This window comes from Methylobacterium sp. WSM2598 (genome assembly GCF_000379105.1).
In the GTDB taxonomy this organism is placed as follows: Bacteria; Pseudomonadota; Alphaproteobacteria; order Rhizobiales; family Beijerinckiaceae; genus Methylobacterium.
The window spans coordinates 2636732-2752074 of record NZ_KB900609.1 but is presented as its reverse complement, the minus strand read 5'-3'; the positions used below and the strand labels follow the sequence as shown (position 1 = coordinate 2752074).

The following is a 115343-nucleotide window of genomic DNA, read 5'->3' as shown; positions in this document are numbered from 1 at the left end:
ATCAACGCCGCGGCCGGGCGGACCCGCATCGCGCTGCTGCGGGCCGCGGAGGCCGCGGTGATCGCGGGCGTGCGCTTCGTGGGCGCGACCCTGTGGAGCGACTGGGCGCTGGCCGGGCGCTGGCTCGCCCCCGACGCGCCGGGCCGGCCCGCCGACCCGGCCGCCTACGCGGCGGCGCGCATGACCGACCCGCTCACCGGCTCGCGCGAGTTCCGGGCGATTCGGCTCGCGGACGGGGCGGCCTGGACGCCCGCCGCGGCGATGGAGGCCCACGCGCGGGACCGCGCCCTGCTGGCGGCCGCCCTCGCGCGGCCGCATGCGGGGCCGACCGTCGCGGTCACCCATCACCCGCCGATCGCCGAGGCCGCCGACCGCTACCGCGACGCGCCGGGCGTGCCCTGGTGGGTGCCGGCCTTCTACGCCACGACGGTGCTGGCCGACCTCGCGCCCGCCCATCGCCCGGCGCTCTGGGTCTCCGGCCATTTCCATGCCGGCCACGACCTCGCCCTCTACGGCACGCGCTGCGTGGCCAATCCGGTCGAGGGCGGGACCTTCGATCCCCGCACGGTCGTCGCCGTGTGAGCGGGGGCCGCCGCCCCGGCCGGGTCAGGCGGGGAGCGGCTGCCCGGCCCGTCCGACGCTGGTGTAGGAAAAGCCGTGCTTGCGCGCGTCCTCCGGCCGGTAGACGTTGCGCAGGTCCACCAGCACCGGCACCGCCATCACCCCGCGCAGCCGCGCGAGGTCGAGCGCCCGGAACGCGTCCCACTCGGTCACCAGCACCAGCGCGTCCGCGCCGTCGGCGCAGCCGTAGGGGTCGCTCGCGTAATCCACGTCCGTGAGAAGCGGGCGCGCCTGCTCCATCCCCTCCGGGTCGTAGGCCCGCACCCGCGCCCCGGCATCCTGCAGCCCCGCGATGATCGAGAGCGAGGGCGCGTCGCGCATGTCGTCGGTGTTGGGCTTGAAGGTCAGACCCAGCACCGCGATCGTCCTGCCCCGCACCGAGCCCCCGCAGGCCGCCACCACCTTGCGCGCCATCGCGCGCTTGCGCTGGTCGTTGACCGCCACCACGGTCTCGACGAGGCGCACCGGGCTGCCCGCATCCTGCGCCGTCTTGACCAGCGCCAGCGTATCCTTGGGGAAGCACGAGCCGCCGTAGCCCGGGCCGGCATGCAGGAACTTCGCGCCGATGCGGTTGTCGAGCCCGATTCCGCGCGCCACCTGCTGCACGTCGGCCCCGACCCTCTCGCACAGGTCCGCCATCTCGTTGATGAAGGTGATCTTGGTGGCCAGGAAGGCGTTGGCCGCGTACTTGGTGAGCTCGGCGGTGCGCCGGGAGGTGACCAGGATGGGGGCCTGGTTGAGGTAGAGCGGGCGGTAGAGCTCGCTGATCACCTCGGCCGCGCGGGGCTCCTCGGCCCCGATGACGATGCGGTCGGGCCGCTTGAAATCCGCGATGGCGGCGCCCTCGCGCAGGAATTCCGGGTTGGAGACCACGGCGAAATCGGCCTCGGGCCGGGTCTCGCGGATGATGCGCTCGACCTCGTCGCCGGTGCCGACCGGGACGGTCGATTTCGTCACCACGACCGCGTAGCCGTCGAGGGCTCGGGCGATGTCGCGGGCCGCCTGATGCACGTAGGTGAGGTCGGCGAAGCCGTCGCCGCGGCGCGAGGGGGTGCCGACGGCGATGAAGACGGCGTCGGCGCCCGCGACGCCCTGGGCGAGGTCGGTGGTGAAGGAGAGGCGGCCCTGGCGGACGTTCTCGGCCACCAGGGCGTCGAGGCCGGGCTCGAAGATCGGGATGCGGCCGGCGTTGAGTGCGGCGATCTTGTCGGGATCCTTGTCGACGCAGACGACCGCGTGGCCGAAATCGGCGAAACAGGCCCCCGAGACCAGCCCGACATAGCCGGACCCAACCATCGCGACCCGCATGGCCCCATTCCTTTGGTAGGCGTTGCAGACGCCGGATAGCAGCCCTCCCGGGTCCGACTCAAGGCTGGCGGCCCGGCGGCCGCCGCGCGGGGCGGGGCGATCATCGGGGCCCGGCGAATTGGCGCGCCGGATCAACTCGGCTAAGGAGACGGCCGCGCTCCTCGCTGACCGGCCCCCTGCACCGAAGTCAGCCCGTCGCGCGACGCAAGGAAATCGTCCGACGCAATGCAGCAACGACCGAATGGGACGCCCCGGCGCACCCCTCGCATCCGGGTCCTTCAGGATCCGGTCACACGGCGTGCCGGCCTCGCAACTTGTCGATCCCGGAGCGACGCGGCGGGCCGGCCGGGCGACGCCGCTCGAGCGATGCTCCTGCCGGCGCGCGCCCTCCCGGCCGCCTGACGGCTGCCATCGCGGGACCCGGTTCGATCCGGGCGAGCCCCGCCAGCCCCGTCGCGATTCCCTCCCGAGGCCAGACATGACGACGAACGACACCGCTCCCCCTCAGCGCAAGCGCGTCGCCGGCTGGGTCACCACCGTCTACGCGCGCGGCAGGACGCCGAAATCGGCCGTCAGGTCGAACATCGACGTCGTCGAGGGCCGGCGCATCGCGGGCTGGGCCTATGACAGCTCGCGCGCCCACGCCGCCCTGACCGTCGAGGCGACCTCCTCCGCGGGCCAGCGGGCGCGCGCCACCGCCGACATCTTCCGGCAGGATCTGCGGGAGGCCGGCATCGGCAACGGTGCCCATTGCTTCGAGATCGACCTCAGCGGGTGGACGCAGGAGGCGGGCGAGGTGACCGTCCGGGTGGTGGAGACGCAGGACGTCCTCGGCGTCTTCCCCTTCGACACGGGCCCGCTTCCCGCCTCGCCCGCCCGGCGGGAGGAGTCCGCGCCGGCGTCCCGCTGGCGGTGGAACATCGACCGGGTCGATTCGCGGTCGGTCCTGGGCTGGATCCAGGACACGCGCAGCCCTTCCGGCGCCGTCCTGCTGCAGGCCCTCGGGGAGACCGGCAGGTCGGTCCTGATCACGGCCGACCTTTACCGCGCCGACCTGGAGGAGGCCGGGATCGGCGACGGCCGCCACGGTTTCGAGGTCAACCTCGCCGAGGTCGGCGCGCGGAACGCCGTCACCCTCCTCATCGCCGAGACGGGCGAGCCCCTCACCCCCGCGCCGATTCCGACGAGCGCCGTCGCGGTCGTCAAGAGCGGCGGGATCTCGGACCAGATGAAGGTGCAGCTGCGGATGGCGCTCGTCGAGATCGCCGCGCTCGCGCGAGACCACGGCATCGAGACCGCGGCGTCCCGCGACTGAGCCCCCGCCGCCCTCCGACGACCGATCAACCCGCAGGCACCCGATGAGCAGCTCCCCCATCCTCCAGGTCGCCAATCCGGAGCGCGACCCGGAAGGTCTCATCACGAAGTACGTTCAGTTCGAGAGCTTCCGCCTCGTGCGGGACCACCACCTCGACGACATGACCGGCTCGCTGCAGGATCGGCTCAAGGTCCTGATGTGGTACCTGACGGACTACCAGGCGCACCGCAAGGCGCAGGGCACGCGCTTCGAGATGCCGCTGTCGCGCGCGCAGGTGGCGTTCCTGAACCGGCCGATGCCGCTCGCCGGCCTGTCGCCGGCCGTGACCGTCGCCCTCTACAATTCCGTCGTGCGGGAACTGCCGAGCCACCTCAACCTGGCCGATGTGCGCGTGCTGCGCGAAGCCGTCTACTGGTGGTGCTTCGAGCGGACGATCGACGCCAAGCTGCATCGCGCGCTCGTGACGCGGGAGCAGATCGCGGTCCTGCAGGCGCCGTCGAGCGCGCCGTACGCCGACTTCCCCTTCAACATCTTCATGGAGATCCAGTTCGAGCGCGACCGGGCCAAGCTCGACCTGACCAGGGACAAGGCCTCGGACCGCGCCGCCTATCTCTGCTACCTGATCCTGTCGAGCTACACGCGGCCCTACCTCAGGAGCTTCCTGCCGGGCAGTCAGGTCCGGCAGCTGCTGCGGGCGAGGGCGGAGGCCGCCTCGCTCTTCGACGAGATCATCGCGGCCGTCGCCCTGCCGCCGGGCGCGCCGCCCTCCCGCGTGGCGGCCCTGCGCGGGCAGGCGGAGGCCCTCGCGGCCAAGCTGGCGAGGCAGGGGGCCGGCGAGAGCACGGCCGAGGTTCGGGATTACGGCGAGTTCCTGCTGCCGAAGCGGGATTTCCCGCGCTCCCACCCCGAACCCGGCGTCGCCCTGATCGGTCCGCTCCTCCAGACGTCGGGCCTCGGCCAGGCGACGCGCATCTCCTACGAGATCCTGACGGCCGCCGAGCGCGTGCGTCCCACCGCGCTGCCCTTCGGCCTCGACAACCCGGCGCCCATCGGCTTCGCCACCGAGCTGAACTTCGAGACCTTCACCGCTCCGCGCGAGATCAACCTCATCCACCTCAACGCCGAATCGATTCCCCTGGTCTACGCGTTCGAGCAGCGCGAGATCGTGGCCAACAGTTACAATATCGGATATTTCTTCTGGGAGCTGAATCAGATCCCGAAGTGCCATAATCTGGCGCTCGATCTGCTCGATGAGATCTGGGTCTCTTCGGAGTACAACCGCGAGATCTACGCCCGGTTCACCGACAAGCCGGTGGTGAACGTGGGCATGGCGGTCGAGCCGCTGCCCGAGGTGGAGGCGATGGACCTCGGCAGCCTCGGGCTGGAGCGCGACGCGACAATCTTCCTCACCACCTTCGACTCCTTCTCCTTCATCGAGCGCAAGAACCCGCTGGCCGCCGTCGAGGCGTTCCGGCAGGCCTTTCCGCTCGGCACCGAGGCGGTCGCCCTCGTCATCAAGACCCAGAACAGGACCCGGGTCGGCGATCCGCACCAAGTGGCGATCTGGAGGAAGATCGACGACGCCTGCAGGGCGGACCCGCGGATCCTGATCGTCGACGAGACGCTCAAGTACAGGGACCTCCTCGCCCTCAAGAAGGCCTGCGACTGCTACGTCTCGCTGCATCGGTCCGAGGGCTGGGGCTTCGGCATGATCGAGGCCATGCAGCTCGAGCGGCCGGTGATCGCGACGGCCTATGGCGGCAACATGGATTTCTGCAGCGAGGAGAGCGCCTACCTGATCGGGTACGACCTCGTCGGGGTGCAGAGGGACGAGTACATCTTCGTCGAGCGCGGCAGCGTCTGGGCCGATGCCGACCTCCGGCAGGCCGCCGCCGCCATGCGCCACGTCGCGACCGACCGGGCCGCGGCGCGCGCCAAGGGCGTGAGCGCGGCCCGTCTCGTCAAGGCGCGTTTCAGCATCCCGGCGATCGCGAAGCGCTACGGCGCGCGGCTGGAGGAGATCCGCGCCGCGCCCGCGCGCCGCCTGGCCGCCTCGTGACGGGCCGCAGCGGGCGGGTCGCGCATTGGTCCCGACCGGGGCAAGGGGCCTCTGACGCAGAGGCCGGCGCTCTTGCGGGGCCGGTACGAGGACGAGATGACGGCCGCGGCAAGCCCGCAGACGAGCTTAGCCATTGCACTTGACTTCATCGGGAGCCCTCCATACCGAGGGCCCGAATAGCGGCAAGGGGAACTGAGATGACACGCAGACGTGCCTTGATCACCGGAATTACCGGCCAGGATGGGGCCTACCTGGCGCAGCTTCTGCTTGAAAAAGACTACGAAGTCTACGGTATTGTCCGTCGGTCGAGCCATGCTGGTGTTTATGATCACAGGCTGAAGTGGCTCGGCGTTGCCAAGGACGTTCACCTCATCGACGGCAATCTGATCGATCTGTCGAGCCTGCTGCGCATCGTCCAGCAGGTCCGGCCCGATGAGGTTTACAACCTCGCCGCACAGTCGTTCGTCACCTCGTCCTGGCAGCAGCCGATCCTCACCGGGCAGGTGACCGGCCTCGGGGCGACCAACCTGCTCGAAGCGGTCCGCATCATGGCCCCGCAGGCGCGCTACTACCAGGCCTCCTCGTCGGAGATGTTCGGCCTGATCCAGGAGCAGGTGCAGAGCGAGCAGACCCCCTTCTACCCGCGCTCCCCGTACGGCGTCGCCAAGCTCTACGCGCACTGGATGACGATCAACTACCGGGAGAGTTTCGGCCTGCACGCCTCGAACGGCATCCTGTTCAACCACGAATCCCCGCTGCGCGGGGTCGAGTTCGTGACCCGCAAGGTCACGGACGGCGTCGCGCGCATCAAGCTCGGCCTCGAGACGGAACTGCGGCTCGGCAACATCGACGCGAAGCGGGACTGGGGCCACGCCAAGGACTACGTCCGGGCGATGTGGCTCATGCTGCAGCAGGACGCGCCGGACGACTACGTGGTGGCGACCGGGCGCACCACCACCGTGCGCGACATGTGCCGGATCGCCTTCGACCACGTGGGCCTGACCATGGACGACCACCTCCGGATCGACGAGAAGCTGTTCCGCCCGGCCGAGGTCGACGTGCTCCTCGGCAACCCTGCCAAGGCCGAGCGCATTCTGGGCTGGAAGCCGGAGATCTCGCTCGAGGAGATGATCACCGAGATGGTCGACGCGGACCTCGCCCGCCTGCGCGCCTCCGTCTGAGCCGCCCTGCCGAGGCTCTGGCGTGAAGCGCATCCTGATCACCGGCGCGACGGGTTTCGTCGGCCGCCACGCGGCCGCCGCCTTCCTCGACCGGTTCGGCGCCGGCGCGGAGATCGTCGGTCTCGGCCGCGAGGCCAGGCCGGCGGCGCTTTCCGCCGGGATCGGCTACGTCGCGGCCGACCTGTCGGACGGTCGCCGCACGGCGGAGTGCCTGCGCGAGGTCGCGCCGACGGACATCCTCCACCTCGCCGCCCTCTCCTCCGTCTCGGACGCCGCCGCGCGGCCGGTCCGGGCCTGGAGCGAGAACGTCGGCACGGTGCTGAGCCTCGCATCGGCGCTGGTCGACCACCTGCCCGGGACGAACCTGTTCTTCGTGAGTTCCGGGGAGGTGTACGGTCGGGCCTTCCTGTCGGGACAGCCCGTCGGCGAGGCGGTCCGGCCGGAGCCGGCGAGCACCTACGCCAAGACGAAGCTCGTCGGCGAGCAGATCCTGACGGACGTGCTGGGCCGGGCGGGGTCGCGCCTGGTGATCCTGAGGCCGCTCAACCACATCGGCCCGGGCCAGAGCGAGCGGTTCGTGGTCGCCTCGTTCGCCGCGCAGATCGCCCGCATCGAGGCGCAGCTGGTTCCGCCCGTGCTGGAGGTCGGGGACCTCTCGGCCCGTCGCGACTTCCTGGACGTCCGCGACGTCGTCGAGGCCTATGCGGGTCTGGTCGCGGCCGCCGACACGCTCGACCGATGCAGCATCTTCAACATCGCCTCCGGCCAGGCGCGGTCGATCGGCAGCCTGCTGGAGACGCTGGCATCCCTCTCGCGCAGGCCCTTCGAGGTGCGGGTGGCGCAGGAGCGGCTGCGCCCCTCCGAGATCCCGACCGCCTGCGGGGACGCCTCGGCGCTGGCCGCCCGCACCGGCTGGGCCCCGAAGCGCTCCCTCACCGAGACGCTCGCCTCCGTTCTCGACCACGCGCGGGCGGAGGTCCGCCACGGCTGAGCATCGCGGGCCGACGGGGCGGCGCCGCGGGGGAGGAGTGGATCCGGCGGGACGGATCGCCGGAGACGATGGAGCGGGAGCGGCGCCCGAACCGCCCTCGCGGGAGAGTCCCTGGATCGGACCAGGCCTCTGATTTGCAAGCGCTTTCCGGCGAACCGAAATCCGCTTCGCCGGAATGAACCCTTCAATTACCTTACGACGAACGGGAGCCTCCCGGGGAATCGGCTCACCGGCAGGGCCCTCGGGCCCGCCCTTGAACGGCAGGATGAGAGTGATGACGTTTCCGAAGCCGCATGCATCGCTGGCCCCGAACAGCTTCGCGTTCGAGTCGCTTCCGCTCGTGGCCCCAACCGGCTTTCGCGAGTACGACGCGCGGTGGCTCTTTCCCAAGGACCTCAACCTCATGGGGGTGCAGGCGCTGGGGCTGGGCCTCGGGACGCTCATCCACGAGATGGGCGTGCGGCCCGACATCGTCACCGGCCACGATTTCCGCGCCTACTCGGCCTCGATCAAGCTCGCCCTCATCGCCGGCATGATGGCGGGGGGCTTGCGCGTGAAGGATATCGGGCTCGCCCTCTCGCCCATGGCCTATTTCGGGCAGTTCGCCCTCGATTGCCCCTGCGTGGCCATGGTCACGGCCTCCCACAACGACAATGGCTGGACCGGCGTGAAGATGGGCGCCGAGCGGCCCATGACCTTCGGCCCCGCCGAGATGGGCCGCCTGAAGGAGATCGTGCTGGCGGGCGCCTTCAAGTACCGCGACGGCGGCGCCTACGCCTTCGTGCCGGACTTCGCCGCCCGCTACCAGGCCGACCTGCTCTCGCGGACCAAGACGATCGGCCGCAAGCTCAAGGTCGTGGCCGCCTGCGGCAACGGCACGGCGGGCGCCTTCGCGCCGGCGGTGCTGGAGGCGCTCGGCTGCGAGGTCGTGCCCCTCGACACCGAGGCCGACGCGACCTTCCCGCGCTACAACCCCAACCCCGAGGACATGGCGATGCTGCACGCGATCGCCGACACGGTGCGCGAGACCGGCGCCGATGTGGGGCTGGGCTTCGACGGCGACGGCGACCGCTGCGGGGTGGTCGACAACGAGGGCCACGAGATCTTCGCCGACAAGGTCGGCGTGCTGCTCGCCCGCGACCTCTCGCAACTGCACCCGGGCGCGACCTTCGTCGTGGACGTCAAGTCGACGGGCCTGTTCGCCTCGGATCCGGAGCTGCGGGCGCGCGACGTCAAGGCGGATTACTGGAAGACCGGCCATTCCTACATCAAGCGGCGGGTGAACGAGCTGGGCGCGCTGGCCGGGTTCGAGAAGTCGGGACACTTCTTCTTCAACGCGCCGATCGGCCGCGGCTACGACGACGGGCTGATGACGGCGATCACGGTCATCGAGATGCTGGACCGCAATCCGGGCCGCAGCCTCGCCGACCTGTACCGGGCGCTGCCGAAGACCTGGGGCTCGCCGACGATGTCGCCGCACTGCGCCGACGAGGTGAAGTACGGGGTGGTCGAGAAGGTGACGGCCCGGGTGCGGGCCATGATGGAGCGCGGCGAGCCGATCGGGGGCGCGCGCATCACCGACCTCGTGACCGTGAACGGCGTGCGCGTGGTGACGGAGGACGGCACCTGGGGCCTGGTGCGGGCCTCGTCGAACAAGCCGGAACTCGTCGTCGTGGTGGAGAGCCCCGTCTCGGAGGCGCGCCTGCGCGCGATGTTCGAGGGCGTCGACGGGGTGCTGCGCGAGAATCCGGAGGTCGGCGCCTACAATCAGACCATCTGACGCCGCGTCCGGGCCCGCGCCGGCGGCGGTCTCGCGCGCCGGCGCGGGCCCGCATGCGGGCCGGCAGGTTCCTCGGCGCGCGCTTCCGACCTATGAAGGCCGCAAGCCCGCGAGACATCGACCCGTCGGCGCCCACCGCGCCGCGGGCCCTTCCCTTGATCGATACGGAGACGGTGACGCCATGACCACCCTCATCCATCCGGTGATCCTCTGCGGTGGATCGGGCACACGGCTGTGGCCCGCCTCCCGCGAGAGCCATCCCAAGCAGTTCATCCCCCTGGCCGAGGCCGAGCGCTCGTCCTTCCAGGCCACCGCCCTGCGCGTCGCCGACGGCGCGGTCTTCGCGCGGCCGACGGTCATCACCGCGCAGGACGCGCGCTTCATCGTCGGCGAGCAACTCGCCGCCGTCGGCCTCTCGGCCGAGATCCTGCTCGAGCCGCAGCGCCGGGATTCGGCCGCCGCCGTGGCGGTGGCGGCGCTCAGCGCCGCGCAGAGCGAGCCCGAGGCGCTGGTGCTGATCCTCGCGGCCGACCACGTGATCGGCGACACCCCGGCCTTCGTCGCCGCCGCCAAGGCCGCCGCCGTGGCGGCGCGGGCGGGCTACATCATGACCCTCGGCATCACGCCGACCGCGCCCGCCACCGCCTACGGCTACGTCCAGCCCGGCGAGAGGCTGCCCGGCGAGGCCGGGGCGCAGGGGGCCTGCCACGTGGCCCGCTTCCTGGAGAAGCCCGACGCGTCCCGGGCCGCCGGCCTGATCGCCGAGGGAGCCCTCTGGAACAGCGGCTACTTCCTGTTCCGGGCCGACGTGATGATCGAGGAGCTGCGCGCCCACGCCCCGGCCGTCCTGGAGGCCGCCGAGCAGGCCCTGGAGAAGGCCCGCCGCGACCTCGACTTCATCCGCCTCGACCCGGAGGCCTTCGGGCAGGCGCCGCAGATCTCGATCGACTACGCGGTGATGGAGCACACGGCCCGCTCGGGCGTGCTGCCGGTGCGCTTCCCCTGGTCGGACATCGGCACCTGGGGCGCCCTCTGGGACGTGTCGGAGCGGGACGCCTCCGGCAACGCCCTGCGCGGCCGCGTGGCGGTGCGCGACACCCGCAACAGCCTCGTGCACAGCCCCGAGGAGATCCTGACCACGGTGGTGGGCCTCGACGACGTCGTGGTGGTAGCGACCCCGGACGCGGTGCTGGTGACCTCCCGCGAGGCCGGCGCCGGGGTCAAGGCCCTGGTGGAGGATCTGCGGGCCAAGGGCGCGCCCGAGGCCGACGCGCATCGCCTGATGTACCGGCCCTGGGGCTCCTACCAGCGCATCGACATCGGCGACCGCTTCCAGGTGAAGCGGATCACCGTGAAGCCGGGCGGGCGCCTGTCGCTGCAGAAGCACTACCACAGGGCCGAGCACTGGATCGTGGTGCACGGCACCGCCGAGGTGACCGTGGACGACGCCGTGACCCTCGTCCACGAGAACGAGGCCATCTACCTGCCGATCGGCTGCGTCCATCGCCTCGTCAATCCGGGCAAGATCCCGCTCGAACTGATCGAGGTGCAGGTCGGCAGCTACACGGGCGAGGACGACATCATCCGCATCGAGGATGTCTACGGCCGCCAGAGCTGAGCGGCACGCGCGAAACCGGTCACCGGCCGGGCCGCGGACCGGATCACGCGCCCGCGCGGCGCGTGAGCGAGGCCCCCAGCCGCCATCCCGAAGGGATCTGGCGGATGGGGGATGAGAGGCCGAGCGGATCCGCCCACCATGCCGGTCCGCTCGGCACGAGACGTTGCGCGGCGTCGCGCGGCGGAGGGACAGCGCCGCCTGCCTGACCATCACCGGGACGGTGCTGATCCTCCGGCAGGGCGAGACGCTGGCCAGGATCGAGATCGCGCCGCCGCGCTGATCGGGCCCGCCCCCGCCCGGCTCCGCGCGGGTCCGACCTCGCCGCGGGCCCGCCGGGTCGCGGTGTCGCGCGGGCCTGCCTTGGTCCGCGCGTCGCTCTCCACGGGCTCGCCGGGTGCCGGACGCCCGGCCCGCGTCGTACGGCGTCCGACGGATTGCGTCGCAATATGCGGATGCCGGCGTCGCTCACGCGCCGCGCGGGCCTGTCATCCGCTGTCCGGGCGATCACGTGCGGACAGCGGATGACAGGCGCCCACATGGCCGGACGGGATCGACGCCTCGACCGGCGGCGCGGAGCGCCTGGCTGCGGATCGGGGGGATGCGGCGCGGAGAAAAGGATGGCTCCCCGAGCAGGACTCGAACCTGCGACAAGGCGATTAACAGTCGCCTGCTCTACCAGCTGAGCTATCGGGGATCACGCCGGGGCGCCTCTGTAGGCGAAACACGCGGCCCCGTCAAATCGATCCCGCGGTCGGAGCGCCCCATCCGCCCCGCCCCCCGGCCGCCGGGATGCCCCTGTACTCCTCCCACCCGGTCACCAATAACGGGTCGCGTCCGCCCGTCTTTGCCCCGCGCGGGGCCGGCGATTGACACGGAAACCTGTCCGAAGCCGCCAGCGATTTGGAACAGCCGTATCGCTCTGCTGCGCTCCGATGTGAATATGCGAGAATTCCTGTTGACGTTCCGCGACAAACACTACACTGCTGTGTCGGGCGCAAGCACAGGAACAGATTCATGAGCGAGACCGGGGCAGCAGCCATCGACCTCAGCGGCCTGACGAGCGATATCGTGTCGGCCTACGTGTCGAGGAACAGCGTTCCGAGCGCGGAGCTGCCGGCGCTGATCCGCAGCATCTACGACGCCCTCGTCAGTACGGGGAAGGCGCCGGCACCGAGCACCCAGGAGAGCGCGAAAGCGACGCCCGCGCAGATTCGCAAATCGATCAGCTGCGATCATCTCGTGAGCTTCGTCGACGGCAAACCTTACAAGTCCCTGAAGCGGCACCTGACGAAGCACGGGCTCACGCCGGAGGAGTACCGGGTCAAGTACGGTCTGCCGCGCGACTACCCCATGGTCGCCGAGAGCTACGCCAAGCAGCGCTCGGAACTCGCCCGCACCCTGGGCCTCGGCCAGATCCGGCGCGACCGCGCGGCCCGGGCGAAGGCCGAGGCGCCCGCGCCGGACCCGGTCGAGGCGCCGCAGGACGTCGCGCCCGCGAACCCGGATTCCGCCGCGGAGGCTTCGGGGAAGAAGCCCCGGCGCGCCCGCGCCGCCAAGGCGGCGGCCGAGTAGCACCCGGCGCGCGGCGGGTGCGCCGCGCCGCCGTCTCGGGCGCGTCCGAGACGGCGGGCCCGGGAGGCGGGACTGCACGCGGACCCCCCCGCGGCCCTGTATCCCCGCAGGCTCGACTGATCATCGGCCGCGCCGACCTTGATCTCTCCTCGGCAGGACTGGACCGGCCGCCCGCTTCCACCTTGACGGCCGCTGCGGCTTTGGCCGACAACGTGGTCGCCGCGATGCGGGGTGGCGGCGTCCGAGGGGGGCGATGCGCGCCGCGATCCTTCCGATCCTCGTCCTCTGGACGCATGGCGCCGCCGCGACCGAACCGCTGCCCGCGGTCGAGTCGCGCACGGATTACTCGGAATTCCGCATCGCCCTGGCGCTGCAGGGCTGGAAGCCCGACCGGCAGGCCAAGGCGCGCGAGAAATGCGTGAGCGGCCGGACCCGGATCTGCGAGACCTACGCCGAGACGATCAGCTGCCAGCGCACCACGCCCTCGCGCTGCCTCTTCCTCTGGAACAAGAACCAGACCCAGATCGAGATCGAGACCGTCGGCAGCAAGCCGCAGGTGATCAAGGTCGAGCAGATGCGCTGCCGCGCCGGCTGCCTGCCCGAGGAACCGTCCTGGCCCACGACCGACCGCTGAGGCGGGCCCGGCGAGGGCCGGGGGACCCATGGGGGACCCATGGGGGGCCGGATGGCCGGGCCGACGCCGGGGCGCCGGCCCGGAGCGGCTCAGCCCTGCGGGCCGCCCATCATCGCCTGCATCTGGGTGAGCTGCGCGATGTGCAGGCGGATCAGCGGCAGGGCGCCGCGGGCGATGCGGCGCAGGGCCGGATCCTCGCCGGCCTCGGCGTAGGAGCCGTGGATCGCGAAGGCCTCGCGGTGGCCCTGGAGGGAGGCGCCGACGAAGGCCGCGTCGTATTGCGGCCCGCCCTGCATGCCGGCGAGCTGCGCCTGGATGGCGGCCTTCTGGGCGTCGCTGGTCATCGGGGCGCCGGCCGCCCCGCCCGCGCCCGGCGCCCCGAGGACGCCCGCGGCCACGCCGGCCGCGGCCCCCGTCGCCGCGCCCGCCACCGCGAGCGGGGCCGCCACGAGGCCGCCGACGAGGCCGCCCGGCCCGGGCGGCGGACCGCCGGCCGCGACGGCGGCCCCGGCGCCACCCGTGTAGGCGTCGATCCGGTTGGCGAGGTTCACCTGCTCGACCACCTCGGCCCGGGCGAATTTCCTGACCCGCGGGTTGCCGGTCTTGGCGAAGGCGTCGCGGGCGGTGCTCTCCAGGAACAGGCCGCCCTTCGTCGCCATGGCCAGGTAGGCCCCCGTGGGGACGGCGCCCCCCGGGAGGGGCTGGGCGAGGGCGGTGCGGGTGACGGCGAGGGCGGCGGTCGCCGACAGCAGGCTGACCAGGACGTCGCGGCGGTGCATGGAACCTCCGGGATGGGGCGACGCTTCCGTGCTCCCAGCCGGTTGTCCGGGGCCGAGCGTTCGCCGACATAATCTTGCCGGGGTCGCGCCTGTTCCTCACATCGCGACGGCGATCCGGGCCGGGTGCCCGGATCTTGCATCGCGGTCGACCGGGCCGGAGGGGCCGGCTCGGCCCCGTGGCGGACCGGGAGCGGGCGCGCAGCAGAGCGGGAGACATGCGGCGATGAGGGATCGGACGTCGCCTTTCGCCCCGGTGGAGGAGCAGGTCCAGCGCGTGCTGGCGGCCTCCGTGGCGCTCGCCCAGCACTCGGTGCTGCTCGGCGTCGCGCTCCAGGCGGCGTGGCTCGACGCCTGGATGCGGGCCGTCCTGGAGGCGCAGGACGCCTGCCGCACCTGGCGGACGCAGCAGGAGCGGCGCACCCGCCTGGTGCGCCGCGGCGTCCCGGATCAGCTGGCCCGGCAGGGCCTGCGGCTGGTTCCGGGCGCGGGCCGGTGACGCGTCCCGCCGTTCCGCCGCCCGGCACCATGCGCCGAAGCGGTCGCGGGCTCGCCGGCAGGTAGGATGCGGGCGCAAGAGCCCGTGCGGGCAAGAGCCCGTGCGAGATTGCGGCCCGCCGCTCCGCACAGGTCCGGAACCGCGCGCGGCCGCCCGCTGTTGATCGCTGTTGACGGGAGCGAAAGGGCCTCGCCCTCCGGCGCGCCGCGTGCGACAGCGCACAGCGGCCGGCGCGTCCGGCGGTGTACCGAAATTCGAACGGACACGCTTGGCCCGCGGCAACCCTTCGGACCCTCGCGACTTATCTATGGCAGGAGCGCGGTGCGGCGGCGAAGCTGCCCGCCGCGCCGACACCCTCTCAGGAACAGGATGCCTCCCATGCGCGCGCTCCTCGGCGCCCGGCTGACCCTGCTCGCCGCCCTGATCGCCGGTGCGTGTCTCGGCGCCGGTCCGGGACTCGCGGCCCCCGCCGTCGACAAGGCGCCGAAGGCCCAGGGCCGCAGCGCGGCGGTGCGCGACGTGACCGTCACCGCGACCGCTCCCGAGGAGGGCGCGGACGACGCCACCTGCACGACCTCGCGCAAGCGCCTGTTCGTCGAGGGCGAGGGCTGGATCGTCCGCCGGGTCACGACCTGCCGCTGAGGGTCAGAGCAGGCCGAGATCGGCCGGCGCGACCCCCGCGAAGACCCGGCGCAGGGCGGCCTGGTCGAGCCCGTAGAGGCGGGCGAGCAGGCCCGCCAGCAGCGCCCGGTAATCGGTGAGCACCGGGTAGTCCCGGTTCTGGAACAGGTGCGCCTCGTCGGCCGGCACCTGCGGGCCGGCGATCCGCCCGCCCCGCACGGCGCCGCCCAGGACCCAGTAGACGCTGCCGTGGCCGTGATCGGTGCCGCGGTTGCCGTTCTCCCGGAAGGTGCGGCCGAATTCCGACAGCACCACGACCACCGTGCCGGCCCAGCCCGGGCCGATCTCCTGGGCGAAGCCCGCCAGCCCGCGCCCGAGCTCGCCGAGCCGGTCGGCGAGGTAGCCGCTCGCCCCACCCTGGTTCACGTGCGTGTCCCAGCCGCCGACATCGACGAAGCCGAGGGTGAACTGGTCGCGCATCAGCCGGCCGATGCGCCGCGCCGCCCGTTCGAAGCCCTTGGGCGAGACGGCGCCCCGGTCCGCCTGCATGGCGTGCTCCGAGACCGTCTGGTAGACGGCGTCGCGCACGCGGAAACCCTCCTCGACGGCGCCGGCGAGCGGGCTCTCCCGGTACATCGACGCGATCAGCCGCGCTTGGCGCTCGTCGATGCCGGGCTTGCCGACCTGGTGGATGGCGACGTTGGGCACCGGCTCGCCGCCCCGGAAGATCAGCGGCACCTGCTCCGCGAAGGCGACCGGCCGCGCCCGCGTCAGCTCGGCGGCGAGCCGGGCCATGAAGCCCGAAGTGTAGTCCCGCGCCGCCCCGGCCGCTTGGCCCATCTCGATCGTGTCCTGGGTCTCGAAATGGCTGCGCGTGACGTCGTCCGTGCCCGCGAAGGGCACGAAGGCGGCCTGCCCCCTGGCGAAGAGCGGCAGGATCGTGTCGCGCAGGGCCGGGTGCAGGCTCCACTCCGCGTCCAGGGGGAGCGCGGCGGCGGGATCCGCGGCGGAGGGCCGGGCGAGGGCGAGCGTCGGCCGGGCCCGGTAGTAGAAGTCGCTGCCGGTCGGGATCACCACGCCGGCGGCGTCGTAGGCCCCGCGCAGGAAGACGACGAGCAGGCGCGCATCGGCCCTCGGCGCCGCCCAGACCCGGCCGGCGACGGTCGCGGTTCCGAGGGCCAGGGCGGCGCGCAGGAGGTCGCGGCGGTGCATGGGCGGCTCCCGGCTCAGCGCATGAATTCGGGGGAGGACAGGAACAGGGTGTTCCACTCCTGGGGCGAGACGGCCCGGGCCAGCGCCGCGCGGGTCGGCTCGCCGAGCATCCCGGCGAGCGTCGAGAAGTAGAGGGCGTTCTGGACGAGGGGGAAGGCCGGCTCCTCGGTCGCGTCCGGGCCGGGCGGCCGGAACAGCCCGGCCGGGCCGGAGCCGATCTGGCGCGCGACCTCGAAGCGGGCGACGAGCTGGCCCGGCCCGTTCCAGGCCGCGGCCGCCAGCGGGTAGCCGTCCGGCGTCGAGCGGTTGAACAGGCCCTCGCCGAGGCGGGTGAGCCAGCCCTGGACGGGGCCGGTATTGAGGATCACCCGGGTGTCGTAGGCGAGGCGCAGGGCCGAGAGCACGTAGCGCATCGGGTCCTTGAAGGGCGCGGCCGCGCGGGTGAGGTCGGGCGACTCGGCCAGGGCCGCGACCGTCGCGGCGATGTCGCCCCGCGTCCGGACGAACACGGCGGCGAGGCGCTCCACCAGGGCGTCGGGCGGCTCCGCCCCGGTCAGGGCGGCGGCGAGCATCCGCGAGACGTGGCGGGCCGTCGCCGGCTGAGCCGCCAGGAGGTCGAGGGCCTCCTCCACCTCGGCGAAGCCGCGGCCCCGGATGGTGTGGCCGAGCAGGACCTTGTCGCCGTAATCGTGCCGCGCCGGGTTGAAGATGAACACTCCGTCCCGGATCAGGTCGGCGCGGCGCTCGGGCGGCAGCTTCGGGTCCTCGGGGCGCGCGTCGAGGCCGATTCCGGTGAGGATGCGGGCGAGGGCCTCCACGTCCGCCTGCGTGTAGCCGGAGCCGACGCCCATCGTGTGGAGTTCCATCAGCTCGCGCGCGTAGTTCTCGTTGAGGCGGCCGGCGGCGTTCTCGGCATTGTCGAGGTAGCGCAGCATGGCCGGGTGGCGCAGCGTCACCCCGAGGAGGTCGCGGAAGCGGCCGAGGGCGTGGGGGCGGATCGCGGCGTCGACGTAGTCGCCCACCATGGCGCGCAGGTTCGCCTTGCCCTGGTGGACGTTGAAGCGGTTGAACCAGATCCAGGTCAGCCGCTCGCGCAGCTGGTCCGGGCTGGAGAGGGCGCGCAGCAGCGTCGCCGCGACGGCGTCGCGCAGGGCCGCGTTCAGCGCCTCCTGGTAGGCCTGCAGCGCCGCCTTGCGGGCCTCTGGGTCCGGCAGGGCGCCCGCCGCCCTCTGCTGCGCGTCGAGGGCGACGATCCGCTCGCGCAGCGGCTGCCGCGGGGTGAGGGCCTCGACCTGCGCCTGGGCGGCCGGCGGCAGCCGGGGCTCCGCCCGAGGGTGCAGCTGCGCGGCGAGCCAGCGGGCCCGGCCGAGGGCGCGCAGCTCCGCGAAGCCGGACGGGGTCACGCCCCAGGTGAGCGCGTTGAGGAAGGCCGCGTCCTCGTCCGGGGAGGCGGCGCGCGCGGGCGCCGCCCCGGCGAGGAGGAGGAGAGCGACGCAGAGGCCCGCCGCGACCCGGTTCCGCTGCCCCGCCCGCACCATGGCCATCCTCCGCGCGGCCGGCCGCCCGGGGGCGGCCCGAGATCCTGACCCTGAGGCAAAGAACGGTCACATTGCGGCATCCGGCGGCCGCGATCCTCACGATCCCGTGTGCGCGGGGACGGCCCCGCGCCGGACGCGGCGGCGTTCCGTCGGCCGACGGGGCGGAGGAACCGGGCCTCCCCCCGATCCCCGGCCGCCGCGGCGCAGGGCAACGACGAGAGCCCCGCCCCCTCGGGGGGCGGGGCTCTCCGCGCCGGGGCGCGTCAGGCCAGGATGTCGCGGTCCTTGGTCTCGGGCACGAACAGGAGGCCGATGACGAAGGTCATCATGGCGATCACGATCGGGTACCAGAGGCCGTAATAGATGTCGCCGGTCTGGGCCACCATGGCGAAGGCGGTGGCGGGCAGGAGGCCGCCGAACCAGCCGTTGCCGATGTGGTAGGGCAGGGACATCGAGGTGTAGCGGATCCGGGTCGGGAACAGCTCGACCAGGGCGGCGGCGATCGGGCCGTAGACCATCGTCACGTAGAGGACGAGGACGGTCAGCACCGCCACCACGGTCAGCTTCTGGCCCGAGAAGATGTCGACCGGGTGCTGGGCCCTCACGATCTCGGGGTTGTTGGCGCCCGGATAGCCCGCCTCCGCGAGGGCGGCCGGCACTGCCTTGGCGAAGGCCGGGTCGCTCACCGCGAAGGACTTGCCGGCCACGGTCACGCTGGTGGGCGTGCCCGCCGGCACCGCCTCGGTCCGGTAGTTCACCGCGTTGCGGGCGAGCAGCGCCTTGGCGACGTCGCATTCCTTGGTGAACTTGGCCGTGCCGACCGGGTTGAACTGGAACGAGCACTCGTCCGGGTTCGTCCTGACCACGACCTCGACGCTGGATTGCGCCGCGTAGAGCTTCGGGTTGGCGTTGGCGGTCAGCACCTTGAAGAGCGGGAAGTAGGTCATCGCCGCGATCAGGCAGCCGCCCAGGATGATCGGCTTGCGGCCGACCCGGTCGGACAGCGCGCCGAAGAACAGGAAGCCGCCGGTGCCCAGGACCAGCGACCAGGCGATCAGCACGTTCGCCGTGTACTGGTCGACCTTGAGGATGCTCTGGAGGAAGAAGAGGGCGTAGAACTGGCCGGTGTACCAGACTACGGCCTGGCCGGCGGTGAGGCCGAGCAGGGCGAGGAGCGCCCACTTGGCGTTGCGCCACTGGCCGAACGCCTCCGAGAGCGGGGCCTTCGAGTGGGTGCCCTCCTCCTTCATCTTCTTGAAGGCGGGGCTCTCCTGCATCTGCAGGCGGATCCAGACCGAGATGGCGAGCAGCACCACCGAGACCAGGAAGGGAATGCGCCAGCCCCAGACCTGGAAGGCGGTGAGCGTCGTCGTGGTGCCGTCCGGGTTCTGCGTCACGGTCGGCGGGTAGGCCGCGTTCACGTAGCCCTGGGTCGACAGGATGATGATCAGCGAGAGCAGCAGCCCGAGCGTCGCCGTCGTCTGGATGAAGGAGGTGTAGAAGCCGCGCCGGTTGCGGGGCGCGTGCTCGGCCACGTAGACGGCCGCGCCCCCGTACTCGCCGCCGAGCGCCAGGCCCTGCAGCATGCGCAGGGCGAGCAGCGTCACCGGGGCGAGCCAGCCGATGCCGTAGGCGGCGAGCGCGCCGTAGGAGGGCAGGAGGCCGACGCAGAAGGTCGACAGGCCCATGATCAGGATGGTGATGAGGAAGGTGTGCTTGCGCCCGACCATGTCGCCGAGCCGCCCGAACACCAGGGCGCCGAAAGGCCGCACCAGGAAGCCCGCCGCGAAGGCGAGCAGCGCGAAGATGTTGCGCGTCGCCTCCGGGTAGGCGGAGAAGAACTGCGCGCCGATCACCGCGGCGAGCGAGCCGTAGAGATAGAAATCGTACCACTCGAAGACGGTGCCGAGGGACGAAGCCAGGATGACCCGCTTCTCCTCCCGGCTCATCGGACGGGCGGCATCGACCGCCTGACCGACCGCGGTTGCTGTTGCCATGGGGGCGTTCCTCTGTCGTGCGAGCCGCCTGTCCGCCGGGGCGCCTGCGCGTCCCGCCGGGCGGCTCTGTCGCCGCGCGATCTCGATCCGAGCGGGCGCGGTCGGGGCCGGTGCGCTCCGGCCTCCGCTGCGCGTCCCGTCACGGCCGCAGCCTTAGGGTTAGCCCGGCCGGGGACCGAACCCAATGCTCCGTTCGTCGTCAGACTTTCGGATCATCCGGCGGCTCGCGGGGCGAACCGGGCGGCTCGCGGGGCGAACCGGGCGGCTCGCGGGGCGAACCGGGCGGCTCGCGGGGCGAACCCGGCAGTGCCGGGGATCCGCCGCGGTCCGAGCGCCGGAGGGAGAGACGATCCTCCGCCCGGCAAGCATTCCGGCAATCCGGCGCCCGGCTCTCTGCTCCGCGCGACTTTCCGATCGTGGCGGACCGCCGGCCCACTCCTCCGCGCCGAGCTTCCGGCCCCGATTCTCAGCTCGCCGGAATCCCGTATCACAGGTTGTATTTTGTGACTTTGAGCTGAATTTTGCGCCTCGATCAGTTCCAATGTCCAGGCTATTCGCACGTTATTTGTGACGCGATCGGTCAACATTCGATCGCAGATCGTTTCACTCCGTTTCTGAATTTTATGTCTCGGCAACATTTCCGGCCAGGATTTATGCCCGCTTTTCACAGGCCGTTAACCATTCGAATTGGTGCGTTCCGATTAAACGCCCGTTAACTTTCCTCCGTCGGCGGATGCGGGGGCGGTCCTGCCGACGAGGACAGCACGACGCGGGATTTGATCGCATGAGCCGCACATCCTCCTCAGCCTGGCGGGATACAACCCGGACGACGCGGAAGACGTCGCGGGCTCCGGCCGCGTCGATCGCCGCGGTGGCGCCGGGACGGGCCGCCCCGTCGGGCTCCGCCTCCCACCGGCTGCCGGTCCGATCGCGGGAACGGCACGACGCCGACGTCGCGCGCGACGTGAGGCGCGCCCTCGACCAAGTCCACGCCATCGCGCTGGCGGACGGCTACGATCCCTTCATCGCCGAGCTCATCGACTTCCTCGGCGTGATGCGGGATTCCTTCCGCGACGGGACGTGGCGGGAGGCGGTCGTGCCGGCGGCGCGCGGCCACGGGGTGGCGGCCCTCGTGCACGAGGACCCGTTCACCCGTCACTCCTTCGCCCGGCCGCGGGGCTATCCGGGCGATGCGGGGCTGCTCGACTTCGTCTACCGGCATCCGGCCGCGCGCGCCGCGGAGGAGGCCGCCACGGCGGGCGGGCGGGCCGTGATGGCCCACACGGTCAACGTCACGGCCTGCGAGGCGGTGCGCCAGCGCCGGGAGATCCTGGCGGGGCGGATCGACGAGGCCGCCCGCCGCCGCCCGGGGGCGGAGGTGCTGGCCATCGCCTGCGGCCACCTGCGGGAGGCGGAGAGCAGCCTCGCCCTGCGGGAGGGGCGCATCGGCCGCCTCGTCGCCACCGACCAGGATCCGGTCAGCCTGGGGACCGTCGCGGGTTACCGGGAGACCGTCTCGGCGGCGATCGAGACCCGCCCGCTCAGCGTGCGCCAGGTCCTGGCCGCCCGGCACGATCTCGGCCTCTTCGACCTCGTCTACGCGGCGGGCCTCTACGATTACCTGGAGGAGCGGCTCGCGGCGCGGCTCACCCGCGCCCTGTTCGCGCGGCTCAGGCCCGGCGGGCGGCTGCTGGTGCCGAACTTCCGCACCGGGGTCCGGGAGGAGGCCTACATGGAGGCCTACATGGACTGGCACCTCCTCTACCGCTCCCGGGCGGAGATCGAGGCCTTCGCCTCCGAGATCCCTCCCGAGGAGGTCGCGCAATTCCGCTACTTCGAGGACGAGAGCGGCCTGATCGGCTACCTGGAGATCGAGCGCCGCTGAGCGGCCCGGCCGGCGGCGCGCGAGGCGCGCCGCCCGCGCGAGGCGCGCCGCCCGCGCCAGGCGCGCCGCTCAGCCGGCGGACGACGCCAGCCGTCCGCCCTTGGCCGCCAGCATCCGCAGCGCCTCCGCCGACATCGGCCGGTTGAAGTAGTAGCCCTGGAGCAGGGCCACCCCGTACTGCTTCAGGAGCTCGACCTGGTCGGCCGTCTCGACGCCCTCGACCACGATCCGCTGCCCGGAATTCTGCACCAGCGTCACGATGTCCTTGAGCATCTTGGCGCCGCGGGGCGTGTCGCTGGCCTGGACGAAGAGCCTGTCGACCTTGATCGTGTCGAAGCTGATCCGGCTGATGCAGGACAGGCCGGCGAAGCCGGTGCCGAAATCGTCGAGCCAGATCTGCACGCCGAGCCGCGAGAGCGCGCCGATCGCCTCGGCGACGCGGGAATCGGTGTCGATCTCCAGCCCCTCGGTGATCTCGACGGCGAGGCGGGCCGGCGCGACGCCGGTCTCGCGCAGCAGGGCCGCGACCGTCTCGACGAAGTCGGGGCGGCCGAGCTGCACCGCCGAGACGTTCACGCTGACCATCGGGATCGCCTCGGTCGCGGCGAGCTGGCGGCAGGCCTCCCGGAACGCGAAGGCGCCGAGCTCCACGATCGCCCCGGTCCGCTCGGCCACCGGGATGAAGGTCGCGGGCGAGAGCGCGGTGCCGTCCGGGGCGGTGAGCCGCATCAGGGCCTCGGCCGCCAGGATCCGGCCGGCCGACACGTCCCAGATCGGCTGGAAGACCAGCGACACCCGCCCCCGCTCCACCGCGGTGCGCACCGCCTCGGCGACGCTGTCCTGGCTGCTGACGCGGTCGAACAGCCGGCCGTCGAACAGCTTCACGCAGTTGCGGTTGCTGTCCTTGGCGAGCAGCAGGGCGCGCTCGGCGGCGGTGACGATGCGCTCCGGCTTGTCGGCCGCGATCCCCCGGCAGAAGGCCGCCCCGATGCTGGCCGTCACGGCGGCGAGGTGGTCCATCCGCGCCTCGTGAGGGATCGCCAGCGCCTCCACCTCCCGCCGCACCTCCTCGGCGACGGCGGCGACCGCCTCCGGCTCCTCGCAGCGCAGGAGCAGGATGAAGTCCTCGCCCCCGAAGCGGCCGATCCGCCCGCCGTGCCGCCTCGCCACGGCCGCCATGGCGCGCGCCATCGAGACCAGGCCGGCATCGCCCCGCTGGTGACCGTAATAGTCGTTGAACATCCGGAAATAGTCGATGTCGATGAGGACCACCCCGAAGGCCGCGCCCCCCTCCCGCCATGCCTTCCACAGGCTGTGCAGCTCCTGGTCGATGGCCCGCCGGTTGGCGAGACCCGTGAGCGCGTCGGTCGTCGACAGTTTCAGCAGTTCCTCGCCGCGCTCCGCCGCCTGCCGCTGGCGTATCTCCGCCCGCATCGCGTTGAGGAACACGCGATAACGCTCCAGGTTCAATTTCCAGTTGATAAAGATCGTCAGAACGAAGCTCAGGACGTAGAGCGACCCGATCGCGGCATAATAGTGGAACGGGAAATCGAAACACAGAAAGGCCGAGACGAAGAAGATCAGAGTGATCAGGCCGGAGGTGAGCAGCGCGACTCGGAAGCGAAAGTTGAAGAACAGATTGGCCACCATCATGAAGACGGTGCCGTAGGCAAGATAGTAGGAAACGTTGGCGCTGTGGTCGCTGAAGAAGGTCAGCAGCAACCAGGATGCGTAGCCGACGACGACGCCGAGGGCGCATTGCAGCTCGATCAGGCGGGCGTCGACGTCGCGCCTGATCTGCAGGCCGATGCAGGCGATGTAGACGGTGCCGATGGCGAGCCGCAGCAGGACTGCGTACACGATCACGTCGCCGATCAGGATCGCGTCCGTGATCGAGAACAGGATGTAGAGCGCGCCGACGAACCAGATCGCGCTGCGCGCATCCTGCCGCTGCGCCTGCCGCTGCTGCGCCTCGTACAGCCGCTTGAGCACGCTCATCCGTCGATCGCTCCAAGTCTTTGCGATCTCTGCATCGAGCAACTTGGCGAAGTCTGCTTGCATTGCGTGACCCATCATCGCCTGCACGATAGCAGTGCCGATCTCCGAAACCGTTAACGATCGAGCGACAAGCTTTGCATCTTGGCTCGACCTCTGACGCGAGGGCAGGTGCACGGGCCCGCGGGCGCGAGAGCGAGAACGAGAGCTTGCGAATTCTGCGCGCCGGAGGAGGCGGGGCGGGGATCCGCCGGGGCATTACGCACTCTGCCACGGCTGGCGCGGCTGCCGGGCGGGAACGACCATGCGGCATGTGCGATTGACGAGCGGATGTGAGCGGGAGCGTGGGATCATGCGTCGTGACCTGATCGGCCTCGGGCTCGCCGCCCTGGCGGGTCTCCTCGCCGGGCCCGCCGCGGCGCGGCCCTCCGCCCCGATCCAGGGTGCCGGCTACGGACCTCCGCAGCGGTCCGCCTACGGACCGCCGCAGCGGTCCGCCTACGGACCGCCGCAGCGGTCCGCCTACGGACCGCCCCGGGGGGGCGCCTACGGGCCTGCGGCGTCGCCGCGCGCGCCGCGGCATGACGGCCGGGCCGGACACCGCCGCGGCCGCTTCGCGGCCGACCCCTACGGTTTCGCGGGCGGCGTGGTGGCCGGCGGCGAGGCCGTTCCGCCCATCGTCACGGAGGGGCCGCTCCTCACCCTGCCACGGCCCGCCGAACTCGTGCCGACCGCCTGGGGCTACGGCACCTACGGCGTTCCCACGGTGGCGGGCATTCCGAGCCCGCCGCGGGCCGAGCCGGTCGTCTACGTCATCGACGGGGTCGGGGCGGCGCGACCGCGGGCCGGCGAGCCCGGTGCGGCCGGGCCGGCCGTCTATCGCCGCGCCCGGGACGGGTCCTGGCTGGCGGCCGGGACGGTCGAGCGCCCCGCGGCCCGGCGCGTGGGCGGCGCCCGCGTGGTGGAGATCGCGGTGCCGCGGCGCTGAGCGGAACCGCCCCACGCAATCGGCCGAACTCGGCGCCGCACCCGGCGCCCGACACGGGCCTCCTGCCGGGCCTCCTGGCCGGACGTCGCCGACCCGGCCCGGGACCTGTCTGCGCTCCGTGCAGCCTCTAGATACGGTCCGGCTCCGGGGCGGTCCTCTCCGGCGCCGGGATCCGGACCCCGTGCCCGTCCGCAGGGACCCCGTTCGCGGGGAGATCCGATGAGCGAGCCGGAGACCCGGCGAGGCGGCGTCCGGCGCGACGCCGCGCCGCCCGAACCCGGGACCGACCTCACCGGCCCCCTCCTGGCCGAGACGGCGGCCCTGCGCCGCGAGGTTGCGGCCCTGCAGGCGGCCCTGCACGAGCGCGACGCGTTCCTGGCGGCCATGGCGCACGAGCTGCGCAACCCGATGACCCCGATCCTCGGCCAGGTCGAGCGCCTGCGGGACGCGGCCGAGGACGAGGCGGCGGGGCCGCGCCTCGCTCAAGGCTTGTCCCGCCTGCACTGGCTCGTGGAGCGCTACGTGCGGCGGGCGACGACGATCCTCGACGTCTCGCGCGCCCAGGCCGGGCGCCTCGTCCTCGATCCCGCCCCGGTGGTCCTCGCCGAGGTGGTGCGCGAGGTGGCGCGGGGCGTCGAGCCCCTCGCGGCCCATGCGGGGAGCCGCCTCACGGTGGCGGTGCCGGAGGAGCTCGTCCTGCGCTGCGAGCGGGTCGCCCTCGACCAGATCCTCGACAACCTCGTCACGAACGCGATCAAGTACGGGGATTCCAAGCCGGTCGCGATCGAGGCCGAGCGGATCGGGGCGCGGGCGGCGATCCGCGTCCGCGACGAGGGGCACGGCATCCCGCCGGCCGACCAGGAGCGGATCTTCGAGCGCTTCGAGCGGGCGGCGCTGCCGGATCCCGAGCTGCGCAGCGGCTTCGGGGTCGGGCTCTGGCTGGTGCGCCGCCTCGCCGAGGCGATGGAGGGGAGCGTGAGCGTGCGGAGCGGGGCTGGTGAAGGCGCGACCTTCACGGTAACTCTCCCCCTCTATCTCTAGACGGATACCGAGACCACGATGACCGGGGCGGGTGCGAGCACGACGCGGGTCGGCGGCTACGGCGGGCTGGAGCGCGTCCCGACGGGGATCGCCGGGCTCGACGCGATCCTGGGCGGCGGCCTGTTCGAGGGCGGCGTCTACATCGTCCAGGGCACGCCGGGCAGCGGCAAGACCATCCTGGCCAACCAAGTCTGCTTCACCCACGCGGCGGCGGGCGGCAGGCGGGCGCTCTACGTGACCCTCCTGGCCGAGAGTCACGCCCGGATGCTCGGGCACATCGCGCCCCTGGGCTTCTTCGATTCCGGCGCCATCCCCGACCGCCTGACCTACCTGTCGGCCTTCCGCACCCTGCAGGACGAGGGCCTGTCCGGGCTCCTGACGCTGCTGCGCCGGGAGGCGGCCGGGCGGGAGGCGAGCCTGATCGTCCTCGACGGCGTGATGGCGGCGGAGGAAACCGCGGATTCGGCCATCGAATTCAAGAAGTTCATCCACGAATTGCAGACCCAGGCGGCGGCCACCGGCGCCACGATCCTGCTGCTCACCAGCGCGGCCACGGGCGCCGAGATGGTGGCGGCCGAGCACACGATGGTGGACGGGCTGATCGAGTTGTCGAGCCGCCCCTACGGCCGCCGGTCCGAGCGGGACCTCGAGGTGCGCAAGTTCCGCGGCAGCGGATTCCTGCGCGGGCGCCACGTCTTCCGCATCACGGATGCGGGGGTGGCGGTCTATCCCCGCACCGAGGCCCGCCTGCGCGAGCCGAGCCGGCGCGACCACCTGCGCGGGCCCAAGGTTCCGCTCGGCGTACCCGCCCTCGACGGGATGCTCGACGGCGGCCTGCCGCTCCACTCGACGACGCTCCTGGCGGGCCCCTCCGGCATCGGCAAGACCACGTTGGGCCTGCAATTCCTGGGGTCCGGGGCGGAGCCGGGCCTCCTCGTGGGCTTCCACGAGAGCGCGGAATCGCTCAAGGCCAAGGCGGAAGCCCTCGGGCTGGCCGCGGCGGCGGCGATCGCCGCCGGGGAGGTCGGGCTGATGTGGCAGCCGGCGACCGAGGGACTGATCGACGAGGTCTGCGACCAGCTCCTCGCGACCGTGCGGAACCGCGGCGTGCGGCGCGTGTTCCTCGACGGACTCGACGCGATGAGCCGTCTGGCCGAGGACGGGGACCGGATCATCCGCATCGTCGCCGCCCTGACGGCGGAGCTGCGGGCCCTCAACGTGACCAGCATCGTCACGATGGAGACCGATCTCACCGGGCTCGCCGCCGGCTTCCCGCTCAGCGGCGTGTCGCTCAGGGGGGCCTCCGCCATCACCGAGAACATCCTGCTCATGCGCTTCGTCGAGCAGCGCTCCGCGCTCCACCGCATGGTGTCGGTGATCAAGGCACGGGACAGCGCCATCGACCAGCGCCTGCGCTGCTTCGCCATCCGGGCCGGCGGCCTCGTCGTCGAGGACGGACCCGACCGCGCCGAGGCCATCCTGGCCGAGCTCCAGTCCCCCGCGGGACGGCGCGGCGGGGAGTGAGCGCGTGGCGACGGTGCTCATCGTGGACGACGAGTTCGGCATCGCCGAGCTCCTGGATTCGGTTCTCACGGATGAGGGTCACACGGTGCTCACCGCGGCCAACGGCCGCCACGGCCTCGCGCGCCTCGCCGAGGCGCGGCCCGACCTGATCCTCCTCGACTTCATGATGCCGGTGATGGACGGGCCGGCGATGCTGCGGGCGCTCGCCGAGGACGCCGCCACGGCCCGCATCCCGGTCGTGCTGATGAGCTCGATGCCCGAGACCGCCGTGCGGGAGCGCTGCCGCGGCTACACCGCCTTCCTGCGCAAGCCCTTCCGGCTCAAGGAGGCGCGCGCGGCGGTGGCGGCGGCCCTGGCGGGGGCGGGGGGAGACCCGCCCGGCCGCGACGGTTAAGGTCCCGCCCCGCTTCCGGCGGCGGGCAGGGCCGGCGTCCCGCCCGGACCCTGCGCCGGGATCGGCGCGCGGAGGATCCGACGGCGCCACGGCCGCGCTTTCCACAGCGCCACCTCACGCGCGCGTGAGAACCCGCGCGTGAGCCCCCCGCGCGTTAGACCTTTGCGGGCTCGGCGGATATGGTTCCCTCGGAACATACCCCCGGGGAGCTTAGCCATGGAGCCGGAAGGCAGCGCCGCGCGGCAGGACGGGGACGGGATCGCCGCGGCGGAACCGGCCCTGTTCGCGCGGCGGACCGCGGCGGAGGGCGGGGCCTCCGCCGCGGAGCTCGACCTCGACCAGCTGCTCGCCGCCCTCCAGGCGATGCGGGCGGGGGATTTCAGCGTGCGCCTGCCCGGCAACCTGACGGGCCGCTCCGGCAAGGTTGCCGACACCTTCAACGAGATCGTGGCCGCCAACGAGCGCATGGCCGGGCAGCTGGAGCGGGTCGGGCAGGTGGTCGGCCGCGAGGGCCGCACCCGCACCCGCGTGCGCTTCGACCTCACCCAGGGCGCCTGGGGCGAGATGGAATCCTCCGTCAACACCCTGATCGACGACCTGCTCTGGCCGACCACCGCGGTGACGCGGGCGATCACCGCGGTGGCCCGCGGCGACCTCCTGCAGACCGTGCCCCTCGACGTCGACGGGCGCGCGCTCCAGGGCGAGTTCCTGCGCTCGGCCACCATCGTCAACGCGATGATCAAGCAGCTCAGCGTGTTCACCTCGGAGGTGACCCGCGTCGCCCGCGAGGTCGGCACCGACGGCAAGCTCGGCGGTCAGGCCCAGGTGCGCGAGGTGACCGGGGTCTGGAAGGACCTCACCGAGAGCGTCAACTCGATGGCCTCGAACCTCACCGCCCAGGTGCGCAACATCGCCGAGGTGACGATCGCGGTCGCCAACGGCGACCTCTCGAAGAAGATCACCGTCGACGTCCGCGGCGAGATCCTGCAGCTCAAGGAGGCCATCAACACGATGGTCGACCAGCTGCGCTCCTTCGCCTCGGAGGTGACCCGGGTCGCCCGCGAGGTCGGCACCGAGGGGCAGCTCGGCGGCCAGGCCATCGTGCCGGGCGTCGCCGGAACCTGGAAGGACCTCACCGACTCGGTCAACGCCATGTGCGGCAACCTGACCGCCCAGGTGCGCAACATCGCCCAGGTGACGACCGCGGTGGCCCGCGGCGACCTCTCGCGCAAGATCACGGTCGACGTCTCGGGCGAGATCCTCGAACTCAAGAACACCATCAACACGATGGTGGACCAGCTGAACGCCTTCGCCGGGGAGGTGACGCGCGTCGCCCGCGAGGTCGGCACCGAGGGCCGCCTCGGCGGCCAGGCCCAGGTGCCGGGCGCCGCCGGCACCTGGAAGGACCTCACCGACAACGTCAACTCGATGGCCTCGAACCTGACCGCGCAGGTGCGCAACATCGCCGAGGTCTCGACCGCCATCGCCAGCGGCGACCTCTCGAAGAAGATCACCGTCAACGTCTCGGGCGAGATCCTGGAGCTGAAGGAGACCATCAACACGATGGTCGACCAGCTCAACGCCTTCGCCAGCGAGGTGACGCGCGTCGCCCGCGAGGTCGGCACCGAGGGCAAGCTCGGCGGCCAGGCGACCGTGCGGGGCGTCGCCGGGACCTGGAAGGACCTCACCGACAACGTCAACTCGATGGCCTCGAACCTCACCGCGCAGGTGCGCAACATCGCCGAGGTCGCGACCGCGGTGGCGCAGGGCGACCTGTCGAAGAAGATCACCGTCAACGTCTCGGGCGAGATCCTGCAGCTGAAGGAGACCATCAACACGATGGTCGATCAGCTGCGCTCCTTCGCCGGGGAGGTGACGCGCGTCGCCCGCGAGGTCGGCACCGAGGGCCGCCTCGGCGGCCAGGCCCAGGTGCCGGGCGTGGCGGGAACCTGGAAGGACCTCACCGACAACGTCAACTCGATGGCCGGCAACCTCACCGCCCAGGTGCGCAACATCGCCGAGGTCTCGACCGCCATCGCCAACGGGGACCTGTCGCGCAAGATCACGGTCGACGTGCGCGGCGAGATCCTGGAGCTGAAGGAGACCCTCAACACGATGGTCGACCAGCTCAACCGCTTCGCCAGCGAGGTGACCCGGGTCGCCCGCGAGGTCGGCACCGAGGGCAAGCTCGGCGGCCAGGCGCAGGTGCCGGGCGTGGCGGGAACCTGGAAGGACCTCACCGACAACGTCAACTCGATGGCCGGCAACCTCACCGCGCAGGTGCGCAACATCGCCGAGGTCACCACGGCGGTGGCCCGCGGCGACCTCTCGCGCAAGATCGCGGTCGACGTGAAGGGCGAGATGCTGGAACTCAAGAACACCATCAACACGATGGTGGACCAGCTGAACGCCTTCGCCGGGGAGGTGACGCGCGTCGCCCGCGAGGTTGGCACCGAGGGCAAGCTCGGCGGCCAGGCGCAGGTTCCCGGCGTGGCGGGAACCTGGAAGGACCTCACCGACACCGTGAACGTGATGGCGGCCAACCTCACCGAGCAGGTGCGCGGCATCGTCAAGGTCGTCACCGCGGTGGCGGACGGCGACCTGACCCAGAACCTCACCGTCGCCTCGAAGGGCGAGGTCGCGGCCCTCGCCGAGACGATCAACAACATGACCCGGACGCTGGCGACCTTCGCCGACCAGGTCACCACGGTGGCGCGCGAGGTCGGCGTCGAGGGCCGCCTCGGCGGTCAGGCCAACGTGCCGGGCGCCGCCGGCACCTGGAAGGACCTCACCGGCAACGTGAACCTGCTCGCCGCCAACCTGACCACCCAGGTGCGCGCCATCGCGGAGGTCGCCACCGCCGTCACCAAGGGCGACCTCACCCGCTCGATCCAGGTCGAGGCCCGCGGCGAGGTCGCCGAGCTCAAGGACAACATCAACACGATGATCGGCAATCTCCGTCTCACGACGGAGCGCAACACCGAGCAGGACTGGCTCAAGACCAATCTCGCCCGCTTCACCAACATGCTGCAGGGACAGCGCGACCTGACCACGGTGGGGCGCACGCTCCTGTCCGAACTCGCCGTGCTGGTCGAGGCGCAGCAGGGCGTGATCTACCGGGTCGAGACCGGGGAGGCCGGCGCCGGCTCCCTGCGCCTGCTCTCGGCCTACGCGGACGACGCCATCGTGGGCCACAAGGAGCGCCTCGCGCTCGGCGAGGGGCTGATCGGGCAATGCGCCCGGGACGCGCGGCGCCTGCTCGTCACCGAGGTGCCCGCGACCGCGACCCCGGTCGTCTCCGGCCTGTTCCGGGCGGTGCCGCGCACCGCCATCGTGCTCCCGGTCCTGTTCGAGGGGCAGGTGAAGGCGGTGATCGAACTCGCCTCGCTCACCGCGTTCACGGACCTGCAGATCTCCTTCCTGGAGCAGCTCACCAGCGGCATCGGCATCGTGCTCAACTCGATCGAGGCGACGATGCAGACCGAGGGGCTGCTCACGCAATCCCAGCAGCTCGCCAGCGAATTGCAGATCCGCCAGCGGGAATTGCAGCAGACCAACGAGCAGCTGGAGCAGAAGGCCCAGCAGCTCGCCGACCGCAACGACGAGGTCGAGGCGAAGAACCAGGAAATCGAGCAGGCCCGCCGCGCGCTGGAGGAGAAGGCGGCGGAGCTCGCGCTCACCTCCAAGTACAAGTCCGAGTTCCTGGCCAACATGAGCCACGAGCTGCGCACGCCGCTCAACTCCATCCTGATCCTCGGCCAGCAGCTGAGCGAGAACCCGGACGGCAACCTGTCGGAACGGCAGGTGGAGTTCGCCCGCACGATCCACGGCGCCGGCACCGACCTGCTGAACCTGATCAGCGACATCCTCGATCTGTCGAAGATCGAGTCCGGCACGGTCTCGGTGGAGGCCGAGGAGATCTCGTTCGCCAACCTGCTGGCCACCACGGCCCGCCCGTTCCGGCACGAGGCGGAGAACCGGCGCCTGTCCTTCGACGTCGAGATGGCGCCGGAGCTCGGCACCCTCGTCACCGATTCGAAGCGCCTGCAGCAGGTGCTCAAGAACCTCCTGTCGAACGCCTTCAAGTTCACCGAGCAGGGCGGCGTGCGCCTGCGCGTGGCGCCCGCCGCCGGCGGCTGGAGCGCCGACCACCCGGTGCTCAAGAACGCGCCGGCCGTCGTCGCCTTCGAGGTCTCGGATACGGGCATCGGCATCCCGCCCGAGAAGCAGAAGATCATCTTCGAGGCCTTCCAGCAGGCCGATGCCGGAACGAGCCGCAAGTACGGCGGCACCGGCCTCGGCCTCGCCATCAGCCGCGAACTCGCCAACCTGCTCGGCGGCGAGATCCAGCTGCGCAGCGCCTCCGGGGTGGGGAGCACCTTCACCCTCTACCTGCCCCTCGCCTACGGGGGCGCGGCGAGCACGATCCCGGCGGCCTCCCCGTCCCCGGCGCCCGTCCCGGCGGCGCCCGCCGGAACGGGCCTGTCCGCCGGAACGGGCTTGTCAGCCGGGACGGGTTTGGCCGCCGGAGCGGGTTTGGCCGCCAGGGCGGGCGAGTGGACGCTGGCGGTGGTCGAGGGCGGACAGGGCGACGACCGCGAGAGCCTGCAGCCGGGCGACGCGGTGCTGCTCATCGTCGAGGACGACCCCCACTACGCCCGCGTCCTGGCCCAGCTCGCCCGCGACGGCGGCTTCAAGGTGCTGATCGCGAGCCGGGGCGCCGACGCGCTGGCGCTGGCGCGGCGCCACCGCCCGACCGCGATCTCCCTCGACGTCTTCCTGCCCGACATGCTGGGCTGGACGGTGCTGAGCCACCTCAAGCAGGATCCGGCGACGCGCCACATCCCGGTGCAGATCGTCACCCTCGACGAGGATCGCCGCCACGGCCTCGCGCGCGGCGCCTACGCGTTCCTGTCGAAGCCGACGACCTCGGAGGATCTCGGCGCGGCGCTGCGGCGCATCAAGCGCTTCGCCGAGCCGCGGCAGCGGCGGCTCCTGATCGTCGAGGACAACCCGGCCGAGCGCATGAGCGTGGCGACGCTGCTCGGCCACGAGGACATCGCCATCGTCACCGCCGAGACCGGCGAGGAGGCGCTGGCGGCCCTCAGGGCCGGCGCCTTCGACTGCGTCGTCCTCGACCTGAAGCTCCCCGACATGTCGGGCTTCGAGGTGCTGGAGCGCCTGCGCGAGGACCACGCGCTGGCCGACCTGCCGGTCGTGGTCTTCACCGGCCGCGCCCTCTCGCCGGAGGAGGATGCGCGGCTGCACGCGCTCGCCCGCTCCGTGGTGGTCAAGGGGGTGGAATCGCCCGAGCGCCTCCTCGACGAGACCGCCCTGTTCCTGCACCGGGTGGTGGCGGACCTGCCCCCCGAGAAGCAGCGGATGCTGGAGCGCCTGCACCGCTCCGACGAGGACCTGGTCGGGCGCACCGTGCTCCTCGTCGACGACGACGCGCGCAACATCTTCGCCCTGTCGAGCGTGCTGGAGCGGCGCGGCATGCGGGTCCTGACCGCGACGACGGGGCGCGAGGCGATCTCGATCATCGAGGCGCGCGCCGACATCGCCATCGTGCTCATGGACATCATGATGCCGGAGATGGACGGCTACGAGACCATGCAGGTCATCCGCGCCAACCCGGCCTTCCGGCGCCTGCCGATCGTGGCGCTGACCGCCAAGGCGATGAAGGGCGACCGGGAGAAGTGCCTGGAGGCCGGCGCCTCCGACTACCTCGCCAAGCCCGTCAACACCGAACAGCTCCTCTCGGCGCTCCGCCTATGGCTCCACCGGTGACCTCCCTGCCCGGCGCTCCCCAGGGCGTCGCCCCCCCGATGGCCGCCCCGTCCCCGCGGCCGGAGGAGGAGCGCGTCAACATCCTGCTGGTCGACGACCAGCCGGCCAAGCTGCTCAGCTACGAGGTCATCCTGAGCGAGCTGGGGGACCGGCTGATCAAGGCCAGCTCGGCCCGGGAGGCGCTGGAGCACCTGCTGCGCACCGAGATCGCCGTGGTGCTGATCGACGTCTGCATGCCCGAACTCGACGGGATCGAGCTCGCCACGATGATCCGCGAGCACCCGCGCTACCAGCACGTGGCGATCATCTTCGTCTCGGCGATCCAGATCAGCGACCTCGACCACCTGCGCGGCTACGAGGCGGGGGCGGTCGATTACGTGCCGGTGCCGGTGGTGCCGGCGGTGCTGCGCGCGAAGGTCCGGATCTTCGCCGAACTCTACCGCAAGACCCGGCAGCTGGAGCGGCTGAACGCCGAGCTGGAGCAGCACGTGGCCGAGCGCACGGCCGCCCTGGAGGCCTCGACGGCGCGCCTGCGCGAGAGCGAGCAGCGGCGCAGCCTCGCGCTGGCCGCCGGCCGCATGGGCGCCTGGGACTGGGACCCGGCGACCCGCAGCTACAGCTGGGACGCGGGCCAGTACCGGCTGTTCGGGGTCGATCCGGCGGCCTTCGTGCCGACGCCGGAGGCGGTCGAGGCGCTGATCCACCCGGAGGACCGGGAGCGCCTGCGGGCGCTCGGCCGCCACGCGGCGCGCACGGGCGAGCCCTTCGACGCGGAATTCCGGATCCTGCGGCCGGACGGGGAGACGCGCTGGTGCGCGGCCTCCGCGGCGACGACCCTCGATGCCGCCGGGCGGCGGCTCAGCGGCGTCACCTACGACATCACGGCGCGCAAGCGCGCCGAGGAGGCGCTGATCGACCTCAACCGCGAGCTGGAGGGGCGGATCGAGGAGCGCACGCGCGAGCGGGAGGCGGCCCTCGCCCAGCTCTTCGAGGCGCAGAAGCTCGACACGATCGGCCAGCTCACCGGTGGCGTGGCGCACGATTTCAACAACCTGCTGATGGCGGTGCTGGGCTCGCTCGAACTCCTGGAGAAGCGCCTCGACCCGCAGGACGACCTCGCCCGGCGCCTCCTCGGCAACGCCGTGCAGGGGGCGCAGCGCGGCGCCGCCCTGACGCAGCGGCTCCTCGCCTTCGCCCGGCGCCAGGAGCTGCGCCCCGAGACCGTGGCGGTGGCCGACCTCGTCGAGGGGATGCGGGGCCTGCTGGAGCGGGCGCTCGGGCCGAGCGTCGCCCTGGAGACCCGCCTGCCGGCCGACCTGCCGCCGGTGCGCATCGACGCCAACCAGTTCGAACTCGCGCTCCTCAACCTCGCGGTGAATGCCCGCGACGCCATGCCGACCGGCGGCACGATCACGCTCGAGGGCGGCAGCGTCGCGGCGGCGCCGGGCCTGCCCCCCGGCGCCTACGTGCGGGTCGCCCTCGCCGATACCGGCACGGGCATGGATGCGGCCACCCTGGCCAAGGCGACCGAGCCCTTCTTCACCACCAAGGGGCCGGGCAAGGGCACCGGGCTCGGCCTGTCGATGGTGCAGGGGCTGATGGCGCAGTCGGGCGGGACGCTGCGGGTGTCGAGCGCGCCGGGGCAGGGGACCACGGTCGCCCTCTGGCTGCCCGCCGCCGCCCCGGTCGAGGCGCGGGAGAACCCGGCGCGGGCGGCGCTGCCGGGTCTGGCCGAGATCCCGCCCTCGACGGTTCTGGTGGTGGACGACGATCCGCTGGTGCGGCTCGGCACCGCGGCGATGCTGGAGGATCTCGGCCACGTCGCCCTGGAGGCGGCCTCGGCCGCCGAGGCGCTGGCCCTGATCGAGGGGAGGGCCGGCATCGACGCCGTGGTGACGGACCACGCCATGCCGGGCATGACGGGCCTCGACCTCGCCCGCGCCCTGCGCGCGGCGCATCCCGGCCTGCCGGTGATCCTGGCCACCGGCTACGCGGAACTGCCGAGCGAGGACGAGCTGGCGCTGCCCCGCCTCGCCAAGCCCTTCAGCCAGGATGAGCTGGCGCTGCAGCTCGCGGCGGTGCTGGCGGTGGTGACGGCGGCCTGATCCGTGCCGCCGATCGCGGCCACGCCCCGCTGCGAGGCCGCACCGGTCAGCGGACCTCCGGATCAGCCCGGCACCACCGAGAGCCCCTCGGCCGGGAAGCCGCCGCCGCGCCGCACGCAGAGCACCCGCGCGCCCGCGTGCCGGCCGATCGCCTCCGCGACGGTCTCGGGCGGGGTCGGGGCCCCTGGCGTCTCGCTCACCACCACGGCCCGCAGCGCGACCGCGTGGTGGCGCAGGGTCTCGACCGCGGTGAGCGCGTGGCTGATCGCCCCGAGATAGCTGCCGGACACGAGGAGCGTCGGGAGCCCGAGGGCCTTCAGCCAGGCGAGGCCCGTCGCCTCCGCGGTGAGCGGGCTCATCAGCCCGCCGACGCCCTCGACGAGCACGGCCGTCCCCGGCGCGGCCGCCGCGATCGCGGTCCGGCACCACGCCGCGAGGTCGTCGAGGGCGAGGCGGCGGCCCTCGCGGGCGGCCGCGAGGTCCGGCGCCAGGGGCGCGGCGAAGCGCCAGGGCGTCGTGGCCGCCACGGTCTCGGGCGTCACCGGCAGGTCCTGGGCCGCCAGGAGCCGGGCCGTGTCGCTCTCCGCGAAATCCGGATCGGCGAGGGGCGGCACGCCGCTCGCGACGGGCTTGAGGGCGAGGACGCGCCGGCCGTCCTGCCGCAGCGCCCGGGTCAGCGCCGCGGTGACGTAGGTCTTGCCGATCTCGGTGCCGGCGCCCGCGACGAACAGGGCGCTCACGCCGCGGCCCCGAGATCGAGGAGGGCCTGGGCCAGGGCGTCGACCTCCGCCTCCTCGTGCGCCGCCGAGAAGGCGACGCGCAGGCGGGCGGTGCCGGGCGGCACGGTCGGGGGCCGGATCGCCACCACCAGGAAGCCCCGCGCCTCCAGCGCCCGCGACAGGGCGAGCGCGGCCTCGGCCTCGCCGACGAGGACGGGCACGACGGCGCTCTGCGCCTCCGGCAGGCCGAGCCGGGCGGTGAAGCGGCGGGCGAGCGCGAGCGGCCGGGCGGCGCGGGCCGGCTCGGCCTCGATCAGCCGGAGGGCGGCCAGGGCCGCGGCCGCGGAGGCCGGGGGCAGGCCGGTCGTGTAGACGAAGCTGCGCGCCCGCGAGGTCAGGAGGTCGATCGCCGGCCGCGAGGCGCAGAGATAGCCGCCGTAGCTGCCGAGCGCCTTCGACAGGGTGCCCATCTCCAGCGGCGCGGTCGCGTCCGGCCCGACGACGCCGAGCCCGTGCGCGTCGTCGACCAGGGTCCAGGCGTCGAAGGCGCGGGCGAGGCCGAGGATCTCCGCGACCGGGGCGCGGTCGCCGTCCATCGAGAAGACCCGCTCGGTGAGGATGAGCGCGCGGCGCGCGCGCGCGCGCTCGCGCGCCAGCAGGTCCTCGAGGTGGCCGAGGTCGTTGTGGCGGAAGGGCAGGGCGCGGGCGCCCGCGAGGCGCGTCCCCGCCCACATGCAGGAATGGCCGAGTTCGTCGATCAGGATCAGGTCGCCCGCCCCGACGAGGGCCGGGGTGACGCCCAGATTGGCGAGGTAGCCGCTGCCGAAGACCAGCGCCGCCTCGTGGCCCTTCCGGGCGGCGAGGGCCGCTTCGAGTTCGGCGAGGATCGGGTGGCTCCCGGTGACGAGGCGCGAGCCGCCGCTGCCCGCCCCGTAGCGGTCGAGGGCGGCGTGCGCCGCGGCCACCACCTCGGGATGGGTCGCGAGGCCCAGATAGTCGTTGCAGGAGAAGGAGACGACCGCCCGGCCGTCCCGCTCGGCCCGGGCGCCGCCGGTGCGGGCGGTCGGCACGAGGCGGCGGCGCAGGCCCGCCGCGTCGAGCCCGGCGAGCTTGGCGGCCGCGAAGGCGTCGAGGCTGGGGGTGGGAGGAACCGGCATGGCGGGGCTGTGGGCCCGCGGCCGGCAGGGTGTCAAGCCGGACGAATCTGCGACCGACCGCGCGCCTGCCGGGACGGGGCCGGACGGCCGCCTCGGCCGGTGCGGCCGCCGCGCCGGTACGCCGCGGCGCCCGCCTCGAATTAATTGACTTGGTCAACTGATCGCGCCAAGCTCCGCGCGTTCAGGAGGAGCCATGGCAGAGCCCCCATCCGACGCGGTCGCCGCGGTGCGCGCGTTCAACCGCTTCTACACGCGCCAGATCGGCCTCCTCGACGAGGGCCTGCACCGCAGCCCCTACTCGCTCACCGAGGCGCGGGTGCTCTACGAACTGGCGCATCGCGACCGGCCCAATGCGGCGGAGCTCGGCCAGGATCTCGGCCTCGACGCGGGCTATCTCAGCCGCCTGCTCAAGCGCTTCGCCGCCCGGGGCCTCGTCGCCAGGACGCCCTCGGCGCGCGACGCGCGGCGCCACGAACTGACGCTGACGGCGGCCGGGCGGGCGGCCTTCGCCCCCCTCGACGCGGCCTCGCGGGGCGAGGTCGAGGCGATGCTGGCGCGGCTCGCGCCGCCGGACCGGGCGGAGCTGGTGCGGGCGATGGAGCGGGTCCAGGGCCTCCTCACCCCGGCCCCGGCCCCCGCTCCGGTGGCGATCCGCCCCTTCCGGGCGGGCGATACCGGCTGGATCATCCACCGCCAGGGCCGCCTCTACGCCGAGGAATACGGCTTCGACGACAGCTTCGAGGGCCTCGTCGCGGGCATCCTCGCGGGTTTCGTGGCGGGGCACGATCCCGCCCGCGAGGGCGGCTGGGTGGCGGAGAGCGGCGGCTCGCCGGTCGGCAGCGTCTTCCTGGTCCGGCAATCGGAGGCGGTGGCGAAGCTGCGGCTCCTCTACGTCGAGGCGGCGGCGCGGGGCTCGGGCACCGGCCGGCGGCTCGTCGAGACCTGCCTCGCCTTCGCGCGCGGCGCGGGCTACCGCCAAGTGACGCTGTGGACGAACGACGTGCTCGCCCCGGCCCGGCGCCTCTACGAGCGGGCGGGGTTCCGCCTCGCCGAGCGGGCGCCGCACCGCTCCTTCGGGCGGGACCTCGTCGGCGAGACCTGGAGCCTCGATCTCGCGGGCCGCGATCGCGCCGCTTGACACCGGCGCGCCCGCGCGCCGACTGGCCGCATGAGCGAGCCCCGCGACCACGCCCTCTGGCGCCCCTACACGCAGATGAAGACGGCCGCCCCGCCCCTGCGGGCCGCCCGCACGCAGGGCAGCCGCATCCTGCTCGAGGACGGCCGCTCCCTGGTCGACGGCATCGCCTCCTGGTGGACGGCCTGCCACGGCTACAACCACCCGGAGATTGCCCGGGCGGTGGCCGCGCAGCTCGACGCGATGCCGCACGTGATGTTCGGCGGCCTGACCCACGCCCCGGCCGAGACCCTGGCGCGGCGCCTCGCCGGCCTCCTGCCGGGGGATCTCGACCACGTCTTCTTCTCGGATTCGGGCTCGGTGGCGGTCGAAGTCGCCCTGAAGGCGGCGGCCCAGGTCTGGCTCAACCGCGGCGTCGCGGGCCGCTCCCGCTTCGCCGCCTTCCGGGGCGGCTATCACGGCGACACGATGGGGGCGATGTCGGTCTGCGACCCCGAGGAGGGGATGCATCGCCGCTTCGGCCGCTACCTGCCCGAGCAGGTCTTCTTCGACCTCCCCGACACGCGCGCGCGGGAGGCCGCCCTCGATGCCGGGCTGGCGCGCCACCGCGACGGGCTCGCCGGGGTGATCGTGGAGCCGCTGGTGCAGGGGGCCGGCGGCATGCGCATGCATCCGCCCGAGGTGCTGGCGCGGATCGCGCGGCTCGCTCGCCGCCACGGCCTGATCCTGATCCTGGACGAGGTCTTCACCGGCTTCGGCCGCACCGGCAGCCTGTTCGCCTGCGAGCAGGCGGGGGTGGTGCCGGACCTGATCTGCCTCTCGAAGGCGCTCACGGGCGGCACGATGCCGCTCGCCGCCACGGTGGCGACCACCGAGATCTTCTCCGCCTTCTGGTCCGACGATCCCGCCGCCGCGCTGATGCACGGGCCGACCTTCATGGCGAACCCGCTCGCCTGCGCGGCGGCGAATGCGAGCCTCGACCTCTTCGCCCGCGAGCCCCGCCTCGCCCAGGCGCGGGCCCTGGCGGCGCGGCTGGAGGAGGGGCTCGCCCCGCTGCGGGGCCGGCCCGGCATCGTGGACGTGCGGGTGCTGGGGGCGATCGGGGCGGTGCAGCTCGCGCCGCCCCTCGACCTCGCGGGCCTCAAGGCCGCCTTCCTGGAGCGGGGCGTCTGGGTGCGGCCCTTCGGCGACATCGTCTACCTCACCCCCTGCCTCACCATCGGCGAGGAGGATCTCGGCCTCCTGCTCGCCGCGATGCGGGAGGTGCTGGGCGCCCGCTGAGGGGCCGGCCGCGGCGGGGGCGCGACCGGGTCGGCCGCCCGGTCCCGCGCCGCGACCCTTCAGGATGCCAGCGACAGCAGCGCCCCCTCGGGCGGGGCGCTCCCCTGCGCGAACGCCACCCGGTCGCCGTCGAGCCGCGCCCGGCCCGCGGCGACGAGCGCGACCGCCGCCGGGTAGAGCCGGTGCTCCTGCACCAGGACCCGGGCCGCGAGGCTGTCGGCGTCGTCGTCCGGGCGCACCGGCACGGCGGCCTGCGCGATGATCGGGCCCGCATCGAGTTCGGGCACCACGAAATGCACCGTGCAGCCGTGGAGCCGCACCCCGGCCGCCAGCGCCTGCGCGTGGGTGTGTGTGCCGCGGAAGAGCGGCAGCAGGGAGGGATGGATGTTGACCATCCGGCCCGCCCAGGCCTCGACGAAGCCGGGGGTCAGCACGCGCATGAAGCCCGCCAGCACCACGAGCTCGATCCCGTGGGCGCGCAGCCCCGCGTCGAGGGCGGCGTCGAAGCCCGCCCGGTCCGGATGGGCCCGGTGGTCGAGGGCGAGCGTCGCGAGGCCGGCCGCCGCCGCGTGGGCGAGGCCGGGCGCGTCGGGCCGGTTCGAGGCCGCGAGCACGAATTGCGCCGGATAGGCCGGATCCTCCGCCGCCCGCAGCAGCGAGACCATGTTGGAGCCGCGCCCCGAGATCAGGATCGCGGTGCGGGGGCGCGCCGTCACAGGCCGAGCCTGCCCGCGAAGCTGACGGGGGCCTCGCCCCGGGGCGTGACCGTCCCGAGCCGGACCGGCGCCTCGCCGGCCGCGCGGAGCGCCGCCTCGACGGCCTCGATCCGCTCCGGCGCCACCACCACCACCATGCCGATGCCGCAATTGAAGGTGCGCAGCATCTCCGGCACCGCGACGCCGCCGGTGCGGGCGAGCCAGCCGAAGACCGGCGGCACCGCCACCGCGTCGAGGTCGAGGGCGATGCCGACCGCCTCCGGCAGCACCCGGGGAAGGTTGTCGGGGAAGCCCCCGCCCGTGATGTGGGCGAGCGCCTTGATCGCCCCGCGGCCGGTCGCCCGCAGCGCCGCGAGGAGCGGGCGCACGTAGATCCGGGTCGGGGTCAGCAGCGCCTCGCCGAGGCTCCGGCCCGGCGCGAAGGGCGCGGGCGCGTCCCAGGGCAGGCCCGAGGCCGAGACGATCCGGCGCACCAGCGAGAAGCCGTTCGAGTGCACGCCCGAGGAGGGGAGCCCGAGCACGAGGTCGCCGGGGGCGATGCCGTCGGCCGGCAGCAGCGCCCCGCGCTCGGCCGCGCCGACCGCGAAGCCCGCGAGGTCGTAGTCGGACCCGTCGTAGAGGCCGGGCATCTCGGCGGTCTCGCCGCCGATCAGCGCGCAGCCCGCCTGCCGGCAGCCCTCGGCGATGCCCGTCACGATCGCCGCGCCCACCCCCGGCACCAGCTTGCCCGTGGCGTAGTAGTCGAGGAAGAACAGGGGCTCGGCCCCCTGCACCACGATGTCGTTGACGCACATCGCCACGAGGTCGATCCCGATCGTGTCGTGGCGCCCGGTCTCGATCGCGATCTTGACCTTGGTGCCGACGCCGTCGTTGGCCGCGACCAGGATCGGGTCGGAGAAGCCCGCGGCCTTGAGGTCGAACAGGCCGCCGAAGCCGCCGATCTCCGCATCCGCGCCGGGGCGGCGGGTCGAGCGCACCAGCGGCTTGATCGCCTCGACCATGGCGTTGCCCGCGTCGATGTCGACGCCCGCTGCGGCATAGGTCAGCCCGTTCTCGCCCGCCATCACCCGTGAACCCTTCGGCTTTGCGCTGCCGCCCCGTGTAGCCGCTTCCGGCGCGGGCGGCGAGTCGCCGGGTGCGGGTCGCCGGGTGCGAGTCGCCGGGTGGAGGCGGCGCGCGGCTTCTGACACCATGGCGGGACGGAGAGATCGACCGCCCCGCATGACGATCCCCAACCTGATCACCCTCGGCCGCCTCGTCCTGGTCCCCTTCGTGATCGCGATGATCGGGCAGGGGGCTTGGGCGCTCGCCTTCGCGGGCTTCGCGCTGGCGGGCCTCTCGGACGCGGTCGACGGCTACGTCGCCCGCCGCTTCAACATGAAGAGCCAACTCGGCGCCTACCTGGACGCGCTGGCCGACAAGGCGCTGCTGGTCTCGATCTTCGTCGCCCTCGCGGTGGTCGGCGCGGTGCCCGCGTGGCTCGCCATCGTGATCGTCTCGCGCGACGTCATGGTGCTGGGGGCGATCCTGCTCGCGTGGCTCCTCGACCGGCGCATGGCGATCCGCCCGCTCCTGATCGGCAAGCTCAACACCGCGCTGCAGATCGTCTTCGCCGGGGGGCTCCTGGCCCTGCGCGCCTTCGGGGCGCCGCCCCACCCGGCCGAGACCCTGGCGGCGATCCTCGTCGCCGCCCTGGCGGCGGCCTCCGTGCTGGTCTACGGCCTCCTCTGGATGCGGCACATGAGCCGGGAGGAGGCGCCGTGACCCGCCCGCAGCAGCGGCTTGACCCTGGGGAGGCCGCATCCCTATCTGCGCCGGGCGGCGGGGACGCGCCGCCACGGGAACCGGGAATGCTCCAGCGCCGCGCCACGATCGGGCTCGCCGTGCTCGCGGTCGTGGTCGTCCTGCTCTACGAGCTGCGGGACGTGCTGGTGCCCTTCGTGGCCGGCGCGGCCCTCGCCTACGTGCTCGACCCGGTCGCCGACCGGCTGGAGCGGCTCGGGATCGGGCGGCTTTCCGCCACCTTCTTGATCCTGGCGGTGTTCGTGCTCGGGCTGCTGCTGGCGCTGATCATCGCGGTGCCCCTCGCCGCCCGCCAGATCGGCGCGCTCGCCGCCGCCCTGCCCGGGGTGGTCTCGCGGATCCAGGCGATCATCGCCGAGAATGCCGGGCCGCTTCTCGAGCGGGCGGGCGGGGCGGGCACGCTCCAGGACCTGCAGGCCTCGGTCGGGCGCCTCGTCGGGCAGGCCGGCAGCTTCCTCGTCAACCTCGCCGGCTCCCTCTGGTCGGGGAGCCAGGCCGTCGTCGGGATCCTGTCGCTCCTCGTCGTCACGCCCGTCGTCGCCTTCTACCTCCTGATCGACTGGGACCGCATGACCGCCACCCTCGACGGCTGGGTGCCGCCCCGCCACCGGGACACCGTGCGCCTCATCGCCCGCGACATCGACCGGGCGATCACCAGCTTCATCCGCGGCCAGAGCCTGGTCTGCCTCCTGCTCGGCACCTTCTACGCGCTCGGCCTGTTCCTGATCGGGCTCAATTTCGGCGTGCTGATCGGGCTGCTCGCCGGCTTCCTCACCTTCATCCCCTACGTGGGCTCGCTCACCGGCTTCCTGCTCTCGACCGGGGTCGCGGTGGTGCAGTTCTGGCCGGACTGGCCCTGGATCCTGGCCACGCTCGGGGTGTTCCTGGTCGGCCAGTTCATGGAGGGCAACGTGCTGCAGCCCAAGCTCGTCGGCGACGCGGTGCGCCTGCACCCGGTCTGGCTGATGTTCGCGCTCCTCGCCTTCGGCTCGCTGTTCGGCTTCCTCGGCCTGCTGCTCGCCGTGCCGATCGCCGCGGCGCTCGGCGTCGTCGCGCGGTTCGCGGTGCGGCGCTACCTGGAGAGCAGCCTCTACTGGGGCGAGGCGCCGCTGCCGGCGGCGCTCCCGCTGGCGCCGGCGCCGCTGCCGGCCGCGGCGCGGCCGCCGGCGGACCACGACGCGCGGAGCCGCGCCTGATGCCGGAGGCTCCGCGCCAGCTCGCCCTCGACCTGCCCCTCGATCCCCGCTTCGGCCCCGAGGATTTCCTGGTCGGCCCGAGCAACGAGGACGCCTACGCGCGGATCGAGGCCTGGCCCGACTGGCCCGACCCGGTCCTCGTCCTCACCGGTCCCCCGGGCAGCGGCAAGAGCCACCTCGCGGCGATCTGGGCCGAGCGGGCCGGGGCCCGCATCGTGGCGGCCGGCGCCGTGACGCGGGCCGCCCTGCCGGACCTCGCCGGAGAGCCGGCCCTCGTGGTCGAGGATGCGGACAGGCCGTCCGGGCGCGACGAGCCCGCCCTGTTCCACCTCCTCAACCTCGCCCGCGAGCGCGGGCGCGGCCTCGTCGTCACCGGCAGCGGCCCGGTCGAGGGCTGGGGCCTCGCCACGCCCGACCTGCGCTCGCGCCTGCGGCTCGCCCCCACCCTCGGCCTCGCGCCGCCGGACGAGGCCCTGCTGCGGGCGGTGCTGGTCAAGCTCTTCGTCGACCGCCAGCTCGTGGTCGATACCAGCGTCGTCGACGCCCTCGCGCTGCGCATCGACCGCTCCCTCGGCCGCGCCCGCGACGTCGTCGCCGCCCTCGACCACGAGGGGTTGAGCCGCGGACGGCGCATCACCCGCCCGCTCGCGCTCGCGACCCTGGCCGCCCTCGACGCGGCCGCCGGCGAGGAGAGCCCCTGAGGTTTCATCGAGATGTCAGACCGCGCTGTCAGGCCGCGCACCGGCCCCAGGCAAGCCGCCACCCGTCCCAGCCCCGAGGAGGCTCCCGCCGTGATCGAACCCGTCGCCCACGCCAAGGTGATCGAAGCCCCGGACGCGGTCGGGCCGCGGCCCGAGACCCCGGCGCACGGGGCCCGGCCGATCGACAAGGCGGTCGCGGCGGGACGGGCCCTGCGCAGGGAGCCGGCCCGCTTCGTCAACCGCGAATTGTCGTGGCTCCAGTTCAACCGGCGGGTGCTGGAGGAGGCCTCCAATACGGGCCACCCGTTGCTGGAGCAGCTGCGCTTCCTGTCGATCTCGGCCAACAACCTCGACGAGTTCTTCATGGTCCGGGTCGCCGGCCTGCACGATCAGGTCCGCGCCGGCGTCGCCACCCCGTCGCAGGACGGGCTGACCCCCTCCGAGCAGCTCGCCCGCATCGCCGCCGAGGTGTCGGAACTCGCCCGCGACCAGCAGCGGCGCTGGCGCGAGCTGCGCGAGGAATTGCAGGCCCACGGCATCGAACTGGTCGAGGGGATGGGGCTCTCGGCCGAGGAGGCGACCTGGCTGGAGGAGTACTTCCTGCAGCACATCTTCCCGGTGCTGACGCCGCTCGCCATCGACCCGGCCCATCCCTTCCCGTTCATCCCGAATCTCGGCTCGACCCTCGCGCTGATGCTGGTGCGGCCCCGGGACGGGCGGTTGCTGCGGGCGCTGATCCGCCTGCCGGCCGTGGTCGAGCGCTTCGTGCGGCTGCCCGACCCGGCCGGCACCGGCGCGTCCCGCTTCATCGCCGTCGAGCAGGTGATCGTGCTGTTCACGAGCCGGCTGTTCCCGGGCTACCTCGTCAAGGGCCAGGGCGGCTTCCGGGTGGTGCGCGACTCGGATCTCGAGATCGAGGAGGAGGCCGAGGACCTCGTCCGCCACTTCGAGACCGCGCTCAAGCAGCGCCGCCGCGGCGTCGTCATCCGCCTCGAGGTCGAGGCGAGCATGCCGGAGGATTTGCGCGCTTTCGTGGCCGACGAGCTGGAGATCCCGGCCGACGGGGTATTCCTGGTCGAGGGCATGCTCGCCCTCAACGAGCTGTCGCAGATCGTCTCGATCGACCGGCCCGACCTGAAGTTCAAGCCCTACAACCCGCGCTTCCCCGAGCGCATCCGCGAGAGCGGCGGCGACTGCTTCGCGGCCATCCGCCAGAAGGACTTCGTGGTCCACCACCCCTACGAGTCCTTCGACGCGGTGGTGCAGTTCCTGGCCCAGGCCGCCCGCGACCCGAACGTGGTGGCGATCAAGCAGACGCTCTACCGCACCTCCTCGAACTCGCCCATCGTGGCGGCGCTGGCCGAGGCCGCCGAGGCCGGCAAGTCGGTGACCGCCCTCGTCGAGCTCAAGGCCCGCTTCGACGAGGAGGCCAATATCCGCTGGGCGCGCAACCTGGAGAAGGCCGGCGCGCAGGTGGTGTTCGGCTTCATCGAGCTGAAGACCCACGCCAAGCTGTCGATGGTGGTCCGCCGCGAGGGCGACCGGCTCGTCACCTACTGCCACGTCGGCACCGGCAACTACCACCCGATCACGGCCCGGATCTACACCGACCTGTCCTTCTTCACCGCCGACCCGGTGATCGCCCGGGACGTCTCGCGGATCTTCAACTTCATCACCGGCTACGCCGAGCCCGCTGAGCTGGAGCGCATGGCGGTCTCGCCGCTCGCCCTCAAGGCGCGCCTCCTCAAGCACATCGAGGAGGAGATCGAGCACGCCAGGGCCGGGCGCCCGGCCTCGATCTGGATCAAGTGCAACTCCCTCGTCGACGCGCCGGTGATCGACGCCCTCTACGACGCGAGCCAGGCCGGGGTGCAGATCGACTGCGTGGTGCGCGGGATCTGCTGCCTCCGGCCCGGCGTGCCGGGCCTCTCCGAGAACATCCGGGTGAAGTCGATCGTCGGGCGGTTCCTGGAGCACGGGCGCATCTACGCCTTCGGCAACGGCGTCGGGCTGCCGAATCCCAAGGCCAAGCTCTACATCTCCTCGGCCGACCTGATGAGCCGCAACCTCGACCGCCGCGTCGAGGCCCTGCTGCCGATCCTCAACCCCACCGTGCACCAGCAGGTTCTCGACCAGATCATGCTGGCCAATCTCCTCGACAACCAGCAGAGCTGGCGGGTGCTGGCCTCCGGGGCGAGCGAGCGCATCCAGCCCGCCTCGGGCGAGGAACCCTTCAACGCGCACAGCTATTTCATGACGAATCCGAGCCTCTCCGGGCGCGGCAAGGCGTCGAAGAAGTCGAGTCCGCGGGCGCTGAGCCGGCGCGGCCAGGGTGGCTGACAGGTGGGCTGCTTCCGGTCATAAGCTGCCGCAACGACACGGCGTTGCGCCCCGCCGCAGCCGCCCGGCGCCGACGCCGCGAGGAATTCCATGGACGCGCACACGACCGCACCCGTCCCGCCGAGCGCCGCCGTGGCCGAGATCGCGCCCGGAGAGCCGGTCGCGATCGTCGATATCGGCTCCAACTCGGTGCGCCTCGTGGCCTATTCGGGGCTCTCGCGGGCGCCGACGCCGCTCTACAATGAGAAGGCGATGTGCGGTCTGGGCCGCGCCGTGGCCACGACGGGGCGCCTGCACGAGGACGGCATCCGCCGCGCCCTCCAGGCGCTGGCGCGCTTCCGCGAACTCTGCCGCACGATTCGGGTCGGGCGCATCCACGTGCTCGCCACCGCGGCGGCCCGCGACGCGGAGAACGGCCCCGACTTCCTGCGCGCCGCCGAGGAGGCGATCGGCCAGCCGATCGAGCTTCTGTCGGGCCGCCGGGAGGCGGAACTCTCGGCATTGGGCGTGGTCTCGGGCTTCTACGCGCCCGACGGGGTGGTGGGGGACCTCGGCGGCGGCTCCCTCGAACTCGTCGACGTGCGGGGCGTCGCGGTCGGCCAGGGCGTGACGACGCCGCTCGGCGGGCTCGCCCTGCAGGACCTCAGCGGCGGCTCCCTCAAGAAGGCGCGCAGGCTCGCGGCCGACACCCTCAAGCGGGCCGCGCCGCAGCTCGAGACCCTGCGCGGGCGCACCTTCTACGCGGTGGGCGGCACCTGGCGGGCCCTCGCCCGCCTGCACCAGGCCACCCGCGGCTACCCGCTGCACGTCATGCACGGCTACACGATCGCCCCGGCCGACGAGCTGAGCTTCCTGGAGGTGGTGGAGCGGGTCGACGCGGCGACGCTCGCCGCCGTCGAGAGCGTCTCGGAGGCGCGCCGCCCGCTCCTCGCCTACGGGGCGGTGGTGCTGGAGGAGATCATCCGCAGCGGGCGCCCGCGGGAGATCGCCGTCTCGGCGACGGGCGTGCGCGAGGGGCTGCTCTACGAACTGCTCGATCCGGCGCAGCGCGCCCTCGACCCGCTCCTGGCGGCCGCCGAGGAGCTCAACCGCCTGCGCGCCCGCTGCCCGGGCCACGGCGCCGAGCTCCAGGCCTGGACCGACGCCTTCATGGCGAGCCTCGACCGGCCGGAGACCTCCGACGAGCGGCGCCTGCGCCACGCCGCCTGCCTGCTCGCCGATATCGGCTGGCGCACCCATCCGGATTACCGCGGCGAGCAGAGCCTCAACCTGATCGCGCACGGCTCCTTCGTGGCGATCGATCATCCGGGCCGGGCCTACCTGGCGGTGGCGGTGTTCTTCCGCCACGAGGGCGTGGCGCCCGAGAAGGCGAGCCCGACCCTGCGCCAGTTGGCGGGCGGGCGGCTGTTCGAGCTGGCGCGGCTCCTCGGCGCGGCCCTGCGGGTCGCCTTCCCGATCTCGGTGGCGATGGAGGGGGTGCTGCCGCGCACGCCGCTCCTCCTGCGCGACGGCGCCCTGGTGCTGCACCTGCCGGAGGATCTGCGGGCGCTGGCGAGCGACCGCCTGGTCAGCCGCCTGCGCGGCCTCGCGCGCCTGGTCGGCGTCGAGGCCAGGATCGCCGTGGGCGCGTGAGCGGCGACGGGCGGCGGCTCCCCGGCGCGCGTGGACGTCCGCTGCGGGTCGCCCGCGCTTAAACCCCCGTTAGCCCTGCCGTGACACGGTGGCTGGCCGCTCGGGGAATCGTGTGGAGATGGGTCGGACGGGCACAGGCCGGTGCGGGGCGCGGCTCCTCATGGCGCTCGCGACGCTGCTCCTCGGCACGGCCGGAGCGGCGGCGGCGAAGCTCGTCGCCGTGGCGGGGAGCGAGCAGCGCAATTTCGGCCGCATCGCCCTCACCTTCGACCAGACCGTCAAGGTCACCGCCAAGGTCTCGGGCAGCATCCTGGTCATCCGCTTCCGCGAGCCGGCGGGCGGCGGGCTGCGCGACCGCCTGGCCGCCGAGTTGCCCGGCTACGTCGGCCAGATGCGCCGCGACCCGGACGGCAGCGGCCTGCGCATCGCCCTGCAGCGCCCCTTCGGCGTCAACGTGCTGGAGGCGGCCGAGAAGGTCTTCGTCGACCTCCTGCCCGAGACCTGGACCGGCCTGCCGCCGGGTCTGCCCCCCGAGGTGGTGGCCGACCTCGCCAAGCGCGCGGAGGAGGCGGAGGCGCGCCTGCGCCGGGAGGCGCTCGCGGCCCGGCCGCCGCAGCCGCTGCGCCTGGAGACCGCCGAACTCCCGACCCTGCACCGGCTGACCGTGCGGCTCCCGCGAGGGGCGCCGGCGGAGCTGGAGCAGCGCGGCCGCATCCTGGAGCTCGCCCTCCCGGGCGCCTACACGGTCGCGCCGAGCGACGCGCGCATCCGCCTGAGGCCAGCCGCCGAGGGCCTGACCGCCGAGGCCGGCCCCGACCGGGCCCGCCTCGCCCTGACCCTCGCCCCGGGCTACGAGGGCGAGGGCTACCGGGACGAGGACGGCTACACGATCGACCTGCGCAAGGCCGCGGATCCGGAGGCGCCCGAGCCGGCCGCCGCCCGCGCGGAGGCGCCCGGCCCCGCCCGGCCCGCCGCCCGGACCGAGACGCCGCCAGGCGAGCTGGTGCGGGACAATCCGGGCCGGATCGACCTGACGCGCGAGGCCCCGGCGCGCGAGAATCCCGTGCGCGAGAATCCCGTGCGGGAGGACCCGGCGCGCGAGGCACCCGCCGCGGCCGAGGCCGCCCCCGTCCCGGACCCGCGTCCCGCGGGGCCCGTCGAGGGACGCGTCGCCCGCAGCGGCGAGACGGCCCGGATCGCCTTCCCGTTCGCGGCGCGCCCGCCCGCGTCCCTGTTCGAGCGGGGCGGCATCGCCACCCTGGTCTTCGAGACGCCCGGCCCGGTGCGCCTCGACCCGGCGGCGCTGCCGCCCGGTTTCCCGGCCCGGCTCGCCGAGGCGCCGCGGCAGGACGGCGCCTACGCGGTGCTGCGCCTCGCCCTCGAACCCGGCATCATCGCCCAGCTCGCCGCCGAAGGGACCGGCTGGACGCTCGTCCTCGGCGACGGCAGCCTGCCGCCCGGCGACCTGCTCGGGCCCCAGCGCGGCGCGGACGGGGCCGGGAGGCCGGCCGTGACCGTGCCGCTCGCCCAGGCCGGCTCGGTGTTCTGGCTCACGCGCAACGGCGAGCGCGTGGCCGTCGTCACGGCGCGGGGGCCGCTCCTCGCCGGGGTGCCCAAGCGGGCCCGCTTCGTCGATTTCGAGCTGCTGCCGAGCCGCCAGGGCGTCGCCGTGCTGGCGCTCGCCGACGACCTCGTGGTCCGCCCCGGCCTCGCCGAGGTGGTGATCTCCCGGGCAGGCGGGCTCGCGGTCAGCCCGATCGCCCCCGACCCGGCCGAGGCCGGCCCGCCGCTCTCCCCGGACGGCCTCGCCGTGCAGGCCGACCGCTGGCGCATCGACCGCTCCGGCGACGTGCTCGCCCGCATCCGGGCGGCGCAGCAGGCCGCGGCGGCGGCGGACCGACCCCGCCGCTCGCCCGCGCGGCTCGACCTCGCCCGGGTGCTCCTGGCGAACGGCCTCGACGCGGAGGCCGGCGCGGTGCTCGCCTTCGCGGGCCGCGAGGACGCGGTGGTGGCCCTCGACCGCGGCGCCCGGATCCTCTCCGCCATCGCGGCCTTCCGGCTGGGGCGGGACGCGCGGGCGGCCGAGATCCTGGGCGATGCCAAGCTGGTGCGCGATCCGGAGATCCGCCTGTGGCGGGCCATGCTCGACGCGCGCGGCGGCCGCGTCGCCGGTCCGGCGGTGCTCGCCGCCCTGAAATCCACGATGCCGGTGGCGGAGGCCTACCCGGACGAGCTGCGGCTGCCGGTCCTGCTCGCCGCCGCCTCCCTCGCCCTCGATGCCCGCGACCTCACCTACGCCCAGCGCATGATCGCGGCCGCCGCGTCCCTCGGCGACGCGCCCCTGGCCCGGGATCAGGTCGCGCTGCTGCGCGCCCGGCTCACCGAGCAGATCGGGCAGGAGGCGATGGCGCGCGGCGAGTACCAGCGCCTGATCGACGGCGGCGCGCCGCCGGTGGCCGCCGAGGCGGCTTTGCGCTTCATCGACCTCGCCCAGGCGGGCGGGGCGGTGCCCCGGGAGGAGATCCTCGCCCGCCTGGAACGGCTGGCCCTGCTCTGGCACGGGGACCGGATCGAGGCCGAGACCCTGGCCCGGCTCAGCCGCGCCTACGCGGAGGCCGGGCGCTGGCGCGACGCCTTCGCCACCGCCCGCAAGGCCACCCGCCTGTTCCCCGAGCACCCGGCGACCCGGAGCCTGCACCAGGACACGGTCGGGCTGTTCGCCGACCTGTTCCTGACCGACAAGGGCGCCAAGCTCGGGCGGGTCGAGGCCCTCGCCCTCTACTACGACTTCAAGGAATTCACCCCGCTCGGGCGCCAGGGCGACGAGATCGTGCGCGGGCTCGCCGACCGGCTGGTCGCCCTCGACCTCCTCGACGCGGCCGCCGACCTCCTCCAGTACCAAGTCGACAAGCGCCTCACCGGCGCCGCGCGGGCGACCGTCGCCGCCCGCCTCGCCAGCATCCGCCTTATGGACGAGAAGCCGCTCCTCGCCCTGCAGGTGCTCCAGGCCACCCGCCTGCCGGAACTGCCCGCGCGGCTGCGCGAGGCCCGCATCCTGCTCGAGGCCCGCGCCCTCTCGGACCTGTCGCGCACCGACCTCGCCCTCGAACTCGTCGAGGGCCTGGAGGGCGGGGAGGTCGCGCAGCTGCGCGCCGACATCCTGTGGGGGGCGCGGCGCTGGCGCGAGGCCGGCGAGGCGCACGAGGCCCTGGCCGGCACCCGCTGGCGCGAGGCCGGGCCGCTCGGCGAGGCCGAGCGAACCAACGTCATGCGGGCCGCCATCGCCTACGCCCTCGCCGAGGAGGGGCTGAGCCTCGACCGCCTGCGGGCGAAGTTCATGCCCAAGATGGCCGAGAGCCCCGATGCCCGCACCTTCGCGCTGGTCTCGGCCCCGAACGCGATCCGCGGCGCCGCCTTCCGGGAGGCGGCCGGCCGCGTGATCAGCGCCGAGACCCTGACCTCGTTCCTGCGCGCCTACCGGGCGCGCTACCCCGAGAGCGCCGTGCCCGAGCGCGGGCGGCCGGCGGCCGAGCCCGGGCCGGAGGCGCGCCGGGCCGGCGGGGCGCCGCCCGGCTGAGCCGCACCCGCCCGGTCGGCCTCAGCCGCCGTAGCTCTGCACCAGCGAGCCCGCGACCAGGGTCCAGCCGTCGACCAGCACGAAGAAGATCAGCTTGAAGGGCAGGGCCACGGTGGCGGGCGGCAGCATCATCATGCCCACCGACATCAGCACCGAGGCGACCACGAGGTCGATGATCAGGAACGGGATGAAGAGCAGGAAGCCGATCTCGAAGGCGCGCCGGAGCTCCGAGATCATGAAGGCCGGGGTGAGGATCTCCAGCCCCACCGCCTCCGGCGTGGCGGGCCGCGGCGCGTTCGACAGGTCGAGGAACAGCCGCAGGTCCTTCTCCCGCACCGAGCGCAGCATGAAGGCCTTGAAGGGCTGGGAGGCCCGCTCGAAGGCCTGGCTCTGGCTGATCTGCCCGGCGACCAGCGGCTCGATCCCGGTCCGGTAGGCCTCCCGGGCGGTCGGCGCCATCACGAAGGCGGTGAGGAACAGGGCGAGGCTGACGATGACCGCGTTGGGCGGCGCCGTCTGCGTGCCGAGCGCCGAGCGCAGGATCGACAGCACCACGACGATGCGGGTGAAGGCGGTCGCCATCACCAGCACCGAGGGCGCGAGGGCCAGGACCGTGATGAGGGCGACGAGCTGGAGCGCCCGCTCGGTCACGCCGCCGCTTGGGCCGAGATCGACGGTCACGCTCTGGGCGAGCCCCGCCGTCGCGGAGCCGAGCAGGCCGAGCCCGGCGAGCAGGGCCGCCCGCCGGCCCCGCACGGCCCATCTCGCGGCGGCCCAGCTCGCCGCGCGCCGGTCCGTGATTCGTCGCGCGATCACGCGCCGCAGCGGGATCCGGTTCGGCGGCGAGCGCTCTGGCGCAGTCGGAAGGCCCATGCCCGCACCCTGGCGCGCGGCGCGCGCCGCGCGCAAGGCCGCGCCGCTCCCGCGGCCGCGCTTCTCGGCCGGCGCGGCGGGAGGGCCACAGCGCCGGACGCCCCGCGGGGTCAGCGCCGATCGAGCGGGCGACCGAGCAGCCGGGCGAACTCGGCCTCGATCTCCTCCACGGAGAACGGGTTCGGGGCCGCCTTCTTGGGCTCGGGTTCGGGCTCCGGGGCCGGAGGCGGGGGAGGCGGCGGCTCGGGCTCGGGTTCCGGCTCCGGCGGTGGCGGGACCGGTTCGGGCGCGGGGGGCGCGGGCTCATGCGCCGGCGCGTGCCCCGCCGCGGGCTCGGGCCCGTGCTCGGCCAGCGGAGCCGGGGGCACGGGCTCGGGCATGGGCTCGGGCATGGGCTCGGGCACGGGCTCGGGCTCCGGCGCGGGCTCCGGAATCGGCTCGTGCACGGGCTCCGGCGGTGGGGGCTCCGGCTCCGGATGATGCGGTGGCGGTGCGGCGGCCTCCGGGACCGGCTCCGGGACGGGGGGTGGGGGCGGGGGCGCCGGCTCGGGCGGCGGCGGCGGCGCCGGGATCACGGGCGCGACGGGCTCGGGCTCGGTCGGGCGGCTCATCACGGGGGCGGCCGGCCGGGACGGGGCGACGGCCGAGGAGGGCCGGCGGAGCGCCTCCTCAAGCTGGCGGGCCATGTCGTTCAGGATGGCCGCGTCGACGACCCGCGGCTCGGCCCCGCGCGTGCCCGCCGGGGCCGGAGCGGCCTGCGCCGGAGCGGCCTGTGCCGGGACGGCCGGCGGTTCGACGATGCGGGGCGGCATGTCGAGGGGCGGCGGCGTCTGCCGGCCGGCGCGCAGACTCGGCGGCTCGACGCGCCGGCTCGCATTCAGCCGCGGCCCCGGCCCCGGCCGCGGCGGCACGGCCGGGCGCGGCGCGGCCTCGGGCTGCAGCGCGGGCGGCGGCTCGGTGGGCGGTTCGGGTGCCCGGGGCGGGAACGGCGGGAAGGCGAAGGCCGGCTCCGGCTGGGTCGCGACCGGGGCGGGCGGCGGCACCGGGAAGGGGGCTTCCGGGAAGGGCGGCAGCGGCGGGGGCAGCGTGGCAGGTTCCGCCTCGGCGGGAAGGGCGAGGGGCGGCTCGGGGGCGGGCTCGGCCCGCTCGGCGAGGTCGGCCGGCAGCCGCGCGCCCGCCACCCGCACGATGTTGCGTTCCACCACCACGTCGTTGGGGCCGCCGACCAGAAGCAGGTGCTCGGTGTTGTCGCGGCGCAACAGGATCAGCTGCCGCTGGCGGTCGAGTTCGTAGATGTCGACGATGCCGAGCCGCGGCTGGCGGCCGCGCTGCGCCCCTCCGTTGCTCAGGTTCAGGCGCCCGCGGGCGAAGCGCTTCGCGCCGAACGCGAAGGCGCTGAGAAGCACCACCATGACCAGGAACACGATCAGGTAGGAGATCAAGGGCGAACTGTCCGGCCCGAGGAGCGAGGAGAGCAATGCACGGTCTCTCACAGGTGAGGTGCCGGGGCACCGACGCGATACGAAGGGGTTCTACCACGCGGGCGTTCCCGCCGCGCAGGCCACGTTAAGACCTCTTAACAACTTCATGAAGGGTTTGGCGACCCGACGGCAGGCGGAGCCGCCGCGGCCGCGCGCATGCTTAACCGCCTCTTAACCATGTGCCCGGCAGATTTTGCCGACCGAAGCTGGGGCCGCCCGTGCCAGTCGCCGATCTCCCCCTCGTCAGCATGCTGCGCAACCGCATGCAATGGCACCAGACGCGCCAGAAGGTCCTGGCGGAGAACGTCGCGAATGCCAACACGCCGGGCTTCAAGGCGCGCGACCTGCGCGCGCCGGTCTTCCAGCCGGACGGCAGCGTCGCGGCCTCCGGCCTGCCCGGCATCGGGGTGGAGCGCACGAGCCCGCTGCACATGGCGGGGACGGGCTTCACCCCGTCGGAGGACCGTACCCGCACCCGCTTCGACGTCGTGCCGAGCGGCAATGCCGTCAGCCTCGAGGACGAGATGCTCAAGGCCGCGGACAACCAGGCGGATTATCAACTCGCGGCCTCGCTCTACCAGAAGAGCCTGCAGCTCCTCCGCAATGCGGTCGGCAAGTAGCGCGGGCCCGGGCGCGGGCGAGTCGGGCGGAGGCGCAGCATGGACTTCATGAAAGCGATCGGCATCGCGGCATCGGGGCTTCGGGCGCAGTCCGGGCGGATGCGGGTGATCTCCGAGAACATCGCCAACGCGGATTCCGAGCCGACCCGCGCCGGCGCCGAACCCTACCGCCGCAAGGTCCCGACCTTCGCCGACCGCCTCGACCGGGAGCTCGACGCGCGCGTGGTCGATCTCGGCCGGGTCCGCCGCGACCAAGCCCCGTTCCGCACCAAGCACGATCCCGGCAACCCGGTGGCGGATGCCAAGGGGGACGTGCAGCTGCCCAACGTCAACCTGCTCGTCGAGACCGTGGACATGCGCGAGGCCCAGCGCAGCTACGAGGCGAACCTGAACGTGGTCACGGCGGCCCGCCGCATGATCTCCCGCACCATCGACATCCTGAAGGTCTGATCCCATGCCCACCAACGCCTTCGCGGCCGGTGCCTACGCGGCGATCCAGAACCTCGGCCGGGCGAATCCCGCCGCGAAGCCCGCGGCGCCGGAGGCCGGCTTCGGCCAGCTCGTCGCCTCGGCGATCGACGGGGTCGAGGCGGCGGGCAAGCGCGGCGAGCAGCAGATGATGGCGGTCGGTGCCGGCAAGGCCGACGTCGTCGACGTGGTGACGGCGGTGGCCGAGAGCGAGACCGCGCTCCAGACCCTCGTCGCGGTGCGCGACCGGGTGATCTCCGCCTACGAGGACATCATGCGGATGCAGATCTGATCCCAACGGCTCAGGATGCCGACGCATCGAGCCGTTGGTCCGTCTCGAATTTTCTATTCGAAGCCGAAGGCTTGGCGAAAATTCGAGAGCACCGCCGGTCATGAGAGATGACCGGTGTCATGAGTTGCGCACCGGCTTCGCCGTCCCTCACGGATGAAACCTGAGCGTGCATGCGATCAGAGTTTTGCACGCTGGCATAGCAAGTTTCTATTTTGGGCGGCGCGAGCGAAAGGCGCGCGGGAGAACCGCTCTCCCCTCCGGCCCCGCCGCCCTCGCGTCCCTCCCGGCTCCCGAACCTCCCGGCTCCCGAACCTCCCATGACCGGCCTCGCCATCCTCGACATCGCCCGCGACGGGATCGTCACCTTCCTGAAGGTGGCCGGTCCCCTGATGATGATCGCCCTCGTGGTCGGGCTCGCCGTGTCGCTGCTCCAGGCGCTCACGCAGATCCAGGAGCAGACCCTGATCTACGTGCCCAAGATCGTCGCGGTCTTCGCCGCCATGCTGCTGATGCTCCCCTTCATGGGCGACGCCCTGGCGGGCTACATGGGCCGGATCGCCGCCCGCATCGCCGCGGGCGGGTGAGCCCCGGGGCGCCCCCGCGTGAACCTGCTGCTGCCCGGCCTCGCCGCCGCCTATCTCCTGACCTTCGCCCGGGTCGGCACCCTCGTGATGCTGATGCCGGGGATCGGCGAGACCGTGGTGGCGCCGCGCCTGCGGCTCGCCTTCGCGCTCCTCGTCGCCCTGGTCCTGTTCCCCTTCGTGCGCCCGCTCCTGCCGCAGCAGGCGGGGACGGGGCCCGCGCTCATCGGCGTGCTGATCGGCGAGATCGCGGTCGGGCTCGTCCTCGGCCTCAGCGTGCGGGCGGTGCTCGCCGCCCTGCAGACCACCGGCACGATCGTCGCCCAGCAGCTCGGCCTCGCCTACGCGATGACCGTCGACCCGACCACCTCGGGCCAGCAGGCGACGCTCGGCAGCTTCCTGACGATGCTCGGCATCACGCTCGTCCTCGCGGCCGATCTCCACCACCTCGCCATCGCGGGCATCCGCGACAGCTACGCGCTGATGCCCCCCATCGGCGTACCGGCCACCGGCGACGCGGCGGCCTTCGCCATCCGGGCCGTCGCCCGCGGCTTCGCCCTCGCGGTCCAGATCGCCGCGCCCTTCATCGCCTTCGGCATCCTGTTCAACCTCGGCCTGGGCGTGCTGTCGCGGCTGATGCCGCAGATGCAGGTCTTCTTCGTCGCCACCCCGGCCTCGATCCTGATCGGCATGGCGGTGCTGCTCGCCAGCCTCGGCGTGGTCATGGGCGTGTTCGTGGAGGATCTCGGGCGCTGGCTCGGCGAGATCGGGAGGCCCTGAGTGGCGGGCGAGGGCGAGCAGGAGGACCGCACCGAGGAGCCGACCCAGAAGCGGCTCGACGACGCCATCAAGCGCGGCGACGTCGCCACCAGCACCGAGATCAACACGCTCCTCCTCCTCGGCGGCTTCACCCTCGTGCTCCTGGTCGGCGCCGGGAGCATCGCCCGCGGCCTCGCGGTCGAGCTGCGCGACCTCCTCGCCGGCCTGCACCAGGTGCCGGGCGACGCGGCCGGCTACGCGGCCCTGGCCCGCCGGGCGCTCGCCGCCCTCGCCCTCGCGCTGGCGGCTCCGGTGGGCGCGGCCGTCGCGGCGGCGCTGGCCGGCGGGCTCCTGCAGCATCCCCTCGTCTGGACCACCGAGACCCTCGGGGCCAAGTGGGAGCGCGTCTCCCCGGCCGCGGGCCTCAAGCGCCTGTTCGGCCCGGAAGCGTGGTTCCAGTTCGGCAAGGGCATCCTCAAGGTCGCCCTCGTCGGCACGGTGGCGGCGCTGGTGCTCTGGGGCGACCGCGACCGGCTCGACGCGCTCGCGCGGCTCGAACCCTCCGCCCTGCTGCCCGCGACCCTCGCCCTGGTGCTGCGGCTGATGGCCGGCATCCTGGCGGCCTACCTGGTGATCGCGCTCGGCGACGCGGCCTATCAGCGCCTGCGCTGGCGCGCCCGCCTGCGCATGACCAAGGCCGAGATCAAGGAGGAGATGAAGGAGAGCGAGGGCAGCCCCGAGGTGAAGGCGCGGCTGCGCCGCATCCGCGCCACCCGCGCCAAGAAGCGCATGATGGCGGCGGTGCCGGGCGCCACCGTGGTGGTCGCCAACCCGACCCACTTCGCCGTCGCCCTCCTGTACGAGACCGGCATGGCCGCCCCGGTCTGCGTCGCCAAGGGCGTCGACGTGCTGGCGCTTCGCATCCGCGCGCTCGCCGCCGAGAACGGCGTCCCGGTGGTCGAGAACCCGCCGCTCGCCCGCGCCCTCCACGCCACCGTCGAGATCGACCAGGCGATCCCGACCGAGCACTACAAGGCGGTCGCCGAGGTGATCGGCTTCGTGCTGCGCCAGCAGCGCCGATGACGTCGCGGCCGCATCGGGATTGGCCTCGTCCTGACTTGCTTTCCCGGGACTTGCCTTGCCGGGACTTGGCTTCTCGGGACTTGCCGGCCCGGGTGGCTCGGGCATAACCGGCCCGTGGCGGCGCGACCCGCCGCCGGCGGCGAAACCCATCCCCGCGCAAGCTTGGTCCACCAGGATGCGGCCGCGCGGGCGGGGGCCATCGACCGGCATGTTCAGGATGGATCACGGCGTCATGCCCGAGTTGAGTCCCCAAGCCCCGCCCGAGGCCACCGCCCTCGACCGCTCGGAGCGCCCCGGCCGGGTGAGCCTGCTCCTGCTCCTCGCCGGCCTGCTCGTCGGGGCGGCGGTGGGCCTGAGCTTCGTCGCCAACGAGCAGGCCCAGCCGCTGATCCTCGGGCTCCTGGCGGTGCTCGCCATGGCGGGCGTGTTCTCGCTCTTCGCCCTCGCCATCGGCGCCCTGCAGCTCACCGGGCAGGGAGGGCGCAACGACGTCACCAAGGCGGTGGTCGACGCCGCCCCCGAGGGCATGATCGCCGTCGAGGACGGCGCGCGGCCGATCTACGCCAACGCCGCCTACCTCGCGCTGGCGGGGAGCGACAGCTTCTCGAACCTGCGCCTCGTCGAGCGGATCTTCGTCGGCAGCCCGGACGTCTCGGAGGCGGTCTACCGCCTCGCCCAGGCCGCCCGCGAGGGGCGCAGCCTCTCGGAGGAGATCCGCATGGCACCCCCGCCCGGCGGGGGCGAGCGGGATTTCGCGTGGTACCGGATCGCGGTGCGGCCGCTGCCGCTGCCGCGCCGCCCGGTCGCGCTCTGGGCCGTCAGCGACATCACCCACGAGCGCGAGCGCCAGGAGAACGTCTTCCAGGTCCTCCAGCACACGATCGACTTCCTCGACCACGCCCCCGCGGGCTTCCTGTCGGTCGATCCGCGCGGCGGCGTCGTCTACATGAACGCCACCCTGGCCGCGTGGCTCGGCTACGACCTCGCGCAGGTCGGCTCGGGGGGCCTGCGCCTCGCCGAGATCCTGCCGGCGGCGGTGGGCGAGGTGCTGGTGGCGGGCAACGCGCAGCCCGGCGAGGTGCGCACCGACGTCTTCGACCTCGACCTGCGCCGCCGCAATGGCCACCCGCTCCCCGCCCGCATCTACCACCGCGTCGCCTACGGCCAGGACGGGCGCCCGGGCGATTCGCGCACCCTGGTGCTCAACCGCTCGGCCGGGGAGGAGACCGACGAGCCGCAGCGCGCCGCCGAGGTGCGCTTCGCGCGCTTCTTCAACACCAGCCCGATCGCCGTGGCGACGCTCGACGCGGCGGGGCGCCTCGTGCGGGCGAACGCCTCCTTCGCGCGGCTCTTCGGCACGCTGCCGCGCACCGGCGAGGGCCGCGAACTCGGCCCCTCGGCCCACGACTGCATCGCCGAGCGCGACCGCCAGACCTTCGACGGCGCCTTCCGGCTCGCCGCCGAGGGGCGGGGCGACGTCGCCCCCGTGGAGGTCGGCGTCGCCGCCCCGGGCAACCGCTCGGCCCGGATCTGGCTCAGCCCCGAGGTGCGCGCCGCGGGCGGGCCCGAGCCCGACGGCGGCCAGGAGACGGTGATCCTCTACGCCCTCGACACCACCGCCCAGCTCCAGCTGCAGCAGCAGATCAACCAAGCCCAGAAGATGGAGATGGTGGGCCAGCTCGCCGGCGGCATCGCGCACGACTTCAACAACGTCCTGCAGGCGATCATCGGCTACTCGGACCTGCTGCTGGCCAGCCACCGCCCGGTGGACCCGGCCTTCCAGGACATCATGCAGATCAAGCAGAACGCGAACCGGGCCGCGAGCCTGGTGCGCCAGCTGCTCGCCTTCTCGCGCCGGCAGACCCTGCGCCCGGAGGTGATCCATCTCGGCGACGCGCTCTCGGACCTGACGCTGCTGCTCAAGCGCCTCCTCGGCGAGCGGGTCGAGCTCGATCTCAAGCACGGGCGCGACCTCTGGCCGGTCAAGGCCGACGTGAACCAGTTCGAGCAGGTGATCGTGAACCTCGCGGTGAATGCCCGCGACGCGATGCCGAATGGCGGGCGCCTCGCGATCCGCACCGCCAACGTCGCCGCCGAGGCGGCGGGCGCCCTCCAGCTCACCGGCCTGCCGGCGGCCGATTACGTGCTGGTCGAGGTGGCCGATACCGGCACCGGCATGACGCCGGAGATCATGGAGAAGATCTTCGAGCCGTTCTTCACCACCAAGGAGGTGAACAAGGGCACCGGGCTCGGCCTCTCGACGGTGTTCGGCATCGTCAAGCAGTCGGGCGCCTACATCGACGTGAAGTCGACGGTCGGCGAGGGCACGGTGTTCGGCATCTACCTGCCGCGCTACGTCCCGATCCCCGAGGAGGTGCCCGCCCCGGAGGCGGCCCCCGCCGCGGCGCCGGCCGCCGCCGCCCCGGCGGAGGGCGCCGCCCCCGAGCGCAAGGCGCCGGCCGCCGACCTCACCGGCCGCGGCACCATCCTGCTCGTCGAGGACGAGGATCCGGTGCGGGCGGTGAACGCGAGGGCGCTCGCGGCGCGCGGCTACACGGTGCTCGAGGCCGCCTCGGGGCTGGAGGCGCTCGCCATCATCGGCGAGCGCGACACGCCGGTCGACCTCGTCGTGTCGGACGTGGTGATGCCCGAGATGGACGGCCCGACGCTGCTGCGCGAGCTGCGCAAGCGGCACCCCACCCTCAAGGTGATCTTCGTCTCCGGCTACGCCGAGGACGCCTTCCAGAAGAACCTGCCGGAGGGCGAGGAATTCAACTTCCTGCCCAAGCCCTTCAGCCTCAAGCAGCTGGTCGAGACGGTGAAGACCACCATGGCGGTGTAGCGGGGAGGCCAGCTCCCCGCGCGCCCTGCCCGGCCTTGAGGCAGCGCTCGACGCCGGTGCCGAGACCGCTCGACCGGCCGGCGAGGCTCACCGAAACCTCCCGCACCGCCTGGGCGAGCCGCCGGTCTCCCGCGCCGCCTGCGGCACGGCGACGACGGGGCTCGCGACCTCCCGGGTCGAGGCCGTCCGCTCCTCGACCGCGCTCGCCATCGCGAGGGTCATGCGGGCTCCGGTTGATCGCAGCGGATCCCGGATCAGCCGCGAGAGTTCGGTGACCGCCCCGTTGATCGCCGCCATGGCCTCGGCGCCCCCCCCGATCGCCGCCTGGAGGTCGCCGACGCGCTTGGTCATCGCATCGCGCGTGATCCGCCGCCCGGCGGGCCCCCGGGCGGGCCCCGGGCGAGGCCGGGGCGAGCGGCGGGACCCGCCTCCGGCGGCGGGGGATCGGTTCCGCCCCGCTGGCGCCGAGATGGTTCTGATATAAACTATCTCGATGACCCCCACCTCGCCGCGCTCCGCCTCCCTCGCCGCCATTCCCCCGGACCCGATGCGGATCTGGTTCCGCTTCGTCCGGCTCAACCGGCGCGTCGCCGCGGCGGTCGCGGCCGAGTTGCGGGCGCTCGGCCTGTCGATCCCGCAATTCGACGTGCTCTCCACGCTCTCCGAGCAGGAGGGGCTCACCCAGCAGGACCTCGCCGAGCGGCTCTACGTCACGAAGGGCAACGTCTCGGGGCTGGTCGACCGGCTGGTCGAGGCGGGGCTGGTGGAGCGGCGCCCGATCCCGGGCGACCGGCGCTCGCACGCCCTCCACCTCACGCAGGTCGGGCGCGACCTCGCGCGGAGCGGCATGGCGGCCCAGACCGCCTACGTGGTCCGCACCCTCGGCACGCTCCCGGCCGACGACCTCGCCTCCCTCGAGCGGGTGGTGCTCGCGTGGCGCGGCGTGGCGCGGGCGGACGAGGAGGCGCGGCGCTGACGGCGATGTTCGACGCGGTCGCCTTCGCGGGCGGGGGAAATCGCTGCTATTGGCAGGGCGGCTTCTGGGCGGCGGCGGCCGAGCGCCTGCGCCTCTCCCCCTCCCTGGTGGTCGGCGTCTCGGGAGGCGCCTTCGCGGCCTGCTACAGCCTGCTCGGGCAGGGGCGGGCGGTGATGGAGCGGGTCGCCGAGGGCTGCGCCGCCGGGACGCCGAACCTCGATTGGCGCGCGGCCTGCCGGGGCGGGCGGGCCTTTCCGGTCTCCGCCCTCTACCGCGACCTCATCGACGCGGTGCTCGGGCCGGCGGCCTTCGCGGCGCTGCGCGCCGGGCCGGCCGAGGTCAGGATCGCCCTGGCGCGGCCGCCGCGCCGCCTGCCGCTCGCCGCCGCGATCCCGCTCGGCATCCTCACCTACCAGGTCGAGAAGACCTGGCGGGCCCCCGTGCACCCGCGCGGCGGGAGAGCCCTCGGCTTCCGGGAGGAGTTCGTGTCGGTGCGCGACCTCGGGGGCGCGGAGGAGCTCGCCGCGGCCCTGATGGCGAGCGCGAGCGTGCCGCCCTTCATGCCGGTGGGCCGCGTCGGGGACGGGCCCGCCCTCGACGGAGGCCTCGTGGACAACGTCCCGGTCGCGCCGCTCGCCGGCATCGAGGCGGCGGGCGGGCGCAGCCTCGTGCTGCTGACCCGGCGCTACCGGTCCCTGCCGCAGCATCCGGGCCGGACCTACCTGCAGCCCTCCGCCCCCGTCGCCATCGGCCAGTTCGACATCACCGATCCGGACGGGATCCGGCGGGCCTTCGCGCAGGGCCTCGCGGACGGGGCGGCCTTCGCGGCCGCGCAGGGCCGCTGACCTCAGCCCTGCGCGGCGGGCGCAGAGCCGCCGAGGGGACCCCTGAGCGGCGGGGAAGCCCTGGAGCATTGTCCGACGAAGGGGATGCCGATTCATCGAAGACAATGCGGCACAACCAACGACCGAGAGCTTGCGCCCGATGGCACCGTGATCGGGCGCGGCGCTAGTGCGAGCGCTCGGTCCGGTCCGGGGCCTGCCCGGTCTTGCTGTGGCGGTGATGCGCGTCGCGCTCGCCGCCTCCGCCCGAGACGTGCGACGTGGCGCCGTTCGTCGGGCTGCCCGGCTGGGGGTCGTGCCGCTCGGGCCGCTGGGGCTCCGTCGCGTCCTGGTGGCTGCTGCCGGGCCCGCCGTGGTGGCGGTCGGTCTGGGGGGCCTTGCGCGAGGTGCTCATCGGTCCTGCTGGTATCCCTGGTTGGTGGTGTTCACCTTGGAATTGCCGGCCTGGCCGATCTTGTCCGGATCCTTGGTCTGGCTGCCGGCCTTGCCGAGCTCCGTGGGCGCCCCCTGGGCGCTGCCGGGCCCCTTGTGGGACTGGTTGGCGGGCGGAACGGGAGGAGGCTTGGCGGTCATCGGTCGTCCTCTTCTGGTTCTGGTGCCGGCCAACGTGCCCGGCGCGAGGCCTGTTCCACCCAAGCGGCCGCGGGCGGCCCGCCCCCGGCGCGCCGCACGGACCCCGTGACCGGCCTCCCGGTGCGCAGGATCTCGGCGGAGAAGGTCCCGAGCAGACCCGTCGACGCGGCCGCTCGCGCAATCCCGCGCCTGTCGATCCCGCCGCCCTCGCCGCGCGAGATCGCCGTCATTCAGATCGATCCGATGAGTACCTTGGCAATCCTCCTGGGAGCTACTTTGCGGGCGGGGACGAGGGCGCGGAATTTTAGGTTGGTCTCAACACTTCGCCGGTAGCTCAAGGAGAGACGTGATCGATCGGACGAGGCGCGTGCCCGAAACGGCGGATATCAGCGGCACGAGTCCCCCGGATCGGCCCCGGCCGGCCGGCCGGGGGCGGACGCCCGCCCCCCTGCGCCGCCTCGCGGTCGCGGCGCGCCGGGTCTGGCGGCGGCGGCCCGGATCGCAGATCGGCCGCTACCTCGCCATCACCGTCCTCGTCACCGGGGCCCTGACCTTCGCCGTCACCGGCCTGCTCGCCCTGCAGCGCCTGAACCAGGACGCGGCCGAGCGGGCGCGGACGGTGGCGCTCCTCTCCCGCGAGCAGGTGGCGCGCAAGCTCGACGGCGAGGCCGGCCTCGCCGGCGCCCGCCTCGACGGCCTGTTCCAGGAGGCCGCCCGGCAGACGCGCTTCCTCGCCCAGCGGCTCGACATCGTGAAGGCGGTGGGCAGCGCCAACCCGGTCGCCCTGCGCGAACTCCTCGCCCCCGCCGCCGTGACCGGGGATCTCGACGCGCTGATCGTCACCGACCCGAAGGGGATCGTGACCGGGACGAGCGCGGGCGACGACCTCCTCGACTTGGCGGAGGCGCTCGGCCGGGCCGAGCTCGAGTCGCCGATCCGGGAGGTGCTGGCGGAGAACAGCCGCGCGCGGCGCCGGGCGATCGGCCGGATGATCGCGCTGCCGGAAGAGATCGGGGCGCTCCTCGGGCTGCCGGCCGAGCGCCGGATCGGCGGCATCCAGATCGAGCCGGTCTTCGACGATTTCGGGGACGTGGCCGGCGCCCTGGTCGGCCTGCGCCTGCTCGCGCCGCGCGAGCCGACCTTCCTGAACTTCTCGGCCCTCACCAAGGTCGGGGTCGTCGTGCTCGCCGGGGAGCGCCCGATCTCGGCGGCCGGCGCCCCGGCCTCCGGCCTCGTGCCCCGCGAGGATCTCGGCGAGGACGACCTGCTCGTCTCGCAGGACGGCGCGCGGGTGGCGCGCTGCATGCCCCACCGCCTCACCCTCGCGGTCTGCGCCCATTCCAGCGTGGCCGAGGTCGGCGCCGCCACCCAGGAGATCCTGCGGCTCGGCGTGATGCAGACCCGCTCGCTCTTCGCGTGGTTCCTGCTGCTCGCCGCCGTCTCCCTCGGCGCCCTCGTCGTGATGGTGCTCGCCGCCGTGCGCCGGGTCACCAGCGGCCTGCCGGAACTCGCGACGGCGGCGAGCGCCGTGGCGCGCGGGGACCTCGACGTGCCCTTCCGGGCGCGCGGCCTCGGGGAGGTGCGCAGCCTCGGCCAAGCCTTCGAGACGATGCTGGCGAACCTGCGCGAGAGCCTCGGGCGCGTGCGCCAGCTCGCCTTCTTCGATCCGGTCACCGGGCTCGCCAACCGCGAGAAGATGCGGCTCGACGGCACCGCGATCCTCGGCCAGGGCCGCGGCCGCACGGCCTTCCTGTTCCTCGACCTCGACCGCTTCAAGTCGGTCAACGACACGTTCGGCCACCGGGCCGGGGACGCGCTCCTCTCCCAGCTCGCGCGCCGGCTCGTCGCCTTCCTGGAGGAGCGCCGCCGGGCGGGCGCCTGGGAGAGCGTGCTGCTCGGGCGCATCGGCGGCGACGAGTTCCTGATCGTCGTGAGCGGCGCCCTCACCCGCGACGGGTTGCGCGCGTGCGGCGAGGCCCTGGTGGCCGTGGTGAGCGAGAGCTACGAGGTCGGCAGCGCCCACATGGTGGTCGGGGCCAGCATCGGCATCGCGCTGGCGGAGGGCGAGGCCGGCTACGACGAGCTCCTGGTGCGGGCGGACATCGCCATGTACGAGGCCAAGCGGCAGGGGCGGGGCACCTGCACCTTCTTCACCGCGGAGGCGGCCCAGCGGGTGCAGGAGCGCCTCGGCATCGAGAGCGAGCTGCGCCGCGCCCTCAAGACCCGCGAGTTCAGCGTGCATTACCAGCCCAAAGTGTCCCTGGCGGACGGGCGGGTCGTCGGCGCCGAGGCGCTGATGCGCTGGCACCATCCCGAGCGCGGCGCGATCCCGCCGGGCAAGTTCATCCCGATCGCCGAGGAGGCGGGGCTGATCCCGGATCTCGGCGTCTTCGTGCTCGAGCGCGCCCTCGCGGAGATCGGGGAATTGCTGGCGCGCGGCCACGACGTCACGGTGGCGGTCAACGTCTCGGTGCTGCAGCTGGAGGACCCGACCTTCGCCCAGACGGTCGAGGACCGGCTGGCGCGGGCCGGCCTGCCGCCCTCCTGCCTCGAACTGGAGATCACCGAGACGGTGGCGATGCGCGATTCCGACACCATCCAGGGCCACGTGACGCGGCTGCGCGGGCTCGGGGTGCGGGTCTCGATCGACGATTTCGGCACCGGCTACTCGAACCTCGCCACGCTCGCGCGCGCGCCCATCGACGCGCTCAAGCTCGACCGCTCCCTGGTCGACGGCGTGGCGGGCAATCCCGAGCAGCAGACGATCGTGCGCACCATCCTGTCGCTCGCCGGCTCGCTCGGATTCGAGACCGTGGTGGAGGGCGTCGAGACCGACGCGGACCTGCGCTTCCTGGTCGAGGGCGGGGCGACGACGGCCCAGGGCTACCTGTTCAGCCCCCCGGTGCCGATCGAGACCTTCCGGGCCCTGCTCGAACCGGGCCGCCTGCAGGAGATCTGGGCGCGGTCGAACGAGCCGGCTCGGCGCCTGCGGAGCGGGTGAGGCGCGAGCCCGGCCCTGCCGCTGAGGCAACCAATCCCGCTCCCCCGCGTTGGCCCGACCGCGGCGTCGCCGCGCCCGTCCTGCCCGCGCGAGACCAAGGCCGTGAGCCCAGCCCGCCCCGCCCTCGTCGGCCTTGTCCTCGCCGCCCTCGCGGCCGCGGCGGGCGTTGCCGGGCGGGCGCGGGCCGCGGAGGTGCCCGACGACGTGCTGGTGGTCGGGCAGTCGGCCGAGCCCGCCTCCCTCGATCCCGGCGTCACCACCGCGACGAACGATGCGCGCATCCTCGTCAACCTCTACGACGGGCTGGTGCGCACCAAGCCCGGCAGCCTGGAGATCGAGCCCGCGCTCGCCGAGAGCTGGAGCCTCTCGGAGGATGGCCGCCGCTACACGTTCCGGCTGCGCGCGGGCGTGCGCTTCCACGACGGCAGCCCGCTCGACGCGCGGGCCGTGACCTTCACCTTCGGGCGGCTCCTCGACCCCGCCCACCCGGCGGCGGCGACCGGCCCCTTCCCGCTCGCCTTCCTGTTCCGCGCGGTGGAGCGGGTCGAGGCCCTCGATCCCCGGACGGTGCGCTTCACCCTGCGCCAGCCCTTCGCGCCCTTCCTGGCCAACCTCGCGACGCCGACCGGGCTCATCGTCCCGCCCGGGGCCGTGATGGCGCGGGGGAAGGATTTCGGGCGCAACCCGGTCGGGACCGGGCCGTTCCGCTTCGAGGCGTGGCAGAGCAGCCGCAAGGTGACGCTCGCCCGCAACCCGGATTACTGGGGCGGGCCGGCCGCCTCGCGGCTCGTGATCTTCCGCCCGCTCGCCGACCCGAACACCCGCGCGACCGAGATGCTGGCGGGCGACGTCGACGTCGCGGCGGAGATGCCGCCCGACGCCCTCGCGCTGTTCCGGCACCGGGCCGGGTTCTCGGTCGCGGAGGCGGTCGGCCCCCACCTCTGGTACCTGATCCTGAATATGCGGGCCGGGCCGCTGCGGGACCGCCGGGTGCGCGAGGCGGTGAACTGGGCCATCGACCGGCGGGCGCTGGCCGAGCACGTGCTGCAGGGCACGGCCGTGCCGGCGCGCGGGATCATCGCCCCGGCCTTCGCGGGCACCTACGATCCCGACCTCGCGGGCTACGGCCACGATCCCGCCCGCGCCCGCGCCCTGCTGCGCGAGGCCGGGGCGGAGGGGGCGCGGCTCACGCTCCTCGTCGCCGAGGGCGGGTCGGGGATGCTCGACCCGGTGGCGATGGGCACGGCGATCCAGGCCGACCTCGCCCGCGTGGGCCTCGACGTCCGGCTCGTCACCTACGAGTGGAACGCCTACCTGGCCCGGGTCAATCGCGGCCTCGGCGAGGACGCCGACATGGCCGACATGGCCGAGATGGCCTGGATGACCAACGATCCCGACCAATTGCCCTCGCTCGCCCTCGCGAGCGACGCGCTGCCGGGGAAGGGCGGCTTCAACGCGGGCGGCTACGCCAACCCGGATCTCGACCGGCTCCTCGACGAGGCCCGCCGCAGCACCGACCCGGCGCGCCGCCGGGATCTCGACCGGGCCGCGGAGCGCCTCGTCGTGGCGGACGCGCCCTTCGCGGTCGTGGTCCACGGCAAGCAGGCGGCGGTGGTGCGGGAGGCCGTGCGCGGCTTCGCCCTCGACCCGACCTTCACGGCCCGCCTCGCCGGCGTGCGCAAGCGCGATGGGCCGTGATGGGCCGCTACCTCCTCGGCCGGCTCGCCGCCCTGGTCCCGGTCCTGCTGGGCCTCAGCGTGATCGTCTTCCTGATCATGGCGCTGATCCCGGGCGACCCGGCACTGGCCCTGCTCGGCCCCTACGCGACGCCCGAGGCGGTCGCCCGCGTCAACCGCGACCTCGGCCTCGACCGCTCCCTGCCGGTCCAGTACCTGACGTGGCTCTCGCACGTGCTCACCGGCGATCTCGGCCGCTCGCACAGCCTCAACCGCCCCGTCCTCGACGAGGTGGCGGAGCGCTTCGCCGCGACGCTGATCCTGGCGGGGGCGGCGCTCGCCCTCGCCGCGCTCCTCGGCCTCGCCCTCGGGGTCGCGGCGGCCCTGCGGCAATCGGGCTGGGTCGACCGGCTCGCCACGCTCGGCGTGCTGGTCGGCCTCTCGGTGCCGTCCTTCTGGCTCGGGCTCCTGCTGATCCTGCTGGTCTCGGTGCGCTGGCGCCTGCTGCCGGTGAGCGGCATGCACGCGATCTACGGCGAGGAGACCCTGGCCGATCTCCTGCGCCACCTCGCCCTGCCGGCCGCGACCCTGGCGGTGGTGGCGGCCGGGGTGATCGCCCGGCTCACCCGCGCCGCCATGCTGGAGGTGCTGCGCCAGGACTTCGTCCGCACCGCCCGCGCCAAGGGCCTCGGCGAGGGGCGGATCGTGCTCCTCCACGCCGCCCGCGCCGCCCTGGTGACGGTGATCCCGGTCATCGGCACCCAGGCGGGCTTCGTGCTCGGCGGGGCGGTCTACGTCGAGACCGTGTTCCAGTGGCCGGGCATCGGCCGCATGCTGGTCGGCGCCATCGCCACCCGGGACGTGCTCCTGGTCCAGGGCGGGGTGCTCGTCGTGGCGACGACCTACGTGCTGGTGAACCTCGCGGCCGACCTGCTGCAGCGGCTCGCCGATCCGAGGATCGGCGGGTGAGCGGCCTCCTCGCCCGGCTGATGCGCAACCGCCCGGCGGCGGCGGGGCTCGTCGCGCTCGTCCTCGTCGGCGCGGTCTCGCTGGCCGCGCCGCTCCTGCCCCTCGCCGATCCCGACGCCACCGCGCCCGCCGCGCGGCTGCTGGCGCCCCTCACGCCGGGCGCGTGGCTCGGCACCGACGCGCTCGGCCGCGACCTCCTGGCCCGGCTCGTCCACGGCACCCGGGTGAGCCTCGCGGTCGGCCTCGCGGCGGCGTCGCTCGCGGCCGGGATCGGCTCGGGCCTCGGCCTCGTCGCGGGCTTCGCCGGCGGCCGGACCGAGGCGCTGCTGATGCGCCTCGTCGACGTGCTGATGGCCTTCCCCTACCTGCTGCTCGCCCTCGCCGTGGTGGCGGCGCTCGGGCCGGGCCTCCTCAACGCCCTGGCGGCGGTGGTGGTCGCCAACATCCCGTTCTTCGCCCGCACCGTGCGGGGCGTGGCCGCGACCCTGCGGGTGCAGGATTTCGTCGCCGCGGCGCGGCTCTCCGGCATGGGGCCGGCCCGCATCCTCCTCGTCGAGATCCTGCCGAACGTCCTGCCGGTGATCGCCGTCACCGCCTCGACCACGGTCGGCTGGATGATCCTGGAGACGGCCGGCCTGTCCTTCCTGGGCCTCGGGGCGCAGCCGCCGCAGGCCGATCTCGGGGCGATGCTGGGGGAGGGGCGCCGCGTCCTGATCGGCGCGCCCGCCGTGGCGGCGGTGCCGGGCTTCGCGGTCCTCCTGATCGTGCTCGCCCTGAACCTCGTCGGCGACGGGCTGCGCGACGCCCTCGACCCGCGCCTCGCCGGCGGCCCGGCGGCGCGGCCGGGCGCCGCGACCCGGGTCGCGCGCCCTCCGCTCCCCGCCGCCCCGCCCGCGGCCGGGCCCCCGCCCGCCGACGGGCTCCGGCCCGCCGACGGGCTCGCGGTCGCGGGCCTGCGCGTCGCCTTCGAGACGCCGGCGGGCCGCGCCGAGGCGGTGCGGGGCGTCGACCTCGCGGTCGCCCCGGGGGAGTGCCTCGGCCTCGTCGGGGCCTCGGGCTCGGGCAAGTCGGTGACGGCCCACGCGATCCTGCGCCTCGTCCCCTCGCCGCCGGGCCTCGTCACCGGGGGGGCGATCCGCTTTCGCGGCGAGGACCTCCTCGCCCTGCCGCCCGCCGCCCTGCGCCGCCTGCGCGGGGACCGGATCGCCTACGTGTTCCAGGACCCGCTCACCACGCTCCACCCGCTGATCCGGGTCGGGGACCAGGTCGCGGAGGCGATCCGGGCGCATCGCCGGGTCGGGGCCGGGGAGGCGGCGAGCCGCGCCGAGGGGCTGCTCGCCGCGGTCGCCCTGCCGGATCCCGGCCGCATCGCCCGCGCCTACCCGCACGAGCTCTCCGGCGGGCAGCGCCAGCGGGTCGGCATCGCCATGGCGCTCGCCAACGATCCCGATCTGATCGTCGCGGACGAGCCGACCACCGCCCTCGACGCCACCGTGCAGGCGGGGATCCTCGACCTGCTCGACCGGCTGCGCCGGGAGCGGGGCCTCGCGATCCTGTTCATCAGCCACGATGTCGGGGTGGTGCGGCGGCTCTGCGACCGGGTCGCGGTGATGCAGGGCGGGCGGATCGTCGAGGCCGGGGAGGCGGCGCGGGTGCTCTCGCGCCCGCAGCACCCCACCACCCGCGGCCTGATCGCCGCGGTGCCGGTGCTCGGGCGCGCCCGGGCGCTGCTGGAGGCGGACGAGGCCGGCGGCCGATCCGTGGCCGGAGGAACGCGCGTGAGCCCGGCCGTGGAGGTGCGCGGCCTCGCCAAGACCTACCCGGCGCGGGGCGGCCTCTTCGCCCGCGGCCGGCCGGCCGTGACGGCGCTCGGGGGCGTGTCGTTCCGGGTCGCGCCGGGAGAGACGCTCGGCATCGTGGGCGAATCCGGCTGCGGCAAGTCCACCCTCGCGCGCTGCCTCGTCGGGCTGGTGCGGCCGAGCGCCGGGTCGATCGTCATCGAGGGAAGGCCGCTGCCCGACCTCGTCCGGGCGGGGCCGCGGGTGCTGGGCCGCACGATCCAGTACGTGTTCCAGGACCCCGTCTCGGCGCTCAACCCGCGCCGGACGATCCGCCAAGCCCTGGCCGCGCCCCTGCGCTTCCTCGCCGGGCTCGACGCGGCCGAGCGCCCGCCGCGCCTCGCCGCCCTGATGGACTCCGTCGGCCTGGAGCCGGCCCATCTCGACCGCTACCCGCACGAGCTCTCGGGCGGGCAGGCGCAGCGCGTCGCGATCGCGCGGGCGCTGGCGGCGGGGGCGCGGATCGTCGTCCTGGACGAGCCGGTCGCGGCCCTCGACCTCGCGGTGCAGGCGAAGGTGCTGCGCCTGCTCGCGGATCTGAGGGCCCGGCACGGGCTCACCGCCGTGCTCATCAGCCACGACCTCGCGGTGGTGGAGGCCCTGGCCGACCGGGTGCTGGTGATGGAGGGCGGCGCCGTCGTCGAGGAGGGGACGCCCGAGGCGGTGTTCGGGGCGCCCCGCCACCCCTACACGCGCCGGCTCGTCGCCTCGGTGGCGGCCCTCTGAGCCTCCTCGCCCCGCATGGTCTTGCGCAGCAGCGCCATCGCGCTCTGGTACTTCTCGCGCTCGACGAGGCGCAGGATCGGCCGCAGCGTCTCGTGCTCGGGCAGGCCGACGCCGGCCACCAGGAGGGCGCGGTAGGCCTCCTGCCACTCGGCCATGCGGCCGGGCTCGATCAGCATCTGCTGGACGAGGTAGTAGAGCCGCTGCAGGGGGGTGCGCACCTCGTCGGCCTCGATCAGGTGGCTCGGCATCAGCAGCACGTCGACCGCGTGGATGTCGAGCGTGACGCTGTCGCTCGCCCGCATCAGGGCGCCGTTGAGGAAGAAGCGCGCGCCCTTCTTGATGAAGGCCCGCGTCGGATTCGTCAGTCCCGGCCGTGCCATGCGTCCCGCTCTCTCCCACACCCCGACGACATAGGTTGGTAACCTTGCCCGAAACTGCCCTGTGGACGGGCCGGGTGTCCACCGCCTTCGCCGGACCGGCTTAAGTCACCAGTAAGGCCGCCCATACGACCATTATAGCGTCGATGAAGGCAGCTGAAATTCGCTACCACCAAGTCATCGACCAATGTTCGATGGGCAGGTCCTATAATGTCCTGCAGACATGACGTCGCGCCATCGATCCGGTGAGAATCCGGCTTGTAATGCGTAGCGGGTTAGATCCAGGTCTTGGATCTATGGCATGAGGCCATTTGCTACTCCGGTGTGAGCCCGGATCCGATGTTGCCTATCTGCCTCACAACCCGGATCAGCTCAGATGACCAGCCTGCTCACCAACAGCGCCGCGATGACGGCCCTGACCACCCTCAAGAGCATCAACACCCAGCTCGACACGACCAGCAACCGCGTCTCCACCGGCCAGCGCGTCTCCAACGCTGCCGACAACGCCGCCTATTGGTCGATCGCCACCACGATCCGCACGGACAACAGCTCGCTCGGCGCGGTGAAGGACTCGCTCGGGCTCGGCGCCTCGACCGTCGACACGGCCTATAACGGCCTCAACAGCATCCTCACCGACCTGCAGAACATCCGCTCCAAGCTCCAGACCGCCACCCAGGCGGGCGTCGACCGCGCCAAGGTCCAGACCGAGATCGCGGCGCTCCAGAGCAAGATGAAGGCGACCGCCAACTCGTCGGTGTCGAGCGGCCAGAACTGGATCTCGGTGGACTCGTCGGCGAGCGACTACCAGGCCATCCGCAAGATCGTGGCCGGCTTCTCCCGCGGCTCGAACGGCGCGATCAACTTCTCGTACGTGAACGTCGATGTCGGCAGCATCAAGCTGCTCGACGCCAATGCCGGCTCGAGCGTGACCGTGGCGGCGACCCAGGCGCAGGCCTCCGGCACCACCTCGCTGACCGGCACGACGGCGTTCACCGGCGGCACGGCCGACTTCTCGGCCGCCCAGACGGTCGAGCTGACGATCACCACCGAGACCGGCAACGCGACCATCAAGCTCGACAAGGCCGCGCTGACCACCGCCGCCAAGGACCTCACCAAGGTCACCACCAACGAGTTCCTCTCGGCGCTCAACAACGCGATCAGCGCCAGCACGCTGACCACCGCGGGCGTGCCGAGCGTCACCGCCGGCCTGGACACCGCGGGCCGCCTGACCTTCACCCGGACCGCGACGGGTGCGACCAATACCGTCAAGGTCGACACGACGGCCAACAACACCGTCGACATCGGCTTCGGCGCCGCCAGCGTCACCGGCTCCGTGGCGAAGGGGACCAACGCGACCACCACGACCGGCAAGGGCCTGCTCGACACCTCGAACGGCACCTACACGGCCGGCGGCGGCATGTCGGGCTCCTACAGCGTCGTGAACTTCGACATCTCCAAGCTCGTCGGCACCAACGGCGACACCGACGTGGCCAACATCATCACCATGGTCGATCAGGTGATCGGCAAGGTGACGGACGCGGGCACCAAGCTGGGCGCGGCCAAGACGCAGGTCGACGGCCAGAAGACCTTCGTGGACACCCTGATGAAGGCCAACAGCGCGACGATCGGCACGCTGGTGGATTCGGACATCGAGGAGGAATCGACGAAGCTGAAGGCGCTGCAGACGCAGCAGCAGCTGGCGGTGCAGTCGCTGAGCATCGCCAACTCGTCGAGCCAGAACCTGCTCTCGCTGTTCCGCTGAGCCGGGATCCTCCGACCAAGCCCCGGCCCCGGCACCGCCGGGGCCGCCACGCAGCGCGCCCCGTCTCCGCGAGGAGGCGGGGTTTTTCGCGTGACGCGCCCGGAACGGGCGCTTTCCCGAGGGGGCGGGTTCCTGCGCGGGTCGGTCGCGGCGGGCGGAGCGCGGCCGCGGCCCGACGGACCGGAGCCGGATGGGGCGGTGCCGACCGGGGCGCGCCGCCGTGGCGCGCCGCGCCGGACCTCGCGGGGCGCCGTGAAGCCGCGCTTCCTCGGCCATGCCGAACCGCGCTTCATCGCGGCCTCCATCAATCGAACATGGTGAAAGCCCGAGCCCTTTTGCCATTGCGATTAAGCCACCAGTAACGGTGAGCCGGGCATAGTGGATCCATCGCCAGGGTGATCGTGATCGCACCCGCAGGAAGTTCCGGCGGCAGCTCGGCAAGCAGGTTTGTTTGAACCTGTCGACATGATGTCATTTTGCCGATCCGGTGAGAATCCGGTTTGTAATGCGTAGCGGGTTAGATCCAAGTCTTGGATCTATGGCATGAGGCCATTTGCTACTCCGGTGTGAGCCCGGATCCGATGTTGCCTGTCTGCCTCACAACCCGGATCAGCTCAGATGACCAGCCTGCTCACCAACAGCGCCGCGATGACGGCCCTGACCACCCTCAAGAGCATCAACACCCAGCTCGACACGACCAGCAACCGCGTCTCCACCGGCCAGCGCGTCTCCAACGCTGCCGACAACGCCGCCTATTGGTCGATCGCCACGACGGTCCGCACGGATAACAGCTCGCTCGGCGCGGTGAAGGACTCGCTCGGGCTCGGCGCCTCGACCATCGACACGGCCTATAACGGCCTCAACAGCATCCTCACCGACCTGCAGAACATCCGCGCCAAGCTCCAGACCGCCACCCAGGCGGGCGTCGACCGCGCCAAGGTCCAGACCGAGATCGCGGCGCTCCAGAGCAAGATGAAGGCGACCGCCAACTCGTCGGTGTCGAGCGGCCAGAACTGGATCTCGGTGGATTCGTCGGCGAGCGACTACCAGGCCATCCGCAAGATCGTGGCCGGCTTCTCCCGCGACTCGGCCGGCGCGATCAACTTCTCGTACGTGAACGTCGATGTCGGCAGCATCAAGCTGCTCGACGCCAATTCCAGCGCCAGCGTCACCGTCCCGGCCACGTCGGGTCAGGTCTTCGGCAGCACCTCGCTGACCGGCACGACGGCGTTCACCGGCGGCACGGCCGACTTCTCGGCCGCCCAGACGGTCGAGCTGACGATCACCACCGAGACCGGCAACGCGACCATCAAGCTCGACAAGGCCGCGCTGACCACCGCCGCCAAGGACCTCACCAAGGTCACCACCAACGAGTTCCTCTCGGCGCTCAACAACGCGATCAGCGCCAGCACGCTGACCACCGCGGGCGTGCCGAGCGTCACCGCCAGCCTGGACTCGGCGGGCCGCCTGACCTTCACCCGGAGCGCGACGGGTGCGACCAACACCCTCAAGATCGACACGACGGCCAACAACACCGTCGACATCGGCTTCGGCGCGGCCAGCGTCACCGGCGTCGTCAACAAGGGGACCAACGCGACCACCACGACCGGCAAGGGCCTGCTCGACACGGCGACCGGCACCTACACGGCCGGCGGCGGCATGTCGGGCTCCTACAGCGTCGCGAATTTCGACATCTCCAAGCTCGTCGGCACCAACGGCGACACCGACGTGGCCAACATCATCACCATGGTCGATCAGGTGATCGGCAAGGTTACGGATGCCGGCACCAAGCTGGGCGCGGCCAAGACGCAGGTCGACGGCCAGAAGACCTTCGTGGACACCCTGATGAAGGCCAACAGCGCGACGATCGGCACGCTGGTGGATTCGGACATCGAGGAGGAATCGACGAAGCTGAAGGCGCTGCAGACGCAGCAGCAGCTGGCGGTGCAGTCGCTGAGCATCGCCAACTCGTCGAGCCAGAACCTGCTCTCGCTGTTCCGCTGAGCCGGGATCAGCCAGCCAAAGCCCCGGCCCCGGCACCGCCGGGGCCGCCACGCAGCGCGCCCCGTCTCCGCGAGGAGGCGGGGTTTTTCGCGTGACGCGCCCGGAACGGGCGCGGCCCCGTGAACCAACGCCCGGTTTGTCCGGGATGCGCCGACGCGCGGCAGCGCGGGGGCGTGATGCGGCATGCCGCCGTCCCCCGAGATCCGCGCGGCGCGGACGGTGCGCGCGCACGGCACGGATCGGGCTGCGATCCGGTCGATCGCCGCCACGCCCGGCGGGGCGGGGAGGATCCCGCGCAGCCCCGCACCCCAGGCCGCCCGCGACCATGGTCCGCGGCCTGGACCGACACGCGCCGGGGCCATCAGCCGCGAGAGGCCGCCATCCGCGGAGAGGCCCGATTCCCTCCTCGTCGGGCGGCACGCGACCGTCGGGCGCGGACGCGATCGCCATCGCCGCGCGGCCCGCCTGGTCATCGACCAGGGGGAGGCCTGCGGGGGAAGGGCGAGCGCACCCTGGCAGCCCGCAACCCCGCCGTACGCCCTGACGGCCCTCGCCGGCGGCGCCACACCCAGCCCGTGATCCTCCTCCGGGCCGGGGCTCGCCCGCGCGAACCGTCGCGGCCCGCCGGCCCCAGGCCGCGGACTTCGCCACGCACCTGCGCCTCGCACGACGCCTCCCGACACGGCCGAAGCACCGGCCGGATCACGCCAGGCCCGGCCGCCGCGGACGCTCTGATGCTGCGCCGCACTCGATTGATGCAGGCCGAACCCGGATTGCGGGCGCCGCGGGGCACAAGAACTAGAAAGCAAAGAAAACAGTAATTCCCAAGATTTCCCGGTGAGCCGGCCGCCGGTCTTGCCCGGTGCGCAGGCGGGGTGCCGCCGCCACCTTCCGCTCGCACCCACGCATAGACACAACCTAAAACTGCTCCGATCGGCACGCCGGCACGGAATCATCCTGATATACCAAGTGGTTGCGGTACTCCAAAGATCGCGACACAACTTAAAAGAGAGATCTCCGCGCTCGGCGCATGGACTCTCGGGCAGCTCGTCCAGATCAATGATCAGTTAACCTTAAGCTTGAGACGAACGTATTCGAACGAAGAGCCGCGAGAGAGATGCAACCTTCCTTAGGGGAATCGAGGCCAAAAAGAACAGGTTGAGGAACAATTGTCTATTGGATTATTCTTCGACGTCAGCAGTGCGGAAGGGATTATGGTTGTCCCTAGACATGATGTCGTTCCGTTTCTTCGGTGAAAGCCCGCGTTTAGCGCGTCGTCGGTCGGACCTGCGATCGGTCCAAGGCATGAAGCCGGTCCGCTTCTCCGGTGTGAGCCCGGATTTGCAACCCGTTCCTTCAGTTCATCGCGAGTTCCCTCACCATGACCAGCCTGCTCACCAACTCCGCGGCGATGACCGCGCTCACCACCCTCAAGTCGATCAATGCCCAGCTCGACATGACCAGCAACCGGGTCTCGACCGGGCAGCGCGTCTCCGCCGCCTCCGACAGCGCCGCCTACTGGTCCATCGCCACCACGGTGCGCACCGACAACGCCTCCCTGGGCGCGGTGAAGGACTCGCTCGGCCTCTCCTCCTCGGCCGTCGGCACCGCCTATAACGGCCTCAACAGCATCCTCTCCGACCTGCAGAACCTGCGCGCCAAGCTCCAGACCGCCACCAATTCCGGCACCGACCGCTCCAAGGTCCAGACCGAGATCGCGACCCTGCAGAGCAAGATGAAGGCGACCGCCGATTCCTCGGTCTCCAGCGGGCAGAACTGGCTCTCCGTCAACTCGGCTGCCACGAACACCAGCTACAAAGCCGTCCAGAACGTGGTGGCGGGCTTCTCGCGCGCCAGCGACGGCACGATCAACTTCTCGATGATCAACATCAACGTCGGCCAGATCAAGCTCTACGACGCCAACTCGACCAGCATCACGGCGGCCGCGACCAACGCCCAGGTCGTCGGCTCGACCTCCCTCACCGGCACGAGCGGGTTCGGCTCCGGGGCCGGCACGGCGGATTTCAGCGCCATCAACGAGGTCTCGCTGGCGATCTCCGTGGGCGGCCAGACGGGCAACATCGTGCTCAACTCGTCCACGATGGCGACGGCTGCCAAGGACCTGTCCAAGGTCACGACCGACGAGTTCCTGAAGGCCGTCAACAACCAGATCTCCGCCTCCGCGACCCTGGCCGGCAAGGTGACGGCGGGCCTGGATTCCTCGGGCCGGCTGACCTTCAACTCGACCGCGACCGGCGCGGCCACCACCCTGTCGGTCTCCGTCGGCAACCCCTCGGCCGGCAAGGCCCTGATCGACGTCGGCTTCAGCACCACCACGGGCGTCGCCACGGTGGCGATGGTGCAGGGCAGCGCCTTCACCAACCTCGACCTCTCGACGGGCAGCAAGGCCATCACGATCAGCGACGGCACGACCTCGAAGACCATCACGCTGGACGCGGCGGCCTATGCCGCCCTGGCCACCAAGACCTCCGCCGGCAACAATGCCGTCAACGCCACCGACGTGGCGGCGATGATCAACACCACGCTCTCGGCCACGACCGCTGCCAAGGTCGCGGCGTCGGTCCAGGGCGGGAAGCTCGTCCTGACCAGCACCGACACGGCCGGTGCGGGCTCGAAGATCATCATCAGCAACGCGGACGCGGCGTTCGGCTTCACGGCGGGCACCACCACTGGCACGGACGTCCCGGCGGGCGGTGTTGTGCCGCGCACCGGGACCGGCACCGACGCCGGGGTCACCCAGGCGCAGGGCATCCTGGACACCGCGATGGGCACCTACAACGCGCAGTTCGGGGGCGGCTCCTACTCGATCGCCAACCTGGACATCTCGAAGCTGGTGGGCACGAACGGCGACGCGGACCTGAAGAACATCATCTCGGCGGTCGACAAGGCGATCGCGGCGGTGACGGATGCGGGCACGAAGCTCGGCGCGAGCAAGACGCAGATCGAGGGGCAATCCTCGTTCGTGGACACGCTGATCAAGGCCAACCAGGCGACGATCGGGACGCTGGTGGACGCGGACATCGAGGAGGAATCGACGCGGCTGAAGGCGCTGCAGACCCAGCAGCAGCTGGCGGTGCAGTCGCTCAGCATCGCCAACGGGGCGACCCAGAACCTGATGACGCTGTTCCGCTGAGCCGGAACCCGGCCCCGGCCGGGGCCGCCACGCCTCGCCCCCGCACGGGGGCGGGGCTTGCGGCGTCGGCATGCCCGCGCGCCCGTCCCGCGCGGGAGACTTCCCCACCCCCGCTCCGCGGGGGCCCGCACCCTACCGCCCCGTCACCCCGGCACCGGGAAGACCACCCCGAACCCCTCGTCGCAGACGCGCGCGAGGTGGCGGCGGCAGGGCGCGTAGGCCGGCATGCCCGGGGTGATGCGCCCGGAGGGCACCTCGCCGCGATCCGGCAGCAGGGCGAGGGGGCAGGCGGCGGGGGTGAGCTGCGCGCCGCGCCCCGCGTGCAAAGTGGTCAGGAGGCCGTAGAGCTCCCCGTGGATCGTCGGGCGGCCCAGCATGGCGAGGCGGACCTGCCCCTGCCAGTTGGTGACGAGGTAGATGGTGCCCGAGAGGTTCGGCACCGACACCTCCCCGCTCTGCGCGAAGGGCGCGTCGAGGCGCTCGGCCTCGCGGAAGACGAGGCGGCCGCCTTCCGGGTCCCACAGGATCTCGGTGCGGTAGGCGAAGAGCGCGGCCGCGTCGCCGAAGGAGGGGCGCAGCGTCAGGTAGCGGCCCTCCAGCCAGGCCACCGCCTCGCGCGAATAGGCGCCGAGGCGCTCGGGCGCGTGGCGCGCGGACGGGGCGGGGCCGCGCAGGGAGACGCCGAGCGCCTCCTCCAGCCGCACCGTCGTCGCCCGCGTGAAGGGCCGGCGGCCGGCCAGCGCCTTCTCCAGGGTCGAGAGGCTGATCCGCGCCGCGTCGGCCAGGGCCTGTCGCGACATGCGCCGGCGCGCGAGCGCCTCGCGCACCGTCTCGGCCACGCGCAGGCTCTCGCTCTCCGGCAGGTCCGTGTCGCCCGCGCCCATCCGCCCCGGCTCCCCGCGGACAAAACCGCACGGAACCGCACCCGGCGCAAGCCGCGCCCGCGCTATTCCCCGGGGATCAGCGCGGCCTCGACCAGGAGGCGCAGCGGCCCCCGGGTCGCGCCGTCGAGGGGCCAGCAGGTGGCGAGGACGAGCCGCCGCCCCGGCGCGTGCGGGTCGATGCCGGAGGCGTCGTGGCGCACCACCCGGGTCCCGGTGACCCGGAAGCGCAGGCGCACCCCGTCCCGGCGCGTCACCGCGACCGGATCGCCGGTCCGCAGCCGGTCGAGGCCGCGGAAATGCAGGTCGCGATGGGCCGCGTAGACGGCGGTGCCGGGCTCGCCGGCCTCGGGCGTGCCCGGCACGTGGCCGGGACCGAAGGCCAGGGCCTGTCCGCTGCTGGCGTCGAGGGCGACCAGGGAGCGGCCGAGGAGGGTCAGCCGGGCGACCGGCACCGTGTCGGCCCAGGGCCAGGGCCGCACCGGCCGGCCCCCCGCGGCGAGGCTCCGCGCGAAGGCCCGCTCCAGAAGCGCCTGGGCGAGGAGGCCCTTGGCCCGGATCGAGCCGGCCTGGCCCAGGAGGGCGAGGCCGGCCGCCAGCAGGAGGGCGGCGAGCGCCGCCCTCCCGGGCCCACGCCGCCCGGTCACGCCGGCCTCCGCGAGCCCGCGCCGCGCCCGAGCAGCCCGGCGCCGAGGCCGGCCAGCACGAGGCCGAGCCAGAGCAGGGCCGGCGCGTCGGTCCCGGTCTGCGGCAGGTCGACCCCGCGGCCCTCCTGCGCGGCGCGCGGGACGGGAGCCTCGGCCCGCCGCGCGCGGGGCAGCCGCCCCTCGCCGCCGAACAAAGCCGAAAAGTCCCAGCCCGCCGGCAGGTTCAGGGGCAGGTCGGCGGCCGTGAGGGCGACGCCCGGCGGTCGCCGCGGGGTGACGTCGAGGGCGACGAGGCTGGTGAGCCGGGTCGTCAGCCGGTGCGCCAGGGCGAGCCGCAGGATCGCGGCGTCGGCGGCCTCGGCGCTCATGCGGCCGGTGAGGCGGGCGGTCTCGGCCTCGCCGATCTTCGCCCGCGCCCAGAGCTTGGAGATGCCGCTGCCCTCCCGCGCCTCGGCGAGGGTCAGCACCTGCTGCCAGGGCGCCTCGCCGATCCGCCCGCGCAGGGTCAGCGTGCCGGTCGCCGCCCGCAGGCGGGCGGCGAGGACCACCGGCTCGCCCCGGTAGAGGTCGGGCAGGAGGCGCGGGGTCGCCTCGACGCCGGGCTCCGAGAAGGCGGCCGCGAGGTCGGTGACGACCGGGCTCTCCAGCTTGGCGAGCAGCTCGGCCGTGCGCTCCGCCACCTGGTCGATCGTGCCGATCGCCGTGTAGCTGCCGCCGCCGAGTTCCGCCGCGTGGGTCATCAGGTGCCCGTTCGGGGCCGAGCCGATGCCGATCATGAACAGGCGCGAGCGGCCCCGCCCGGCGCTGATCGCGGAGAAGATCTGCTCCTCGTTGCCGATCGCGCCGTCGGTCAGGAACACGATCTGGCGCACGCGGTCGCCCTCCTCGGGATGCGGGTCGGCGAGGGCGGCCCGCAGGGGCGGCAGCATCTCGGTCCCGCCCCGCGCCTCCAGGGCCGCCACGAAGGTGCGGGCGGCGTCGCGATGCGCCTCGTCGGCCGGGACCGGGGCCGGGAAGAGCAGGTCCATGGTGTCGTCGAAGCGGATCACGTTGAAGCGGTCGGCCGGGCCGAGCCGGTCGAGGGCCACGAGCAGGCTCGCCTTGGCCTGCCGCATCGAGGCGCCGGCCATGGAGCCGGAATTGTCGATCACGAAGGTGACCTCGCGGGGCCGCCGCGCCGGCGCCCGCCCCTCGGGCGGCGTCACCACGGCGAGCAGGTACTCGTCCTCCCCGACCCGCTCGCGGAAGAGCCCGACCGCGGGCGCGGCGCTGGGAGCGGCGCGCCAGGTCAGCGCGAAGTCGCGGTCCGCCGGCACGGGGCCGTCCGCGAGGGTCACCCGGCGGCTGTCGGGGCCGGTCTCCTCGACGCGGATCGCGTGGGTGGCGCTCTCCACCGTCCCCAGGGGGAAGCCGGCCCGCAGGGTGACGGTGAGCGTCACCGGGTTGACGGGCCCGTGCACGGCCGGATCGAGGACCGGCGGGGCGATCCGCGCCCGGTCGGGCACCGGGTCGCGCGCCGGCCCCTCGGCGGCCGGCCGGAGCAGGCCGGGCGCCGGGCTGTAGCGGGGCGCGACGACCAGGGGCAGGCGCAGGGCGTGGCTGCCGCCCGACAGCCGCACCGGCTGCTGGAACGCGATCTGCACCAGCACGGTCTCGCCGGGGCCGATATTGGCCACGCTGGTGGTGAACAGGTTCGGGCGCTCCTGCTCGGTGAGGGCGGCGGCGCGGCCGGACTCGCGCGCGGCCTCGTAGGCCGTGCGGGCGGCCTCGCGCGCGCGGATCTCCCCCGCGATGACGCGATCGCCGACGACGAGCGTCATCGTGTCGACGGCGGCGTCCTCCGGCAGCGGGAAGACGTAGGTGCCCTCGACCCACTGGTCGGTGGTGTTGCGGAAGACCTGGGTGAGCGTGGCGCGGGCGGTGGCGCCGCTCACCGTCACGGCGATGTCGGTCCGCAGGCGCGGCGCCTCGACCGGCGCGGCCTCGCGGGCCGGGCCGCGCAGCAGCAGCGCCCCGCCGCCCGGTGCGGCGCGGGCGCCGTCGAGGCCGCCGAGCCAGGCGAGCAGGCCGAGGAGGACGGGCGCCGAGAGGGCGAGCGCCCGGCGCAGGGCGGCCGGCCAAGCGGTCGGCCAAGAGGTCGGCCAAGAGGTCGGCCGAGCGGTCGGCCAAGAGGTCGGCCAAGAGGTCGGCCGAGCGGTCGGCCGAGCGTCGGCGCGCGGCGCGCGGGCGCGCGCCGCCGGGAGGGGCGTGAGCAGCATCGGGGAACTCCGGGTGACCCGGCCGCACGGGCCGGTCACGTGCAGGCTCGCCGAAGCGGCAGGGCGCCGCCACGGGCAGCTTCGCCCTCGTTGCGTCGCGCTCCGCACCGGCGGGCGCGCCGGTCCGGATCCGGTGCGGATCCGTGCGGGAGCGTGCGGCGCGCCGGCCCGGGACCGCCGCGCCCGGCGCGCGGCATCGGGCGGGCCGCCGCATCGTTCGATAAACCGGACAAGAGCCGGCGCCCGGCCGGTCCCGCGCCCCGCCGATCCCAGCCGAACCGGCGGCGATGCAGGAGAGTCTTCTCTGCCGGGCCGGTCGGGAAGGAGGCCCGCCTCCGAGGTCTTGTTCTTTTAAAGGAACATTTCATTGACCGAGGGCAAGTTCTGGCCGAGCATTCATCTCCGTCCGCGGTCGCTCTCCTCGTGGCGGCCCGGCCGCGCGACCGCCCCCTTACGCAGCGGAATCCCCCGATGACGCGTCCGAAACTCGTCGGCTTCAGCGCCAACCTGCAGCGCCCCTCCAAGACCCGCGCCCTCGTCGAGGCCATCGCCGAGGAGACCGCCGCCCGCGCGGCCGTCGAGGTCCGCCTCTACGACCTCGTCGATGCGGGGCCGGGGCTCGGCGCGGCCTGGACGCGCGACCAGCTGCCGCTGCCGGCCCGCCGGATCATCGACGCGATCGAGCAGGCGGACGCCCTCGTGGTCGGCTCGCCGGTCTACAAGGGCGCCTATACGGGCCTGTTCAAGCACGTCTTCGACCTCGTCGACCCGGCCGCGCTGGCGAACAAGCCGGTCGCCATCGCGGCGACGGGCGGGGGCGCGCGCCACGCCCTGGTGGTGGAGCATTCCTTCCGGCCGCTCCTCGGCTTCTTCGCGGCGCTGGCGGTGCCGAGCGCGGTCTACGCCTCCGACCCCGACTTCCAGGACGGCGTCCTCGTCGCGCCGGCGATCCGCGCGCGGGTTGGCGAGGCGGCCGGCCAGCTCGCGGCGCTCCTGCACCAAGGCGCCGGGGCGGCGCTCCTGCACCAAGGCGCCGGGACGGCGCTCCTGCACCAAGGCGCCGTAGCGGCGCATCTCGGCCAAAGCGCCGGGGCGGCGCAGCCGCCCGCCACCCGCGCCGGGGCGGGCCGGTGAGGGCCGGCGCGCCCGCGCCCGCGCGCGGCGGCCTCCCGGCGGGCGTCCTCGCCCCGGCCGCCGCGCGCCTGACGCCCTGGCTCCTGCCCGTCCTGATCCTGGTCGGCTGGCAGGCCGCGAGTTCCCTCGGCCTGGTCTCGACCCGGTTCATGCCGGCGCCCCTCGACGTGGCGGCGGCGGGCTGGCGGCTCGGCCGCACGGGCGAATTGTGGACGAACCTGTGGGTGAGCTTCCTGCGCGCGGCGGCGGGCTTCCTGGTCGGCGGCGGCATCGGCTTCGCGCTCGGCCTCGCCAACGGCCTGTCGCGGGCCGCCGACCGGCTCACCGACACGACCGTGCAGATGATCCGCAACGTGCCGCACCTGTCGCTGATCCCCCTCGTCATCCTGTGGTTCGGCATCGGCGAGGAGGCGAAGCTGTTCCTGGTGGCGCTCGGCGTGTTCTTCCCGATCTACGCCAACACGCTGCACGGCATCCGCGCCGTCGACCCGCAGCTGATCGAGATGGGGCGGGTCTACGGCCTGTCGCCGGCCAGCCTGTTCCTGCGCGTGGTGCTGCCGGGGGCGCTGCCGTCGATCTTCGTCGGCCTGCGCTACGCGCTCGGCATCATGTGGCTGACCCTCATCGTGGCCGAGACCATCTCGGCCTCGTCCGGGCTCGGCTACATGGCGATGCAGGCCCGCGAGTTCATGCTGGTCGACGTCGTGGTGCTGGCGATCCTGATCTACGCCCTGCTCGGCAAGGTGGCGGACGTGCTGACGCGCCGGCTCGAGCGGCTCTGCCTGTCCTGGAACCCGGCCTACCGGGCCGCCTGACCTCCCTCATCCCCCACAGCGACGAGCGACCATGACCGTCACCGCCCTGCGCCGGCTCGACGAGGCGGCCCTCTCCCCGGCGCCCCCGCGCCGCGCCCCCGCACCCGCCTCGGCGGGCCTCGCCGTCGGGCTGCGCGGCCTCGCGAAGTCCTTCGACGGGAGGCCGGTCCTGCGCGGCCTCGACCTCGCGATCCCGGCCGGCCAGTTCGTGGCGGTGGTCGGGCGCTCCGGCTGCGGCAAGAGCACCCTGCTGCGCCTCGTCCTCGGCCTGGAGGCGCCGAGCGCGGGCGAGGTCACCCTGGAGGCCGGCCCGCGCGAGGGGCGGGATCCGCGCCGGCTGCGCCGGATCATGTTCCAGGAGCCGCGCCTGCTGCCCTGGGCGCGGGTGCTCGACAACGTCGCGGTCGGCCTCGGCGAGGAGGGCGCCCGGCGGGCGCGCCGGGCGCGCGCCGCGGCCGCCCTCGCGGAGGTCGGCCTGTCGGACAAGGCCGGCCAATGGCCCGCGACGCTCTCGGGCGGGCAGCGCCAGCGCGTGGCGCTCGCCCGCGCCCTGGTCGGCCGCCCGGGACTCCTCGCCCTCGACGAGCCTCTCGGCGCCCTCGATGCCCTCACACGCATCGGCATGCAGGACCTGATCGAGCGGATCTGGCAGCTTCAGGGCTTCACGGCGCTGCTGGTCACCCACGACGTCGCCGAGGCGGTGGCGCTCGCCGACCGCATCCTGGTGGTGGAGGCGGGCGTGATCGCCCTCGACCTCCCCGTGACGGTGCCGCGCCCGCGCCGCCGCGGCGACCCGGCCCTCGCCGCCCTGGAAGGCCGCATCCTGGAGCACCTGCTCGGCGGGGCGGTCCCGGCCTGAGGCCGCGCGGGCCCGCGCAGGTCCGTCCCGACCGCGCGCCGCGCGAGCCCGGCACGACGCTCCTCGGCATGGCGGGTGCCGCACGCGCCGCGCCCGCTGGCCATCGCTCGCGAGGGAGAGCCTGGACGCGCCGGCGCGAGGCCCTGGTCAGGGCCGGCGCGCCGGCCGGCGCCTCGGGCCGACGGCCCGGAAACGGGGCGCGTCCGGCCGCTGATCGGTCGCGGAGCATCGCGCCGGGGCGCGCCGACGCCGCGCCTGGCGAACGGCGCTCGCGGGGAATCGCCGCCGGCCTCAGGTCCCGCGGCGGCCCGCGGTGCCCCCGTCGCGCGCCTCGCCGTCCCGGGTGGCCGGACGCTCCGCCGGCGCCGCGGTCCCGACGCCGTGGCGGCTGTCGGTGACGGGCTCCCCGGCGTGATCGCTGCCGTCCCTGATGCCGATCGCCTCCTCCCGCTCCAGCGGGTTGAGCGGTTTCCGGGTCTCGGCCATGCACCCCTCCTGCGGTTGTCCACGCGGACGACAAGCCTTGGGCGAGGGCGCGGTTCGCGCCGCGCAACCATTTGCCGCGCCATGGCCGCCCGATCTGCGCGGACGGACCGGGTGCTTGCGACAGGGATCAGCGAATCATAGATCTCTCTCCCTGCATTCGCGCTGGGGCGCGGATTGCTGCGCCGTATACGATGATTGAACCTAAGTATTCTCCAAAGAGAGAACAAAAATCATGTCGCCGGGATGGAAGACAGTCCAAATGATCGCGCTCGAGCATCAGATATCGGCCGATCATGCACTCCAATTGGTGCAGAGGGCAGAGCTGCCGTGGATCGAGCTTGATTCTTTGGTTCTCTATCACCTGGTCTCGCCGCTGGATATCAGTGGCAAGCCTGGAGCCGAGAGCGAAGCAATGCGCGGCGCCAGTGCCGATGATCCGACCGCGCCCAAAGATTAAAGAGATCTTCTGAACCCGCGGCCGAGGCAGGCGCTCGGGGCCTGAGGCGGGTCGCGCCTTCCGCGGCGGCGGCAATCCGGCGCCGCGCGGCGGGGGCGGTTCGGGTCTAGGGGCGGACGGGAGCCGGTCGCTCCGTCCGGCCTTCGGGCGGTGCGGCGGAGCGGACGGCGAGCGCGGCGAGCCCGGCGGCGGCCGCGTCCTCGGACAGCGCGCGGGCCCAGTCGGAGGCGGTGCGCGTGCGGGCGCCGCGCGCGGCGCGGCCCAGCAGGGTGCCGGCGAGGGCGCCGGCCATCCCGGCGACGGCCCCGCCTCCGGGCGAGACCCGCCCGGCCAGGGCCGCGCCGCCGGCCGCCCCGATGACGAGCCGCGCCAGGACGGAGGGCGGGATCCGGCGGTCGGGCGCGAAGGGCATCTTGTCGCCCGCCATCTCGGCCAGGGCCGCCGCGGTCGCGACCGCGCGGGCGCCCGGCCCGGCGGGGATCCACCGCGCCCGCGTCCGGCCCGAAGCGGCGGCCCAGCTCAGCGCCGCGCAGGCCGTCATGCTCCGCAGGCCCGTCGCGACGCCGATGCCGAACGAGGCGACGTGATCCCGCATGGTCTGCTCCGTGGTCCCGTGACGATCGCGGGACAAGGGGCGGGCGGACCGGATGGTTCCGGCGGCGACCGGACGGGCCGGGCCGCCGGCCGGGCGATCCCGGCCCGTCCTCCTCGCCGCGCGCCGCCCCCGGCCGAATTCGACACGGGCTCGTCGTTCTCCTCGGCGTCGGCGGACGCCGCCGAACCGTTCGCCGGCCGTCCTTGCGCCAGGGCCGGTCCGGCCAGGACGGTCGGGGCTGCGCCGCGTGCCGCGACCTTCCTCGTGGCGATCTGCGCGAATCGGCCGCGCCGGCGGCGCGGCGCCGAGGATGGCGGTCGCGGGCGGACGATTCGGGATCGCCCGGCTGCGGGTTCCACCCCCGTCGCGCGCCCCCGGCGGCGCGTTCGGACCGTCGCGCTGCGCGGCTTCCCCGCACATCCGGTCGGAGGAACCGGCCCATCGCCGTCGAGCCGGCGCATTCCGCCGATCTCGCCCGATCGTCCGGACCGGCACAACGTCCCGTTAGGTCTCGCGACGAAGAGCCGGGAGCGGCGGCGCTTTGCCGGACTCGGCGAGGCGCCCCGTTAACCGGCCACTAACCATGCGCCGGCAATTTTTGCCTACGGGCCGGAGCGGCCCCTGTGGCGGGTTGAGCGCGTCGTGCAACCGGTTCTCGATCTGATGGCGAAGTTCGGGCCGGCACGCCTCGCCGCCATGGGCGCGGTCACGCTCGTCCTGGTGGGCTTCTTCGCGTTCGTGATCCTGCGCGTCTCGCGGCCCGAACTGGGCGTGCTCTACGCGGACCTCTCCCTGCAGGATGCGGGCGCGGTGATCCGGGACCTGGAGGCGCGGGGCATCCGCTACGAGACCCGCGGCGATCTCGGGCAGACGATCCTGGCGCCTCGTGCCGACCTGCCCCGCCTGCGCATGGACCTCGCCGGCAAGGGCCTGCCGAGCGCGGGCGGCGTCGGCTACGAGCTCTTCGACAAGGGCGACGCCTTCTCGACGACGACCTTCGTCCAGAACGTCAACCACCTGCGCGCCCAGGAGGGGGAACTCGCCCGCTCGATCCGGGCGATCGGCCGCGTGCAGGCGGCGCGGGTCCACCTCGTCATCCCGGAGAAGCGGCTGTTCAACCGCGACCGGGAGCTTCCGAGCGCCGCCATCGTGCTCAAGCTCGCGGGCGACCTCGATCCCGGCCAGGTGCGGGCGGTGCGCCACCTCGTGGCCTCCTCGGTGGAGGGGCTCAAGCCCGAGAGGATCTCGATCGTGGACGAGCGCGGGCGCCTCCTGGCGGACGGGGCCGGGCGCGACGACGCGCAGGCCGTCCTCGGCCTCGACGAGCGGCAGGCCAGCCTGGAGCAGCGCCTGCGCGCGCAGGTCGAGGGGATCGTGGCGGGCATCGTCGGGGCGGGCCGCGCCCGCGTCCAGGTCGCGGCCGAGCTCGATCCCAGCCGGATCGAGAGCCGCTCGGAGAGCTTCGATCCCGAGAGCCGGGTCGTGCGTTCGAGCCAGACCCGCTCGGAGACCTCGGCCTCGCAGGGGCCCGGCGAGACCGGCGTCAGCGTCGGCAACGAGCTGCCGGGCGCCCGCGAGACCGCCCAGGCGAACGGCACCCGCGAGACTTCGAACAAGAACGAGGAGACGACGAATTACGAGATCTCCCGGGTCACGCGCACCGAGGTCAACGAGGGCGGCCGGATCAAGCGCCTCTCGGTGGCGGTCGTCATCGACGGCAGCTACCAGCCGGGGCCGGACGGCAAGCCGGTCTACGCGCCCCGCAGCCAGGAGGAGCTCGACCGCATCACCGCCCTGGTGCGCACGGCGGTCGGCTACGACAAGGGCCGGGGGGACCAGGTCGAGGTCGCCAACCTGCGCTTCGCCGACACCGCCGTCCCGGCCGAGCTTCCGGAGGAGGGGCTCCTCGCCTCGCTCCTGAAGCCCACCAAGGAGGAGGTGCTGCGCCTCGTCGAACTCGCCGTCCTGGCCCTGCTGACGCTCGTGGTGGTGCTGGCGGTCATGCGCCCGCTGCTGCGCCGCGTGCTCCCCGCCGAGGCCCCGCCCGAGCCGGCCCTGGCCGCCGTCGCGGCCCTGCCGGCCGCGGGCGCGGAGGGGGAGGGGGCGCCGGCCCTGCCCGAGAGCCCGGCGCGCCAGCTCGTCGAGTTCGCCAAGATCAACGGCAAGATCCAGGCCGAGACGATCGCGCGCGTGGCCGAGATCGTGCGCCAGAACCCGGTCGAGACCGCCGAGGTGCTGCGCGGCTGGATCCAGGACCGCTGAACCCCCGAGAGGATCCCGAACGCCCCCATGGCCGTCTCCCCGAAACCCGCCCTCCCGGACACGCTGGCCGAGAACCCGCGCCTGGCGGAGCTGCCCGGCCCGCAGCGGGCCGCGGCCCTGCTGCTGCTGCTCGGCGACGAGGCCGGCGCGCCGATCTGGCGCCTCCTGGAAGAGGACGAGGTCAAGAAGGTCTCGCACGCCATGGTCCAGCTCGGCTCGCTGGAACTGGAGACCGTCGAGCAGCTCATCGTCGAGTTCGTCTCGAAGCTCTCGTCGAGCGGCGGCGTCAGCTCGAACTACGAGCGCACCGAGGCGCTGCTCCTCAAGATCTTCCCGCCCGAGCAGGTCTCGCAGATCATGGCCGAGGTGAAGGGCGCCTCGGCCCGGCGGGTCTGGAGCAGCCTGACCCAGATCGACCCGGAGATCCTCGCCTCCTTCCTGCGCAACGAGTACCCGCAGACGGTTGCGGTGATCCTCTCGCGGGTGCGCTCGGACTACGCCGCGCGGGTCCTCACCATCCTGCCGGAGGATTTCGCCATCGACGTGCTCAACCGGATGCTGCGGATGGAGACGGTGCAGAAGGAGGCCCTGCGCCACATCGAGGAGATGCTGCGCAGCGAGTTCGTCTCGACCATCGCCCAGACCACGCGGCGCGACGCGCACGAATTGATGGCGGACGTCTTCAACGCCTTCGACCGCCAGACCGAGGCGCGCTTCCTCACCGCCCTCGACCAGAACAACCGCGGCGCGGCGAAGAAGATTCGCCAGCTCATGTTCACCTTCGAGGACCTGCTCAAGCTCGACGCCGGCAGCGTGCAGACGCTCATGCGCGCGATCGACCGCGACGTGCTCGGCCGGGCGCTCAAGGGCGCGTCCGAGCCGGTGCGGGCCTTCTTCTTCAGCAACATGTCGAGCCGCGCGGCCAAGAACCTGCAGGACGAGATGGCCTCCCTCGGGCCGATCCGCCTCAAGGAGGTCGATGAGGCCCAGGCCAGGATCACCGAGACGGCGAAGGAGCTCGCCGAGAAGGGCGAGATCATGATCGCCAAGAACAGCGCCGAGGAGGAGCTGGTCTACTGATGGCCGAGCCGCGGCGCTTCCTGTTCGACAACGACTTCCGGGTGCCGGGGGGCAGCGTGGCGCGGGCGCGCGAGGAGGCCGAGCGCGCCGCCGCCGCCGCCCGCGCCGAGGCCGAGGCCGCCGCCTCCGCGCGGGCCGCGGCGGAGCTGCGCCGGGCGATCGACGAGGCCCGGGCGGCCGGCCTGCAGGAGGGCCGCGCCCAGGCCGAGTCCCAGGTGCAGGCCCGGCTCGCCGACGCCCTCACCCGGGTCGCGGTGACGGCGGCGGGCCTGCTCGCGGCGGCCGATGCCCGCGACGCCGAGCGCGAGGCCCAGGCCCTCGACTTCGCCCTGGCGCTCGGCCGCAAGATCGCCGGCGAGGCCCTCGACGCGCGGCCGGTGGCGGCGATCCTGGAGACCGCCCGCGCGGCCCTCCAGCACCTGCGCGGCGTGCCCCACCTCGCCGTGCGGGTGAACGACGCGCTCGTGGACGAGACCCAGGCCGCCCTGGCCCGGCTCGCCCGCGAGCGCGGCTTCGAGGGCCGCCTGATCGTGCTCGGCGATCCCGACCTGATGCCGGGCGACGCCCGCATGGAATGGGCCGACGGCGGCGTCGTGCGCGAGCGCGCCGCCATCGAGGCCGCCCTGCGCGCCGCCCTCGACCCCCTTTAGACCCGGAGACGCACCCGATGGCGCCCGACGACGAACTCGGCCTGCCCCAGCTCAGCGAGGCCGACCTCGCCTACGACCCGAACGGCCACGGCCCGCTGCGCGACGGCCCCCCGGCCCCCAAGAGCGCCGCCGACCTGGAGCAGGTCTTCGACGTTCCGGTCGTGGTCTCCGCCGTGCTCGGCGCCTCCCGCATGCCGATCGGCGACCTGCTGCGCCTCGGCCCCGGCACGGTGCTGGAACTCGACCGCAAGGTCGGCGAGGCGATCGACATCTTCGTCAACAACCGCCTCGTCGCGCGCGGCGAGGTGGTGCTGGTCGAGGAGCGCCTCGGCGTCACCATGACCGAGATCGTCAAGAGCGACGGCTGATCCGGGATCCGCTTGATCGAAGCGGATCCCGGATCACGAGCCCGCGCGGCGCCTGAGCGAAGCCGACATCCGCATTGCGACGCAATCAACCGGATGTCGGATGAGCCGCAGCCCCGCCCGATCCCCGACAGACTGCGGAGTGCCCGCGATGCGCCTTCTCATCATCGGACGCCTGAACGGCGAACTCGTCACCGCCTCGAAGATCGCCATGAGCCGGGGCGCGGCCGTCACCCAGGCGGACGGCGTCGAGCAGGGCCTCACGGTGCTGCGCGCCAAGGGCGCCGACCTCGTCATGATCGACGTGGGGCTGCCGGTCCGCGCCTTCGTCGACGCCCTCGCGGAGGAGCGCATCCGCACGCCGGTCGTCGCCTGCGGCACCGGCTCGGATGCCAGGGCGGCGGTGGCGGCGATCCGGGCCGGGGCCAAGGAGTACATCCCGCTCCCGCCCGACCCCGAGCTGATCGCCGCGGTGCTGGAGGCGGTGGCGGCGGACGCGCGCAGCTTCGTCTGGCGCGACCCCGCCATGGAGCGGGTCGTGAAGCTCGCCGAGCAGGTGGCGCGCTCCGACGCCTCGGTGCTCATCAGCGGCGAGAGCGGCACCGGCAAGGAGGTGCTCGCCCGCCACGTCCACGCCAAGTCCGCCCGCGCGGGCAAGCCCTTCGTCAGCGTCAACTGCGCGGCGATCCCCGACGCGCTGCTCGAATCCGAGCTCTTCGGCCACGAGAAGGGGGCCTTCACCGGCGCGGTGGCCCGGCGCATCGGCAAGTTCGAGGAGGCCTCCGGCGGCACGCTCCTCCTCGACGAGATCTCCGAGATGGACGTCCGGCTCCAGGCCAAGCTGCTGCGCGCCCTGCAGGAACGCGTCATCGACCGGGTCGGCGGCAGCCAGGGCGTGCGCGTCGATCTGCGGGTGCTCGCCACCTCGAACCGCAACCTCGCCGAGGAGGTCCGCAAGGGCACCTTCCGGGAAGACCTGCTCTACCGCCTCAACGTCGTCCACCTGCGCCTGCCGGCCCTGCGCGAGCGCCCGGCCGACATCCTCGAACTCGCCCAGCACTTCGCCCGGAAATACGCGGAGGTGAACGGCATCCCGGCGCGGCCGCTCTCGGCCGAGGCGCGCCGCCTCATCGTCGCCAATCCCTGGCGCGGCAACGTGCGCGAACTGGAGAACACCCTGCACCGGGCCGTCCTCCTGGCCCAGGGGGCGGAGATCGGCCCGGAGGCGATCCGCTCCCCGGAGGGCGAGGCCCTCGACGGCGGGGCCGGCACGGCGGCGCGGGCGGTTCAGACGGCCGAGGCGGTAACGCGCAGCCTCGTCGGGCGCACCGTCGCGGAAGTCGAGCGGGACCTCATCCTCGACACGCTCGACCATTGCCTCGGCAACCGCACCCATGCGGCGCGGATCCTCGGCATCTCGATCCGCACCCTGCGCAACAAGCTCAACGAATACGCCCAGGCCGGGATCCTGGTGCCCGAGCCCGGTCAGGCCCGCGCGATCGCGGCCTATGGTTGAGGAGGGGCGCCGGCCCCGTCGCGGCGCCGGGGACCGGCGGTCCCGCGCGGCCCTTCGGGGCAGGCCCGGCGCGTCTCGGACGGGCCGGGGCGCCGGTCACTGGCGGTAGTGCTGGATGCGCGTCGTGCGCAGGCCGGCGAGGCCGTGCTGCTCGATCGAGTATTGCCAGCTCAGGAATTCCTCGGTCGTCAGCGTGTAGCGCTGACAGGCCTCCTCCAGGCTCAGGAGGCCGCCGCGCACCGCAGCCACCACCTCGGCCTTCCGGCGGATCACCCACCGGCGGGTGTTGGTCGGCGGAAGATCCGCGATCGTCAGGGGGCTTCCGTCGGGCCCGATGACGTACTTCACCCTCGGGCGGTGCGGCTCGGTCATGATACGCTCTTACACTCGACTGACCTGTCGCCATTCACGCTAGCCAGCCGCGTTTAAGATTGCTTGAATCGCAAAGTTAGGATGTGATTCGTCCGCCTCGGGTTATCCAAGGGCTGTGGATCACGGGTCCGATGCGCCTAGGATCCGGAGGCGGAGGTGGATACAGAGGCTTGGGCGCCGCCGATGGCCTGGACCCGGCTGAGGGGCACGCTGCGCCCGCCGATGCTCAGCATGGGCTCCGACCCGGTGACGTCCACGCTCGCGATCGTCCCCGTGACCTTGGTGTCGACGCTCACGGTCTGCCCGGTGGCGTCGGTGGCCTGGACCTTGAGCGTGTAGGTGCCGTCCGGCGCCGTGAGCCCGGTCGAGGAGCGGCCGTCCCAGGTGAAGGTCTGGCCGCCATTCGCGAGGGACTGGGTCCGCGTGGCGACGACGTTGCCCTTCTGATCCGTGATCGTCAGCACGGCCCGGGTCGCCGCCCGCGCCGCCGTGAGGGTCCAGCTGGCGGATCCCCCCGCCAGGGCGGCGGTCGCCCCGTCCGCCGTCACGGTCTTGCCGACCAGGCCGGCCGCCGAGGAGGCCGTCGCGGCCTTGCTGGCCGCCACCATCGTGTCGAGGCGGTCGTTGGTCTTGAGCTGCTGCTCGACCGAGGCGAATTGCACCAGCTGCTGCGTGAACTGGTTGGTGTCGAGGGGGTCGAGCGGGTTCTGGTTCTTGAGCTGCGTCGTGAGCAGGGTCAGGAACTGGTTGAAGTTGCCCGCGATGGTGGCGGAATCGCTCGCCGTGTTGGTCTTGGTGCCGGCCGAGCCGGTGAGTGTGCTGCTGATGCCCGTGGCCATGGCTGCCTCGCCGTTCGGGGGCTCGCGCCTCGTTCACCGGACGGTTCGGGCCCGGGCGAGGCGGTGCGGGAAGGAGAACCTGGGCGGAGCGGCGGCGCGCCGCTCCGCCTAGATGCGGATGTCGAGCCCGAGCCGCCCGCCGCGCCGGACGGGGGCGAGCGGGATCGGGTCGGATTCGGTGACGGAGCCGTCGAGGGCGCCGCGTCCCGGATCGGGCGAGCGCCCCTCCCGGCCGGGCTGGCCCTGGCCGCCCGATCCGTCCTGGAGCGAGAAGCTCAGGGCCGCGTCCGCGGCGGAGAAGCCGGCCTGCGCGAGCGCCTGCTGCAGGCTGCCGGCGTCGCGCTGGAGCAGCGCCAGCGTCTCGGGCCGCTCGACCGTGAGGTGGGCCCGGACCGAGCCGCGCTCCCGGTCGAGGTCGAGGCGCACCTCGATCCGGCCGAGCTCCGCCGGGTCGAGCCGGATCTCGAACTGGTTCATCCCGGCGAGCGAGCGCAGGCCGATCGTCATCGGCACCGCGCCGAGGGGCACCGGGGGAGGGGGCTGCGCCGGGGCCGCCTGGGCGGGCGACGCGGCCGCGCCGCCCGCCGGGGACGCGCCCTGGGGGGCCTTGGCGTCGGCGAGCGCCGCCGCGAAGCCCGCAGCGCCCGCCTCGGCCCTGCCGGGTCCCGCATCCGGGGCCGCCTCGGCCGCATCCTCGGCGGCGCGGCCCGCCGCGCGTCCGCCGCCCGCCGCTCCCTCGGCCCGCGCGCCGCCGGCCTGCGCGCCGCCAGCTTGGGCCGTTCCGGCCTGAGCCGTTCCGGTCTCGGCCGTTCCGGTCTCGGCCGTCCCGGCCTGAACCGCCGCCGGGCCGTCGCCGGCCTGCGCCGGGGCGGCATCGCCGGCCGGCGCCGCGCCGGTCGGCGGCGCGGGCGGCGTCGCGTCGGGACTCGCCGCCTGGGCGAGGGCGTTCGGAACCGCGTCGCCCCGGGCCTCGCTCCCGTCCGGGCGATCCTCCGCGTCGGGTCCCCTGCGGGACGCCCTCTCCTTGGTCGCGCGCGGCGCGTCCCGCGCGGCGGCCCGAGGGTCGGAGGCGGGCTCCCCGGTCTCCGGCCGCTCCGCGTCCCGCGGGTTCGCGTCCCGTGGGCGCGCGCCCGGACGCTCGGGAGGCCGCGCGGCCGCCTCGGCCCGGGGGCTCCCGGCGGCGCCGGACGCGCCCGGCCTGGCCGGGGCGGGCCGGCGCGCCTCCGGCGCCTCGCGCCTCTCGGCCGGGGCCGTCGCGGGGGCGATCCCGCTGCCGGCAGCGCCCGGGCGGGCCGTCCCGCCGGCGGCGTCCCGGGCGATCCGGAACGCGGCGGAATCGGCCGCGGCGCGCGGCGCCGGTCGGCGCGGAACCTCCCGCGCCGCCGCCTGAACTGCCTCCCCGGGCCTCGCCACGCTCATGCCGGACCGCTCCCTCGACCGCGTGGCGCCACGCAAGCGCGGGGCCAGACCCGATTGGCCTCCAAATATCTGAGAAGAAACGGGAAATCGACGCCGCCGCGGCGCCGCGGCGCCGCGCGCCGGCGCGATCTGCCGGGCGCGCGGCAGATCTTGCCGGGTCGCGGGCCGCGCCCGCCCTGGCAGAACGCGCCTTCCATCACTATAGGAAGGGCGGTCAGCCGGTGCCGAGAGCGTGCCCGCGGCCGCACCGATCCCCGCGCCCGATCCTCGAGGACGATGAACTCGCTCGATCTGCCCAAGGCCCCGCAGGACACCCGCGTCGTGGTGGCGATGTCGGGCGGGGTCGATTCCTCGGTCGTCGCCGGGCTGCTCAGGCGCCAGGGCTACGACGTCGTCGGGATCACGCTCCAGCTCTACGACCACGGCGCGGCCACCCATCGCCGCGGGGCCTGCTGCGCCGGCCAGGACATCCACGACGCCCGGCGGGCCGCCGAGACGCTCGGCATCCCGCACTACGTCCTCGATTACGAGGACCGCTTCCGCGAGGCGGTGATCGACCGCTTCGCCGAGAGCTACATCCACGGCGAGACGCCGATCCCCTGCGTCGAGTGCAACCGCTCGATCAAGTTCCGCGACCTGCTCGCCACCGCCCTCGACCTCGGCGCCGACGCGCTGGCGACCGGCCACTACGTGGCGAGCCGGGCCCGGCCGGGCGGCGGGCGGGCGCTCTACCGCGCCCTCGATCCGGCCCGGGACCAGAGCTACTTCCTCTACGCGACGACGCCCGAGCAGCTCGACGTCCTGCGCTTCCCCCTCGGCGAGCTGCCCAAGGACGAGACCCGGCGGCTCGCCCGGGAATTCGGCCTCGCCGTGGCGGACAAGCCCGACAGCCAGGACATCTGCTTCGTGCCCCAGGGCCGCTACCAGGACGTGATCGCGCGGCTGCGGCCCGACGCGGCGCGGCCCGGCGAGATCGTCCATCTCGACGGGCGCACGCTCGGCCGCCACGAGGGCATCATCGGCTTCACGGTCGGCCAGCGGCGGGGCCTCGGGCTCGCGACCGGCGAGCCGCTCTACGTGGTGCGCCTCGATCCCGAGACGGCCCGCGTGGTGGTGGGCCCCCGCGAGGCGCTCGCCACCTCGGTGATCCGGATCGCCGAGACGAACTGGCTCGGCGACGAGCCCCTGGCCGACCTCGACGGGATGCCCGTGGCGGTGCGGGTCCGCTCGACCCGGGAGCCGCGCCCGGCGGCCCTGCGCTGGAACCGGGCGCTCGCCTGCGCGGAGGTCGTGCTGGAGACGCCGGAGGACGGCGTCTCCCCCGGCCAGGCCTGCGCCATCTACGCGGATGACGGGCCGCGCGCGCGGGTGCTCGGCGGCGGCACCATCCAGAAGGTCGAGGCGGCGCGGCGCGAGGCGGCCTGAGCGCCGGACGATGCAGGAGCGCAGGCGTCGCGGGCGGCAGCGCCGGCCCCGCGGCCTGCCCAGGGAGAGACACCACAGATGCTGAGCGAGCCGCGGGCGGCCGGCCCGACCACCGCCCTGATGCGCAAGGCCTATGCGCGCTGGGCGCCGGTCTACGACGTGGTTTACGACAAGCTGACCGAGCCGGCCGCGCGGGACGCCGTGACGGCCGCGGTCGCCTGCGGCCGCCGCATCCTGGAAGCGGGCGTCGGCACCGGCCTCTCCCTCGGCTACTACCCGGCCGGGACCGAGCTCTACGGGGTCGACCTCTCGGAGGACATGCTCCGGCGCGCCGCCCAGAAGGTGCGCCGCCGCGGCCTCGCCCATGTCAGGGGCCTGCAGGTGATGGATGTCTGCCGGCTCGGCTACGCCGATGCGAGCTTCGACGCGGTGGTGGCGCAGTTCCTGATCACCCTGGTGCCCGACCCCGAGCGCGCCCTCGACGAGTTCCTGCGCGTGCTGCGGCCGGGCGGCGAGATCGTGCTCGCCAACCATTTCGGCCAGGCGGACGGCGCGGTCGCCCGCGTCGAGGAGATCGTCGCGCCGCTCTGCTCCAAGATCGGCTGGTCCTCGGACTTCAAGGCCTCCCGCATCGAGGCCTGGGCCGGGCGCCGGGGCGTCACCTTCGTGGGTCTGCGGCCGACCTTCCCGGGCGGCTTCTTCAAGATCCTGCGCCTGCGCAAGGCGGCCTGAGCCGCATGCGCGCGGACGAGCCGGGGCCGCCCGCGCGGGGGGCCGGGCAAGGAGCGGGGCAGGAGGTCGGGCAAGCGGCCGGGCAGGCGGCCCGGGAGGAGGTCGGGCCCGCGGCCGTGGCCCGCCCGCCCTGGCGGCGCTGGCTGCGCCTGCTGCCCCTCGCGGCCCTGGTGCTGCTCTCGCTCGGGCTGATCCTGAGCGGCGCCACCCAGTGGTTCAGCCTGGAGCGCTTCCTCGCCTCGCGCGCCTGGGCGCTCGCCATGGTCGAGCAGGATCGCCTGCGGGCCATGGCCGTGACCGCGCTCCTCTACGTCGGCACCGTGGTGGTCTCGGTGCCGGTCTCGGTGTTCATGACCATGCTGTGCGGCTTCCTGTTCGGGACCGTGCCGGGGGCGCTGCTCGCGATCTCCTCCTCGACCACGGGCGCCGTGATCGTGTTCTCGATCGGCCGCACCGCGGCCGGAGAGATGCTCCTGCGGCATGCCGGGCGCCGCCTCGCCCGCCTCGCTGCGGGCTTCCGCCGGGACGCCTTCTCGTACATCCTGGTCCTGCGGCTCCTGCCGCTCTTCCCGTTCTGGATGACCAATCTCGGCCCGGCGATCTTCGGGGTGCGCCTGCGCGTCTTCGCGCTCGCGACCTTCCTGGGGATCTCGCCGGGCGGCTTCATCTACGCGGCGACGGGGGCGCGGATCGAGGAGGTGGTGGCGGCCCACCAGGACGCCCGCGCGGCCTGCCTCGCGGCGGCCGGCACCGATTGCGACCGCGCCCTGTCGCTGCGCGCCGTGATCACGCCGGGCTTGGTGGCGACGCTGCTCGCCCTCGGCGCTCTCGCCCTGCTGCCGGTCGCGGTGCGGCGCCTGCGCCGGCCCGCCCCCTGCGACGATTGAGACTTCGATCTCTCACGGTGTCGCGCCCTAGACTGGTCTAAGTTCTTTACGGCGGCTTGTTCGCGGCGTCGCGCCAGGATAGCGCCCGTCGAGACGGTGCATTCGGGGAGGGTGGAGCTCGTTGCGTCTCGCCGATGCCATGCGGGAGCGCGGCGCCCTGGGCGCCCAGTCCAGCCGATTCGGCCTCTCCGGCCGTCTGCTGCTGCTGACGATCCTGTTCGTGCTGATCGCCGAGATCCTGATCTACGTGCCGAGCGTCGCCAATTTCCGGCGCACCTGGCTGTCGGACCGGGTCGCGGCCGCCCAGGTGGCGGCCCTGGTCCTCGACGCCGCCCCGTCCGCGAAGGTCTCGGACGACCTCGCCCGGCGCCTGCTGACCGGGGTCGGCGCCCGGGCGATCGCGCTTCGCGCCGGCGGCACCCGCCGGCTCATCACCGTGACGGAGATGCCCTCCGAGGTCAGCGAGGCGGTGGACCTGCGCGAGTCGAGCTGGGGCGACATGATCGCCGGGGCGTGGCAGACCCTCTGGCACCCGGGCGAGGGGCCGATCCGGGTGGTCGGCCACGGCATGGACGGGGTCGACTTCGTCGAGATCCTGCTCGACCCCGCCCCCCTGCGCGCCGCGCTGATCGACTTCTCCTGGCGCATCCTGATGACCTCGATGGCGATCTCCGGGATCACCGGGCTCCTGGTCTTCCTCGCCCTGCAGGTCTCGATCGTCCGCCCCGTCCTGCGCCTGACGCGCAACATCGCGGCCTTCGCGGACGACCCGGAGGACGCCTCGCGCCTGATCGCGCCCTCCTGGCGCCGCGACGAGATCGGGCTCGCCGAGACGGCCCTCGCCCGCATGGAGACCGTGCTGGCGGGCGAGCTGCGCCAGAAGCGGCGGCTCGCCGATCTCGGCCTGTCGGTGAGCAAGATCAATCACGAGCTGCGCAACCTGCTGACCACGGCCCAGCTCCTGGGCGACCGTCTGGAGGCGAGCGCCGATCCGGCGGCGCAGCGGGTGGCGCCGCGCCTGATGGCGACCCTGGACCGGGCGATCCGCTACTGCGAGGCGACGCTCGCCTACGGCCGGGCCGCCGAGCGGGTGCCGGAGCGGCGGCTCACGCTCCTCAAGCCGATCCTGGCCGACGCCGTCGACCTCGCCGGGATGGAGCCCGGGACCGACATCCGGGTGGTGGACCGCACGCCCGGGGCACTCCTGGTCGATGCCGATCCCGACCAGCTCTCGCGGGTGGTGATCAACCTCGTGCGCAACGCCGTGCAGGCCCTGGCGCTCGCCGGCACGGCCTGCGGATCGCCGCCCCTGGTCACGCTGGAGGGCCGCCGGGACGGGGAGGTGGTGACGATCCTGATCGCCGACAACGGCCCGGGCCTGCCGGAGCGCGCGCGGGCGAACCTGTTCTCGCCCTTCCAGGGTTCGACCCGACCGGGGGGCACCGGGCTCGGCCTCGCCATCGCGGCGGAGCTCACCCGGCTGCACGGGGGCACCCTGTCCCTGGATCCGACCCGCGTCGGGGCCCGCTTCCGCATCACCGTCCCGGACCGGGCGTGAGCCGCGGGCCGGGATCGTCCGGGCCCCCTGCTCATGCGCTGTCCGGACAGCGCATGACACGCCCGCGCGGCGCTTGAGGGAAGCCGACATCCGCATCGCGACGCGATCCGTCGGATGCGTATCCCAAGCCCGCGCGGCGCTTGAGGGAAGCCGACATCCGCATCGCGACGCGATCCGTCGGATGTCGGATCACCCGCCCGCCAGCACCTGCGCGGCGCGGTGCGCCCGCACCGTCACCTCCTCGGGGGTCGGCGGGTTCGCCGGGTGGTGGCTGAGGCAGTAGGGCGTGCGCAGCTTCGCGGGGCGGCCCGATCCCTCGGTCGAGAAGTAGAATTCCCCGGCCTTGAGCTTGCCGATGTCGCCCGCCCCGCCGCCCTTGGCGGAGAGGATGTCGTGCGCCGCCGCGATCGTGGCCGGACTCGCTTGGCGGCCGAGGAACTGCGTGGTGCAGTTCGACACGATCTGATTGTGGATGCCCCGCGGCGCCTGCGTGGCGAGGATCATTCCGAGCCCGTACTTGCGCCCCTGCGCGGCGAGCTTGATGCCGCTGCCGAGGCTCGGCGGCTGGCGCTGGGCGGGCAGGAAGGTCTGCGCCTCGTCCATCACGTAGAGCAGCCCGCGGGGCGACGGGTGCCGCTTGATCCAGCCGAACAGCGTCATCTGCAGGCGGTTCACGAAGTCCTCGCGCGCCGCCTCGGAGGCGAGGCCCGACAGGTTGACGACCGAGATCCGGGTGCGGGCCGGGTCCCGGCCGAAGAACAGCAGCGCCGGGTCGATCACCGGGCCCTCGGCCCGCAGCAGCGGGTTCGTCGCCACGGCGGCGTGGAGCTGGTTGGCCATGCCGGCGGCGAGCCGGCCCGCGTCGCCGATCAGGCTGATCCCGTCCGGCAGGTCGGAGAGCAGGGCCGTGAAGTCCGGCAGGTCGCCGCCGCCCCGCCCGGCGAAGTAGCGCAGCGCGTCGGCCAGCACGCCCCGCTGCAGCTCCCGGCGGCCGCCCGCCACCGCGAGCGGCGCGAGCGTCTCGACCGCCATCTCGACGGCCTGGTCGCGCTCGTCCGCGTCGCCGCCGAGGCCGGAGAAGTCGGGCATCGCGGGCACGAAGAGCGGGTTGCCGGCCCGCAGGCCGGGCGTCCAGACCACCACCTCGACCTGCGCCCGGTAGCGGCCCGCCCGGGCCTCGTCCTGCGCCGTGAAGCCGACGGGCGGCTCCGGCCAGGGATCGCCGAGCCGCGAGAGGTCGTTGTTCGGGTCGACCACGATGGCCGGGAGGCCGGCGAGCGCCGCCTCCTCGACGATGCGGCGCAACAGCACGGTCTTGCCCGACCCCGAACCCGCGATGATCGCCGTGTGCCGGCGCAGCAGCGCGGTCGCGAGGTCCACGGGCTCGGCCTCCGGCGTCGTGCGACGGCCGAGCGGGATGCGGTCCGGGATCGCCTCCGCACGGGGTCCAGGAGGCGTCTCCCGGCGCGGCTCCGGCGCGCCCCTCGCCTCCGGCGCGACCTTCGCCTCCGGCGCAATCCCCTCCGCCGAGATGCGCGAGGTCGGGTCGGGATCGAACGGCGGCGCGTCCGGCGCGGGGCGGCCCGCCGCGTGCCGGCGGGGCGGGATCCTGGTCGCGCCCTCGGCGGGCGGGGGGGCGAGCGCGGCCGCCTCGCCGAGGCCCGCGGCGCGGAAGAAGCCGAGCCCGTCGAGGGGCCGCGCGGCCCGCATCCAGGCCTCGAACTCGGCGAGGCGGCCCTCGGCCACCGCCCGCGCCCGCAGAGTCTGCAGGGCGACCAGGAGGCGCAGATCCGCGTCGGCGGGGTCGATCAGCCGCCCGCCCGCCCGGGTGAAGACGTCGAAGAGCTGCTGCGTCTTGGCGCCGCCGGGCGGCGGGCCGCGCCGCACCAGGACGAGTTCGCGGTGATGCAGGCGCGTGCGGATGCCCGAGGCGGTGAGCGCCGCCCGCAGCCGCGCCTGGAACGCGATGGCGTGGCGCTGCGTCAGGCCCCGGTAGCAGATGTGGCGCTCGCGGTCGTTGTCGTCCCGGAAGATGAAGGTCAGCCGGCCGTGCAGGGGCGGGATCCGCTGGTCGGGGTCGCCCCGGTTGACGATCTCGACCCGCTCGTGCGGCGGCGCCTGCAGGGCGTAGAGGTCGAAGGCGTCGCGCAGGAGCGGGCCGATCGCGTCGTCCTCGCCGTCGAGGAGGCCGGCGATGTCGGCCGCCCGCGCGGCCGCCGCGAGGTCGAAGGGCGCCCGCGGCGTGCCCGGGTCGCGCGGCGGCGCCTCGGCGATCAGGCTCTCGCAGACCGTGACGGTCCCCCGCTCCAGGCAGGCGCGGCGATGCGCGTCGCAGCGCATCAGCAGCGTGCGCGGCATCATGCCGGAGGCGGCGGCCTCGGCGATCGCGACCTCGCCGAAGGGCCAGGTCGGGAAGGGCGGGGTGAAGCCGGCCTCCGCGTAGGCGCGCCCCAGCCGGTCGACCACGAGCGCGCTCGCCGCCCTGCGGTCGTTCATGCCCAGCAGCGCGACCGGCGGCTCGAAGCGCTCGGTCCCCGATTTGAGGCCGTTCTCCCGGATGCGCTCCCAGGAATCGACCAGGCAGGTGACCACGGTCTGGCCCCGGTGGCGGACGTCGTGCAGTTCGAGCAGCCCCGCGGTGAGCACGGCGGCGAGGTTCGGCCCCGGCTCGAAATCCTCCCCGAGGGCGGCGCTCGCCGGGCTGACGACCCCGTCGATCTGGTCGACGGCCACCAGGGTCGGGCCCGCGAGGCTCATCACCCAGGACATCCCCGCCACGAGCTCCGCCGGCGGCGGCGGGGCGCTGCGGAAGCCGAGGGCCCGGCGCGCCTCCTCGTCGGCGTCGTGCCCCTGCAGCCACGCATGGGCGAGGCCGACGACGCCGATGTCGCTCGCCCGCAAGAGGCAGAGAGCCCGGAACACGTCCTGGTGCCGGAGGGCCCGCGCCATGTCGATCTGCGTCAGCGCCCGCACCAGGAGGTCGACGACGCGGCGCGCGTCAATGTCCGGCGTGGCGAAGGCCTGCTCGACCTGCTGCTCGACGTTGAAGCGCCGGGCCACCCCGGCCAGCACCGCCTCGCATTGCCGGCGCCCGTCCGGCATCCGGTGGAGGAGGGCGGTGAGGTAGCTCAGGGCCGTGCTGCGCCAGAAATCGGCGAGCCCGAGCACGTCGAGGAGCACGAACCAGCCGCCCGCTCGCCAGATCTCCCGGCGCATCTCGCCGACGAGGTGCGTCTTCCCGATGCCGGACTGGCCGACGAGGACCGCACCCTTGAGCTTGTCCTCGGGCGCGCGGGCGCGCCGCACGAGCTCGCGCACGATCCCGGCGGCGTGGGGGCTGTTCGGCCCGGGAGCCGCCCCGGCGTCGATCCAGACGCTGTCGAGGGTGTTCACCCAGTCGAAATCGACCCGGCGCAGGGCGTCGAGGGCGTCGGTCATGGCTCGATCCAGAGGAGGTGGAAGGGCTCGCCGGCCGGGCTGAAGGCGGCCGCCCGCTCGGCGGCGTCGAGGCCGCGCGGATCGGTGATCTGCATCAGGCGGGCCTTGCGGCCCTCCCGCAGGATCAGGGCGAGGCCGGCATCGACGCTGGCCCGGTCGAGATCGGCGAGTTCCGCCCGGATGCGGCTGAGGCGGACCGCCTCGCGCCGGCGCCCGTCCGTGAGCGCGAGGTAGGCCGCCTCGATCCGCTCGAGCGGGGCGGGCGCGGGCGCCGCCTCCTGCCCCCCCGGCAGCGCCAGGCCGAGATGCGTCCGCGCCCAGTGCCGGCCCGCCTCCGTGATCGTGAGCTGCACGGAGCGCCCCCGCGGCTCCTGCGCGACGAGGCCGGCCGCCACCAGCGCCTCCCGGTCGGCCCGGGCGGCCGCCGGCTTGAGGTCGCGCGGCGAGGCGGATCCCTGCGCGTCGATCAGGGCCCGCAGGATCCTCGCCTGCCGCGCCGGCAGGGCCTCCCGCGTGGGCGCCGGGGCCTCGCCCACGAGGTCGGCGAGCGTGGCGCCGGTCGCGTCGAGGTGGCGCGCGATCAGCCCCAGCCAATCCTGCAGCGCGCGAAACGTCTCGGGCAGCGGCGCGTGCAGGTGGTCGCTCGCCCAGCGCCAGCCCCGCTCGGTCACGGTCAGCCGGAGCGAGCGCCCCTGCTTCTCCGCCGCGACGAGCCCGCGCTCGATCAGGGCCTCCCGGTCGAGCCGCGCGACCGCGGGCCGCACCTCGCTCTGCAGGGCCGAGCCCTGCCTCCCGAGCAGGCACCACAGGATCAGCCCGCGCCGGGGCGTCAGGGTCTCGCTCATCCGCTCAAGCCTCTCCTTGCGCCCGCCGGAACCGCACGACGGTGCGGATCTTCTCGATGGCCCGCTGCAGGTCGGTCTCGACCTGCGCGTTGGTGAGGCGCAGCACGAGGTAGCCGGCCACCAGGAGCTCGTAGTCGCGGTGGCGGTCCTCGGCGAAGCGCGCCTCGCCGCGGTGCTCGGGCCCGTCGATCTCCACCACGACGCGGCCCGACCGCCAGAGCTGATCGACCCGCGGCGCGCCGTAGCCGGCGAGCGCGACGGGCTCGTTGCCCGAGAAGAGCGGGCCGAGCTCCGGGTCGCGCCGCAGGGCCTCCTCCAGGCGCCGCTCCGTCCCGCTCGCCGGATGGGCGCGGGAGGGCGGCAGGAAGCGGGCGCGGGCGGGCTCCGCGGGCGCCGCCGCCGCCAGGGCGCCGTAGAGGATGCGGTCGTAGGGCGGGACCGGCGGCGGCGCGGCCGGGAGGACGAACAGGCCGGCCGCCCCGTGCAGGAGGCAGCCTTCGAGGGCGGCGATCACCGGGGCGGCCCGCGCCGGCGAGACCGGGTCGATCTCCGCCGCCAGGATCACGCCGCCGGGATCGATCACCGGCAGGAGCTGGGCGAGTTCGAAGGCCCGCGCGCAGCGGCGGAAGCGGGGCGGGCGACCGGACGCGGCGCATTTCGCCGCGGCCCTGCGCCACGGGCCCGAGACGGGCGTCGCGGCCGGAGCCTCGTCCCGGGGCCAGTCCGGCCAGCGGGCCAGGGCGAGGTCCGCGAGGTCGTCGAGGATCCGGTCGAGCACCGCCTCGGCGCTCGCGACCGGGCCCGGCGCGAGGAAGAGCAGGCTGCGCCGGCCCGCCGGTCCCTCGGCCAGGATCGCGCGCAGGGTCTCCCGGCCGAGCCCGGTCAGCGTGAGCCGCCGGCCCGGGGCGAGCTCCGCGACCCGCGCGGCGACCTCGTCCGGCCCGAGCCCCGGGGCGGGGCGCGCGGAGGTCGGGGTCGCTGCTCGCTGCGCCATTCGGCCCGCCGGATCGGACAGGCGGGGTCGCGCCGGGCGCCCTGGCGCCCCTCGGTCCCGCATTCCCCGTCCCTAGCGAACCGACGGTTATTCGGCAAGGGGCGGACGTAATCCTAGGTTGTGCGCGCCTTCAGGTTGCGCGGCGCCCCGTCAGGCGGCGGCCTCGTCCCGCTTGCCGAGCCGCTTGTCGAGATAGGCCTCGACCGTCTGGCCGAGCTCGTCGATCTTGCCGTCGAAGAAGTGGTTGGCGCCCTCGACGATCTGGTGCTCGATCACGACGCCCTTCTGGGTCTTCACCTTCTCGATCACCGGCATGACCTCGCGGGCCGGGGCGACCCGGTCCTCGGAGCCGTGCACGAACAGGCCCGAGGACGGGCAGGGGGCGAGGAAGCTGAAGTCGAAGCGGTTCGCCATGGCGGCGATCGAGATGAAGCCCTCCACTTCCGGCCGGCGCATCAGGAGCTGCATGCCGATCCAGGAGCCGAACGACACGCCGGCGATCCAGCAGGCCCGCGCCTCCGGGTTCACCGCCTGCACCCAGTCCAGGGCCGCGGCCGCGTCGGACAATTCGCCCGCCCCGTGGTCGAACGAGCCCTGGCTGCGCCCGACGCCGCGGAAGTTGAAGCGCAGCGTCGCGAAGCCGCGATTCGCGAAAGTATAGAACAGGTTATACACGATCTGGTTGTTCATCGTGCCGCCGAATTGCGGGTGCGGGTGCAGCACGATGGCGATCGGGGCGCCCCTCTGCTTGGGAGCTTGGTAGCGTCCCTCCAGGCGGCCGGCCGGGCCGGCGAAGATGACCTCGGGCATGCGTGAACCTCTTCAACGAGCGATCGGCCGGGCGAGGCATGCGGGCAGCGCGAATGCGGCGGGTCGGCCGGAGCCTTGACTCGGGGGGAGGCTCCCCTACAAGCACCCTTAGAATGGTTCTACCGCGTTAGAACAATTCTAAAAAGCCCGTGTCCGGCCCATTCGCGGCCCTCGCGCCAGCCGCCCGGCGGCGTGCGGAACGCGTGTGTCGACGGCGCCTTAGCACGGCTCCCGGGGGGCAAGGCAAAGGAAATCGGCAGGTGCAGGCAGCAGACCGCGTCTATCTCGACCACAACGCGACCGCGCCGGTGCGACCGGAGGTGGCGGAGGCGGTCGCGCGCGCGCTCCTCGACCTTCCCGGCAATCCCTCCTCGGTGCACCGGGAGGGGCGGGCCGCCCGCGCGGCCCTGGAGACCGCCCGCGCGCGGGTGGCGGGCCTCGTCGGGGCGGCGCCCGCCCGCGTGACCTTCACGAGCGGCGGCACCGAGGCGGCGAACGCGGCGCTCTCCGGCGCCCTGGCGCGGCGCGGCGCGCCCGCCCCGACCCGGCTCCTGGTCGGGGCGACGGAGCATCCCTGCATCCTGGCGGGCCACCGCTTCCCGGCCGCCTCGGCCGAGATCCTGCCGGTCGACGCGGCGGGCGTCGTCGACCTCGCCCATCTCGAGGCGCGCCTCGCGGCGCTCGCCGGGGAGGGGGTGCTGATCTCCCTGCAGGCGGCCAACAACGAGACCGGGGTGCTCCAGCCCCTCGCCGCGGTGGTCGCCCTGGCCCGGCGGCACGGCGCCGCCCTGGTCCACTGCGACGCCGTCCAGGCGGCCGGGCGGATTCCGCTGGATTTCGCCGGCTCCGGACTCGACGCGCTGACGCTCTCGGGCCACAAGTTCGCCGGCCCGAAGGGGGTGGGCGCCCTGGTCCTGGCCGAGGACGTCGCGCTCGACGGCGGTCTCGTGCGCGGCGGCGGCCAGGAGGCGCGGCTGCGGGGCGGCACCGAGAACCTCGCCGGCCTCGTCGGGATGGGCGTGGCGGCGGAGATCGCGGCGCGCGGGCTCGCCGCCGAGGCGGCGCGGCTCGCGCGGCTGCGCGACGCCCTCGAGGCGGGGATCCGCGCCCGGGCGCCGGACGCGGTGATCTTCGGGGCGGGCGCGGCGCGCCTGCCCAACACCGCCTGCCTCGGGGTGCCGGGGCTGGAGGCGGCGACCGCGCTCATCGCCTTCGACCTCGGCGGGGTGGCGGTCTCGTCGGGTTCGGCCTGCGCCTCGGGCAAGGTCGGGCGCTCGACGGTCCTCGCCGCCATGGGCGTCCCCGCCGGCCTGGCGGCATGCGCCTTGCGCGTCAGTTTCGGGTGGTCGAGCCGGGAGGCGGACGGGGATCGGTTCCTGTCGGTCTTCGATCGGCTGCTGGCCACCCTATATAAGCGTCGGGAGAGGGCCGCGTGACCGCGCACCCCGCACCGGCCGTGTCATCAACCCGCGGCCCTTGAAGCCGTCAGCGGTAGGAGACGGGAATGCCTGCAGTGCAGGAGACGGTCGATCGCGTTCGCGCCATCGACGTCGATCAGTACAAGTACGGATTCGAGACCACGATCGAGATGGAGAAGTCCGAGAAGGGCCTCTCCGAGGACGTGATCCGCTTCATCTCGGCCAAGAAGCAGGAGCCGGAATGGATGCTGGAATGGCGCCTCGACGCCTATCGGCGCTGGCTGACGATGCGCGAGCCGGACTGGGCGCGGGTCTCGTACGACAGGATCGACTACGACAACCTCTACTATTACGCCGCCCCGAAGCGGAAGGCGGCGCAGTCGCTCGATGAGATCGATCCCGAGATCCTGAAGACCTACGAGAAGCTCGGCATCCCGCTGCGCGAGGTCGAGGCGCTGGAGGGCATCGCGCCCGAGAACCGCGTCGCGGTCGACGCCGTGTTCGACTCGGTCTCGGTGGCGACCACCTTCAAGGCCGAGCTGGCCAAGGCCGGCGTCATCTTCATGCCGATCTCGGAGGCCCTGCGCGAGCACCCCGACCTCGTGCGCAAGTACCTCGGCTCGGTCGTGCCGGTGACCGACAACTTCTTCGCGACGCTCAACTCGGCCGTGTTCTCGGACGGGTCCTTCGTCTACATCCCGCCGGGCGTGCGCTGCCCGATGGAGCTGTCGACCTACTTCCGCATCAACGAGCGCGACACGGGCCAGTTCGAGCGCACGCTGATCATCGCCGACAAGGGCTCCTACGTCTCGTACCTGGAGGGCTGCACCGCCCCGCGCCGCGACGACAACCAGCTCCACGCCGCGGTGGTCGAGCTCGTCGCCCTCGACGACGCCGAGATCAAGTACTCGACGGTGCAGAACTGGTACCCGGGCGACGCCCAGGGCCGCGGCGGCATCTACAACTTCGTGACCAAGCGCGGCGATTGCCGCGGCGCCAATTCCAAGATCTCGTGGACGCAGGTCGAGACCGGCTCGGCGATCACCTGGAAGTACCCGTCCTGCATCCTGCGCGGCGACGGCTCGCGCGGTGAGTTCTACTCGATCGCGGTCTCGAACGGCATGCAGCAGGTCGATTCCGGCACCAAGATGATCCATCTCGGCAAGAACACGACGAGCCGGATCATCTCGAAGGGCATCTCGGCCGGGCGCTCGCAGAACACCTATCGGGGCCTCGTCTCGGCGCACAAGAAGGCCAGCAACGCCCGCAACTTCACCAATTGCGACTCGCTGCTGATCGGCGACCAGTGCGGGGCGCACACCGTGCCCTACATCGAGTCGAAGAACGCCAGCGCGGTGTTCGAGCACGAGGCGACCACCTCCAAGATCTCCGAGGAGCAGCTGTTCTACTGCCAGCAGCGCGGCCTCGGCGAGGAGGAGGCGCGGGCGCTGATCGTGAACGGCTTCGTGCGCGACGTGCTGCAGCAATTGCCCATGGAGTTCGCGGTCGAGGCGCAGAAGCTGATCTCGATCAGCCTCGAAGGCTCGGTGGGGTGAGGGCGGGCCCCCGTGCCCCGCTCCGCCTCGACCCGCCGGGTTCCGGTCCCCCCGGCGGGTGCCGCCTCCCGGCCCCTCCGCGGATGGCCGCCCTGCTCCCGGCCGTCCCCCTGAACGGTGAAGATTCATGCTCGAAATCAAGAACCTGGTCGTCCAGATCGAGGACAAGCGCATCCTCAACGGCCTCGACCTCACGGTGGCCGACGGTGAAATCGCGGCCATCATGGGCCCGAACGGCTCCGGCAAGTCGACCCTCTCCTACGTGATCGCCGGCAAGGCCGATTACGAGGTGCTGGACGGCGAGGTGCTGCTCGACGGCGAGAACATCCTGGAGATGGCCCCCGACGAGCGCGCCGCCGCCGGCATCTTCCTGGCCTTCCAGTACCCGCTGGAGATCCCGGGCGTCGCCACCATGACCTTCCTCAAGGCGGCGCTGAACGCGCAGCGCAAGGCCCGCGGCGAGGACGAATTGTCCACGCCCGACTTCATGCGCCGCGTCTACGGCGCCGCCGACAGGCTCGAGATCAACCGCGAGATGCTCAAGCGCGCCCTCAACGTCGGCTTCTCCGGCGGCGAGAAGAAGCGCATGGAGATCCTGCAGATGGCGCTGCTGGAGCCGCGCTTCTGCGTCCTCGACGAGACCGATTCCGGCCTCGACATCGACGCCCTGCGCATCGTCTCCGAGGGCGTGAACGCCCTGCGCGACCCCAAGCGCAGCTTCCTCGTCATCACCCACTACCAGCGGCTCCTCAACCACATCGTGCCCGACACCGTGCACGTGATGTCCCAGGGCCGGGTCGTGAAGTCGGGCGGCAAGGAACTCGCCCTCGAACTCGAGGCGAGCGGCTACGCCGAGTATCGCGGCGCGGAGGCGGCGTGACCATGGCGGAGATCACCCCCCTGCGCAATGCGGCCGAGACCGGCCTCGCCGCCCTGTTCCAGGTCCGGCGCCTGAAGCTGCCGGGCTCGGCCATCGCCCGCGAGGAGGCCTTCCGCTTCTTCGAGGCGGCGGGCCTGCCCCATCGCCGCGTCGAGGCCTTCAAGTATTCCGACCTCAGGGCGGCCCTGCGCGAGGCGGCGGCGCCCGCCGAGCCGCCGAGCCCGGAGGCGGCCCGCACCGCGATCGTGCGGGCGGAGGGCTTCGCCACCGTCGAGGCGGCGCGGCTGACCTTCGTCAACGGCCACCTCGTCCCGGCCCTGTCGGATCTCGGCGCGATGCCGGACGGCGTCGAGGTCGTGCCCCTGGTCGAGGCGCTGACCGACGGCCACGCCCTCACGGCCGAGTTCACGCCGGTGGCGCAGGCCCGCGACAATCCGATCTACCAGCTCAACACCGCCTTCATGGCGGACGGGGCCTTGATCCGGGTCACGGCCGGCGCCAGGCCGGAGCGGCCGCTGCACCTGCGCTTCGTCGGCACCGGCGCGGAGGCTTTCTCCACCGCCACCCGCACCCTCGTGGTGCTGGAGGAGGGGGCGGCGCTGACCCTGGTCGAGAGCCACGAGGGGCCGGACGGCGTCGGCTACCAGCCGAACGACGCCCTCGACGCGGTGGTCGGCGACGGCGCCACCCTGCGGCACGCGCGGCTCAACCGCGAGGGCGGCGGGGCGGTCGCCCTCTCGACCCTCTCGGTCAAGCTCGGGGCCAAGTCGCACCTGGAGACCGTGAACGTCGCGACCGGAGCCGCCTTCGCGCGCCACCAGATCTTCCTGCTCTTCGCCGGCGCGGAGGCGACCGCGCAGGTCAACGGCGCCACCATGCTGAAGGACGGGCAGCTCGGGGATTCGACGCTGCTCGCCGACCATGCCGCCCCCGGCGGCATCAGCCGCGAGCAGTTCAAGACCGTGATCGACGGCGACGCCACCGGCGTGTTCCAGGGCAAGATCATCGTCGCGCAGGTCGCCCAGAAGACCGACGGCAAGATGAAGTCCGACTGCCTCCTCCTCAGCGACGAGGGGCAGATGATGAACAAGCCGGAGCTGGAGATCTTCGCCGACGACGTGGCCTGCGGCCACGGCGCGACCTGCGGGGCGCCGGACGAGGACCTGCTCTTCTACCTGATGGCGCGCGGGCTGCCGCGGGCCGAGGCGGAGGGGCTGATGATCCAGGCCTTCCTGGGCGAGGCCATCGAGGCCGTCACCCACGAGGGCGCCCGCGCGGCGATGATCGCCGCGGTGGAGACCTGGCTCGCCGCGCGGCGATGAGCGCCGCGGCGGAGACTTGGCTCGCCGCGTGGCGGTGAGCGCCGGGATCGCGCGGGAGCCTCCCCGGAGCGGGTGAGGCGAGTCCGCGCGGTCCCGTTCCCGGGAAGGCCATCCCGGCCCCGGAGACCAGAGAGCGACACGCGATGAACGCACCCGTCCTCCCGCCCTACGACGTCGCGGCGATCCGGGCCGAATTCCCGATCCTGTCGCGGACGGTCTACGGCAAGCCCCTCGTCTACCTCGACAACGCCGCCTCGGCCCAGAAGCCGCGGGTGGTGATCGAGGCCATGACCCGCACGATGGAGACGGCCTACGCCAACGTCCATCGCGGCCTGCACTTCATGGCGAACGCCGCCACCGAGGGCTACGAGGGCGCCCGCGAGACCGCGCGGCTGTTCCTCAACGCCCGCTCGACGGACGAGATCATCTTCACCCGCAACGCCACCGAGGCCTACAACCTCGTCGCCTCGTCGATGGGCTGGGCCGGCCTGATCGGGGAGGGGGACGAGATCATCCTGTCGATCATGGAGCACCATTCCAACATCGTGCCCTGGCACTTCCTGCGCGAGCGCCGGGGCGCGGTGATCAAGTGGGCGCCCGTCGACGACGAGGGCAACTTCCTGGTCGAGGCCTTCGAGAAGCTGTTCACGCCGCGCACCCGCATGGTGGCCATCACCCACATGTCGAACGTGCTCGGCACGATCACGCCCGCCAAGGAGATCGTGCGCATCGCGCACGCGCACGGCGTGCCGGTGCTCCTCGACGGCGCCCAGAGCGCCGTGCACCAGAGCATCGACGTGCAGGACCTCGACTGCGACTTCTTCGTCTTCACCGGCCACAAGGTCTACGGGCCGACCGGCATCGGCGTGCTCTACGGCAAGAAGGAGTGGCTGGAGCGCCTGCCCCCCTACCAGGGCGGCGGCGAGATGATCCAGACCGTCACCGAGGACGCCATCACCTACAACGAGCCGCCGCACCGCTTCGAGGCCGGCACCCCGGCGATCGTCGAGGCGGTCGGCCTCGGGGCGGCCCTCGAATTCATGATGAATCTCGGCCGCGAGAGGATCGCCGCGCACGAGGCCGCCCTCTCGGCCTACGCGCATCAGCGCCTCTCGGAGATGAACGCGCTGCGCATCATCGGGCGGGCGCGGTCCAAGGGCGCGGTGATCTCCTTCGAGATGAAGGGCGCGCACGCCCACGACATCGCCACGGTGATCGACCGCCAGGGCGTGGCGGTGCGGGCCGGCACCCATTGCGCGATGCCGCTGCTCAGTCGTTTCGGCACCACATCGACCTGTCGCGCCTCGTTCGGACTGTATAATACGCGGGACGAGGTCGACGCGCTGGTCGCGGCGCTCGCCAAGGCCGAGATGATGTTCGCGTAGGGACCCCGATGACCGACACCGCGCCAGAGACCGGCTCCGCCCTGCCGCCGGACGAGCTCGACCGGCTCACCGACGGCATCGTGGCCGCCCTCAAGACCGTCTACGACCCGGAGATCCCGGCCGACATCTACGAGCTCGGCCTGATCTACAAGGTCGACATCAGCGACGACCGCCACGTGGCGATCGACATGACGCTCACCGCCCCGGGCTGCCCGGTCGCGGGCGAGATGCCGGGCTGGGTGGAGAACGCCGTCGCGGCCGTGCCGGGCGTGCAGGGCTGCACCGTCACCATGGTGTTCGACCCGCCCTGGGACCAGAGCCGGATGTCCGACGAGGCCCGCGTCGCCCTCGACATGTGGTAGCGGCCGGTCGCGGCGACCCGCCCGGTCGCGGCGACCGGCCCGGTCGCGGCGACTCGCCTGGCCGCCGGCGCCGGCGTAGGATCCGGGCGCGGCCGGCCGCCGGCCGCGCCGGAACGACGCGCGGCGGGTCCGCCACCGCCGCCAGCGAGGGGCTGACGTGTCGGATCTGCTCGCGCCCGAGGCCGCGCCGGAGGCCCCTTTCGCCCTGCTGTGGACCGCGCTCGGCGCCTCGCCCCTGCCGTCGCTGCTGCTGGGCCGCGACGGGGCGATCCGCCGGGCGAACGCGGCCGCCGCCCGCGCCCTCGGCGAGGAGCCGGACGCCCTCGCCGGGCAGGCCCTCGCGGCCCTCGGCGCCGACGCGGAGAATGCGGGCGCCCTGCGGGCGCTCCTGCGCGGCGACGTGGCCGCGAACGCGGACCTGCTCCTGCGCCGCCGCGACGGGTGCAGCTTCTGGGCCTCGCTCCACCTCTCGCCCATCGACGGCGCGCCGGACCTGCGCCTCGTCCAGTGGCTCGACGTCTCCCGCCGCCGCGACCTCGAATCCGCCCTCGCCCAGGCGCAGCGGCGCGAGGCCCTGGGCCAGCTCACCAACGGCGTCGCCCACGAGTTCAACAACCTGCTGCAGATCCTGGTCGGCTACGTCGACGGCCTGAAGCGCCGCCTCGGCGAGCACCCGGACCCCTTCGTGCAGCGCGCGCTCACCCGGGCCACCGACGCGGCCGAGCGCGCCTCGGCCCTGACCCGCCACCTCCTCGCCTTCTCGCGCAAGCACCGGCCGGAGCCGCGCGCGACCGACCTCAACGCCCTCCTGCGCGGCTGCGAGCCCCGCGCCCGCGCGATCCTGGGCGAGGGCGTCGCGCTCACCCTCGCCCTCGACGAGGCGCTGTGGCCGGCCTGCCTCGACCCGGTCCAGACCGAGTTCATCCTCGCGGTCGTGCTCACCAACGCCCGCGAGGCGATGCCGGAGGGCGGCCGCGTCACCCTGACCACCGCCAACCACGGCGGCGAGGGCGTCGCGGCGGACGGCACCCTCGGCCGCCACGTGGTGCTGACGATCGCCGATACGGGCAGCGGCATGCCCCCCGAGGTGCTGGCCCGCGCCCTCGAACCCTTCTTCACCACCCGCGAGCCCGGCCGCGGCACCGGGCTCGCCATCCTCCACGCGCTGATGAAGCGCCAGGGCGGCGCGGTCGGGCTGCGCAGCACCCTCGGCGAGGGCACGTGTCTGCGCCTCAGCTTCCCGGCCGCCGATCCGCCGCGCCCGCCCCGTCCCGGGGTCGCGGCCTGACGAAGAACACGTCCGGGTTAATCCGGGGGGCGAAAAAAATTTCGTCCTGGCGGAACTGCCCGCCCTCGCAGATGGTGCGCATCTCGGACCACCCTAGACGCTGGGTGGGGCGCCCCGCGCCCTCCCTTTTACTGCGAAGCGACGCTCCCCATATCCTGCGAGGGCGATCCTCGCCCGAGTAGACTGCGTGAGGCGAATTGAACCGATGATGACCACCTTCTCCCGCGGCCGCCGGACGGCGGCGGCCCTCGGTCTCGCGGCCCTGATGGCCGTGGCGTCGACGGCCGGCGAGGCGCGTCCAGGCGGCTCGTCGGGCTCCGGGATGGGCTCGCGCGGCTCGCGCACCTACTCGGCGCCGGCCCCGACCACCACGGCTCCCGGCATGTCCGGCCCGATCCAGCGCTCGCAGACGGCCCCCGGCCCGACCATGAACAATCCCGGCTACGCGCCGCAGCCGGCCCGGCCGCGCTTCGGCGGCGGCTTCTTCGCCGGCCTTCTCGGCGCGGGCCTGCTCGGCGCGCTCCTCGGCAGCGGCTTCTTCGGCGGCATCGGCGGCTTCGGCTCCTTCCTGGGCTTCCTGCTCCAGGTCGGCCTGCTGGTCGGCCTCGTGATGCTGGCCGTGCGCTTCTTCCGGCGGCGCCAGGCCGAGCCGGCCATGGCCGGCGGCTACGCCCGCTCCGGCCCGCCTCCGGGCCCGAACCCGATGACGGGCCTCGGCGGGGGCGGCGCGCGCCCGGCCGGGCCGCCGCAGCGCGATCAGGTCGGCATCGGCCCGGCCGATTTCGAGGCCTTCGAGCGCTCCCTGACCCAGATCCAGCTCGCCTACGGCGCCGAGGATGTGGGCACGCTCCGCCGCCTCGCGACGCCCGAGATGGCCGACTACTTCACCGAGGAGCTGCAGGCCAACGCCGCCCGCGGCGTGATCAACCGCATCGCCGACGTGAAGCTCCTGCAGGGCGACCTGTCGGAGGCGTGGCGCGAGGGCCCGACCGACTACGCCACGGTGGCCATGCGCTACGCCCTGCGCGACGTGACCGTGGAGCGCGGCTCGGGCCGCGTCGTCGCCAACGGCGATCCGGAGGCGGTCGAGATCTGGACCTTCCGCCGCGACCGCGGCGGGCCCTGGCTGCTCTCGGCGATCCAGCAGACCCGCTGACCGGCGCGCGGGGGGCCCGCAGGTCCCCCGCCCTCGCCGTTCGGGTCATCCTCC

At 73.5% G+C, this 115343-nt stretch carries 91 protein-coding genes and 1 tRNA gene (1 of these 92 cut by a window edge); 63 read left to right on the top strand and 29 right to left on the bottom strand.

The window, feature by feature from the left end; translation table 11 throughout:
* On the top strand, window positions 1-582 hold the 3' portion of the coding sequence (locus MET2598_RS0112805) for a metallophosphoesterase (protein ID WP_018261096.1). Its footprint begins 303 nt before the window's first position; only the last 582 of its 885 coding nucleotides appear in the window; its start codon lies beyond the left edge, outside the window; it ends in the stop codon at window positions 580-582.
* A 24-nt stretch (window positions 583-606) separates the two neighbouring features.
* Here the strand turns inward: MET2598_RS0112805 and MET2598_RS0112800 are convergent, their stop codons facing one another.
* The gene (locus tag MET2598_RS0112800) at window positions 607-1929 is read right to left on the bottom strand and encodes a UDP-glucose dehydrogenase family protein (RefSeq protein ID WP_012334903.1); all 1323 of its coding nucleotides are present in this window, start codon (window positions 1927-1929) and stop codon (window positions 607-609) included.
* 478 nt (window positions 1930-2407) lie between these two features.
* On the opposite strand from MET2598_RS0112800, the gene MET2598_RS0112795 reads away from it, so the two are divergent.
* From MET2598_RS0112795 to MET2598_RS0112770, 6 genes are all read left to right on the top strand, one after another.
* A complete protein-coding gene (locus tag MET2598_RS0112795; protein ID WP_018261095.1) occupies window positions 2408-3244 on the top strand; it encodes a hypothetical protein in 837 nt (278 codons plus the stop codon).
* 43 nt (window positions 3245-3287) lie between these two features.
* The gene (locus MET2598_RS0112790; protein WP_018261094.1) at window positions 3288-5303 is read left to right on the top strand and encodes a glycosyltransferase; all 2016 of its coding nucleotides are present in this window, start codon (window positions 3288-3290) and stop codon (window positions 5301-5303) included.
* Window positions 5304-5500: 197 nt separating this feature from the next.
* Window positions 5501-6484, top strand: a complete 984-nt coding sequence (gene gmd, locus MET2598_RS0112785; RefSeq protein ID WP_012334900.1) for a GDP-mannose 4,6-dehydratase — start codon at window positions 5501-5503, stop codon at window positions 6482-6484.
* Window positions 6485-6506: 22 nt separating this feature from the next.
* Window positions 6507-7475 carry an NAD-dependent epimerase/dehydratase family protein gene (locus MET2598_RS0112780; protein ID WP_012334899.1) on the top strand — a complete coding sequence of 323 codons (969 nt, stop codon included), beginning with the start codon at window positions 6507-6509 and terminating at the stop codon, window positions 7473-7475.
* A gap of 274 nt (window positions 7476-7749) precedes the next feature.
* A complete protein-coding gene (locus MET2598_RS0112775) occupies window positions 7750-9255 on the top strand; it encodes a phosphomannomutase/phosphoglucomutase (protein ID WP_012334898.1) in 1506 nt (501 codons plus the stop codon).
* A gap of 181 nt (window positions 9256-9436) precedes the next feature.
* Complete coding sequence (locus tag MET2598_RS0112770) at window positions 9437-10873, top strand: mannose-1-phosphate guanylyltransferase/mannose-6-phosphate isomerase (RefSeq protein WP_012334897.1); 1437 nt, start codon at window positions 9437-9439, stop codon at window positions 10871-10873.
* A 618-nt stretch (window positions 10874-11491) separates the two neighbouring features.
* Here the strand turns inward: MET2598_RS0112770 and MET2598_RS0112760 are convergent.
* A tRNA-Asn gene (locus MET2598_RS0112760) sits at window positions 11492-11567 on the bottom strand.
* 320 nt (window positions 11568-11887) lie between these two features.
* On the opposite strand from MET2598_RS0112760, the gene MET2598_RS0112755 reads away from it, so the two are divergent.
* Window positions 11888-12445 carry a MucR family transcriptional regulator gene (locus MET2598_RS0112755; RefSeq protein ID WP_018261092.1) on the top strand — a complete coding sequence of 186 codons (558 nt, stop codon included), beginning with the start codon at window positions 11888-11890 and terminating at the stop codon, window positions 12443-12445.
* A gap of 253 nt (window positions 12446-12698) precedes the next feature.
* Complete coding sequence (locus MET2598_RS0112750; RefSeq protein ID WP_012334895.1) at window positions 12699-13079, top strand: hypothetical protein; 381 nt, start codon at window positions 12699-12701, stop codon at window positions 13077-13079.
* Between the two features lie 89 nt (window positions 13080-13168).
* Here the strand turns inward: MET2598_RS0112750 and MET2598_RS0112745 are convergent, their stop codons facing one another.
* A complete protein-coding gene (locus MET2598_RS0112745) occupies window positions 13169-13858 on the bottom strand; it encodes a DUF4142 domain-containing protein (RefSeq protein WP_012334894.1) in 690 nt (229 codons plus the stop codon).
* A gap of 223 nt (window positions 13859-14081) precedes the next feature.
* On the opposite strand from MET2598_RS0112745, the gene MET2598_RS0112740 reads away from it, so the two are divergent.
* Both MET2598_RS0112740 and MET2598_RS0112735 read left to right on the top strand, forming a co-directional pair.
* Window positions 14082-14354: a hypothetical protein gene (locus tag MET2598_RS0112740; RefSeq protein ID WP_012334893.1), complete on the top strand. Its 273-nt coding sequence runs from the start codon at window positions 14082-14084 to the stop codon at window positions 14352-14354.
* A gap of 378 nt (window positions 14355-14732) precedes the next feature.
* Entirely contained in the window at window positions 14733-14996 is a 264-nt protein-coding gene (locus MET2598_RS0112735) for a hypothetical protein (RefSeq protein WP_012334892.1), read from the top strand.
* A 3-nt stretch (window positions 14997-14999) separates the two neighbouring features.
* Here the strand turns inward: MET2598_RS0112735 and MET2598_RS0112730 are convergent, their stop codons facing one another.
* From MET2598_RS0112730 to MET2598_RS0112720, 3 genes are all read right to left on the bottom strand, one after another.
* The gene (locus MET2598_RS0112730) at window positions 15000-16187 is read right to left on the bottom strand and encodes a DUF1501 domain-containing protein (RefSeq protein ID WP_018261090.1); all 1188 of its coding nucleotides are present in this window, start codon (window positions 16185-16187) and stop codon (window positions 15000-15002) included.
* A gap of 14 nt (window positions 16188-16201) precedes the next feature.
* Entirely contained in the window at window positions 16202-17725 is a 1524-nt protein-coding gene (locus tag MET2598_RS0112725; RefSeq protein WP_018261089.1) for a DUF1800 domain-containing protein, read from the bottom strand.
* Between the two features lie 263 nt (window positions 17726-17988).
* Complete coding sequence (locus MET2598_RS0112720; protein WP_012334889.1) at window positions 17989-19722, bottom strand: MFS transporter; 1734 nt, start codon at window positions 19720-19722, stop codon at window positions 17989-17991.
* Window positions 19723-20593: 871 nt separating this feature from the next.
* Here MET2598_RS0112720 and MET2598_RS0112715 point away from each other — a divergent pair.
* The gene (locus MET2598_RS0112715; RefSeq protein WP_018261087.1) at window positions 20594-21607 is read left to right on the top strand and encodes a class I SAM-dependent methyltransferase; all 1014 of its coding nucleotides are present in this window, start codon (window positions 20594-20596) and stop codon (window positions 21605-21607) included.
* Window positions 21608-21676: 69 nt separating this feature from the next.
* On the opposite strand, the gene MET2598_RS0112710 is transcribed toward MET2598_RS0112715, so the two are convergent.
* The gene (locus tag MET2598_RS0112710; RefSeq protein ID WP_018261086.1) at window positions 21677-23605 is read right to left on the bottom strand and encodes a putative bifunctional diguanylate cyclase/phosphodiesterase; all 1929 of its coding nucleotides are present in this window, start codon (window positions 23603-23605) and stop codon (window positions 21677-21679) included.
* 349 nt (window positions 23606-23954) lie between these two features.
* On the opposite strand from MET2598_RS0112710, the gene MET2598_RS38105 reads away from it, so the two are divergent.
* From MET2598_RS38105 to MET2598_RS0112680, 6 genes are all read left to right on the top strand, one after another.
* On the top strand, window positions 23955-24590 hold the full coding sequence (locus MET2598_RS38105; RefSeq protein ID WP_051086510.1) for a hypothetical protein: 636 nt from the start codon (window positions 23955-23957) through the stop codon (window positions 24588-24590).
* Window positions 24591-24809: 219 nt separating this feature from the next.
* Entirely contained in the window at window positions 24810-25631 is an 822-nt protein-coding gene (locus tag MET2598_RS0112700) for a sensor histidine kinase (protein WP_018261085.1), read from the top strand.
* 18 nt (window positions 25632-25649) lie between these two features.
* Window positions 25650-27155, top strand: a complete 1506-nt coding sequence (locus MET2598_RS0112695) for an RAD55 family ATPase (RefSeq protein ID WP_018261084.1) — start codon at window positions 25650-25652, stop codon at window positions 27153-27155.
* A 4-nt stretch (window positions 27156-27159) separates the two neighbouring features.
* A complete protein-coding gene (locus MET2598_RS0112690; RefSeq protein WP_012334883.1) occupies window positions 27160-27549 on the top strand; it encodes a response regulator in 390 nt (129 codons plus the stop codon).
* 363 nt (window positions 27550-27912) lie between these two features.
* Complete coding sequence (locus MET2598_RS0112685) at window positions 27913-33339, top strand: HAMP domain-containing protein (protein ID WP_236728901.1); 5427 nt, start codon at window positions 27913-27915, stop codon at window positions 33337-33339.
* Window positions 33336-35444, top strand: a complete 2109-nt coding sequence (locus MET2598_RS0112680; RefSeq protein ID WP_018261083.1) for a hybrid sensor histidine kinase/response regulator — start codon at window positions 33336-33338, stop codon at window positions 35442-35444. The genes MET2598_RS0112685 and MET2598_RS0112680 overlap by 4 nt, the downstream gene beginning before the upstream one ends.
* A 62-nt stretch (window positions 35445-35506) precedes the next feature.
* Here MET2598_RS0112680 and bioD read toward each other — a convergent pair whose 3' ends face one another.
* Window positions 35507-36184 carry a dethiobiotin synthase gene (bioD, locus tag MET2598_RS0112675; protein ID WP_018261082.1) on the bottom strand — a complete coding sequence of 226 codons (678 nt, stop codon included), beginning with the start codon at window positions 36182-36184 and terminating at the stop codon, window positions 35507-35509.
* Window positions 36181-37320, bottom strand: a complete 1140-nt coding sequence (locus MET2598_RS0112670; protein ID WP_018261081.1) for an aminotransferase class I/II-fold pyridoxal phosphate-dependent enzyme — start codon at window positions 37318-37320, stop codon at window positions 36181-36183. Before MET2598_RS0112670 ends, bioD begins: the two co-directional genes overlap by 4 nt.
* A 193-nt stretch (window positions 37321-37513) precedes the next feature.
* Here MET2598_RS0112670 and MET2598_RS0112665 point away from each other — a divergent pair, with 193 nt between their 5' ends.
* Both MET2598_RS0112665 and MET2598_RS0112660 read left to right on the top strand, forming a co-directional pair.
* Entirely contained in the window at window positions 37514-38458 is a 945-nt protein-coding gene (locus tag MET2598_RS0112665) for a bifunctional helix-turn-helix transcriptional regulator/GNAT family N-acetyltransferase (protein ID WP_018261080.1), read from the top strand.
* Between the two features lie 30 nt (window positions 38459-38488).
* Complete coding sequence (locus MET2598_RS0112660) at window positions 38489-39736, top strand: adenosylmethionine--8-amino-7-oxononanoate transaminase (RefSeq protein ID WP_012334877.1); 1248 nt, start codon at window positions 38489-38491, stop codon at window positions 39734-39736.
* A gap of 59 nt (window positions 39737-39795) precedes the next feature.
* Here the strand turns inward: MET2598_RS0112660 and purN are convergent, their stop codons facing one another.
* Both purN and purM read right to left on the bottom strand, forming a co-directional pair.
* Window positions 39796-40452: a phosphoribosylglycinamide formyltransferase gene (purN, locus tag MET2598_RS0112655; protein ID WP_012334876.1), complete on the bottom strand. Its 657-nt coding sequence runs from the start codon at window positions 40450-40452 to the stop codon at window positions 39796-39798.
* Window positions 40449-41516, bottom strand: coding sequence for a phosphoribosylformylglycinamidine cyclo-ligase (gene purM / locus MET2598_RS0112650; protein WP_018261079.1), 1068 nt, complete (start codon window positions 41514-41516; stop codon window positions 40449-40451). The genes purN and purM overlap by 4 nt, the downstream gene beginning before the upstream one ends.
* Before the next feature lie 157 nt (window positions 41517-41673).
* Between purM and MET2598_RS0112645 the strand changes: the two genes are divergently transcribed.
* From MET2598_RS0112645 to MET2598_RS0112620, 6 genes are all read left to right on the top strand, one after another.
* Window positions 41674-42216, top strand: coding sequence for a CDP-alcohol phosphatidyltransferase family protein (locus tag MET2598_RS0112645; RefSeq protein WP_018261078.1), 543 nt, complete (start codon window positions 41674-41676; stop codon window positions 42214-42216).
* A gap of 86 nt (window positions 42217-42302) precedes the next feature.
* The gene (locus MET2598_RS0112640) at window positions 42303-43451 is read left to right on the top strand and encodes an AI-2E family transporter (RefSeq protein WP_018261077.1); all 1149 of its coding nucleotides are present in this window, start codon (window positions 42303-42305) and stop codon (window positions 43449-43451) included.
* Complete coding sequence (locus MET2598_RS0112635; RefSeq protein WP_018261076.1) at window positions 43451-44152, top strand: chromosomal replication initiator protein DnaA; 702 nt, start codon at window positions 43451-43453, stop codon at window positions 44150-44152. Before MET2598_RS0112640 ends, MET2598_RS0112635 begins: the two co-directional genes overlap by 1 nt.
* A gap of 90 nt (window positions 44153-44242) precedes the next feature.
* A complete protein-coding gene (locus tag MET2598_RS0112630) occupies window positions 44243-46492 on the top strand; it encodes an RNA degradosome polyphosphate kinase (protein ID WP_018261075.1) in 2250 nt (749 codons plus the stop codon).
* 90 nt (window positions 46493-46582) lie between these two features.
* Window positions 46583-48124: an exopolyphosphatase gene (gene ppx, locus MET2598_RS0112625; protein ID WP_012334870.1), complete on the top strand. Its 1542-nt coding sequence runs from the start codon at window positions 46583-46585 to the stop codon at window positions 48122-48124.
* 160 nt (window positions 48125-48284) lie between these two features.
* Window positions 48285-51701 (top strand): hypothetical protein, encoded by a 3417-nt coding sequence (locus MET2598_RS0112620; RefSeq protein ID WP_018261074.1) that lies wholly within the window; start codon window positions 48285-48287, stop codon window positions 51699-51701.
* Window positions 51702-51722: 21 nt separating this feature from the next.
* Here the strand turns inward: MET2598_RS0112620 and fliP are convergent, their stop codons facing one another.
* Window positions 51723-52574 (bottom strand): flagellar type III secretion system pore protein FliP, encoded by an 852-nt coding sequence (gene fliP, locus MET2598_RS0112615; protein WP_012334868.1) that lies wholly within the window; start codon window positions 52572-52574, stop codon window positions 51723-51725.
* Between the two features lie 110 nt (window positions 52575-52684).
* Entirely contained in the window at window positions 52685-54016 is a 1332-nt protein-coding gene (locus MET2598_RS0112610; RefSeq protein ID WP_198293013.1) for a hypothetical protein, read from the bottom strand.
* Window positions 54017-54273: 257 nt separating this feature from the next.
* On the opposite strand from MET2598_RS0112610, the gene flgB reads away from it, so the two are divergent.
* The 7 genes from flgB to cckA all read left to right on the top strand — a co-directional run bounded on the left by flgB (window position 54274) and on the right by cckA (window position 60700).
* The gene (flgB, locus tag MET2598_RS0112605) at window positions 54274-54675 is read left to right on the top strand and encodes a flagellar basal body rod protein FlgB (protein WP_026190689.1); all 402 of its coding nucleotides are present in this window, start codon (window positions 54274-54276) and stop codon (window positions 54673-54675) included.
* Between the two features lie 39 nt (window positions 54676-54714).
* On the top strand, window positions 54715-55125 hold the full coding sequence (gene flgC / locus MET2598_RS0112600) for a flagellar basal body rod protein FlgC (RefSeq protein ID WP_018261070.1): 411 nt from the start codon (window positions 54715-54717) through the stop codon (window positions 55123-55125).
* Window positions 55126-55129: 4 nt separating this feature from the next.
* A complete protein-coding gene (locus tag MET2598_RS0112595; RefSeq protein ID WP_018261069.1) occupies window positions 55130-55435 on the top strand; it encodes a flagellar hook-basal body complex protein FliE in 306 nt (101 codons plus the stop codon).
* A 317-nt stretch (window positions 55436-55752) separates the two neighbouring features.
* Window positions 55753-56019, top strand: coding sequence for a flagellar biosynthesis protein FliQ (gene fliQ / locus MET2598_RS0112590; RefSeq protein ID WP_012334863.1), 267 nt, complete (start codon window positions 55753-55755; stop codon window positions 56017-56019).
* 18 nt (window positions 56020-56037) lie between these two features.
* Window positions 56038-56796 (top strand): flagellar biosynthetic protein FliR, encoded by a 759-nt coding sequence (fliR, locus tag MET2598_RS0112585; protein ID WP_012334862.1) that lies wholly within the window; start codon window positions 56038-56040, stop codon window positions 56794-56796.
* Entirely contained in the window at window positions 56797-57858 is a 1062-nt protein-coding gene (locus MET2598_RS0112580) for an EscU/YscU/HrcU family type III secretion system export apparatus switch protein (RefSeq protein ID WP_018261068.1), read from the top strand. It begins immediately after the preceding gene.
* Between the two features lie 232 nt (window positions 57859-58090).
* Window positions 58091-60700 carry a cell cycle histidine kinase CckA gene (cckA, locus tag MET2598_RS0112575; RefSeq protein WP_026190688.1) on the top strand — a complete coding sequence of 870 codons (2610 nt, stop codon included), beginning with the start codon at window positions 58091-58093 and terminating at the stop codon, window positions 60698-60700.
* A gap of 87 nt (window positions 60701-60787) precedes the next feature.
* Here the strand turns inward: cckA and MET2598_RS0112570 are convergent, their stop codons facing one another.
* Entirely contained in the window at window positions 60788-61051 is a 264-nt protein-coding gene (locus MET2598_RS0112570; protein WP_018261066.1) for a hypothetical protein, read from the bottom strand.
* Window positions 61052-61193: 142 nt separating this feature from the next.
* On the opposite strand from MET2598_RS0112570, the gene MET2598_RS0112565 reads away from it, so the two are divergent.
* Both MET2598_RS0112565 and MET2598_RS0112560 read left to right on the top strand, forming a co-directional pair.
* Complete coding sequence (locus tag MET2598_RS0112565) at window positions 61194-61676, top strand: MarR family winged helix-turn-helix transcriptional regulator (protein WP_012334859.1); 483 nt, start codon at window positions 61194-61196, stop codon at window positions 61674-61676.
* A gap of 5 nt (window positions 61677-61681) precedes the next feature.
* Complete coding sequence (locus tag MET2598_RS0112560; RefSeq protein WP_018261065.1) at window positions 61682-62521, top strand: patatin-like phospholipase family protein; 840 nt, start codon at window positions 61682-61684, stop codon at window positions 62519-62521.
* Window positions 62522-62684: 163 nt separating this feature from the next.
* Here the strand turns inward: MET2598_RS0112560 and MET2598_RS0112555 are convergent, their stop codons facing one another.
* Together MET2598_RS0112555 and MET2598_RS0112550 are read right to left on the bottom strand one after the other, a co-directional pair.
* Window positions 62685-62912: a hypothetical protein gene (locus MET2598_RS0112555; RefSeq protein WP_018261064.1), complete on the bottom strand. Its 228-nt coding sequence runs from the start codon at window positions 62910-62912 to the stop codon at window positions 62685-62687.
* A complete protein-coding gene (locus MET2598_RS0112550) occupies window positions 62909-63091 on the bottom strand; it encodes a hypothetical protein (protein ID WP_012334856.1) in 183 nt (60 codons plus the stop codon). Before MET2598_RS0112550 ends, MET2598_RS0112555 begins: the two co-directional genes overlap by 4 nt.
* 367 nt (window positions 63092-63458) lie before the next feature.
* Between MET2598_RS0112550 and MET2598_RS0112545 the strand changes: the two genes are divergently transcribed.
* From MET2598_RS0112545 to MET2598_RS36395, 4 genes are all read left to right on the top strand, one after another.
* On the top strand, window positions 63459-66092 hold the full coding sequence (locus MET2598_RS0112545; RefSeq protein ID WP_236728713.1) for a putative bifunctional diguanylate cyclase/phosphodiesterase: 2634 nt from the start codon (window positions 63459-63461) through the stop codon (window positions 66090-66092).
* A 102-nt stretch (window positions 66093-66194) separates the two neighbouring features.
* Window positions 66195-67790, top strand: coding sequence for an ABC transporter substrate-binding protein (locus MET2598_RS0112540; protein WP_018261063.1), 1596 nt, complete (start codon window positions 66195-66197; stop codon window positions 67788-67790).
* Entirely contained in the window at window positions 67790-68737 is a 948-nt protein-coding gene (locus tag MET2598_RS0112535) for an ABC transporter permease (protein WP_018261062.1), read from the top strand. The genes MET2598_RS0112540 and MET2598_RS0112535 overlap by 1 nt, the downstream gene beginning before the upstream one ends.
* On the top strand, window positions 68734-71301 hold the full coding sequence (locus MET2598_RS36395; protein ID WP_018261061.1) for an ABC transporter ATP-binding protein/permease: 2568 nt from the start codon (window positions 68734-68736) through the stop codon (window positions 71299-71301). The genes MET2598_RS0112535 and MET2598_RS36395 overlap by 4 nt, the downstream gene beginning before the upstream one ends.
* On the opposite strand, the gene MET2598_RS0112525 is transcribed toward MET2598_RS36395, so the two are convergent.
* Window positions 71262-71681, bottom strand: coding sequence for a flagellar biosynthesis repressor FlbT (locus MET2598_RS0112525; RefSeq protein ID WP_012334850.1), 420 nt, complete (start codon window positions 71679-71681; stop codon window positions 71262-71264). The genes MET2598_RS36395 and MET2598_RS0112525 overlap by 40 nt on opposite strands.
* 373 nt (window positions 71682-72054) lie before the next feature.
* Here MET2598_RS0112525 and MET2598_RS0112520 point away from each other — a divergent pair, with 373 nt between their 5' ends.
* From MET2598_RS0112520 to MET2598_RS0112505, 3 genes are all read left to right on the top strand, one after another.
* A complete protein-coding gene (locus MET2598_RS0112520) occupies window positions 72055-73440 on the top strand; it encodes a flagellin N-terminal helical domain-containing protein (RefSeq protein ID WP_018261060.1) in 1386 nt (461 codons plus the stop codon).
* Between the two features lie 618 nt (window positions 73441-74058).
* Entirely contained in the window at window positions 74059-75444 is a 1386-nt protein-coding gene (locus tag MET2598_RS0112510; protein WP_018261058.1) for a flagellin N-terminal helical domain-containing protein, read from the top strand.
* A gap of 1381 nt (window positions 75445-76825) precedes the next feature.
* Complete coding sequence (locus MET2598_RS0112505) at window positions 76826-78598, top strand: flagellin N-terminal helical domain-containing protein (protein ID WP_018261057.1); 1773 nt, start codon at window positions 76826-76828, stop codon at window positions 78596-78598.
* Window positions 78599-78741: 143 nt separating this feature from the next.
* Here the strand turns inward: MET2598_RS0112505 and MET2598_RS0112500 are convergent, their stop codons facing one another.
* From MET2598_RS0112500 to MET2598_RS0112490, 3 genes are all read right to left on the bottom strand, one after another.
* A complete protein-coding gene (locus tag MET2598_RS0112500; protein ID WP_018261056.1) occupies window positions 78742-79482 on the bottom strand; it encodes a helix-turn-helix domain-containing protein in 741 nt (246 codons plus the stop codon).
* Window positions 79483-79544: 62 nt separating this feature from the next.
* A complete protein-coding gene (locus tag MET2598_RS0112495) occupies window positions 79545-80126 on the bottom strand; it encodes a class GN sortase (protein WP_012334845.1) in 582 nt (193 codons plus the stop codon).
* Entirely contained in the window at window positions 80123-82384 is a 2262-nt protein-coding gene (locus MET2598_RS0112490; RefSeq protein ID WP_018261055.1) for a marine proteobacterial sortase target protein, read from the bottom strand. The genes MET2598_RS0112495 and MET2598_RS0112490 overlap by 4 nt, the downstream gene beginning before the upstream one ends.
* A 471-nt stretch (window positions 82385-82855) precedes the next feature.
* Between MET2598_RS0112490 and msuE the strand changes: the two genes are divergently transcribed.
* From msuE to MET2598_RS0112475, 3 genes are read left to right on the top strand one after another with little or no spacing between them, the layout of a single operon-like run.
* Window positions 82856-83518, top strand: a complete 663-nt coding sequence (gene msuE / locus MET2598_RS0112485; protein ID WP_018261054.1) for an FMN reductase — start codon at window positions 82856-82858, stop codon at window positions 83516-83518.
* Complete coding sequence (ssuC, locus tag MET2598_RS0112480; protein ID WP_018261053.1) at window positions 83515-84333, top strand: aliphatic sulfonate ABC transporter permease SsuC; 819 nt, start codon at window positions 83515-83517, stop codon at window positions 84331-84333. Before msuE ends, ssuC begins: the two co-directional genes overlap by 4 nt.
* A gap of 31 nt (window positions 84334-84364) precedes the next feature.
* Window positions 84365-85192: an ATP-binding cassette domain-containing protein gene (locus MET2598_RS0112475; protein WP_018261052.1), complete on the top strand. Its 828-nt coding sequence runs from the start codon at window positions 84365-84367 to the stop codon at window positions 85190-85192.
* 291 nt (window positions 85193-85483) lie between these two features.
* Here the strand turns inward: MET2598_RS0112475 and MET2598_RS0112470 are convergent, their stop codons facing one another.
* A complete protein-coding gene (locus tag MET2598_RS0112470; RefSeq protein ID WP_018261051.1) occupies window positions 85484-85678 on the bottom strand; it encodes a hypothetical protein in 195 nt (64 codons plus the stop codon).
* A 259-nt stretch (window positions 85679-85937) separates the two neighbouring features.
* Here MET2598_RS0112470 and MET2598_RS0112465 point away from each other — a divergent pair, with 259 nt between their 5' ends.
* Window positions 85938-86135: a hypothetical protein gene (locus MET2598_RS0112465; protein WP_018261050.1), complete on the top strand. Its 198-nt coding sequence runs from the start codon at window positions 85938-85940 to the stop codon at window positions 86133-86135.
* 106 nt (window positions 86136-86241) lie between these two features.
* Here the strand turns inward: MET2598_RS0112465 and MET2598_RS0112460 are convergent, their stop codons facing one another.
* The gene (locus MET2598_RS0112460; protein ID WP_018261049.1) at window positions 86242-86730 is read right to left on the bottom strand and encodes a hypothetical protein; all 489 of its coding nucleotides are present in this window, start codon (window positions 86728-86730) and stop codon (window positions 86242-86244) included.
* Between the two features lie 642 nt (window positions 86731-87372).
* Between MET2598_RS0112460 and fliF the strand changes: the two genes are divergently transcribed.
* The 5 genes from fliF to flbD all read left to right on the top strand — a co-directional run bounded on the left by fliF (window position 87373) and on the right by flbD (window position 92603).
* Complete coding sequence (gene fliF / locus MET2598_RS0112455) at window positions 87373-88992, top strand: flagellar basal-body MS-ring/collar protein FliF (RefSeq protein WP_018261048.1); 1620 nt, start codon at window positions 87373-87375, stop codon at window positions 88990-88992.
* A 27-nt stretch (window positions 88993-89019) separates the two neighbouring features.
* Window positions 89020-90072: a flagellar motor switch protein FliG gene (fliG, locus tag MET2598_RS0112450; protein WP_012334837.1), complete on the top strand. Its 1053-nt coding sequence runs from the start codon at window positions 89020-89022 to the stop codon at window positions 90070-90072.
* Complete coding sequence (locus MET2598_RS0112445; RefSeq protein ID WP_012334836.1) at window positions 90072-90722, top strand: FliH/SctL family protein; 651 nt, start codon at window positions 90072-90074, stop codon at window positions 90720-90722. The genes fliG and MET2598_RS0112445 overlap by 1 nt, the downstream gene beginning before the upstream one ends.
* A 17-nt stretch (window positions 90723-90739) precedes the next feature.
* Window positions 90740-91090: a flagellar motor switch protein FliN gene (gene fliN / locus MET2598_RS0112440; RefSeq protein WP_018261047.1), complete on the top strand. Its 351-nt coding sequence runs from the start codon at window positions 90740-90742 to the stop codon at window positions 91088-91090.
* A 148-nt stretch (window positions 91091-91238) separates the two neighbouring features.
* Window positions 91239-92603, top strand: coding sequence for a sigma-54-dependent transcriptional regulator FlbD (gene flbD, locus MET2598_RS0112435; protein ID WP_012334834.1), 1365 nt, complete (start codon window positions 91239-91241; stop codon window positions 92601-92603).
* 96 nt (window positions 92604-92699) lie between these two features.
* On the opposite strand, the gene sciP is transcribed toward flbD, so the two are convergent.
* The 3 genes from sciP to MET2598_RS0112420 form a co-directional block, all read right to left on the bottom strand.
* Window positions 92700-92975 carry a CtrA inhibitor SciP gene (gene sciP / locus MET2598_RS0112430; protein ID WP_012334833.1) on the bottom strand — a complete coding sequence of 92 codons (276 nt, stop codon included), beginning with the start codon at window positions 92973-92975 and terminating at the stop codon, window positions 92700-92702.
* Between the two features lie 137 nt (window positions 92976-93112).
* Entirely contained in the window at window positions 93113-93814 is a 702-nt protein-coding gene (locus MET2598_RS0112425; RefSeq protein ID WP_018261046.1) for a flagellar hook assembly protein FlgD, read from the bottom strand.
* 108 nt (window positions 93815-93922) lie between these two features.
* A complete protein-coding gene (locus tag MET2598_RS0112420; RefSeq protein ID WP_018261045.1) occupies window positions 93923-95233 on the bottom strand; it encodes a flagellar hook-length control protein FliK in 1311 nt (436 codons plus the stop codon).
* 276 nt (window positions 95234-95509) lie between these two features.
* Here MET2598_RS0112420 and mnmA point away from each other — a divergent pair, with 276 nt between their 5' ends.
* The 4 genes from mnmA (at window position 95510) to MET2598_RS0112400 (ending at window position 99835) form a co-directional block, all read left to right on the top strand.
* Window positions 95510-96658, top strand: a complete 1149-nt coding sequence (gene mnmA, locus MET2598_RS0112415) for a tRNA 2-thiouridine(34) synthase MnmA (RefSeq protein WP_012334830.1) — start codon at window positions 95510-95512, stop codon at window positions 96656-96658.
* A 78-nt stretch (window positions 96659-96736) separates the two neighbouring features.
* Window positions 96737-97390, top strand: coding sequence for a class I SAM-dependent methyltransferase (locus MET2598_RS0112410; RefSeq protein ID WP_012334829.1), 654 nt, complete (start codon window positions 96737-96739; stop codon window positions 97388-97390).
* A gap of 5 nt (window positions 97391-97395) precedes the next feature.
* Complete coding sequence (locus MET2598_RS0112405; protein ID WP_018261044.1) at window positions 97396-98277, top strand: TVP38/TMEM64 family protein; 882 nt, start codon at window positions 97396-97398, stop codon at window positions 98275-98277.
* A gap of 139 nt (window positions 98278-98416) precedes the next feature.
* Entirely contained in the window at window positions 98417-99835 is a 1419-nt protein-coding gene (locus MET2598_RS0112400; protein WP_018261043.1) for a sensor histidine kinase, read from the top strand.
* 189 nt (window positions 99836-100024) lie between these two features.
* On the opposite strand, the gene MET2598_RS0112395 is transcribed toward MET2598_RS0112400, so the two are convergent.
* From MET2598_RS0112395 to MET2598_RS0112380, 4 genes are all read right to left on the bottom strand, one after another.
* Complete coding sequence (locus tag MET2598_RS0112395; protein ID WP_018261042.1) at window positions 100025-103273, bottom strand: ATP-binding protein; 3249 nt, start codon at window positions 103271-103273, stop codon at window positions 100025-100027.
* Window positions 103270-104118, bottom strand: a complete 849-nt coding sequence (locus MET2598_RS0112390) for a hypothetical protein (protein WP_018261041.1) — start codon at window positions 104116-104118, stop codon at window positions 103270-103272. Before MET2598_RS0112390 ends, MET2598_RS0112395 begins: the two co-directional genes overlap by 4 nt.
* Window positions 104119-104122: 4 nt before the next feature.
* Window positions 104123-105112, bottom strand: a complete 990-nt coding sequence (locus tag MET2598_RS0112385) for an endonuclease domain-containing protein (protein WP_018261040.1) — start codon at window positions 105110-105112, stop codon at window positions 104123-104125.
* Window positions 105113-105262: 150 nt separating this feature from the next.
* Window positions 105263-105922: an alpha/beta hydrolase gene (locus tag MET2598_RS0112380; RefSeq protein WP_012334823.1), complete on the bottom strand. Its 660-nt coding sequence runs from the start codon at window positions 105920-105922 to the stop codon at window positions 105263-105265.
* A 260-nt stretch (window positions 105923-106182) separates the two neighbouring features.
* Between MET2598_RS0112380 and MET2598_RS0112375 the strand changes: the two genes are divergently transcribed.
* From MET2598_RS0112375 to MET2598_RS0112340, 8 genes are all read left to right on the top strand, one after another.
* Entirely contained in the window at window positions 106183-107358 is a 1176-nt protein-coding gene (locus MET2598_RS0112375; protein ID WP_012334822.1) for a cysteine desulfurase family protein, read from the top strand.
* A 68-nt stretch (window positions 107359-107426) separates the two neighbouring features.
* Window positions 107427-108896, top strand: a complete 1470-nt coding sequence (gene sufB, locus MET2598_RS0112370) for a Fe-S cluster assembly protein SufB (protein WP_026190687.1) — start codon at window positions 107427-107429, stop codon at window positions 108894-108896.
* A gap of 127 nt (window positions 108897-109023) precedes the next feature.
* Window positions 109024-109776 carry a Fe-S cluster assembly ATPase SufC gene (gene sufC / locus MET2598_RS0112365; RefSeq protein WP_012334820.1) on the top strand — a complete coding sequence of 251 codons (753 nt, stop codon included), beginning with the start codon at window positions 109024-109026 and terminating at the stop codon, window positions 109774-109776.
* A 2-nt stretch (window positions 109777-109778) separates the two neighbouring features.
* On the top strand, window positions 109779-111098 hold the full coding sequence (locus MET2598_RS0112360) for a SufB/SufD family protein (RefSeq protein WP_026190686.1): 1320 nt from the start codon (window positions 109779-109781) through the stop codon (window positions 111096-111098).
* Window positions 111099-111241: 143 nt separating this feature from the next.
* Window positions 111242-112483: a cysteine desulfurase gene (locus MET2598_RS0112355; protein WP_018261037.1), complete on the top strand. Its 1242-nt coding sequence runs from the start codon at window positions 111242-111244 to the stop codon at window positions 112481-112483.
* Between the two features lie 8 nt (window positions 112484-112491).
* Window positions 112492-112845, top strand: a complete 354-nt coding sequence (locus MET2598_RS0112350; RefSeq protein ID WP_012334817.1) for an SUF system Fe-S cluster assembly protein — start codon at window positions 112492-112494, stop codon at window positions 112843-112845.
* A 157-nt stretch (window positions 112846-113002) separates the two neighbouring features.
* Complete coding sequence (locus MET2598_RS0112345) at window positions 113003-114133, top strand: ATP-binding protein (RefSeq protein WP_018261036.1); 1131 nt, start codon at window positions 113003-113005, stop codon at window positions 114131-114133.
* Between the two features lie 205 nt (window positions 114134-114338).
* Window positions 114339-115289, top strand: a complete 951-nt coding sequence (locus tag MET2598_RS0112340) for a TIM44-like domain-containing protein (RefSeq protein ID WP_018261035.1) — start codon at window positions 114339-114341, stop codon at window positions 115287-115289.
* The last annotated feature ends 54 nt before the right edge of the window (window positions 115290-115343 follow it).

What these genes read in the sequence shown, in the direction of transcription:
- MET2598_RS0112560 (WP_018261065.1), top strand. Translation starts at nt 61,682, where the DNA reads ATGTTCGACGCGGTCGCCTTCGCGGGCGGGGGAAATCGCTGCTATTGG.
- MET2598_RS0112535 (WP_018261062.1), top strand. Translation starts at nt 67,790, where the DNA reads ATGGGCCGCTACCTCCTCGGCCGGCTCGCCGCCCTGGTCCCGGTCCTG.
- MET2598_RS0112550 (WP_012334856.1), bottom strand. Translation starts at nt 63,091, where the DNA reads ATGACCGCCAAGCCTCCTCCCGTTCCGCCCGCCAACCAGTCCCACAAG.
- MET2598_RS0112770 (WP_012334897.1), top strand. Translation starts at nt 9,437, where the DNA reads ATGACCACCCTCATCCATCCGGTGATCCTCTGCGGTGGATCGGGCACA.
- MET2598_RS0112795 (WP_018261095.1), top strand. Translation starts at nt 2,408, where the DNA reads ATGACGACGAACGACACCGCTCCCCCTCAGCGCAAGCGCGTCGCCGGC.
- MET2598_RS0112700 (WP_018261085.1), top strand. Translation starts at nt 24,810, where the DNA reads ATGAGCGAGCCGGAGACCCGGCGAGGCGGCGTCCGGCGCGACGCCGCG.
- sufC (WP_012334820.1), top strand. Translation starts at nt 109,024, where the DNA reads ATGCTCGAAATCAAGAACCTGGTCGTCCAGATCGAGGACAAGCGCATC.
- MET2598_RS0112400 (WP_018261043.1), top strand. Translation starts at nt 98,417, where the DNA reads ATGCGGGAGCGCGGCGCCCTGGGCGCCCAGTCCAGCCGATTCGGCCTC.
- fliP (WP_012334868.1), bottom strand. Translation starts at nt 52,574, where the DNA reads ATGGGCCTTCCGACTGCGCCAGAGCGCTCGCCGCCGAACCGGATCCCG.
- MET2598_RS0112350 (WP_012334817.1), top strand. Translation starts at nt 112,492, where the DNA reads ATGACCGACACCGCGCCAGAGACCGGCTCCGCCCTGCCGCCGGACGAG.
- flgC (WP_018261070.1), top strand. Translation starts at nt 54,715, where the DNA reads ATGGACTTCATGAAAGCGATCGGCATCGCGGCATCGGGGCTTCGGGCG.
- MET2598_RS0112800 (WP_012334903.1), bottom strand. Translation starts at nt 1,929, where the DNA reads ATGCGGGTCGCGATGGTTGGGTCCGGCTATGTCGGGCTGGTCTCGGGG.
- fliG (WP_012334837.1), top strand. Translation starts at nt 89,020, where the DNA reads ATGGCCGTCTCCCCGAAACCCGCCCTCCCGGACACGCTGGCCGAGAAC.
- MET2598_RS0112640 (WP_018261077.1), top strand. Translation starts at nt 42,303, where the DNA reads ATGCTCCAGCGCCGCGCCACGATCGGGCTCGCCGTGCTCGCGGTCGTG.
- purM (WP_018261079.1), bottom strand. Translation starts at nt 41,516, where the DNA reads ATGGCGGGCGAGAACGGGCTGACCTATGCCGCAGCGGGCGTCGACATC.
- MET2598_RS0112360 (WP_026190686.1), top strand. Translation starts at nt 109,779, where the DNA reads ATGGCGGAGATCACCCCCCTGCGCAATGCGGCCGAGACCGGCCTCGCC.
- MET2598_RS0112720 (WP_012334889.1), bottom strand. Translation starts at nt 19,722, where the DNA reads ATGGCAACAGCAACCGCGGTCGGTCAGGCGGTCGATGCCGCCCGTCCG.
- MET2598_RS0112710 (WP_018261086.1), bottom strand. Translation starts at nt 23,605, where the DNA reads ATGAGCGTGCTCAAGCGGCTGTACGAGGCGCAGCAGCGGCAGGCGCAG.
- MET2598_RS0112635 (WP_018261076.1), top strand. Translation starts at nt 43,451, where the DNA reads ATGCCGGAGGCTCCGCGCCAGCTCGCCCTCGACCTGCCCCTCGATCCC.
- MET2598_RS0112570 (WP_018261066.1), bottom strand. Translation starts at nt 61,051, where the DNA reads ATGACCAAGCGCGTCGGCGACCTCCAGGCGGCGATCGGGGGGGGCGCC.
- MET2598_RS0112460 (WP_018261049.1), bottom strand. Translation starts at nt 86,730, where the DNA reads ATGCGGGATCACGTCGCCTCGTTCGGCATCGGCGTCGCGACGGGCCTG.
- sciP (WP_012334833.1), bottom strand. Translation starts at nt 92,975, where the DNA reads ATGACCGAGCCGCACCGCCCGAGGGTGAAGTACGTCATCGGGCCCGAC.
- MET2598_RS0112775 (WP_012334898.1), top strand. Translation starts at nt 7,750, where the DNA reads ATGACGTTTCCGAAGCCGCATGCATCGCTGGCCCCGAACAGCTTCGCG.
- MET2598_RS0112445 (WP_012334836.1), top strand. Translation starts at nt 90,072, where the DNA reads ATGGCCGAGCCGCGGCGCTTCCTGTTCGACAACGACTTCCGGGTGCCG.
- fliQ (WP_012334863.1), top strand. Translation starts at nt 55,753, where the DNA reads ATGACCGGCCTCGCCATCCTCGACATCGCCCGCGACGGGATCGTCACC.
- MET2598_RS0112385 (WP_018261040.1), bottom strand. Translation starts at nt 105,112, where the DNA reads ATGGCGCAGCGAGCAGCGACCCCGACCTCCGCGCGCCCCGCCCCGGGG.
- MET2598_RS0112470 (WP_018261051.1), bottom strand. Translation starts at nt 85,678, where the DNA reads ATGGCCGAGACCCGGAAACCGCTCAACCCGCTGGAGCGGGAGGAGGCG.
- MET2598_RS0112355 (WP_018261037.1), top strand. Translation starts at nt 111,242, where the DNA reads ATGAACGCACCCGTCCTCCCGCCCTACGACGTCGCGGCGATCCGGGCC.
- MET2598_RS0112595 (WP_018261069.1), top strand. Translation starts at nt 55,130, where the DNA reads ATGCCCACCAACGCCTTCGCGGCCGGTGCCTACGCGGCGATCCAGAAC.
- MET2598_RS0112750 (WP_012334895.1), top strand. Translation starts at nt 12,699, where the DNA reads ATGCGCGCCGCGATCCTTCCGATCCTCGTCCTCTGGACGCATGGCGCC.
- MET2598_RS0112745 (WP_012334894.1), bottom strand. Translation starts at nt 13,858, where the DNA reads ATGCACCGCCGCGACGTCCTGGTCAGCCTGCTGTCGGCGACCGCCGCC.
- ppx (WP_012334870.1), top strand. Translation starts at nt 46,583, where the DNA reads ATGGACGCGCACACGACCGCACCCGTCCCGCCGAGCGCCGCCGTGGCC.
- MET2598_RS0112790 (WP_018261094.1), top strand. Translation starts at nt 3,288, where the DNA reads ATGAGCAGCTCCCCCATCCTCCAGGTCGCCAATCCGGAGCGCGACCCG.
- MET2598_RS0112685 (WP_236728901.1), top strand. Translation starts at nt 27,913, where the DNA reads ATGCGGGCGGGGGATTTCAGCGTGCGCCTGCCCGGCAACCTGACGGGC.
- msuE (WP_018261054.1), top strand. Translation starts at nt 82,856, where the DNA reads ATGACGCGTCCGAAACTCGTCGGCTTCAGCGCCAACCTGCAGCGCCCC.
- MET2598_RS0112645 (WP_018261078.1), top strand. Translation starts at nt 41,674, where the DNA reads ATGACGATCCCCAACCTGATCACCCTCGGCCGCCTCGTCCTGGTCCCC.
- cckA (WP_026190688.1), top strand. Translation starts at nt 58,091, where the DNA reads ATGCCCGAGTTGAGTCCCCAAGCCCCGCCCGAGGCCACCGCCCTCGAC.
- MET2598_RS0112525 (WP_012334850.1), bottom strand. Translation starts at nt 71,681, where the DNA reads ATGGCACGGCCGGGACTGACGAATCCGACGCGGGCCTTCATCAAGAAG.
- MET2598_RS0112425 (WP_018261046.1), bottom strand. Translation starts at nt 93,814, where the DNA reads ATGGCCACGGGCATCAGCAGCACACTCACCGGCTCGGCCGGCACCAAG.
- MET2598_RS0112490 (WP_018261055.1), bottom strand. Translation starts at nt 82,384, where the DNA reads ATGCTGCTCACGCCCCTCCCGGCGGCGCGCGCCCGCGCGCCGCGCGCC.
- MET2598_RS0112380 (WP_012334823.1), bottom strand. Translation starts at nt 105,922, where the DNA reads ATGCCCGAGGTCATCTTCGCCGGCCCGGCCGGCCGCCTGGAGGGACGC.
- MET2598_RS0112420 (WP_018261045.1), bottom strand. Translation starts at nt 95,233, where the DNA reads ATGAGCGTGGCGAGGCCCGGGGAGGCAGTTCAGGCGGCGGCGCGGGAG.
- MET2598_RS0112500 (WP_018261056.1), bottom strand. Translation starts at nt 79,482, where the DNA reads ATGGGCGCGGGCGACACGGACCTGCCGGAGAGCGAGAGCCTGCGCGTG.
- MET2598_RS0112505 (WP_018261057.1), top strand. Translation starts at nt 76,826, where the DNA reads ATGACCAGCCTGCTCACCAACTCCGCGGCGATGACCGCGCTCACCACC.
- MET2598_RS0112620 (WP_018261074.1), top strand. Translation starts at nt 48,285, where the DNA reads ATGGCGCTCGCGACGCTGCTCCTCGGCACGGCCGGAGCGGCGGCGGCG.
- MET2598_RS0112665 (WP_018261080.1), top strand. Translation starts at nt 37,514, where the DNA reads ATGGCAGAGCCCCCATCCGACGCGGTCGCCGCGGTGCGCGCGTTCAAC.
- MET2598_RS0112410 (WP_012334829.1), top strand. Translation starts at nt 96,737, where the DNA reads ATGCTGAGCGAGCCGCGGGCGGCCGGCCCGACCACCGCCCTGATGCGC.
- gmd (WP_012334900.1), top strand. Translation starts at nt 5,501, where the DNA reads ATGACACGCAGACGTGCCTTGATCACCGGAATTACCGGCCAGGATGGG.
- MET2598_RS0112730 (WP_018261090.1), bottom strand. Translation starts at nt 16,187, where the DNA reads ATGCACCGCCGCGACCTCCTGCGCGCCGCCCTGGCCCTCGGAACCGCG.
- MET2598_RS0112465 (WP_018261050.1), top strand. Translation starts at nt 85,938, where the DNA reads ATGATCGCGCTCGAGCATCAGATATCGGCCGATCATGCACTCCAATTG.
- MET2598_RS0112755 (WP_018261092.1), top strand. Translation starts at nt 11,888, where the DNA reads ATGAGCGAGACCGGGGCAGCAGCCATCGACCTCAGCGGCCTGACGAGC.
- mnmA (WP_012334830.1), top strand. Translation starts at nt 95,510, where the DNA reads ATGAACTCGCTCGATCTGCCCAAGGCCCCGCAGGACACCCGCGTCGTG.
- fliN (WP_018261047.1), top strand. Translation starts at nt 90,740, where the DNA reads ATGGCGCCCGACGACGAACTCGGCCTGCCCCAGCTCAGCGAGGCCGAC.
- MET2598_RS0112695 (WP_018261084.1), top strand. Translation starts at nt 25,650, where the DNA reads ATGACCGGGGCGGGTGCGAGCACGACGCGGGTCGGCGGCTACGGCGGG.
- MET2598_RS0112520 (WP_018261060.1), top strand. Translation starts at nt 72,055, where the DNA reads ATGACCAGCCTGCTCACCAACAGCGCCGCGATGACGGCCCTGACCACC.
- MET2598_RS0112725 (WP_018261089.1), bottom strand. Translation starts at nt 17,725, where the DNA reads ATGGTGCGGGCGGGGCAGCGGAACCGGGTCGCGGCGGGCCTCTGCGTC.
- MET2598_RS0112555 (WP_018261064.1), bottom strand. Translation starts at nt 62,912, where the DNA reads ATGAGCACCTCGCGCAAGGCCCCCCAGACCGACCGCCACCACGGCGGG.
- MET2598_RS0112405 (WP_018261044.1), top strand. Translation starts at nt 97,396, where the DNA reads ATGCGCGCGGACGAGCCGGGGCCGCCCGCGCGGGGGGCCGGGCAAGGA.
- MET2598_RS0112740 (WP_012334893.1), top strand. Translation starts at nt 14,082, where the DNA reads ATGAGGGATCGGACGTCGCCTTTCGCCCCGGTGGAGGAGCAGGTCCAG.
- MET2598_RS0112390 (WP_018261041.1), bottom strand. Translation starts at nt 104,118, where the DNA reads ATGAGCGAGACCCTGACGCCCCGGCGCGGGCTGATCCTGTGGTGCCTG.
- MET2598_RS0112395 (WP_018261042.1), bottom strand. Translation starts at nt 103,273, where the DNA reads ATGACCGACGCCCTCGACGCCCTGCGCCGGGTCGATTTCGACTGGGTG.
- MET2598_RS0112660 (WP_012334877.1), top strand. Translation starts at nt 38,489, where the DNA reads ATGAGCGAGCCCCGCGACCACGCCCTCTGGCGCCCCTACACGCAGATG.
- MET2598_RS0112475 (WP_018261052.1), top strand. Translation starts at nt 84,365, where the DNA reads ATGACCGTCACCGCCCTGCGCCGGCTCGACGAGGCGGCCCTCTCCCCG.
- MET2598_RS0112565 (WP_012334859.1), top strand. Translation starts at nt 61,194, where the DNA reads ATGACCCCCACCTCGCCGCGCTCCGCCTCCCTCGCCGCCATTCCCCCG.
- flbD (WP_012334834.1), top strand. Translation starts at nt 91,239, where the DNA reads ATGCGCCTTCTCATCATCGGACGCCTGAACGGCGAACTCGTCACCGCC.
- MET2598_RS0112735 (WP_012334892.1), top strand. Translation starts at nt 14,733, where the DNA reads ATGCGCGCGCTCCTCGGCGCCCGGCTGACCCTGCTCGCCGCCCTGATC.
- MET2598_RS38105 (WP_051086510.1), top strand. Translation starts at nt 23,955, where the DNA reads ATGCGTCGTGACCTGATCGGCCTCGGGCTCGCCGCCCTGGCGGGTCTC.
- MET2598_RS0112340 (WP_018261035.1), top strand. Translation starts at nt 114,339, where the DNA reads ATGATGACCACCTTCTCCCGCGGCCGCCGGACGGCGGCGGCCCTCGGT.
- sufB (WP_026190687.1), top strand. Translation starts at nt 107,427, where the DNA reads ATGCCTGCAGTGCAGGAGACGGTCGATCGCGTTCGCGCCATCGACGTC.
- MET2598_RS0112670 (WP_018261081.1), bottom strand. Translation starts at nt 37,320, where the DNA reads ATGCCGGTTCCTCCCACCCCCAGCCTCGACGCCTTCGCGGCCGCCAAG.
- MET2598_RS0112510 (WP_018261058.1), top strand. Translation starts at nt 74,059, where the DNA reads ATGACCAGCCTGCTCACCAACAGCGCCGCGATGACGGCCCTGACCACC.